Source organism: Providencia sp. PROV252, assembly GCF_033676005.1.
In the GTDB taxonomy this organism is placed as follows: domain Bacteria; phylum Pseudomonadota; class Gammaproteobacteria; order Enterobacterales; family Enterobacteriaceae; genus Providencia; species Providencia vermicola.
In genome coordinates, this window is the sequence record NZ_CP096294.1 from 288,358 (window position 1) to 403,700 (window position 115,343).

99 protein-coding genes and 1 tRNA gene (2 of these 100 only partly in view) are annotated in these 115,343 nt (G+C 42.0%); 62 read left to right on the forward strand and 38 right to left on the reverse strand.

From position 1 onward, the window contains the following. From abgT to M1F05_RS01295, 3 genes are all read right to left on the reverse strand, one after another. A protein-coding gene (gene abgT / locus M1F05_RS01285; RefSeq protein WP_206084917.1) for a p-aminobenzoyl-glutamate transporter crosses the window boundary here: on the reverse strand, positions 1-1,186 show its 5' portion. Its footprint begins 341 nt before the window's first position; only the first 1,186 of its 1,527 coding nucleotides appear in the window; the start codon lies at positions 1,184-1,186; the stop codon falls past the left edge of the window. 78 nt (positions 1,187-1,264) lie between these two features. Next, a complete protein-coding gene (locus M1F05_RS01290; RefSeq protein WP_206084915.1) occupies positions 1,265-2,713 on the reverse strand; it encodes a M20 family metallopeptidase in 1,449 nt (482 codons plus the stop codon). Next, entirely contained in the window at positions 2,706-4,028 is a 1,323-nt protein-coding gene (locus M1F05_RS01295; protein ID WP_206084913.1) for a M20 family metallo-hydrolase, read from the reverse strand. The genes M1F05_RS01290 and M1F05_RS01295 overlap by 8 nt, the downstream gene beginning before the upstream one ends. Before the next feature lie 263 nt (positions 4,029-4,291). Here M1F05_RS01295 and M1F05_RS01300 point away from each other — a divergent pair, with 263 nt between their 5' ends. The 10 genes from M1F05_RS01300 (at position 4,292) to msrA (ending at position 14,580) form a co-directional block, all read left to right on the forward strand. Further along, the gene (locus M1F05_RS01300) at positions 4,292-5,203 is read left to right on the forward strand and encodes a LysR family transcriptional regulator (RefSeq protein ID WP_206084911.1); all 912 of its coding nucleotides are present in this window, start codon (positions 4,292-4,294) and stop codon (positions 5,201-5,203) included. Positions 5,204-5,382: 179 nt separating this feature from the next. Then, positions 5,383-5,997: a glucose-1-phosphatase gene (yihX, locus tag M1F05_RS01305; protein ID WP_206084909.1), complete on the forward strand. Its 615-nt coding sequence runs from the start codon at positions 5,383-5,385 to the stop codon at positions 5,995-5,997. 61 nt (positions 5,998-6,058) lie between these two features. Beyond that, on the forward strand, positions 6,059-6,496 hold the full coding sequence (gene dtd, locus M1F05_RS01310) for a D-aminoacyl-tRNA deacylase (RefSeq protein ID WP_206084907.1): 438 nt from the start codon (positions 6,059-6,061) through the stop codon (positions 6,494-6,496). Positions 6,497-6,519: 23 nt separating this feature from the next. Next, complete coding sequence (fabY, locus tag M1F05_RS01315; RefSeq protein ID WP_206084905.1) at positions 6,520-7,434, forward strand: bifunctional GNAT family N-acetyltransferase/hotdog fold thioesterase; 915 nt, start codon at positions 6,520-6,522, stop codon at positions 7,432-7,434. 254 nt (positions 7,435-7,688) lie between these two features. Continuing rightward, a complete protein-coding gene (locus M1F05_RS01320; RefSeq protein WP_206084903.1) occupies positions 7,689-8,258 on the forward strand; it encodes a TetR/AcrR family transcriptional regulator in 570 nt (189 codons plus the stop codon). A gap of 103 nt (positions 8,259-8,361) precedes the next feature. After that, complete coding sequence (locus M1F05_RS01325; RefSeq protein WP_206084901.1) at positions 8,362-9,294, forward strand: SDR family NAD(P)-dependent oxidoreductase; 933 nt, start codon at positions 8,362-8,364, stop codon at positions 9,292-9,294. A gap of 253 nt (positions 9,295-9,547) precedes the next feature. Next, the gene (locus M1F05_RS01330) at positions 9,548-10,609 is read left to right on the forward strand and encodes an MBL fold metallo-hydrolase (protein WP_241016859.1); all 1,062 of its coding nucleotides are present in this window, start codon (positions 9,548-9,550) and stop codon (positions 10,607-10,609) included. A 388-nt stretch (positions 10,610-10,997) separates the two neighbouring features. Next, positions 10,998-13,052 (forward strand): ATP-binding cassette domain-containing protein, encoded by a 2,055-nt coding sequence (locus M1F05_RS01335; protein WP_206084895.1) that lies wholly within the window; start codon positions 10,998-11,000, stop codon positions 13,050-13,052. A gap of 25 nt (positions 13,053-13,077) precedes the next feature. Further along, positions 13,078-14,094, forward strand: coding sequence for a glycine betaine ABC transporter substrate-binding protein (locus M1F05_RS01340; protein WP_206084887.1), 1,017 nt, complete (start codon positions 13,078-13,080; stop codon positions 14,092-14,094). 30 nt (positions 14,095-14,124) lie between these two features. After that, positions 14,125-14,580: a peptide-methionine (S)-S-oxide reductase MsrA gene (msrA, locus tag M1F05_RS01345; protein WP_206084885.1), complete on the forward strand. Its 456-nt coding sequence runs from the start codon at positions 14,125-14,127 to the stop codon at positions 14,578-14,580. Positions 14,581-14,623: 43 nt separating this feature from the next. Here msrA and M1F05_RS01350 read toward each other — a convergent pair whose 3' ends face one another. After that, on the reverse strand, positions 14,624-16,381 hold the full coding sequence (locus tag M1F05_RS01350) for an AsmA family protein (protein ID WP_206084877.1): 1,758 nt from the start codon (positions 16,379-16,381) through the stop codon (positions 14,624-14,626). Between the two features lie 111 nt (positions 16,382-16,492). Then, positions 16,493-17,881 carry a uracil-xanthine permease family protein gene (locus M1F05_RS01355; RefSeq protein ID WP_206084876.1) on the reverse strand — a complete coding sequence of 463 codons (1,389 nt, stop codon included), beginning with the start codon at positions 17,879-17,881 and terminating at the stop codon, positions 16,493-16,495. Between the two features lie 236 nt (positions 17,882-18,117). Here M1F05_RS01355 and gltS point away from each other — a divergent pair, with 236 nt between their 5' ends. Then, entirely contained in the window at positions 18,118-19,332 is a 1,215-nt protein-coding gene (gene gltS / locus M1F05_RS01360; protein ID WP_206084875.1) for a sodium/glutamate symporter, read from the forward strand. A gap of 104 nt (positions 19,333-19,436) precedes the next feature. Here gltS and recG read toward each other — a convergent pair whose 3' ends face one another. The 5 genes from recG to gmk are packed head-to-tail and all read right to left on the reverse strand — an operon-like array spanning position 19,437 to position 25,346. Further along, positions 19,437-21,518, reverse strand: a complete 2,082-nt coding sequence (gene recG / locus M1F05_RS01365; protein ID WP_206084874.1) for an ATP-dependent DNA helicase RecG — start codon at positions 21,516-21,518, stop codon at positions 19,437-19,439. A gap of 15 nt (positions 21,519-21,533) precedes the next feature. After that, positions 21,534-22,247, reverse strand: a complete 714-nt coding sequence (gene trmH / locus M1F05_RS01370; protein WP_206084867.1) for a tRNA (guanosine(18)-2'-O)-methyltransferase TrmH — start codon at positions 22,245-22,247, stop codon at positions 21,534-21,536. 5 nt (positions 22,248-22,252) lie between these two features. After that, positions 22,253-24,370 (reverse strand): bifunctional GTP diphosphokinase/guanosine-3',5'-bis pyrophosphate 3'-pyrophosphohydrolase, encoded by a 2,118-nt coding sequence (gene spoT, locus M1F05_RS01375; RefSeq protein ID WP_206084865.1) that lies wholly within the window; start codon positions 24,368-24,370, stop codon positions 22,253-22,255. Positions 24,371-24,389: 19 nt separating this feature from the next. Beyond that, on the reverse strand, positions 24,390-24,665 hold the full coding sequence (gene rpoZ, locus M1F05_RS01380; protein WP_004262665.1) for a DNA-directed RNA polymerase subunit omega: 276 nt from the start codon (positions 24,663-24,665) through the stop codon (positions 24,390-24,392). 57 nt (positions 24,666-24,722) lie between these two features. Further along, positions 24,723-25,346 (reverse strand): guanylate kinase, encoded by a 624-nt coding sequence (gmk, locus tag M1F05_RS01385; RefSeq protein WP_206084863.1) that lies wholly within the window; start codon positions 25,344-25,346, stop codon positions 24,723-24,725. Positions 25,347-25,667: 321 nt separating this feature from the next. Here gmk and ligB point away from each other — a divergent pair, with 321 nt between their 5' ends. Then, positions 25,668-27,374: an NAD-dependent DNA ligase LigB gene (gene ligB / locus M1F05_RS01390; protein ID WP_241016858.1), complete on the forward strand. Its 1,707-nt coding sequence runs from the start codon at positions 25,668-25,670 to the stop codon at positions 27,372-27,374. 24 nt (positions 27,375-27,398) lie between these two features. Here ligB and M1F05_RS01395 read toward each other — a convergent pair whose 3' ends face one another. After that, complete coding sequence (locus M1F05_RS01395; protein WP_206085224.1) at positions 27,399-28,013, reverse strand: trimeric intracellular cation channel family protein; 615 nt, start codon at positions 28,011-28,013, stop codon at positions 27,399-27,401. 143 nt (positions 28,014-28,156) lie between these two features. On the opposite strand from M1F05_RS01395, the gene M1F05_RS01400 reads away from it, so the two are divergent. After that, positions 28,157-29,464 (forward strand): DUF3748 domain-containing protein, encoded by a 1,308-nt coding sequence (locus tag M1F05_RS01400; protein WP_241016857.1) that lies wholly within the window; start codon positions 28,157-28,159, stop codon positions 29,462-29,464. A 289-nt stretch (positions 29,465-29,753) separates the two neighbouring features. Here M1F05_RS01400 and M1F05_RS01405 read toward each other — a convergent pair whose 3' ends face one another. Beyond that, entirely contained in the window at positions 29,754-30,065 is a 312-nt protein-coding gene (locus tag M1F05_RS01405; protein WP_206084861.1) for a YceK/YidQ family lipoprotein, read from the reverse strand. Between the two features lie 390 nt (positions 30,066-30,455). On the opposite strand from M1F05_RS01405, the gene M1F05_RS01410 reads away from it, so the two are divergent. Further along, positions 30,456-32,114: a putative transporter gene (locus M1F05_RS01410; RefSeq protein ID WP_206084859.1), complete on the forward strand. Its 1,659-nt coding sequence runs from the start codon at positions 30,456-30,458 to the stop codon at positions 32,112-32,114. 321 nt (positions 32,115-32,435) lie between these two features. Here M1F05_RS01410 and M1F05_RS01415 read toward each other — a convergent pair whose 3' ends face one another. Beyond that, positions 32,436-33,692 (reverse strand): valine--pyruvate transaminase, encoded by a 1,257-nt coding sequence (locus M1F05_RS01415; protein ID WP_206084856.1) that lies wholly within the window; start codon positions 33,690-33,692, stop codon positions 32,436-32,438. 205 nt (positions 33,693-33,897) lie between these two features. Next, entirely contained in the window at positions 33,898-34,461 is a 564-nt protein-coding gene (locus tag M1F05_RS01420; RefSeq protein WP_206084855.1) for a DNA-3-methyladenine glycosylase I, read from the reverse strand. A 201-nt stretch (positions 34,462-34,662) separates the two neighbouring features. Here M1F05_RS01420 and glyQ point away from each other — a divergent pair, with 201 nt between their 5' ends. The 11 genes from glyQ to M1F05_RS01475 all read left to right on the forward strand — a co-directional run bounded on the left by glyQ (position 34,663) and on the right by M1F05_RS01475 (position 48,608). Beyond that, the gene (gene glyQ / locus M1F05_RS01425; RefSeq protein WP_206084853.1) at positions 34,663-35,571 is read left to right on the forward strand and encodes a glycine--tRNA ligase subunit alpha; all 909 of its coding nucleotides are present in this window, start codon (positions 34,663-34,665) and stop codon (positions 35,569-35,571) included. Between the two features lie 9 nt (positions 35,572-35,580). Next, complete coding sequence (glyS, locus tag M1F05_RS01430; protein ID WP_318825967.1) at positions 35,581-37,650, forward strand: glycine--tRNA ligase subunit beta; 2,070 nt, start codon at positions 35,581-35,583, stop codon at positions 37,648-37,650. 220 nt (positions 37,651-37,870) lie between these two features. After that, a tRNA-Pro gene (locus M1F05_RS01435) sits at positions 37,871-37,947 on the forward strand. 241 nt (positions 37,948-38,188) lie between these two features. Beyond that, positions 38,189-39,754, forward strand: coding sequence for a ShlB/FhaC/HecB family hemolysin secretion/activation protein (locus M1F05_RS01440; protein ID WP_206084849.1), 1,566 nt, complete (start codon positions 38,189-38,191; stop codon positions 39,752-39,754). A gap of 602 nt (positions 39,755-40,356) precedes the next feature. Beyond that, positions 40,357-41,964 carry a dipeptide ABC transporter periplasmic-binding protein DppA gene (dppA, locus tag M1F05_RS01445; protein WP_206084847.1) on the forward strand — a complete coding sequence of 536 codons (1,608 nt, stop codon included), beginning with the start codon at positions 40,357-40,359 and terminating at the stop codon, positions 41,962-41,964. Between the two features lie 168 nt (positions 41,965-42,132). Next, positions 42,133-43,152, forward strand: a complete 1,020-nt coding sequence (gene dppB, locus M1F05_RS01450) for a dipeptide ABC transporter permease DppB (RefSeq protein WP_206084845.1) — start codon at positions 42,133-42,135, stop codon at positions 43,150-43,152. A 10-nt stretch (positions 43,153-43,162) separates the two neighbouring features. Continuing rightward, entirely contained in the window at positions 43,163-44,065 is a 903-nt protein-coding gene (gene dppC / locus M1F05_RS01455; RefSeq protein WP_206084844.1) for a dipeptide ABC transporter permease DppC, read from the forward strand. Positions 44,066-44,077: 12 nt separating this feature from the next. Continuing rightward, positions 44,078-45,058, forward strand: a complete 981-nt coding sequence (gene dppD, locus M1F05_RS01460) for a dipeptide ABC transporter ATP-binding protein (protein ID WP_206084843.1) — start codon at positions 44,078-44,080, stop codon at positions 45,056-45,058. After that, complete coding sequence (gene dppF / locus M1F05_RS01465; RefSeq protein ID WP_206084842.1) at positions 45,055-46,059, forward strand: dipeptide ABC transporter ATP-binding subunit DppF; 1,005 nt, start codon at positions 45,055-45,057, stop codon at positions 46,057-46,059. Before dppD ends, dppF begins: the two co-directional genes overlap by 4 nt. A 196-nt stretch (positions 46,060-46,255) precedes the next feature. Beyond that, complete coding sequence (locus M1F05_RS01470; RefSeq protein WP_206084841.1) at positions 46,256-46,954, forward strand: HAMP domain-containing protein; 699 nt, start codon at positions 46,256-46,258, stop codon at positions 46,952-46,954. Between the two features lie 169 nt (positions 46,955-47,123). Next, positions 47,124-48,608 (forward strand): M16 family metallopeptidase, encoded by a 1,485-nt coding sequence (locus M1F05_RS01475; protein ID WP_206084840.1) that lies wholly within the window; start codon positions 47,124-47,126, stop codon positions 48,606-48,608. Positions 48,609-48,660: 52 nt separating this feature from the next. On the opposite strand, the gene M1F05_RS01480 is transcribed toward M1F05_RS01475, so the two are convergent. Both M1F05_RS01480 and M1F05_RS01485 read right to left on the reverse strand, forming a co-directional pair. Beyond that, positions 48,661-49,662, reverse strand: coding sequence for a serine hydrolase domain-containing protein (locus M1F05_RS01480; RefSeq protein WP_206084839.1), 1,002 nt, complete (start codon positions 49,660-49,662; stop codon positions 48,661-48,663). Positions 49,663-49,702: 40 nt separating this feature from the next. Next, positions 49,703-50,584 carry a LysR family transcriptional regulator gene (locus M1F05_RS01485; RefSeq protein ID WP_206084838.1) on the reverse strand — a complete coding sequence of 294 codons (882 nt, stop codon included), beginning with the start codon at positions 50,582-50,584 and terminating at the stop codon, positions 49,703-49,705. An 85-nt stretch (positions 50,585-50,669) separates the two neighbouring features. On the opposite strand from M1F05_RS01485, the gene M1F05_RS01490 reads away from it, so the two are divergent. Continuing rightward, positions 50,670-51,740, forward strand: coding sequence for an NAD(P)H-dependent flavin oxidoreductase (locus M1F05_RS01490; RefSeq protein ID WP_206084837.1), 1,071 nt, complete (start codon positions 50,670-50,672; stop codon positions 51,738-51,740). Positions 51,741-51,775: 35 nt separating this feature from the next. On the opposite strand, the gene yhjD is transcribed toward M1F05_RS01490, so the two are convergent. After that, a complete protein-coding gene (gene yhjD / locus M1F05_RS01495) occupies positions 51,776-52,765 on the reverse strand; it encodes an inner membrane protein YhjD (protein WP_206084836.1) in 990 nt (329 codons plus the stop codon). A gap of 172 nt (positions 52,766-52,937) precedes the next feature. After that, a complete protein-coding gene (locus M1F05_RS01500) occupies positions 52,938-53,342 on the reverse strand; it encodes a DUF1090 domain-containing protein (protein ID WP_206084835.1) in 405 nt (134 codons plus the stop codon). 234 nt (positions 53,343-53,576) lie between these two features. Here M1F05_RS01500 and M1F05_RS01505 point away from each other — a divergent pair, with 234 nt between their 5' ends. Beyond that, a complete protein-coding gene (locus M1F05_RS01505) occupies positions 53,577-54,419 on the forward strand; it encodes a 23S rRNA (adenine(2030)-N(6))-methyltransferase RlmJ (RefSeq protein ID WP_206084834.1) in 843 nt (280 codons plus the stop codon). Between the two features lie 138 nt (positions 54,420-54,557). After that, positions 54,558-55,910 carry a glutathione-disulfide reductase gene (gene gorA / locus M1F05_RS01510; RefSeq protein ID WP_206084833.1) on the forward strand — a complete coding sequence of 451 codons (1,353 nt, stop codon included), beginning with the start codon at positions 54,558-54,560 and terminating at the stop codon, positions 55,908-55,910. 57 nt (positions 55,911-55,967) lie between these two features. Here the strand turns inward: gorA and M1F05_RS01515 are convergent, their stop codons facing one another. The 4 genes from M1F05_RS01515 to mobA all read right to left on the reverse strand — a co-directional run bounded on the left by M1F05_RS01515 (position 55,968) and on the right by mobA (position 58,493). Beyond that, positions 55,968-56,567 (reverse strand): glutathione S-transferase family protein, encoded by a 600-nt coding sequence (locus M1F05_RS01515; protein ID WP_206084832.1) that lies wholly within the window; start codon positions 56,565-56,567, stop codon positions 55,968-55,970. A 49-nt stretch (positions 56,568-56,616) separates the two neighbouring features. Continuing rightward, a complete protein-coding gene (locus tag M1F05_RS01520; protein ID WP_206084831.1) occupies positions 56,617-57,315 on the reverse strand; it encodes a helix-turn-helix transcriptional regulator in 699 nt (232 codons plus the stop codon). A 69-nt stretch (positions 57,316-57,384) separates the two neighbouring features. Continuing rightward, positions 57,385-57,903 (reverse strand): molybdopterin-guanine dinucleotide biosynthesis protein MobB, encoded by a 519-nt coding sequence (gene mobB, locus M1F05_RS01525; protein WP_206084830.1) that lies wholly within the window; start codon positions 57,901-57,903, stop codon positions 57,385-57,387. Positions 57,904-57,905: 2 nt separating this feature from the next. Continuing rightward, on the reverse strand, positions 57,906-58,493 hold the full coding sequence (gene mobA / locus M1F05_RS01530) for a molybdenum cofactor guanylyltransferase MobA (protein WP_206084829.1): 588 nt from the start codon (positions 58,491-58,493) through the stop codon (positions 57,906-57,908). 215 nt (positions 58,494-58,708) lie between these two features. Between mobA and M1F05_RS01535 the strand changes: the two genes are divergently transcribed. The 4 genes from M1F05_RS01535 to polA all read left to right on the forward strand — a co-directional run bounded on the left by M1F05_RS01535 (position 58,709) and on the right by polA (position 63,842). Continuing rightward, positions 58,709-58,978, forward strand: coding sequence for a YihD family protein (locus M1F05_RS01535; RefSeq protein WP_206084828.1), 270 nt, complete (start codon positions 58,709-58,711; stop codon positions 58,976-58,978). A 3-nt stretch (positions 58,979-58,981) separates the two neighbouring features. Beyond that, the gene (locus M1F05_RS01540; RefSeq protein ID WP_272516278.1) at positions 58,982-59,977 is read left to right on the forward strand and encodes a serine/threonine protein kinase; all 996 of its coding nucleotides are present in this window, start codon (positions 58,982-58,984) and stop codon (positions 59,975-59,977) included. A gap of 33 nt (positions 59,978-60,010) precedes the next feature. Further along, a complete protein-coding gene (gene dsbA / locus M1F05_RS01545; RefSeq protein WP_206084827.1) occupies positions 60,011-60,631 on the forward strand; it encodes a thiol:disulfide interchange protein DsbA in 621 nt (206 codons plus the stop codon). Between the two features lie 418 nt (positions 60,632-61,049). Then, positions 61,050-63,842, forward strand: a complete 2,793-nt coding sequence (gene polA, locus M1F05_RS01550) for a DNA polymerase I (protein ID WP_206084826.1) — start codon at positions 61,050-61,052, stop codon at positions 63,840-63,842. Between the two features lie 494 nt (positions 63,843-64,336). Here the strand turns inward: polA and yihA are convergent, their stop codons facing one another. Further along, on the reverse strand, positions 64,337-64,948 hold the full coding sequence (yihA, locus tag M1F05_RS01555; RefSeq protein WP_318825968.1) for a ribosome biogenesis GTP-binding protein YihA/YsxC: 612 nt from the start codon (positions 64,946-64,948) through the stop codon (positions 64,337-64,339). Positions 64,949-65,260: 312 nt separating this feature from the next. On the opposite strand from yihA, the gene ppiA reads away from it, so the two are divergent. The 3 genes from ppiA to M1F05_RS01570 all read left to right on the forward strand — a co-directional run bounded on the left by ppiA (position 65,261) and on the right by M1F05_RS01570 (position 68,373). Beyond that, complete coding sequence (ppiA, locus tag M1F05_RS01560; protein WP_206084824.1) at positions 65,261-65,833, forward strand: peptidylprolyl isomerase A; 573 nt, start codon at positions 65,261-65,263, stop codon at positions 65,831-65,833. Between the two features lie 620 nt (positions 65,834-66,453). Continuing rightward, positions 66,454-67,029: an aminodeoxychorismate synthase component II gene (locus tag M1F05_RS01565; RefSeq protein WP_004265957.1), complete on the forward strand. Its 576-nt coding sequence runs from the start codon at positions 66,454-66,456 to the stop codon at positions 67,027-67,029. A gap of 129 nt (positions 67,030-67,158) precedes the next feature. Further along, entirely contained in the window at positions 67,159-68,373 is a 1,215-nt protein-coding gene (locus M1F05_RS01570) for an aspartate aminotransferase family protein (RefSeq protein WP_206084823.1), read from the forward strand. Positions 68,374-68,427: 54 nt separating this feature from the next. On the opposite strand, the gene M1F05_RS01575 is transcribed toward M1F05_RS01570, so the two are convergent. From M1F05_RS01575 to crp, 3 genes are all read right to left on the reverse strand, one after another. Then, positions 68,428-69,816 carry a hypothetical protein gene (locus tag M1F05_RS01575; protein WP_206084822.1) on the reverse strand — a complete coding sequence of 463 codons (1,389 nt, stop codon included), beginning with the start codon at positions 69,814-69,816 and terminating at the stop codon, positions 68,428-68,430. Positions 69,817-69,953: 137 nt separating this feature from the next. Next, complete coding sequence (locus tag M1F05_RS01580; RefSeq protein ID WP_206084821.1) at positions 69,954-70,946, reverse strand: hypothetical protein; 993 nt, start codon at positions 70,944-70,946, stop codon at positions 69,954-69,956. Positions 70,947-71,084: 138 nt separating this feature from the next. Beyond that, positions 71,085-71,717, reverse strand: a complete 633-nt coding sequence (gene crp, locus M1F05_RS01585; RefSeq protein WP_004262556.1) for a cAMP-activated global transcriptional regulator CRP — start codon at positions 71,715-71,717, stop codon at positions 71,085-71,087. Between the two features lie 356 nt (positions 71,718-72,073). On the opposite strand from crp, the gene M1F05_RS01590 reads away from it, so the two are divergent. After that, complete coding sequence (locus tag M1F05_RS01590; RefSeq protein WP_206084820.1) at positions 72,074-72,475, forward strand: OsmC family protein; 402 nt, start codon at positions 72,074-72,076, stop codon at positions 72,473-72,475. Positions 72,476-72,566: 91 nt separating this feature from the next. On the opposite strand, the gene M1F05_RS01595 is transcribed toward M1F05_RS01590, so the two are convergent. The 3 genes from M1F05_RS01595 to M1F05_RS01605 are packed head-to-tail and all read right to left on the reverse strand — an operon-like array spanning position 72,567 to position 74,681. Further along, a complete protein-coding gene (locus M1F05_RS01595) occupies positions 72,567-73,433 on the reverse strand; it encodes a phosphoribulokinase (RefSeq protein ID WP_206084819.1) in 867 nt (288 codons plus the stop codon). Between the two features lie 58 nt (positions 73,434-73,491). Then, on the reverse strand, positions 73,492-73,701 hold the full coding sequence (locus M1F05_RS01600) for a YheU family protein (RefSeq protein WP_206084818.1): 210 nt from the start codon (positions 73,699-73,701) through the stop codon (positions 73,492-73,494). Continuing rightward, positions 73,698-74,681 carry a hydrolase gene (locus tag M1F05_RS01605; RefSeq protein ID WP_206084817.1) on the reverse strand — a complete coding sequence of 328 codons (984 nt, stop codon included), beginning with the start codon at positions 74,679-74,681 and terminating at the stop codon, positions 73,698-73,700. Before M1F05_RS01605 ends, M1F05_RS01600 begins: the two co-directional genes overlap by 4 nt. Positions 74,682-74,782: 101 nt before the next feature. On the opposite strand from M1F05_RS01605, the gene M1F05_RS01610 reads away from it, so the two are divergent. Continuing rightward, positions 74,783-75,388, forward strand: coding sequence for a LysE family translocator (locus M1F05_RS01610; protein WP_206084816.1), 606 nt, complete (start codon positions 74,783-74,785; stop codon positions 75,386-75,388). 144 nt (positions 75,389-75,532) lie between these two features. On the opposite strand, the gene murP is transcribed toward M1F05_RS01610, so the two are convergent. Both murP and murQ read right to left on the reverse strand, forming a co-directional pair. After that, a complete protein-coding gene (gene murP, locus M1F05_RS01615; RefSeq protein WP_206084815.1) occupies positions 75,533-77,002 on the reverse strand; it encodes a PTS N-acetylmuramic acid transporter subunit IIBC in 1,470 nt (489 codons plus the stop codon). Between the two features lie 27 nt (positions 77,003-77,029). Continuing rightward, complete coding sequence (gene murQ, locus M1F05_RS01620; RefSeq protein WP_206084814.1) at positions 77,030-77,941, reverse strand: N-acetylmuramic acid 6-phosphate etherase; 912 nt, start codon at positions 77,939-77,941, stop codon at positions 77,030-77,032. Positions 77,942-78,191: 250 nt separating this feature from the next. On the opposite strand from murQ, the gene M1F05_RS01625 reads away from it, so the two are divergent. Both M1F05_RS01625 and adiA read left to right on the forward strand, forming a co-directional pair. Next, complete coding sequence (locus M1F05_RS01625; protein ID WP_206084813.1) at positions 78,192-79,052, forward strand: MurR/RpiR family transcriptional regulator; 861 nt, start codon at positions 78,192-78,194, stop codon at positions 79,050-79,052. Between the two features lie 104 nt (positions 79,053-79,156). After that, positions 79,157-81,424 (forward strand): arginine decarboxylase, encoded by a 2,268-nt coding sequence (gene adiA, locus M1F05_RS01630; RefSeq protein WP_206084812.1) that lies wholly within the window; start codon positions 79,157-79,159, stop codon positions 81,422-81,424. An 82-nt stretch (positions 81,425-81,506) separates the two neighbouring features. Here adiA and M1F05_RS01635 read toward each other — a convergent pair whose 3' ends face one another. After that, entirely contained in the window at positions 81,507-83,441 is a 1,935-nt protein-coding gene (locus M1F05_RS01635; RefSeq protein ID WP_206084811.1) for an ABC transporter ATP-binding protein, read from the reverse strand. Between the two features lie 222 nt (positions 83,442-83,663). Between M1F05_RS01635 and kefG the strand changes: the two genes are divergently transcribed. From kefG to slyD, 4 genes are all read left to right on the forward strand, one after another. Next, positions 83,664-84,218, forward strand: coding sequence for a glutathione-regulated potassium-efflux system ancillary protein KefG (gene kefG / locus M1F05_RS01640; protein WP_206084810.1), 555 nt, complete (start codon positions 83,664-83,666; stop codon positions 84,216-84,218). After that, on the forward strand, positions 84,218-86,026 hold the full coding sequence (gene kefB, locus M1F05_RS01645) for a glutathione-regulated potassium-efflux system protein KefB (protein WP_206084809.1): 1,809 nt from the start codon (positions 84,218-84,220) through the stop codon (positions 86,024-86,026). Before kefG ends, kefB begins: the two co-directional genes overlap by 1 nt. Before the next feature lie 9 nt (positions 86,027-86,035). Further along, entirely contained in the window at positions 86,036-86,239 is a 204-nt protein-coding gene (locus M1F05_RS01650) for a YheV family putative zinc ribbon protein (RefSeq protein ID WP_206084808.1), read from the forward strand. 87 nt (positions 86,240-86,326) lie between these two features. Beyond that, positions 86,327-86,932, forward strand: coding sequence for a peptidylprolyl isomerase (slyD, locus tag M1F05_RS01655; RefSeq protein ID WP_206084807.1), 606 nt, complete (start codon positions 86,327-86,329; stop codon positions 86,930-86,932). Positions 86,933-86,995: 63 nt separating this feature from the next. On the opposite strand, the gene M1F05_RS01660 is transcribed toward slyD, so the two are convergent. Further along, positions 86,996-87,217 (reverse strand): SlyX family protein, encoded by a 222-nt coding sequence (locus tag M1F05_RS01660; RefSeq protein WP_206084806.1) that lies wholly within the window; start codon positions 87,215-87,217, stop codon positions 86,996-86,998. A 257-nt stretch (positions 87,218-87,474) separates the two neighbouring features. Here M1F05_RS01660 and fkpA point away from each other — a divergent pair, with 257 nt between their 5' ends. Next, positions 87,475-88,218, forward strand: coding sequence for an FKBP-type peptidyl-prolyl cis-trans isomerase (fkpA, locus tag M1F05_RS01665; RefSeq protein ID WP_206084805.1), 744 nt, complete (start codon positions 87,475-87,477; stop codon positions 88,216-88,218). Positions 88,219-88,286: 68 nt separating this feature from the next. Here fkpA and M1F05_RS01670 read toward each other — a convergent pair whose 3' ends face one another. Next, complete coding sequence (locus M1F05_RS01670) at positions 88,287-88,586, reverse strand: colicin Z C-terminal domain-related protein (protein ID WP_206084804.1); 300 nt, start codon at positions 88,584-88,586, stop codon at positions 88,287-88,289. 944 nt (positions 88,587-89,530) lie between these two features. Between M1F05_RS01670 and M1F05_RS01675 the strand changes: the two genes are divergently transcribed. From M1F05_RS01675 to rpoC, 16 genes are all read left to right on the forward strand, one after another. Beyond that, the gene (locus tag M1F05_RS01675; protein WP_206084803.1) at positions 89,531-90,235 is read left to right on the forward strand and encodes a transcriptional regulator; all 705 of its coding nucleotides are present in this window, start codon (positions 89,531-89,533) and stop codon (positions 90,233-90,235) included. Next, on the forward strand, positions 90,232-90,636 hold the full coding sequence (gene tusD, locus M1F05_RS01680) for a sulfurtransferase complex subunit TusD (RefSeq protein WP_206084802.1): 405 nt from the start codon (positions 90,232-90,234) through the stop codon (positions 90,634-90,636). Before M1F05_RS01675 ends, tusD begins: the two co-directional genes overlap by 4 nt. A 16-nt stretch (positions 90,637-90,652) precedes the next feature. Further along, positions 90,653-91,012, forward strand: a complete 360-nt coding sequence (gene tusC / locus M1F05_RS01685) for a sulfurtransferase complex subunit TusC (RefSeq protein ID WP_206084801.1) — start codon at positions 90,653-90,655, stop codon at positions 91,010-91,012. A gap of 57 nt (positions 91,013-91,069) precedes the next feature. Beyond that, positions 91,070-91,357, forward strand: coding sequence for a sulfurtransferase complex subunit TusB (gene tusB / locus M1F05_RS01690; RefSeq protein WP_206084800.1), 288 nt, complete (start codon positions 91,070-91,072; stop codon positions 91,355-91,357). 136 nt (positions 91,358-91,493) lie between these two features. Then, entirely contained in the window at positions 91,494-91,868 is a 375-nt protein-coding gene (gene rpsL, locus M1F05_RS01695; RefSeq protein ID WP_004265905.1) for a 30S ribosomal protein S12, read from the forward strand. A 97-nt stretch (positions 91,869-91,965) separates the two neighbouring features. Then, on the forward strand, positions 91,966-92,436 hold the full coding sequence (gene rpsG / locus M1F05_RS01700; RefSeq protein ID WP_004262486.1) for a 30S ribosomal protein S7: 471 nt from the start codon (positions 91,966-91,968) through the stop codon (positions 92,434-92,436). A gap of 89 nt (positions 92,437-92,525) precedes the next feature. Further along, on the forward strand, positions 92,526-94,652 hold the full coding sequence (fusA, locus tag M1F05_RS01705; protein WP_206084799.1) for an elongation factor G: 2,127 nt from the start codon (positions 92,526-92,528) through the stop codon (positions 94,650-94,652). Between the two features lie 78 nt (positions 94,653-94,730). Next, positions 94,731-95,915, forward strand: a complete 1,185-nt coding sequence (tuf, locus tag M1F05_RS01710; RefSeq protein WP_318825957.1) for an elongation factor Tu — start codon at positions 94,731-94,733, stop codon at positions 95,913-95,915. Between the two features lie 583 nt (positions 95,916-96,498). Continuing rightward, positions 96,499-96,885 carry a preprotein translocase subunit SecE gene (secE, locus tag M1F05_RS01715; RefSeq protein ID WP_004265885.1) on the forward strand — a complete coding sequence of 129 codons (387 nt, stop codon included), beginning with the start codon at positions 96,499-96,501 and terminating at the stop codon, positions 96,883-96,885. Beyond that, positions 96,886-97,431 carry a transcription termination/antitermination protein NusG gene (nusG, locus tag M1F05_RS01720; RefSeq protein ID WP_004264378.1) on the forward strand — a complete coding sequence of 182 codons (546 nt, stop codon included), beginning with the start codon at positions 96,886-96,888 and terminating at the stop codon, positions 97,429-97,431. 179 nt (positions 97,432-97,610) lie between these two features. Next, complete coding sequence (rplK, locus tag M1F05_RS01725) at positions 97,611-98,039, forward strand: 50S ribosomal protein L11 (RefSeq protein WP_164456258.1); 429 nt, start codon at positions 97,611-97,613, stop codon at positions 98,037-98,039. 4 nt (positions 98,040-98,043) lie between these two features. Continuing rightward, positions 98,044-98,745 carry a 50S ribosomal protein L1 gene (gene rplA, locus M1F05_RS01730; protein ID WP_206086831.1) on the forward strand — a complete coding sequence of 234 codons (702 nt, stop codon included), beginning with the start codon at positions 98,044-98,046 and terminating at the stop codon, positions 98,743-98,745. Between the two features lie 325 nt (positions 98,746-99,070). Further along, positions 99,071-99,568 carry a 50S ribosomal protein L10 gene (rplJ, locus tag M1F05_RS01735; RefSeq protein WP_154626049.1) on the forward strand — a complete coding sequence of 166 codons (498 nt, stop codon included), beginning with the start codon at positions 99,071-99,073 and terminating at the stop codon, positions 99,566-99,568. 60 nt (positions 99,569-99,628) lie between these two features. Then, on the forward strand, positions 99,629-99,997 hold the full coding sequence (gene rplL / locus M1F05_RS01740; protein WP_206086830.1) for a 50S ribosomal protein L7/L12: 369 nt from the start codon (positions 99,629-99,631) through the stop codon (positions 99,995-99,997). A gap of 357 nt (positions 99,998-100,354) precedes the next feature. Continuing rightward, positions 100,355-104,383, forward strand: coding sequence for a DNA-directed RNA polymerase subunit beta (rpoB, locus tag M1F05_RS01745; RefSeq protein ID WP_206086829.1), 4,029 nt, complete (start codon positions 100,355-100,357; stop codon positions 104,381-104,383). Between the two features lie 108 nt (positions 104,384-104,491). Then, entirely contained in the window at positions 104,492-108,715 is a 4,224-nt protein-coding gene (rpoC, locus tag M1F05_RS01750) for a DNA-directed RNA polymerase subunit beta' (RefSeq protein WP_206086828.1), read from the forward strand. An 82-nt stretch (positions 108,716-108,797) separates the two neighbouring features. On the opposite strand, the gene M1F05_RS01755 is transcribed toward rpoC, so the two are convergent. Both M1F05_RS01755 and M1F05_RS01760 read right to left on the reverse strand, forming a co-directional pair. Further along, positions 108,798-109,307, reverse strand: coding sequence for a pyridoxamine 5'-phosphate oxidase family protein (locus M1F05_RS01755; protein WP_206086827.1), 510 nt, complete (start codon positions 109,305-109,307; stop codon positions 108,798-108,800). 41 nt (positions 109,308-109,348) lie between these two features. After that, positions 109,349-110,065 (reverse strand): class I SAM-dependent methyltransferase, encoded by a 717-nt coding sequence (locus tag M1F05_RS01760; protein ID WP_206086826.1) that lies wholly within the window; start codon positions 110,063-110,065, stop codon positions 109,349-109,351. A gap of 337 nt (positions 110,066-110,402) precedes the next feature. Between M1F05_RS01760 and M1F05_RS01765 the strand changes: the two genes are divergently transcribed. Next, positions 110,403-111,320, forward strand: a complete 918-nt coding sequence (locus M1F05_RS01765) for a VWA domain-containing protein (RefSeq protein ID WP_241016920.1) — start codon at positions 110,403-110,405, stop codon at positions 111,318-111,320. A 64-nt stretch (positions 111,321-111,384) separates the two neighbouring features. On the opposite strand, the gene dcuC is transcribed toward M1F05_RS01765, so the two are convergent. Then, positions 111,385-112,758 carry a C4-dicarboxylate transporter DcuC gene (gene dcuC / locus M1F05_RS01770; protein ID WP_206086824.1) on the reverse strand — a complete coding sequence of 458 codons (1,374 nt, stop codon included), beginning with the start codon at positions 112,756-112,758 and terminating at the stop codon, positions 111,385-111,387. Beyond that, positions 112,755-114,008, reverse strand: coding sequence for a peptidase T (gene pepT / locus M1F05_RS01775; protein WP_206086823.1), 1,254 nt, complete (start codon positions 114,006-114,008; stop codon positions 112,755-112,757). The genes dcuC and pepT overlap by 4 nt, the downstream gene beginning before the upstream one ends. A gap of 906 nt (positions 114,009-114,914) precedes the next feature. Here pepT and M1F05_RS01780 point away from each other — a divergent pair. Beyond that, on the forward strand, positions 114,915-115,343 hold the start of the coding sequence (locus M1F05_RS01780; RefSeq protein WP_206086822.1) for a sulfatase-like hydrolase/transferase. It continues 1,131 nt past the right edge of the window; 429 of the gene's 1,560 nt are visible here — the first part of the coding sequence; it begins with the start codon at positions 114,915-114,917; its stop codon lies beyond the right edge, outside the window.

Genomic DNA, 115,343 nt, shown 5'->3' on the forward strand with positions numbered 1-115,343 from the left:
ACGCAGATAAAAACATTAACCCAATAAACGCGGGCACACCCGTCATCCCTAAGTTTTCTAGCAAGTCAGTTAAACCAATCGCCATGAATTTCCCCATATTGCTCCAGTTAAAGAATGCAACGAACTGAGAAAGTGGGAAAACCATCACAATGAAACCTGCCATGCTTTTCATTGGGTCAACTAATAAGTCTGGGATATCATTCGGCTTTTTGATTTGTTTGGTTGATACACCATAGGTAATGGAAACGACGAAAAAGAAAATAATAATGACAGGAACGATACCCTTGATAAACGGCGAAGGGATCACAGTATCGGTTACTGGATCACGCAGTGGTGCGCCTTCTGGGGCAACCATAAGCGCAACTAAACCGATAAAGATTAGTGCAGACAAGCCACTCATCAATAAACCACGGTTTTGAATTGGCGTCAATTCTTCGAGTCGGTCATGTGAAGTGCCTTCCCACACGGGGAGACGGGGTTCAATAAATTTGTCTGTCAGTAGTGCACCTGCGATGGTTAACACAATCACCGATGTGGCCATAAAGTACCAGTTATCGATAACGCTGACATGTAGATTTGGGTCAATCATCATTGCTGCTTCTGTACTGATTCCCGATAACAATACATCGGTGGTGACAATCAATAAGTTTGCGGTAAAACCCGAAGCGACCCCAGCAATTGCAGCTAATAGGCCAGCGACAGGATGGCGACCTACCGCGATAAAGATCAAGGCACCTAGTGGTGGCATGACAACTAACGCCGCATCTGAAGAAATATGGCTGAAAAAGGCGATAAACAGTACCATATAACTGGCATAGCGCTTATTAATACCCGATGCCATTTTGTACATTAAAGCTTGAAGTAAGCCTACTTTCTCAGCTAAACCCGCCCCAATGACTAACGCGAGAATGGCGCCTAGGGGGGCAAAGCTGCTAAAATTCTTAACGATATTAGGTAAAATCCACTGTAACCCTTCCACGCTTAATAAATTTTTAACGCTGACCATCTCATCATTGGCGGGGTTTTTAACAGATAAATCAAACCAAGATAATACAGCCGTCGCAATCATCAGCACGGCAATTAAATAAACGAACAAAATGAATGGGTTTGGGATTTTGTTTCCCACTCGTTCTATCCAGCGAAAAATTGCCCCGGGGCTTTTGTGCACAGTTGTTGAGTCGCTCATAGGGTTTCCTTGTGTCTATCTTCATTGTTATTGTTATGACTTATGGGCGGGTAAACCCCGCCTGTATTAAGGAACTACTTATTTTAATTTTGAAGGCTTAATATCTTTGGGAATAGGGCACTGATAAGGGGTAACTTGCCTTTTCTGCGTAAATTCAGCTTTTGCTTGTGCTAATAAATCGGGCTTCAAGAACAACTCAATGGCGCTAGAGGCCATGATTTTCCCTGCGAGCAGCATCCCTTTATGGGCAATAGAGGTGCGCCCTTGTGCTACTAATTGCCAAGTATGCAGTGCGGTACCAAAGGCAAAGCATGGGCTAAAACATTGAACGGTAGGGGCAACCCAGCTGACATCACCAACATCGGTTGAGCCGTACATCAACTCTTTGGACTCAACGTAAGGCAGTACTTCATTCGTGAGTACTTTATTGCCCTGCCTTTCACACCAACGTTCGCCTTCTTCTCCTCCACTGCGGGCAGCATTTAGCTTGGCATTGCGTAAATCATCTTTTGTCAATGTATTGTGAATTTGCTCAGCGAATTGACGTTCTTTATCGGTATATTCAGGGATGCCAAATTCAGTAATGTGGTTAAACATGGCGTGTTCTAGCGTCCGATTAGGCACATAGTTTGAGCATGCTTTATCAAAACGGACTTCTAGTTGCGTCCCTGTCATCAGGGCAGCTCCTTGTGCAATATTAATCACACGCTGGTAAATATCTTGTGCTTCATCAAGTTGCGGGGCGCGGACAAGGTAGAGGGCTTCTGCATCAGGTTGCACGACATTTGGGGATGCGCCCCCCGTGTTGGTGACGGCATAGTGTATCCGAGCGTCTTGAATAATGTGCTCGCGTAAAAATTGCACGCCAACATTCATCAAGGTGACGGCATCAAGTGCACTTCTGCCTAGGTGTGGGGAGTTTGCTGCGTGAGAAGCAATACCTTTAAAGCGAAAAGCTGTTTGAATGTTAGCAAGGGATTGCACATTAAAGACACCACTAAATGATTCTGGGTGCCATGTAATGGCAGCATCAATATCATCGAATAAGCCCTCTCTGACCATGAATGTTTTACCTGATCCGCCTTCTTCCCCAGGGCAGCCATAAAACCGCACAGTACCAGGTAAATTATTGTCATGCAGCCAGGCTTTGACAGCAAAAGCGGCAGATAACGCGGCGGTGCCTAGTAAGTTATGCCCACACCCGTGACCATTACCATTTTCCACTAAGGGATTTGGCTCGCTGCAAGCAGAATGTTGGCTTAACCCTGCGAGAGCGTCATATTCGCCCAATAATGCAATGACAGGTGACCCCTCACCATAGCTGGCGATAAACGCCGTTTCAATATCACCAACCCCTCTTTCAACGTGGAAGCCTTCTTGCTCTAATGCGTCAGCCAGTAAATTAGCAGAATAGGTTTCTTCAAAGCGGGTTTCAGGGTGATCCCAAATATTGTCGCTTAGCGCGGTAAACTGGGCGCGATGATTTTCAATATAATCACCAATAAATGATGTGAATTGTTTATCCATTCTTCGCTCCGAATTCAGGGAGGTGCAGGGCAATTGTCGACAGCGTTTTTACTGCTGTTATCATCACATTTTCATCAAAATCAAAGCGCTCATTGTGGTGACCTGCACTGAGATCTGTACCAAAAATCATGTAAGTGGCTTGGCCTCCACGCTCTTTTACGCGTTCCATAAAATAGGTTGCATCCTCCGAACCTGCGGCTTGGTAGCGGTTTTTAACGATAGAGGTTAATTCAGGAAGCTGTTTTTTTGTTAAATCGCAAATAAAATCAACCCACTGATTGCTTGGGTGGCTACTTTGTGCGGCTCCCATCAGTTTGATATCAAAGGCGACATCTTGCATTTTGGCGGCGCCTTCAATAATGTGCATCGCTTTTTCGTAGACAAACTTGTTGATTTCATTGGTTTCCCCGCGCGTTTCAACTTTGAGCAGTGCGGTATCGGGAATGACATTGCGGCCAATACCTGCTTGCAATACACCAACATTAATGCGTGAGCTTCCTTCACTATGACGCGGGATACCATATAGGCCTAGGGTTGCATGGGCTGCGGCAATTAATGCATTTTTGCCATCTTCAGGTTTTGCACCTGAATGTGCCGCAACACCTTGATAGGTCACATCAAACTTTGTGGTAGCTAAAAAGTTTTTACTGCCGCAGACGACTTCGCCTTTTGGCACACCTGTACCGATATGGATAGCCACAAAGAAATCGACATCATCAACCACACCTGCTTCCATCATGGATTTGGCACCTCGGGTGCCTTCTTCCGCAGGTTGAAAGATAACCTTGATGCGACCAGACAGCTTCGCTTCATATTGCTTGAGAATACGAGCAAGCCCAAGGCCGATGGCGGTGTGCCCATCGTGGCCGCACGCGTGCATCATGTGCGGATTACAGGAAGCAAAACCTTCATTATGTGGACGGTGTTGGCACGAATGTTCTTCATTTAAATCAAGGGCATCCATATCGACACGAAAAGCAAGTGTTGGGCCTGGACGGCCAGTATCGAGTGTGGCAACGATACCAGTGAACCCCCCTGAAAAGTGAGGTAGCCATTGAGTTAAAGCGCCTTGTTCAATCGCTCTTTTTTCTTGTTCTGCCAATTTTTCTTCGGTAGGAAGGCCCATTCGAGCATCCGCTTTAACGACTTCTTTGCCCAGTTGCAGTTGGTAACCAAGTTGATGCAGTTCTTCGGTAACAAGCGTTGCTGTACGAAATTCAAACCAACCTGATTCTGCATACTGATGAAAATCACGCCGCCATGCTTGTAATTGTTGTGCCATCTGCTGGATGGTGCTATCTAAGTCAGTATTCATTTTATATCTCTTTTAGTTATCACAAGAAAAATCAGTACAGGGATATTGAAATAGGGATGTGTATGGGTTTTAAAATTAAAATTCGTTTAATTTTAAAAAGTAGTATATTAATTTGCTTTGGTTATTTTAATTTATAAAAAATTATTTAATTTGCTAAATGTTAATTTTTTGTTTCTCTATTTTCTGACTGTACACAATCAAATTAGAGTAAAAAAGATACAATTATCTTTAGATATATAACTAAAAGTTATCGGGGTATTGATATGGCACCACCCATAAAATTAAATCAGCTCAGGGCGTTCGTCGAAATTAGCCGGCATGGCAGTATTCGAGCCGCCAGCCGTTTTCTACAGCTTTCTCAGCCTGCATTGACGAAATCTATTCGTGAATTAGAGAGTAGCTTGGGGGCTAAATTGTTTATTCGCAGTAACCAAGGGATTTATTTAACGGAATGTGGGGAGGGTTTTTTACGCCGTGCAAGTTTAATTCTTGAAGAATTACGGGTCGGGCAAGAAGAGATTTCACAACGTATTGGATTGATTGGTGGAACGGTGAACATTGGTGTTGCAGGTAGTATTGCTCGTTCATTAATGCCAAAAGTCGTCACTCAATTTCACCGCGATTATCCCAATATCAAATTGCGCATTATGGAAGGGCAATTATTAACCATGCTAACTCAATTGAGGCAAGGGGAACTGGACTTCACGATTAACACTTATTACCCAGGAAGCTTGGATGCGGAGTTTACTTTTGAGCGGTTGATGCAAAAAGAATACAAAGTGATTATGCGTAAAGATCACCCCTTACGGCATGCGAAATCGCTTACTGAGTTAGTGGACTGCGATTGGACGATGCCAACCCCAAAGGGCACATATTACAAGCAACTCGCCGATGTGTTCTCCATGATGGAGCGCCCCATGGATTTCAGTGTGACCTGTGAAACCTTAATTGGTTGTTTAAGTTTAGTCGCGCAAAGTGATTTTTTAACCATTGTGTCGATAGACACGATAGATGAGCCTCTCTTTGAACAACGGTATATCGCATTGGATTTAATCGAAAAACTACCTTATGCCACGTTTGCTCTCGTGCAGCGCCGGGACGCAACATTAACGCCAGCAGGGGAACATTTAGCTCGGTTATTCCGTATTTATTGTCGTAGTAAAGAGCCAGCGTAAAAGTGATTAATAGCCCTGTTATTGTATCTGCAGTAAAAAGGGTTAGGTCGGCAGCAATTTTCTGGTTTAGTGCTCAACCGATGAATTGACAAAATAACGTGAATTATCACCAATTAGGGCTGTTCAGTTGGACGAATAATGATTAAAGTAAATTTAGTGAATAACAAAGAGGAAAATTTATGCTGTATATCTTCGATATGGGTAATGTGATTATTGATATCGACTTTAATCGTGTGTTTGATAAATGGTCTGAACTGAGCGGCACACCAAGTGAAGAAATCAAATCACGGTTTACTTTTGGCAATATCTTTCAATTACATGAGTGTGGAAAAATTTCAGATATAGAGTTTGCAGAGCTACTTTGTGAAGAAATGGGGATCACTCTGAGCTTTGAAGACTTTGCTGAAGGCTGGCACGCTATTTTTATTTCGTTAAGACCAGAAGTGATTGACATTATGGAGCGCCTGCGTGAACAAGGGCACCGTGTTGTCGTCTTATCGAATACTAACCGTCTACATTTGGACTACTGGCCAGAACACTACCCAGAGATTGCAGCTTCCTCCGATTTTCTCTATTTATCCCAAGATTTAGGTATGCGTAAGCCTGATCCTGAAATCTTCAAATACGTTCTGCAATCCGAAGAATTTGAAGCAGCAGATGCCGTTTTCTTCGATGATGTAGAGGAAAATGTTAAAGCCGCGCAAGCTCTTGGTATCCATAGTATTCATGTTGTGGATAAAGATACCGTTCCTGAATATTTCCGTACTTACGATTTTAGTGCTGAAGTTGAATAATATTTGATATTGAAGATGGAGCAACGGCTAACGTTGCTCCATCTTTTTGTGCAGAGTAATCATGATTGCATTAATCCAGAGAGTCACTCATGCGAGTGTGGTTGTTGATGAACAAACGGTTGGGCAAATAAACTCAGGTTTGTTGGTTCTGCTTGGCGTTGAAAAAGACGATGACGAGCAAAAAGCAAAACGCTTATGTGAAAAGGTGCTGGGCTACCGTATTTTTAGTGATGAACAAGGGAAAATGAACCTGAATGTTCAGCAAGCGGGAGGCAGCTTATTGGTTGTCTCACAATTTACGTTAGCGGCAGACACCAAAAAAGGCATGAGACCTAGTTTTTCTGGGGGGGCAGAGCCTGAAAAAGCCGATAAACTGTACCAGTATTTTGTGGAACAAAGCCGTCAGCATGGCGTCACGACTGAAACTGGGCAATTTGCTGCTGATATGCAAGTGAGCTTAACTAATGACGGCCCTGTGACCTTTTGGCTGCAAGTGTGATTCCATTTTTAAAGGGGGAAACGATGTACCATTTACGTACACCGAAAGATGAAATTGAATTTGCAACTTACTACCACTTTCGTTGGGAAATGTTGCGAAAACCCTTCAATCAACCCCTCGGTTCTGAAAAAGACGGTTATGATTTAACGGCTCACCATCAAATGGTGGTGGATGATAAAAACCGTATTTTGGCGATTGGCCGTCTATATATTAATGCCGATAACGAAGGTGCAATTCGCTTCCTCGCTGTTAATCCCGTCATGCAAGGTAAAGGGCTGGGGAAGTTGATTATTATGGCTCTGGAGTCAGTTGCACGGCAAGAAGGTGTAAAACGTATTGTTTCCAGTGTGCGTGAAGAAGCCGTTCCTTTCTTTAATAAGATGGGGTTTGAAAATAGGGGGCAAGTTGCAGGGCAGCTTAAAACACCTGTGCGTCATTATTTAATGATCAAGCCAATTGAAACCCTAGACCAAATCTTACATCGTCCTGATTGGTGTGGTGAATTACAGCAAGCATGGCATAAATACATTCCGTTAAGTGAAAAAATGGGTGTTCGCATCGAACAATATACAGGGACCCGTTTTATTACGACAATGCCAGAAGCGGGCAACCAAAACCCCCATGAAACTATTTTTGCAGGTAGCCAATTTTCACTCGCGACATTAACCGGTTGGGGGCTTATTTGGCTGCTAATGCAAGAGCATCAACTTGGTGGTGATATTGTGTTAGTGGATGCCAACATCCGCTACGGCAAGCCAGTGAGTGGCAGGCCAACGGCAATTGCGGATTTAGCGAATATGAGTGGTGACCTTGACCGCTTAGCGCGAGGCAGCAAAGCGCGAGTTAAACTGAAAGTGGAAGTAAGTAACCCAAATAACCAAGTTGGTGCAGTTTTTAGTGGTGTGTACATGGTGTTACCCGTTGATAAAACACAGTAAAATAGAAGGGGGCATACAAGCTCGGAGAAAGCGTAATAGCTCCCAGTTATACCGCACATTGCCCTATTTTTGAGTACGACTCGTTCCATTAGAGATGTTTTGGCATGGTTTTAATGGAACGAGAAAATGGACTCACATTTTTTTTAAATTTATCTTCAAACTTATTGCATCTATTTCTCTCTATCAATATAATTGAGTGATTAGTCAGTCATTAAAGTTGATGAGAGACGCAATATTTTATTTGGAGATACTCTATGGCTCGTCCCTTGAGCTCACAAAAATACACTGCATTGATTAATGCAACGATAAGTACTCTTGCTGAAAATGGTTTATCAGCAACGACGGCAAATATTGCAAAACGTGCAAAAGTAGCCGTAGGCACTCTTTTTACCTATTTTCCAACCAAAGAACAATTATTTAATGATGTTTATTTGCTACTCAAAAGCGATATGGCTGAACGCCTAGTCACTGGTTACCCTAAAAATGCTGATGTGCATACACAAATAAAGCATGTGTGGTCAGGGTATACTGAGTGGGCATTAAAAAATCCTAATGGAAAACGAGTGCTTAGATTGCTTTCTGTCTCTGAGCTACTGACGCCTGAAACCCTTGCTAAAACACCTGAGCCTCTTGTTTTAATCGACCAAATGTTTACTCAAGCGATTAAAGATAATCTTTTAGTTTCTGATGAAAAAGATTTTATTTATAACATTTTTCAGAATATATCAGATGCAACAAGTGAACAAATTGAAAAGCAACCAGAACGTAAAGATGCATTATTACAACTTGGTTTTGAAATAATGTGGAAAGCGATTTCAGCATAAGCATTATATTTAATATTTATTAATGAATAGCAATTTAACTGGCAATGAATCATTGCCAATTCTTTTGCTCGCCCTTTTTTTGTCTTAAATTAGGAATAGGATCATGAAAATCAAAACATCGTTTGGCTTCCATAGCCTCGCAGACGAAGTGATTCACGGTATAGATTTAACGGGTAAAAATGCCATTATAACGGGGGCGGCTTCAGGTATTGGGTTTGAAACAGCTCGCTCTCTTGCAAATAATGGCGCCAGTGTAACTCTGGCGGTCAGAAATATTGAGGCTGGCCAACAAGCTGCATTAGAAATAATAAAATCGACAGGCAATCAGCAGGTTGATGTTGCTTACCTTGATCTAACGAATAAAAGCTCAATTCGTGAATTTACCTCAACATGGTCAAAACCGCTGCATATACTTATTAATAATGCAGGTGTTATGGCAATGCCAGAAACACGAACAAATGAAGGATGGGAAGCCCAATTTGCGACTAATTATATAGGGCATTTTTTACTCACAAATGGGTTATATGAGGCTCTAAAAAAAGCAAATGGCTCGAGAGTCGTGGTTGTTAGTTCGTCGGCTCATCATTTTAGTCCCATTGTGTTTGATGATATTCATTATCATATCCGACCTTATGACCCTTGGAGTGCTTATGGGCAATCTAAAACGGCGCTTATTTTATTTGCGGTAGAGGCTACGCGCCGTTGGGAAAAAGATAAAATATGGACTAATGCGGTTATGCCAGGGGCGATTAAATCTAATTTACAACGCTACTCAGGTGAATTACCTGTGCCTGAGCACCTTTGGAAAACACCACAACAAGGTGCAGCAACATCAATATTTGTCGCGACTTCTCCTATTATTGAGAATATTGGTGGCCGTTATTTTGCTGACTGTAATGAAGCGGAAATGATAACCCACACTTGTGGCGATAGAATGAAGGAGTTTTCCGTTGTAGCGGGTTGGGCATTAGATAAAAATAATGCAATACGTTTATGGGAAATGACAGAAGAGTTATTATCTTTACCGATTCGATAAAATTAATACTCATTCAATTTATATAACCCTTATCTGAAAATTATGTATATTGTATTTAAACAGTAATAGGTTATCGTTTTTTAATATCAGATATATAAATTTAGTAACTGATAATTAAATGATATGGTGATTAATTACTTTACCCTAGGCCAATAAAATTAGCATACATAATATTAATGCATATTACTATGCTAATTTTAACTATTTTATAAATACAGTTTAATTTAACCATATGATATTGAAGAAAAAGATAATGCTCATATTCTTTTTAGGTTTATTCATTTTGCTTGTTATTGGGTGTGCTATTTTTTCGCGTACATTCCCCCAATACCTAACGAGCGCTAACTATAGTCAGGAAAAAAAAGCATTTGTTAATCCTCAACTATTACGCAGTGTGACTTTGAGTGATGGTGTAACAGGGTTATTTAAAATGTTAGGGGGTGAAAGCCAATATAAGCCTAAAATAAAATTCCCAATGCAAAAACCAGATTGGTCATTATTTCTAAAGGATGATGGGATTAATCGGTTTATTTGGTTCGGTCATTCCACATTATTAATGCGAGTTAATCAACAAACTATCGCAGTTGACCCTGTTCTTGGGGCATCGGTTTCTCCGCTGGTTATTAATATGCGCCGTTTTCAAGAACCCGCAGCTTCCATTGATGAATGGCCACAAACCGATATTGTTTTAATCTCCCATAACCATTATGACCATTTTGAAGAAGAGACATTACGGCAACTTGGGCAACAAAATGCACGATTTATTGTTCCTCTAGGTTTAAGTGAATATCTCAAACCGCTCGGAATTGATGCAAAAAATATTGAAGAGCTGGATTGGTGGCAAACGGCTGTGGTTGGTGAAAACCGCTACACTTTAGTCCCTGCGTTGCACAATTCTGGACGTAGCTTGACTGACAGTAATAAAAGCTTTTGGGGAGGATATGTTATTCAGGATATGAATGAAACACTGTATTACAGTGGGGATACTGCTTATGGCCCTCATTTCGCTGAAATTGCTAAAAAATTTCCTAATATCAACATTGCATTTATTGAAAATGGGCAATATGACAAACGTTGGCCAGACGACCATATGTTTCCAAGTTTAACGGCGCAAGCTGCGTTCGATATCAACCCACAACGCATTGTTCCTGTGCACTGGGGCGCCTATGCGATGGCATTTCATCCATGGAATGAATCGGTGCGTGAGAGTATCCCGATGATGCGAGATAAAGGCCTTACACCACTCACACCATATCAGGGCCAAGTTTTTGATATTAATACACAAACATCGGAGTGGTATTTGGATAATGAATAAATAATATTATATGAATAGCAAATAACACATTTAGCTAGCCTATTGGATAGCTAAATGTGTGTGCATGACAAAAACGTCCTTTGCTGAAGTATTAACAGGTTTTTACACTGTATCCATTCATATTTAGCTTATGCGTAGAATTTAGCAAACATAATAGTAATTAGTTGAAATATATAACCTGTAGCCGTAATAACTATCTGCTCTAATCTATTCAAATTTAATACTTCTTTTATTTCCTCCAAATCCATTACCCTACTAGCAAGTTATCATCAACAATATAAATAAAACTTAAAATTAATTTAACGTCACATAACACGTTTAATAATAAATCTTAATTATTGCGTGGAAGTGGCCGTTTTGAATAAAAATTTTATTGAGAGCTTAACCTGTGAATATTCAATCACCATTAGGGAAATACGCCGCAGCAGCGTTAGATAACGATGCTGCTAATGAAATCGTTGTTGAGTTTCGTGATGTCACAAAAACCTACTCATCAAAGTTGAAAAATGAGCAAAAACTGGCTGTAAACCACATTAACTTACAAGTCTATCGCGGCGAAGTTGTTTGCTTGATGGGGACATCCGGCAGTGGAAAATCAACATTGTTACGTCACGTTAACCGGTTAATTGATTCAAGTAGTGGTCACGTTTTTATTGAAGGTCAAGATATCAGTCAACTAAACCCGAAATTATTGCGTGAATTACGTGCAAAGCGTATTGGCATGGTTTTTCAACATTTTGGGTTGTTGCCTCACCGAACGGTTATTGAAAACGTCGCTTTTCCGCTTGAATTGGACGGGGTGCCCGAAGTTGCCCGCTTCGCTGCTGCTAGGGAGCAACTGAAAGCCGTAGGATTAGAAGGATGGGATAACCATTATCCACATGAGCTCTCTGGTGGCATGCAACAGCGAGTGGGTTTTGCTCGCGCATTAATCACTCAACCGGATATTTTATTAATGGATGAGCCGTTTAGTGCTCTCGACCCGACTATCCGCCGTAGCTTACAGTATCATTTTCTAAAATTAGTTCGTGAACGTGGGATCACTACCTTATTTGTCACCCACGATCCTAGTGAAGCGCTACGCCTAGCAGACAGAATAGCCGTAATGCGTCATGGTCAACTCGTGCAAGTTGCAAGCCCAAATGAACTTCTTGCTACCCCTGCTGATGCAGAAATTGCCGAGTTTTTTCAAGACTATTCATCTTCTCCTGTTCGTATTGCTGCTTTAGTCACCAGCACAGATCCTGCAGTAACGGATATTCCTTCACCGGGCTCCCACGATGCCCTTGCACGTTGGAAAACATTACTGTTAGGCCCCGCTGCACTAGCTGAATATGGTAAAGGTGGGTTGTTTTGGCTAACAATGGCGATTGAATTAGCGGCAATTAGCCTAATAGTACAAGGCTTATTATCGGACATTGATTTATGGTTATCAGGCTTACTTTTAGTCATTGCGAGCCGTTTTTTCACCTTATCGGTGATTCGGCGTTCTCGACAAAACCCGCATTCAGGTTGGAAGTTGCCATTATCAGTTTTGCTTTTTAGCCAAATATTTGTTATTTGGCGAGCGTTGACTTCTGAAATTGAAACGCTTTTTTTTACCTTTCCTGTTGATCGACTGCTTTTTTCTGAAACAGCTCAACAGATTGATAATATTATTGATTGGTCACAAAATACATTTGAAAGTGCTTTTGTTGGCATTATCGTATTAGTCCGAACCGTTATTGAAAGTATTGAAGCGATATTTGGCTGGCTACCTTGGCCTGTTAGTGCAGTGGCATTGATTTTCTTATCGTGGCGTGCTGCGGGTTTTGGTCTGAGCTTATTAAGCACCTTATCCATTATTTATATTGGCTTATTTGGTTTTTGGGAAAGAACGATTTCGACCCTCGCACTCGTCGGTTCCTCGGTCGTTATTGTTTTAATTCTGGGCATTCCACTTGGCATTTTAGTCGCTAAAAAATCCCTAGCTCGCAAAATATTGACGCCGATACTCGATATAATGCAAACCTTACCAACCTTTGTGTATTTAATCCCCGCCGTGGCCTTTTTTTCTATCGGGAAAACACCTGCAGTAATTGCCACCGTTGTTTTTTCTCTTGCGCCAATGATCCGTTTGACGGCTTTAGGGTTACAAGAAGTTTCAAAAGAATCTGTCGAGGCTGCAATTGCCCATGGTGCAAACCCTTGGCAAGTTTTAACCAAAGTCCAACTGCCCTTAGCCAGACATTCGCTCCTGTTAGGTATTAACCAAACCATCGTGATGAGTCTTTCTATGGTTGTTGTTGCTGCCCTTATCGGTGCAGGCGGCTTGGGTTATGACGTTATGGCTGCATTACGTAACATTAAAGGAGGGGAAGGTGTTCTTGCTGGGATAGCTATCGTACTTTGTGCGCTCATTCCTGACCGTATCATTCAATCAAAACTACACAAGCAACAATAATAACCACCTGTTTTAAGGCTAAATTATGAAAAAATCAGTATTTCAGCAAGTTGGTGCTGCTTTATTATTTGCAGCCCTTTCATTTCCAACACTAGCAAAAGATAAAATTGTTATTGGCGAGCAAAATTGGACGGGTGCCATCGCTATCCAACATATTTTAGGCGAAGTTATTAAAAGTCGGTTAGATGGCGATGTAACCTATCTTGCGGGGGATTTGCCCGTGCTATTCGCTGCAGCAGGAAAAGACGATGGAACTGTGGATGTTCTGACGGATGTTTGGCTGCCAAACCAATCGGCAGCATGGGCAAAATACGTCACCGGCAGCAAAACATTGATACCAACTAAAAACCCTTATATTGGTGAGCAAGGGTTTTACATCCCAGGGTATTTACAAGATAAATACAACATTAAATCAGTTTATGACTTACAAAAACCTGAAATTGCGGCACTGTTTTCACCTTTAGGTGGCGGAAAGCCTGAGTTATTGGTCGGCCCTGCGGGGTGGGAGTCAACTTATATTGGCGAAATTAAAGCGAAAGACTATGGTTTTGGCGATAAATTTGCGCCAGTGTCAACTGAAGCTTCTGTTACATATGCAAAACTCGCAGCCGCTTATAAAGCTAAACGTGGCGTGATTTTCTATGCCTATACGCCTGATTGGATATTCGCAGCCTATGACTTACGCCGCCTAGAAGAGCCCACTTTTGATGGTTATGCGCAAGATAACAAAAAAGATGACCCAGCTTATAAGGCTGATGGATGTTGGAAATTTATCAGCCCAACAGTCGACTCTGATTGGTTAAATAAAAGCCATATTACATGTGCTTATCCTGATGCAAAAGTTTATGTGCTGTCTGCTGCGAGTATAGAAAAACGTTCTTCAAAAATTGCTGCCTTCTTGCGTAATGTGGCAATCGAACCTGCTGAGTTAAATCAACTTATTCTGCAAATTGAAAAGGAAAATGTACCACCTGCTATTGCGGCTAAAAATTGGGTTAAAAATAATTCAGCCACCGTTGATAAATGGTTGGCGGGTCAATAAGTAAATATTGATATCGATGACGAGGTCACTATGAGTCAGGAAGCGCTACAACAAGCCACTTTTGGCGCAGGTTGTTTCTGGGGAGCTGAAGCCGCGTTTCAAACGCAAAATGGGGTATTAAATAGCCGTGTAGGTTATGCACGTTCTGCCGATGAAACCTCTCCATGGATAGAAGTGGTACAGGTCGATTTTGACCCTCTGCAAACGAGTTATGATGAACTTTTATCGCTATTTTGGAAGATTCATAACCCACAATCTATTGATAAACAAGGTAATAATGTCGGTGAGAAATACCGTTCAGCGGTGTTTACGCATTCAATTGCTCAAGCCAATCAGGCAATCGCATCAAAAAAATTACTGGAGCAGCAGCATTATCAAGGTAAACCTGTCGCCACAGTAATCGTCACATTCGCAGAGTTTCAATTAGCGGATGAGAAAGATCAGCATTATGTGCAAAAGCATGGCGCTGGCGCTTGTTCAATTTGACCAATAAAAGGTAAACCATACTCAGCAGCCTCTCGTGGACTCATTATTGAGTGATAAGAGCAGGGGAGGGCTCTTCCTGAGGCATTTCAGAAGGTTGCTGAGTAGCATCAGATTCCACCGAAGAGGTCACAACCCCTTTTACGACCGTACGATATAAGCGCTTACCTTGAAGAGGCATCGCCATCAGCTCACCATTTACGCTTTTAGCAACTGAAGGGGCGAGGAAATCTCCCTGTAGTGTTGCATCAAAATCCCCAATAACTTGTGCTGGGAAACCTGACCATCCCCATTGATTTAAATCGATTAAATCAATGTTAGTCCCTGAAGCTCGCAACAAAAATGGCACTTTTTTCGGTTCTTGTTTCACTAATACACCAATCTTGCTGATACCTCTTTCCGTACTGACTGTTAAACTCGCTGCTGCGGAGGATTTCCCACTCTGACGTACTTCTAAGAACGGACGACGAACTAAAACTTGGTTAATTGTGCCGCTATCGGCATTGAATGTCGCCTTACCGCTCCAAACTCCCCACTGTTTTAGCTTAATGAGGTCAACATCTTCAATGTTGGCGCTTAACGCTGTGAATTCGAACGGGAATTCTGGCTGGATATTCATCAGCAACGATTGGGAGACAGTGAATTTTTTGATGGATAGGCCTGATAACCAAGAGGGTGCGGGTTCAGCAAAAAAAGCGAGCCAAGTTTCTGGTAGGGTATATAAAATGCCGCCTAGCTTACCTTCATTAATGGTAAGAACTTGATCATTACGTTGCCAAGCACCACTTAAATTAAATACGCCTTTGTTATAGTAGCCTGATAACTTGTTGATGTTTAGGTTGTCTCCATCAATATTCAAGTCACCGATTAGTGTACTTAGCTGTTGATCTTTCATGACTAATTGGTCAACATTAAAGCTAATTTTACTTTTAGGGCTTGTCCAGCTACCTCTGACCAAACTTAGCTGATCGATTTCTGTACTCAGCCCTGAAAGCGCCCAGTCTTTTCCTTGAATATCAATGTTAGTTAATTCAATATTTTTGATTTGAATGGTTCTATCACTACTAATTGCATCAAATAACGTATCGAAATCAATACTGTTTTCCCAGCCAACCTTATTCATTGCTAATGAATCAATCGTAATTGCACCATCAGTAAATACTTTACCTTCACCTGCAATATAACCGTTATTTAGGTATGCACTCGCTTTGTTGATTTCAGTGACTTGCTCTTGCAACTTTCCAGTCAGTGCCACATTTTTAAATGGTAATTCATTGATTTTTAATTGGCTGGAGGTGAAACGAAAATCGCCATAGCCAAACGGATGATTCACTGTCGGCCTCCACGGCGTGATCCCCCCAGTAAACCCTGTAGCGAAAATGGTGTCATCACCTTGTTTAAGGGTTAGCTGACTATTTTCAAATTGCAGAATATCCGCCGAAATAGGCAGTGGTGTTGATTCAGGGGATAGGGTGGTAGAAAGCTCACCTTGTGTGATGATGAAGCGACGGATCGCTGTACCACTGAAAATATTGCGCCAATTTACATCAACCACGATTTGACGTGCATCTAGGGACAAGTCTTTGTTTTGTGAGGTTAATTGTACATCTTGGAAGATGAATTCGCCAGGGTTGGAAAATTCATGTCCCATAATCCCTACATGAATATCGTAGTCAGTAAATTTGCTAAGGAATTGACTCGAATAGGATGCTCCCCAGCGCGTTTGTAACCCAATGTAGGCGGCGATAAACAATAGCAGCAGTAGCAAGAATGCATAGGTAACAAATTTAATTAACCATTTCACAGCTAGCTGCTCCTCAAATTTGTGGGGGAATGCGTTTAATATCGCGATAATTTAAGGATAGCATACAGAAGAACCGCCAGAATATTCAACTCTAGCGGTTTAGATGAACGATTATTTTTCGAGTGGGAAAACTAAATTCAGTACAATTGCTGTTAATCCGCCTGCGGCAATACCAGAAGAAAACAAGGTTTTCAGCCAGTCTGGGGCAAATTGCAGAATTAACGGCTGCTGTGAAACTCCCATTCCAACAGCGAGTGACAGCGCGATAATCATAATCGCTCGGCGATTAAGTGGTTCGCGGGAAACAATACGCACACCAGATGCCGCAATCGTCCCAAACATCACAATGGTTGCACCGCCAAGAACGGGTTCAGGGATTTGCTGTACAAAACCCGCAACAGCAGGGAACAACCCCAGTAAAACAAGCATCAATGCGACGATATAACCCACATAGCGGCTAGCAACACCAGTTAATTGAATAACCCCGTTGTTCTGACCAAAACAGGAATTCGGGAAGGTATTAAATACGGCGGAAACCATTGAATTTAAGCCGTTTGCTAATACGCCACCCTTAATGCGTTTCATGTAAAGTGGGCCTCGAACGGGTTGTTCAGAAACGTCAGAGGTTGCGGTGATATCACCAATGGTTTCCAAAGAAGTTACCATAAAGATTAAGATCAGGGGGATCAACAAGTTCCAATCAAATGATAAACCATAATAGAAAGGTTCAGGTACAGTGATAATAGACTGATTTGGCTCAGTTGGCTGCGCATTTGGTAGCATATCCATCCACCAAGCAGCAAGGTAGCCTACTGCCATTGCTATGACTAAAGAGGCGACTCGTAGATAGGGATTTTTTTGGCGGTTGAGCAGAATAATGACTGCGAGAACAATGCCTGCCAAAATTAAATAATCAGGGGAGCCAAAGGTATTATCGCTAATTGCCCCATAACCGCCCCCAATAGAGGTGAGACCGACTTGGATCAGTGATAGTCCAATAATCATTACAACAACACCAGAGACCAATGGCGTAATGACGCGACGCGCTAAATGTAAGAAGCGAGACAAAATAACTTCAGTGAGCGCAGCAACTAATAACGTACCAAATAGTGCCGCCATCATGGATGGAATATCTGCCCCACCTTGCTTGAGTGCAACACCTCCCATAATTAAAGGTGCAACAAAGTTGAAACTGGTTCCTTGGATAGATAATAACCCTGAACCAATAGGCCCCCATGCTCTAATCTGAATTAAAGAGGCAATACCAGAAGCAAATAGAGACATGCTAATAATACGTTGGGTATCATGTGCAGGTAACCCGAGGGCTTGGCAGATCAGCATTGCGGGGGTGATAACAGCAACAAACATCGCGAGAAGGTGCTGCCCAGCCGCGAATAGGGCTTGGGGAAGCGGTGGCCTATCTTCTAATTTATAGATGAGCTCACTTTGGGTGTTTATCGTTGATTCCGTATTTTGTTTTTCAGACGTTGCTGTATTCATTGCCTTCATTTCCCACCAACAAAAAACGCATTGTAAAGCGACTAAATTAAAAAGCAATCGTTTGCGCAAAATAAATATTGTAAATAGTTAAACTAAGTTCATCACATTTTTATATCTTTTGACTTGTATTTATAACAGTTTTTTTTTCTAATCTGTTCACCTGTTTTTGGCGTTTTAAGGAAGAAATTAACGTCTTACTAATATTTAATAATTTTAACAACAGACGAGGTACGTAAATGTATCATCTCGATGTCTACGGGACTTTGGTAGCAGCTACATTAGTATTACTGCTTGGACGGAAACTCGTTAAAACCGTTCCTTTTTTAGAAAAATACACGATTCCAGAGCCTGTTGCAGGCGGATTGTTAGTCGCTTTTAGTCTACTTTTGCTGAAGCAAATGTTTGATTGGAGCTTGTCTTTCGACTTATCACTTCAAGAACCGATGATGTTGGCATTCTTCGCCACCATTGGTCTAAATGCCAACCTAGCGAGTTTAAAAGCAGGTGGTAAAGCGTTGTTTATCTTTATTTTTGTGGTTGTCGGTTTATTGCTTGTCCAGAATACTGTGGGGATTGCCCTTGCAAAACTACTGGGACTAGACCCATTAATGGGGCTACTTGCTGGTTCAATCACACTTTCTGGCGGTCATGGTACTGGCGCGGCATGGGGGAAAATATTCTCTGAAAGCTATGGTTTTAAAAGTGCAACCGAAGTTGCAATGGCATGTGCAACATTTGGGTTGGTCTTAGGGGGATTAATAGGAGGCCCTGTTGCACGATTCCTAACGCGAAATATTCCGACGCCAGGTACACTAGAAGACGATAAAGACGTTCCAACAGCGTTTGAAAAACCACAGTCAGGCCGTATGATAAGTTCAATGGTGCTGATTGAAACCATTGCCTTAATCGCTATCTGCTTATTGGTCGGTAGCTACCTTTCGGGTTTATTAGCGGAAACGGTGTTTGCTTTACCGAAATTTGTGTGTGTTCTTTTTGTCGGTGTGATCCTCAGTAATGGCTTATCCATACTGGGCTTTTACCGGGTGTTTGATCGTGCGGTTTCTGTATTAGGTAACGTTAGCTTATCATTGTTCTTAGCGATGGCATTAATGAGCTTAAAACTATGGGAGTTGGCATCATTAGCTATTCCGATGATTGTTATTCTGGCCGTGCAAGCATGTGTAATGGCGGGATACGCGATTTTTGTTACTTTCCGTGTGATGGGCAAAAACTACGATGCGGCTATTTTAGCGGCAGGTCACTGCGGTTTTGGCCTTGGTGCAACACCAACAGCGATTGCAAACATGCAAGCGGTTACAGATAGATTAGGACCATCTCACTTAGCATTCTTAGTTGTACCAATGGTTGGTGCATTCTTTATTGATATTGTGAATGCTATAGTCATTAAATTGTATCTGATGTTACCCGTTTTCCCGACTATTGCGGGATAATTAATATTCTAATCATCGATAGTAAAACAGGTATTGCCGTGAATAAGTTCACGGCAATTTTCGTTTAAAGAAGTGTATTTAGAACGTGGATTATGGATTATGGATTATGCATGCCCATATTGCTCGCGCTCAGGTAGCCAGCGTTCAATAATTTGTTGTGCATTTTCAGGGTATTGTTGTTGAATATGGCGAGCAATGCGCTGCACTTCTGGCAACATATATTGATCACGGAGTAAGTCAGCCACTTTAAATTCAGCATTGCCTGTTTGCCTCGTGCCTAATAATTCTCCTGGCCCGCGAATTTCTAAGTCTTTTTGGGCGATGACGAAACCGTCGTTACTATCACGTAAGACTTGTAGGCGTTGCTTGGCGATATGGGTGAGCGGCGTTTTATATAAAAGTACACAGTGAGAAGCAATCGCCCCACGACCTACACGGCCTCTTAATTGATGCAGTTGAGCAAGGCCTAAACGCTCAGGATTATCAATAATCATTAAACTGGCATTGGGGACATCAACACCAACCTCAATTACAGTTGTCGCGACAAGTAGCTGAATTTCATTATTTTTGAATGCCGCCATAATGCTTTGTTTTTCAGCTGGCTTCATTCGTCCGTGAACGAGGCCCACTTTGAGTTCAGGGAGTGCTAGTGCCAGTTCTTCACTTGTCACTTCAGCTGCTTGGGCTTCTAATAGCTCAGAATCTTCGATGAGTGTACATACCCAATAGGCTTGGCGACCTTCGTCAATACAAGCTTGGCGTACACGTTCGATAATATCACTACGTCGTGTATCAGGGATGGCGACGGTAGTCACGGGTGTTCTCCCAGGAGGGAGTTCATCAATAACGGAAGTATCTAAGTCCGCATAGGCGGTCATCGCTAGCGTGCGTGGAATTGGTGTAGCGGTCATAATAAGTTGATGAGGGTGAAACCCTTGCTGCTCTCCTTTTTCACGCAGAGCGAGGCGCTGGTGAACGCCAAAACGATGCTGCTCATCAATGATCACTAAACCTAAGCGATTAAACTTCACTTGCTCTTGGAAAATAGCATGCGTTCCAACTACCATTGAAACTTCACCGCTTGCAATAGCTTCCTGTTGTTGTTCCCTCGCTTTCCCTTTTTGTTTACCAGCAAGCCAACCGACCTTGATGCCCAATGGTTCGAGCCATTGTTTGAAAGTATTTGCGTGTTGTTCAGCTAAAATTTCAGTCGGTGCCATTAAGGCAACTTGCTTACCATTTTCGATAGCACATACAGCGGCTAATGCAGCAACAAGGGTTTTTCCTGAGCCCACATCTCCTTGAATTAAACGCATCATTGGTGAGTCTTTCGCGAGATCAGCTTCAATTTCACCCACAACACGGTTTTGTGCATTGGTTGGTGAAAAAGGTAACTGTGCGAGCAGTTGTGCCTTTAGCTTGCCATTAGAGGTTAACCGTTGTGCATATAAACGTTCGTTACCAGCTCGAATTGCTAACATACTTAAGTGGTGAGCTAACAATTCTTCAAGTATCAAACGTTTTTGTGCAGGATGGTGACCTTTTTCTAATTCACTGAGTGCAACATTGGGGGGCGGGTTATGCAGTAATCGTATTGCATCTGGCAGGCTTATCATGCCACGGCTCAGTTCTTCAGGAAGTAACTCTTTAATTTTATTGTTATCAAGCATGACCAGAGCTTGATCCATGACTTTGCGTAACGTGGCTTGGCGAACCCCTTCTGTAGTGGGATAAACAGGCGTCAGATTTTCCTGCAGCGTAATACTGCCTGTATCTTGAGAAACTTTATATTCAGGGTGAATAATCTCAGGGCCTGTATTACCTCTGCGAATTTCGCCATAGGCGGTAACTTGTCGGCCTTCTGCTAAGTTGTTTTTCATCGCAGCAGAGAAATTAAAAAAGCGCAGTGTTAAGTTGCCTGTTCCATCAGTAATGAGGCTGGTCATCATTCGCTTTCGACCAAAAACCACTTTTGTTTGGATCACTTCACCTGTGATAGTCGCCGTTGTTCCAGGTAAAAGGTCTTTGATTTGGTACAAACGGGTATGGTCTTCGTAGCGAAGTGGAAAATGAAGAAGTAGGTCTTGAACGGTGTTCAAACCGATTTTACGCATTTTTTCTGACTGGCTTGCACCAATTCCATGCAGCGAAGTCAGTGAAATGGTATCAAGTAGCCCACTATTCATGTTCTTTCCTTTTCCTTAACCAAATTGTTGTCTTTTCATTTTTTCGGTTAGTTGCATTTGCACCCACCAATCATCAGTGGCTTCAATTTGCCCTTGTTCATTGATATATGGACGCGGCAAGCCTTTGCGTTTAGCCACTTCAGCAAGTACAGGATAACCCCCTTCAAATAGCCACTCTTGCTGCTCTTGCGCTGATAGCGTGCTGTGTTGGCGGTCATACATGCCGGCTAATTGCCGCTGCCTTTGCGCTTCATAGAGTATTAAGGCAGAGGCGACAGAAACATTCAATGATTGCACCATACCCGCCATTGGAATAATGATGTGCTTATCTGCCAGTGCGAGCGCTTGCTTTGAAATACCTTTTTTCTCTTGTCCCACCATAATACAAGTTGGGCGGGTATAATCAATTTCGCGAAAATCAACAGCGTGCTCAGATAAGTTTGTCACTAATACCTGCATATTTTGCGATTTTATTTGTGAAATAGCATCTTCAGTTGATTGATGAGAGATAACCTTTACCCAACTGTTACTACCTGCGGCGGAAGAGACGGATAATTTAACCTGTTGGTCTGGCCAAATAGCATGAATTTGGTGAATACCCACAGCATCAGCGCTGCGGACTATCGCAGAAACATTATGGGGTTTATGAATTTCTTCAAGGCAAATCGTGAGGTCTGGCTGCCGCATCGCCATCATTTGGCAAATGCGGCGATAGCGGCGTTCATTCATATTCGTTAGTTACGGTTTCGGCTTACTCGTAGAACATCTGGCATGATACGTATCTTACGCATAACATTTGCCAGCTGAACACGGTTTTTAGTAGTCAGGCGGATAAAGGCACAGTATACACGACCATCTTTCTCCTCAGTATTCATACTCTGAATGCTTGAGTTGGCATCATTAATTGCAGCCGTGAGGTTTGCAAGCGCACCTTGATGGTTAATCATGTCTACTTTGATTTCAGCGATGAAATCGGTATCAGTTTCGTTATCCCATTCAACGGCCATAAATTTATCGGGCTCTTTTTGGTAGCCACGGATATTACGGCAAGATTCATGGTGAATAACTAGGCCTTTTCCAGGGCTAATATGTGCCACGATAGGGTCACCAGGAATTGGGCGGCAACATTTTGCAAAGGTGATTAAAACACCGTCAGCACCTTTGATAGACAGTTTATTACGGCTTTCAATGACAGCTTGATCTTCTAGTGTGCCCTGTGGATTATTTTGTAAGTTACGCGCGACAACAACACTCATTGCGTTGCCTAAGCCTATTTCGGCAAGCAAATCATCAATAGAATTGAGCTTCATGCGGGCCAGTTCAGCATCGATATGATTTTGAGGAATATCGGCGAGTTTATTTCCTGCCCCTAAAGCATGATTAAGTAACCGTCGACCAAGATTAATTGAGTCTTCGCGTTTTAAATTTTTCAGTAACTGGCGAATTTTGGCGCGAGCTTTTGAGCTGACAACAAAATTAAGCCAAGCGGCATTTGGACGTGCACCTGGCGCTGTTATGATTTCAACGGTTTGACCACTACTCAATGACTGGGATAACGGGTATGGTTGTCGGTCAACACGAGCACCAACACAAGCGTGTCCAATATCTGTATGCACCGCATAAGCAAAATCAACAGGGGTTGCGCCTGTTGGTAACTCAACAATACGACCTTCGGGGGTGAAAACGTAGATTTCATCAGGGAATAAGTCTGATTTCACGCTTTCGATAAATTCAAATGAGCTACCTGCACTTTGCTGTAATTCAAGCAGGCTCTGCATCCAACGCTGTGCTCTGACTTGCGCTGTAGTGCCTTGTTCACCTTGCTCTTTATAGGCCCAGTGAGCAGCAACGCCCATCTCTGCCATTTGGTCCATATCCTCGGTGCGAATTTGGACTTCAACTGGCACGCCATGTGGCCCAATTAAAGAGGTGTGCAGGGATTGATAGCCGTTAGCTTTAGGGATAGCAATATAGTCTTTAATACGCCCTGGACGTGGTTTGTATAAGCTATGCATCTGACCTAAAACACGGTAGCAGGTATCTACATCTTTGACGATGACCCTAAAAGCATAGATATCCATGATGGAATGGAAACGTTGCTCTTTTTGGTGCATCTTACGGTAGATAGAATATAAGTGTTTTTCTCGACCACTGACACGACAAGGAACACCAGCTTCAGTGAGTCGACCGTCAATTTCAGAGAGAATTTTTTGGATCATCTCTTTTCGGTTACCACGAGCCGCTTTAACGACTTCTTTGATAACTCTGTAACGGTTAGGATAGAGTGCTTCAAAACCAAGCTCTTCGAGCTCTGTTTTTATATGGTGTATACCCAGCCGATGTGCTAGCGGGCTATAAATCTCTAGGGTCTCACGAGCAATACGGCGACGTTTATCAGGCCTTAATGAGCCTAATGTGCGCATGTTGTGAGTGCGGTCTGCCAGTTTAATCAAAATGACGCGAATGTCTTTGACCATCGCCATAATCATTTTGCGGAAGTTTTCTGCTTGAGCTTCTTTTTTGTCGCGAAAGTTTAGCTTATCAAGTTTGGAAACACCTTCAACAAGACCTGCGACGGTTGTTCCAAACAATTCTTCTATGTCCTGAAATGTTGCTGGAGTATCCTCAATCACATCATGAAGTAGCGCAGCCATAAGTGTTTCATGATCCAGACGCATTTGGGCAAGAATACAAGCAACAGCAACAGGGTGAGTAATATAAGGCTCACCACTTGAACGGGTCTGTCCTTCATGGGCATCCCGTGCGACAACATAGGCTTGTTTTAGTAATTCAATTTGCTCCTTAGGGAGGTATTTTTGAATAACTAAATTAAGGCTTTCAAACAGATACAAGGCAGACCCACCTTAGTAATTAGCGACGACCTTCAGCGATTGCCGAAACTGCCTGCATTTCAGCCGCTTCTTGCTCTTGCTGTTCTTGGCGTTCACGCACATCCAAAATGTGACCGTTAATTAAACCTTCTTCTACTTCACGTAGCGCGATAACTGTGTATTTATCGTTTTCTTCAGGAACTAAAGGGTCTTTTCCACCAGTTTGTAACTGGCGAGCTCTGCGTGCTGCGACCAATACGAGGTCAAAGCGGTTACCAATTTTCTCTACTGCGTCTTGAACAGTTACGCGTGCCATAAGTGTGCTACTCCAAAAGAAATAAAAAAATGACCTGATATGATACTGAAACTATTCTCAGTCTGCTAGTAATTTGCTGATTAAAGCATCATGTCTCTGAACTTGGCGCCCTAATTTTAAGCGTTCAGTGCGGATAATGGATTGTAAATCGCCTAATGCGGTATTGAAATCATCATTAACGATAAGGTAATCATACTCGTTGAAGTGTTCGATTTCACCTACTGCTTGTGACATTCGTTTTTCAATGACTTCATCACTATCCTGGCCACGGCCACGTAGCCTGCGATAAAGTTCGTCTTTGGATGGTGGGAGAATAAAAATACTGCGCGCTTCTGGCATTCTAGCCCTAATTTGTTGCGCTCCCTGCCAATCTATATCAAGAAAAACATCCACTCCACTTTTTAAAACGTCTTCAATAATAGGTTTAGACGTTCCATAGTAATTTCCAAAGACACAAGCGTGCTCTAAAAAGTCACCATTTTCGACCATTTGTAAGAAATCAGTTTCTGATACAAAGAAATAGTGCTCACCATGAACTTCACCAGGGCGTGCAGCTCGAGTTGTATGAGAAACAGAAACTTGCGTGTCATACAACGGTTGTGTTTTCAATAGAGCCTGAATAAGGCTTGATTTACCCGCACCACTAGGCGCAGAAACAATATATAACGTACCTTGTATCATGATGATTTCTTGAATAGTCGAGGGTTAAACATAAAAGACGGAGATAAACCCCACATAGTATACACACACTTCCATCAACATGCAGCGATATCAATAAAACATAAATAGTAGAGAAGAGAAATTTGATCTATGAGTAATCTGCGAGCAGCTTCCAGAAATTAATTGAGTATTCTTGAAAATCACATCTGTCTTGCGAAGCTTTTCGCAAAAAAACACATTTTAGCGTGAGCGTTAAGAAAAATACTTTCATGCTTAAAAAGATAAAGCGTATTGAGTATAGGGGAAGTTAATTATTTAAAAGGAATTGTTATGGCATGTTTTATGGATAAATTTAGGAGTAACTTAGCGTTTATTATTGGTATGTTGATGGTTGGTTTTTGGGGAATTGGTAGTTTAGCCTTTGGTTCCAGTCATGTTGAATTAAATGAGCATTGCGAATTAGGGAACATGAGTGAGATTGAGCGAGAAAGCCATCGGTTAGGCGCTCAGTTACAGGAATGGAATCAGGTCTATCGGTTATCTGGTCATAGCCAAATTAGTGATGAAGCTTATGACCAATTACTTCATCAATGGCAATCTTTACGCCGTTGCCAGCAACTTTCTGAAGAACTTCCCGAAGTTGTGCTACCTAAAAAAGTACAACTTATTAAACATCCTATTCCCCATACAGGATTGAAAAAGCTAGCCGAATCTGAGGTATATAAATGGGTTGATTCTCGCCGTGAAATCTGGTTACAACCGAAAGTGGATGGCGTGGCAGTAACCCTTGTCTATCAAAATGGTCATCTTATTTCTATGATCAGCCGTGGTAATGGCATTGAAGGCTTAGAATGGCGCGATAAAGCTGACTTTATACCTGCAATTCCAAAGCAGATTGATATACATAAAAGTGTCATTTTACAAGGTAAACTTTTCTGGCGGTTGAACCAGCACATCCAAGCAAAAAGTGGGGGAGTAAACGCCCGAAATAAAATAGCGGGTTGGTTAATGCGTAAGGCACAGCCAAAAGTTCTTGAGCCTGATATCGGAATATTTATTTGGGCTTGGCCAAACGGTGAATCAGAACCAATGAAACAGCTTCAGGATCTTGCTCAATTAGGGTTTCCCTTAGCAAAAAAATATAGTCACAAAATTGAAAATAAAACACAAGTAAAGCAATGGCGTGAGCACTATTATCAAAATGAACTTCCTTTCGCCACGGATGGTATCGTACTAAAAAGTTATCCATTTCCAGATGCGTTTGCGTGGAAACCAAATCAAAATAGTTGGGCGGTTGCTTGGAAATATCCACTGCGTAGAGTGGCTTCAGTGGTCAAGTATTTACAATTCAAAGTTGGCCGAACAGGACGAGTGAGCGTTGTTGCGACGATTAACCCCATCAATCTTGAAGGAAAAACTATCTCTAGAGTCAGTATTGGCTCATTGGCATCTTGGAGAAAAAAAGATTTACTTGAAGGAGATAAAGTCTTGGTTACTCTTTCGGGTCTTGGAACACCTAAAATAGAAGACGTTATTTGGCGGCTTGAAAAGCGTACATATCCAGATCTTTCTACTTTTGATAGTTTTAATTCACTTAGTTGCTTAGCATATACAAATGCTTGCTTACAACAGTTTGTTGCTCGTTTAATTTGGTTAGGTAAAAGCTTAAAAATTAAAGGGGTGAATGAGGCCACATGGCGTGACTGGGTTGAAAATCATCAGCTAACTGAGTTAACGACATGGCTACGACAAGATTGGCAAAACGGGCTACCGAAAAACAAAAAAAATACCTCTTCAATCGAACAGTTTCAATCAGTTAAATTTCAATCAATCCCATTATGGCTAAAAGGTTTAGGTATCCCCTTACCGAAAATGAAAATTGAGCAAATTATAGCGCTAGAGGGCCTTTATAACAGTTCTGAAATTGAACGCTTAAAGCTAACCCAAAAGCAAAATGAAAAGTTAGAAAAATGGTTAGCTGAGCCTGAAGTTCAATCTGCGTTACAAGCCATACAGAAATTTAAAGCAAATGAGCCATTAACTGAATAAATTAATGGCTCAATAGAATAGAGGTTAATCTTGGTTTTCGTAGTTAAATATCGGTAATCCAAGTCGGTAGCGAATTGCGATTAAGCGTGCACTTAACCCGACAACAAGGGTAATAATAACGACGATATCTTGGGGGAGTGGGGTTTGTAACAAACCGATATAAATCCATGCGGCTGCGAAAGAGACCCCAGCATAGACTTCTTTTTGGAAAACCAAAGGAATGGTATTACACAGCATATCCCTGAGAACGCCACCAAATACACCAGTGATAACGGCAGCAATTGCGGCAATAATAGGGCTATAATTCATATCGAGCGCAATTTGAGCACCAAGAATAGAGAAAACGATTAGCCCAATGGCATCCAAAATAAGAAATAGGCGGCGCAAGTGTTTCATCATTGGCGCTATCCAAATGGTGACAACAGCTGCGCCAGCAACAGTTAGGATATATTCTGGGTGTGCGACCCAGCCTAATGGGTAGTGTCCAAGTAAGATATCACGCACAGAACCACCGCCTATAGCGGTTGCAGAGGCAATAATAATGACACCGAAGACATCCATTTTACGTCTACCAGCTGCCAGAGCGCCTGTCATTGCTTCAGCGGTGATACCTATAATATAAAGCACACTTAATAACATAATGGTTTTATTCAATATTAAAGTTATTGCTAAAGGGTAATATTACTTTTGAAATTTCTCGACTGAGATTTTCTAGTACCATGCAAATTAGATTAGTTAAAGTAATCCGATAGCTATATTAAATGATGTGAAAGGATAACAGATTGAATAGTAAATTGCCTTATAAAGAAACACGTTTAACAAACGATAATCGGAGCCACCAACTTACGAACATTAATGTATGGACACCTGATAGCTTGTGGATAGCTTATGACATTCGACCAAATGGCAGTTCATTTACGGGTTTATCGATAGAAAAAATTCATGTAAATACATTGGAAGAAGTCGAAATTTATCGAGCTAACTATGGGGCGCATGTTGGTGTCGTGACAGTAAGTTCACAACACCCCCCTCAATATGCATTCATTCATGGCCCAGAATACCCTGATGAGCAATGGTATTATGACTTTCATCATCGCCGTGGTGTATATGTCCATGACATTCAACTGAATGTGGCTTGTCCTATTGATGCGATGTGTATTTCACCACCTTATATTGCAGGTGCACTGAGAGGGGGGACTCATGTCCATGTGTATAGTCCTGATGGTAAATGGTTAAGTTTTACGTATAACGACCATGTGATGCATGAGTTAGATGTGACGTTGGATCAACGGAATGTGGCTATTGCTGTACCCGCAGGGGCTGTTAATGTTGAGCCGAAAAAACATAAACGTGAGTATAATGGGGACTACTTTTGTTGTGTTGTGAGCCAGACGATTGCAGAACCTAAGCCTGATAGTGATGAAATTAGCCGTGCCTATGAAGAAGGTTGGGTTGGGCAACGAGGTTACCAAAAGCAAGATGGTCAATGGCAAGAAAGGGCACTTGTTTTTATTGGGGATACACATACTCAGGATGGTGAGGTCATTCCTGAAATTTTCATTGTGGATTTACCTTCACAGCCTCAATGTTGTATGGTTGCAGGGGAAAAACCACTTCAGGGGACAGAGTTGAGTCTGCCTGCACCACCAAAAGGTGTACATCAAAAGCGGCTTACTTATACGCATCAGCGTAAGTATCCAGGTTTAGCAAAACAGCCGAGGCATTGGCTTCGTACTTCACCAGATGGTAAATCAATAGCTTGTTTGATGCATGATGATTTTGGCAACGTGCAGTTATGGTTAGTTAATAGTGTAACGGGGGAGTTAAATCAAATCACTCATGGTGATTCTTCAATACAATCTGCATTTAATTGGGATAGTAAAGGTGAGCATATTTGCTTCGTGTACGACAACAGTGTGACCATTTGCCATGTTGCGACACAAACGTTAATTAGATTAACTGAGCGTACTGAACAAGCGCCTAGCGCTGATGCGGTCGTTTTTTCTCCGAATGATAAACTTATCGCATTCATGCGAGACATAGAAGGTTTTAGACAACTTTATATCGTAGAAACGGGTTTACATTGTTAGAATAATATCAGTAGGTCACTATAATTATGAATAAAAGAGAAGTAGTAAGCTCTTTTATTCATAAATGACTTTATTTTATTCTGAATTATGCTCTAATTATTTTATATTTTAATAAGGTAATTTTTTAAGTTGGATATTCAACACGAAAATATTTCAGATAAGTGTCGTTAAATATTGCATTTTCGAAAATATAACAAGAAAAATTGGTGTCACTAATAAATAGAAAATAACGCACTATATATCCCATTTTTAATTAGGGATTAAGATAGATTTCCAACCTGAATGAGTATTATTCTTTATTTTCTTTATTATTCAGACCTTCTAATCGCTTCTTAGGGGAGTCCTCTTTTCCATCATCGCCTGATCTTGCATAGTCTAAAGGGATTAGAAGTGTATCCATAACAATAGAAAATGGGAGGTCAATCGCAAGTAGAGGCCTAACTACCCAGCCAGTTTCATCATCGTTCATCATTTTAATGCTATTTTTAGAGCCTGGGTAGTAACCATCAGAGGGACCTGCATGAGTCATAATACTTGAGCAGCCGCTTAAAAACAGCGGTGTGATAAGAGCAATTAATCGTGCTGCATGTAAACTCGGCATATGGTGGTTAACCTATATTTTGCTGATTATTCCTGATTTTCATTCATCATATCGAAAAACAAAAAATTCACAATCGCAGTGTTGTATTATTATTTAATTAAATGGCATACATTTTCTTAATTAATATTTAATTATATCTTATTGATGAAGATTGTTTCTTTTTTGTATTTATTTTATGAATTGTGAAGAACTTAGAAAAAGAAAGAATGATTATTTTGATATTTGTTATCAATCTGAAAATTCAAAGACATAGAGATTTTAATTCATTCTAAAGTGTGCTCTATGACACATCTTACTCTTTTTCTATTTGGCATAATCGATTCAGTAGTATGTTTTATCGCCGATATAGGCTTGGTTTCTGGGTAACTTATCGTCAAAAGGATGCGGTCTATGAGTGAACTAGCTCTTACTGTAAGTTTGTTGGCGTTGGCTGCCGCTCTAGGGTTATGGATAGGAAACTGGAAAATCCGTAATGTTGGATTGGGAATTGGTGGTGTCCTTTTTGGCGGGATCATTGTCGGGCACTTCGCCCAAAGCTATGGCCTACAACTTAATAAGGACATGCTGCACTTTATTCAAGAATTCGGTTTAATCTTGTTCGTTTATACTATCGGTATTCAAGTTGGCCCTGGTTTTTTCTCTTCATTACGTGTTTCAGGTTTGAAGCTTAATGGTTTTGCATTAATGATTGTGGCTTTAGGCGCAATAGTTACAGCCATTATTTACAAAGTTGCCAATATTCCACTCCCCATTATTCTGGGTATTTTTTCAGGGGCAGTGACAAACACCCCATCTCTTGGGGCTGGCCAGCAAATTCTGACAGATTTAGGATCAGACCCAAACCTTGTAGGCCAAATGGGGATGGGTTATGCAATGGCCTATCCCATGGGGATCTGTGGAATATTACTGGTGATGTGGCTAGTGCGGATTATTTTCAGAATTTCAATCGATAAAGAAGACTCTGCCTTTAATAGTACCAATATCCAACAGCGCGATACATTGCAAACCATGAATATTGCGATCCGTAATGCCAACCTTGATGGCTTAATGATGCAAGATATTCCATTGCTCGGTAGTGAAGCGATTGTGTGTTCAAGGCTAAAACGTGGCGATATGCTGGTTGTTCCCCAGCCAACAACAGAAATTCATTTAGGTGATTTACTGCATGTTGTTGGGCAAAAAGATGACCTAAACAAAGTACGCTTAATATTAGGAGAGGAAGTTGATGCCTCTTTATCTACATCAAGTTCCATTTTGCATTCTGTTCGCGTAGTGATTACTAATGATGCTGTATTGAGTAAAAGGCTTAAAGACCTGAACTTAAAACAAAAATATGATGTTGTTGTCACACGATTAAACCGAACAGGGATTGATTTAGTTGCGAATAATAATTCAGTACTGCAATTCGGCGACATTTTAAATATTGTTGGGCGACCAGAGTCCATTGAAGCTGTCACAGCGTTGCTAGGAAATGCCAAACAAAAATTACAGCAGGTGCAAATGTTACCTGTCTTTCTAGGTATAGGACTTGGTGTGGTTCTTGGTTCAATTCCTGTTTTTGTGCCTGGTTTCCCAGCCGCATTAAAATTGGGGCTCGCTGGTGGACCGCTAGTTGTTGCACTGATTCTAGGTCGAATTGGTACTATTGGACGCCTGTATTGGTTTATGCCTCCAAGTGCTAATCTTGCATTAAGAGAGCTTGGCATTGTGATGTTCCTTGCTGTTGTTGGGCTAAATTCAGGTGGTGATTTTATTGAAACGCTGATCAGAGGCGATGGATTAACCTGGATTGGTTATGGGTTACTCATTACGTTTGTTCCCTTATTTATTACCGGTATTGTTGCCAGAGTGTTTGGTAAAATGAACTATTTGAGCTTATGTGGTGTATTAGCGGGCTCAATGACTGATCCTCCGGCGCTTGCATTTGCTAATAACATTCACCCAACGAGTGGTGCACCTGCGCTGTCTTACGCCACGGTATATCCATTAGCGATGTTTTTGCGGATTATTTCTCCACAATTAATTGCGATTCTATTTTGGACTCTTTAATGTTTACGATGATATGCGGAGTTTTTTCAATTGAAAGGTTAAAAATATTTAATATTTCAATTGGATAGTTAATCTGATGTAAGGTAGGGAGCACGACAGTGAAATGAGGTATCCGAACATATAGCAGCTAAAAGTGCTTTTGTTCAAGCTATAACCAAACAAAAAAGGTGTTCTAATAGATTTGAATGATATTCGTATTGAAAAAGTTATTTGATTTCAATTACGGAGTTCTCGCTAATTTTTCGCCCTCTCAATTTGAAAGGGCTTTTTTTTCTTAAAATTAGCGAGTCAGACGCAGTTAAAACAAGATTTCTATCTCGTCTAGCAAGTCACTTCCTGATATGCTTTTTCTAACTCTTCCGCTAATATTTTGATCCCTTGCTCTATTTTTTCTGGCTCAGGAACGTAATTCATTCGCATGCATTGGTGTGCATGTGGCCAGTCTTGTTCAATACCAGGGAAGAAATAGTGCCCAGGTACCATCAGGACACCACGCTTTTTCAAACGTTGGTATAACTCTAAGCTATTAATTGGTAAGTCTTTAAACCATAGCCATAAGAAAATAGCGCCTTCTGGTTTGTGAATGAGGCATTTATCTTCGGGTATATAACGGCGAATGATCTTAATAGCTTCTTCAACACGTTGCTGGTAGAAAGGGCCAATAACATTCTTAGATAATGAGATTAAATCATCCCTTTTCAGCATTTCCAGTGCTAATGCAGGGCCTACACCACCAGGGGCGAGGCTAATAATACCGTTCATATTACTAACGGCTTCAATGATTTCTTCATTGGCAATTATGATACCGCAGCGAGTACCTGGTAAACCAAGCTTAGATAAGCTCATACAAAGAATGACATTTTCATTCCAAAATGGTGTCGCTTCACTAAAAATAATACCTGGAAAAGGTACACCATAAGCATTATCTATCAGCAATGGGATGTTGTGTTGTTTTGCTAATTGATCTAAGTGCTCAACTTCTTCATCTGTGATCACGTTCCCTGTTGGATTTGTAGGGCGAGATACACAAATAACACCAATATCATCAGTGACTTCTAAAGTATTAAAGTCAACACGATATTTAAATTGGCCATTAGGTAAATATTCAATTTGTGGTTTGTTCGCAACAAACAGGTCGTCATCAAGGCCTGAGTCCGCATACCCGACATATTCTGGGGCAAGAGGAAAGAGGACTTTACGAGTGATACCATCTTCAAAGCGACCGGCTAGCAGGTTAAATAGGTAGAAAAAAGCACTTTGGCTGCCATTTGCTAGCGCGATATTTTTCGCACTGATGTTCCAGCCTAGTTTTGCTTTTAGCGTTGCTGCAAGCGCTTTCAACATGGCATCTTTGCCTTGAGGACCATCATAGTTGCATAAAGTGTCCGTCAATTGGCCATTTGCACACATTTCAGTTAATAATTCTTGGAAGTATTTATCCATCTCAGGGATATGGGCGGGATTACCACCACCAAGCATGATGGAGCCAGGGGTTCTGATGCCCTCATTCAAGTCTTTCATTAATAATGAAATCCCTGAATTTTGAGCGAACTTATTACCAAATTTAGAAAATATCATTGCATTAATTCACATATGTCTATTAGGTTGTTAATGGAATTTAAAACATACTCTGCCCAATCCTAGAGTTCAACCGCTTATTTTTATTTAATTTCAATTTAAAATGTTGCAAATAAAGAAATAAATAGACATATAGTTTTTGATGTTGATGTTTTGATAGTTTATTTTTCTTTCCCAGCAGGGTGGTCCATCTATAAATTCTGAATCATTTAAATTGGTAACAGCTAATTAAGTGGTCATTTATCATGCCAGTGGCTTGCATGAAGGCATAACAGGTGATTGAGCCAACAAATTTAAATCCCCGTTTTTTGAGTGCGTTGGAGAGTTTTTTGGAAAGTTCTGTTTCCGCGGGGACTTGGGACGAACTTTCCCAGCGGTTGATTATTGGCTGTCCGTCGACAAATTCCCATAGAAAAGTTGAGAAGTCTTCTCCATTTTTTTGCATTGCTAAATAAGCGTTTGCATTTGCAATTATCGCATTGATCTTTAAGCGGTTACGAATAATTCGTGGGTCTTGCATTAATCGCTCAACATCGTCTTCATTCATCAATGCAATACGTTGGGGATCAAATTGGTGGAACAATTCCCGATAGTTTTTGCGTTTTTTTAAAATTGTGTACCAAGATAACCCTGCTTGCTGCCCTTCTAAACAAAGCATTTCAAATAAATGCTGATTATCATGGTTTGGTTTGCCCCATTCATCATCATGGTAGGCAATATATTCAGGATCTTGATTGACCCAATGACAACGTGTCGGTGATGTATCCATTTTTCATCCTTTTTCCAATCACAATCAACTTGCCTCAAAAACACAATACTTATACTGTATAAATAACCAGTTTAAAAGGGATGAAAGGATATTTTTTTATTTTTAGAATAAATACAGACATATTCAATGCTGTATATCTGTCGGTCAAAGGGTATACTGGCGTACTTTCATTAAATTTAACGTATCGCGTGCGGATCTAACATGCAAAAGTTTGATACCAAAACCTTCCAAGGTCTTATCCTGACATTACAGGATTATTGGGCGCGTCAAGGCTGTACCATTGTTCAACCACTGGACATGGAAGTCGGCGCAGGAACCTCCCATCCAATGACGTGTTTGCGTGCATTAGGCCCTGAGCCTATTGCTGCGGCTTATGTTCAACCCTCTCGTAGGCCAACTGATGGTCGCTATGGTGAGAACCCAAACCGTCTGCAACATTATTATCAGTTTCAGGTGATCATCAAACCATCACCAGACAACATCCAAGAACTGTACCTCGGCTCGTTGAAAGAGCTAGGGGTAGACCCAACTATTCATGATATCCGCTTTGTTGAAGATAACTGGGAAAACCCAACACTAGGTGCTTGGGGACTAGGTTGGGAAGTGTGGTTAAACGGGATGGAAGTCACTCAGTTTACCTACTTCCAACAAGTTGGTGGGCTTGAATGTAAACCTGTAACGGGTGAAATCACTTATGGTTTAGAACGTTTGGCTATGTACATCCAAGGTGTCGACAGTGTGTACGACCTTGTGTGGTGTGATGGCCCGTTAGGCAAAACCACTTACGGTGATATTTATCACCAAAATGAAGTTGAGCAATCCACCTATAACTTCGAATATGCAAATGTTGATTTTCTCTTCAAATGCTTCGAAGAATATGAGAAAGAAGCACAACATTTGTTAGCATTGGAAACTCCTCTTCCATTGCCTGCTTATGAACGCATCTTAAAAGCCGCTCATACTTTCAACTTACTGGATGCGCGTAAAGCCATTTCTGTTACTGAACGCCAACGCTATATTTTACGAATTCGTACCCTCACTAAAGGGGTCGCAGAAGCGTATTATGCTTCACGTGAAGCGCTTGGATTCCCTATGTGTCATAAGAACTAAGAGGCTGTCATGACTCAACAGACTTTCCTTGTGGAAATCGGTACCGAAGAGTTACCGCCGAAGGCTCTTCGTTCATTAGCTGAATCATTCGCTGTAAACTTTACCGCAGAGCTTGATGGAGCTGACATTGCTCACGGCGCAGTAACTTGGTTTGCTGCTCCGCGTCGTTTAGCGCTTAAAATCGCCGATTTAGCGGCATCACAACCTGATCGTGAAGTTGAAAAACGCGGCCCTGCTATTGCCCAAGCATTTGGTGCAGACGGACAGCCGACTAAAGCGGCGGAAGGCTGGGCGCGTGGTTGTGGTATTACTGTTGATCAAGCAGAGCGTTTGACGACAGATAAAGGCGAATGGTTACTGTATCGTGCGCAAATGAAAGGCCAAGCTGTCAGCGAATTGTTGGTGGATATGGTCAGCCGTTCATTAGCGAAACTGCCTATCCCTAAATTGATGCGTTGGGCAGATAAAGACACACAATTTGTGCGTCCTGTTCATACTGTTACACTGCTACTGGGTAGCGATGTTATTGACGGTGAAATTTTAGGCATTAAGAGCGCGAGAACGATTCGTGGTCACCGCTTTATGGGCGAACCTGAGTTTACGATTGATAATGCTGAGCAATATCCGGCTATTTTACGCGAACGCGGTAAAGTCATGGCGGATTACGAAGAGCGTAAAGCGGTTATCAAAGCCGACGCAGAAAAAGCGGCCCAAGCGTTGGGTGGAAAAGCAGACTTAACCGAAAACTTATTAGAAGAAGTTGCTTCATTGGTTGAATGGCCAGTGGTATTAACTGCTAAATTTGAAGAGAAATTCTTAGAAGTTCCTTCAGAGGCGCTGGTTTATACTATGAAAGGCGACCAAAAATATTTCCCTGTTTATGATAACGCTGGCAATTTAATGCCAAATTTCATTTTCGTGGCGAATATTGAATCTTCCGATCCACAGCAGATTATTTCTGGTAACGAAAAAGTCGTTCGTCCTCGTCTAGCCGATGCGGAGTTTTTCTTTAAAACTGACCGTAAGCAACGTTTAGAAGATAATTTACCACGCTTAGAAACAGTCTTGTTCCAAAAACAATTAGGGACATTGCGTGATAAAACGGATCGTTTAGAAGCTTTAGCGGGTTGGATTGCAGGTAAAATTGGTGCGGATGTTAACCATGCAACTCGTGCAGGGTTATTAGCGAAATGTGATTTAATGACCAACATGGTCTTCGAATTTACTGATACACAAGGTGTCATGGGAATGCATTATGCACGCCATGATGGTGAATCAGAAGACGTTGCATTAGCAATTAAAGAGCAGTATCAACCACGTTTTGCTGGTGATGAGCTGCCTTCTACTGATGTTTCTGCTGCATTAGCACTTGCAGAGAAGATGGACACATTAGCGGGTATCTTCGGAATCGGCCAGCACCCTAAAGGGGATAAAGACCCATTTGCTTTGCGTCGTGCTGCATTAGGTGTTCTGCGTATTATCGTTGAAAAAGGTTACCAGCTTGATTTAGTGGAAATGACTGAAGAGGCTGCACGTTTATACGGTGATAAATTAACCAACAAAGATGTAGTCAATGATGTGGTTGAATTTATGCTTGGCCGTTTCCGTTCTTGGTATCAAGAGCTAGGTTATAGCATTGATACCATTCAAGCGGTATTAGCGCGTCGTCCAACGCAGCCTGCTGACTTTGATGCACGCGTGAAAGCAGTTACGCATTTCCGTACATTGGAAGAAGCACAGGCCCTTGCGGCGGCAAATAAGCGAGTTTCAAATATTCTGAGTAAATCAGATGAGAAATTATCTGATACTGTTTTAGCATCCGTGCTGAAAACGCCAGAAGAAGTGAAACTGGCGACACACGTTGTTGTTCTGCAAGATAAGCTAGCACCAATGTTTGCAGAAAGAAACTATCAAGATGCACTTGCTGAGCTCGCTTCTTTACGTGATGTCGTTGATGAATTCTTTGAAAATGTCATGGTAATGGATGAAGATCAAGCTGTTCGAGTGAACCGTTTAACACTTTTAAGCCAGTTACGTGAGCTATTTTTAAAGGTGGCAGATATTTCTTTACTACAATAAGGCCAAGTTGCACATTTAATGTGCAACTGAGTGTCTTTTTATAAAAGTTAATCTGTTTGATAAATAAGCGCTAAATTGTATTTAGCGCTTATTTTTGTAGTGAGTTTGGTAAAAAAACAAAGAAACCTTACATTTTTGGCGGTTTTATCAGCAAATGAACGAGATTCGATAAAAATGGGTTGACGACCCCCATTCTTGGCAGTATTATTCACACCGTTTTCGGCGAGTAGCGCAGCTTGGTAGCGCAACTGGTTTGGGACCAGTGGGTCGGAGGTTCGAATCCTCTCTCGCCGACCAAATTCCAAAACCCACCTCATAGAGGTGGGTTTTCTCGTTTTAGCTCCTCGCAATTTTAAACCTTTCGATTATTATTTTTTCAGATTAACTTTGATTGCAACCTATTGCTGTATTTGGTGTTATACACACCTACGGTTTGAGTTTTCCTCATGAATTACGTACTGGCTACAATAAAGCTTATTTATTAGCTCAAGTTGTTTATGGCGCTGATAAAGGTATTTTTCATGACAAGGACTCGTTAATGAAAACCAAACATGTTACCCCCTCTATTTTTCTTATCCTTTACTTTGTTGCCCTAATAGCGGTGATACCAAAAGGTTTTGCAGCGCCAAATAGGCAAAATGCGGATGTGAGCCAGCTTACGCCCCTATCTTGTATCATTATTAACGTTCTTAATTTAATGGGTATGGAGCGGTTACCCAAGATTAAACCTAAGCAGATAAAAATCTGGCGTGGGATGATTGAAGGTCGATGTATGACTCCGTCTGAGTTACTTACCTATGCGGATTATATAAATACAGAGCTGATTAAAGCAGGTTATTTAACGTCTTATCTGTCTTACCCTGAACAACCCTTGTTTTTGGACATTTTACAGGCCGAGGTTATTACAGGGGCTATTTCGAATATTCATTATCAGGGGGGAGCCAATATTTTTCCTTTTGAAACGGGCGATGTTCTAAATTTACGACATATTGAACAGGGTTTGTATAATCTACAAAATGCAGCTTTAGTTCCTTACCATATTAATTTAGCGCCTGATGAGATGAATCCTCAGGCAACTGAGATTATTGTCGTTGGTGGGAATCAACGTGCTCAAAGAGGAACATTGTCTATTGAATATCGTCCTTTTGATAGCCAGCCTAAAGCCGTCATCTCTCATGATGTTATTTTTGCTAATCCGTTACGGATAAATGATTCGCTGTATTTAAATGCAAATCATTCTTTAGGTTCTCCGAATGGAAATAAGCTACAAGCTATCGCGCTTGGTTATTCGCTACCATACCGTTATTGGTTGTTTTCTCTTTATAGTCATTACCAAAATAGCCAAACAAAGATACCAATTAATGACATCGCATTGAAGATGCAGCAACGTAATCGGGCATTATTACTGACCGCACAATATATTTTTAATCGCACTGAAAATAGCGTTACTTTATTTAATGTTAGTTCGCAAATTCAAACTATTGATACCTTTTTAGCAGGGCAACGCCTAGTAACGCAAAGGCGGCTAGCGAGCTATTTGTCTGGTGAACTGATTTACCAGCATATTTTTTCACGAGGCCAAGCGACGGTATCTCTGAAATACAAACAAGGGAACCGTTTGTTTGGCGCCAATGCGACACAAATTACAGGGTTAGAACGGCCTCAAATTTACCAGCTATCATTTTCATCAGCTTGGGGAAGCACACCTATTTATTATCAGAATAGTTTAGATATCCAATTGAGCCGCTCTAAACTCGATGGATTATTAGAGCGAGAGATTTTTTTTGGAAGAAACGGCGTGCAGGGTTTTCCAAATACAGATGGTATTGAGTTGGGGGACAATAGCTTAAAGCTACACAATGAAGTGAGTTGGGATATACCGAGGGAACAAACTCAGTTGTATAGTTCTATTGGAATGGGGGTAACGGCAAATGATAGAACAACATTTTGGCGAAAAAATGCCTTATTAGGCTGCAAGGCTGGAGTGAGGGGGTCAATAGGGGCAATCAATTATCATGTTTTCCTTGAAGCGCCTATTTGGCAAGTTAATCAGGTTGTTGCTAATAGCCTCCATTCAGGTATCCAAGCGAGTATGCGTTATTAGCCAATAATTTAACAACAGCATGAGAGGGAGGGGAGCGCCTTAGCCAATTGTAGCTTTTATCAACAATATCATAGAATTTTATGTATACAGCTTGAATGATTAAAAGGAACGCATAAAAATTATTTTATTCTTTAAGTTATCAATTGGTTAAAATTATGTTTAGCATGAACAGGCGAATGTTTTTAATATGGATAAAAAATAAACTAAATAATAACATGCTAAAATAATTTCAATCCTCATTTCCTTCAGTGTTTTATTTCAGCAGCTATTGGGTAAAGCGCTATATTCGTTCAGTAATTCAGCACTTAATCACAAATATAAAAATAAATAACCCCAACACAAAACACTAATCATTACTAATAATATGGTTATAATGCCTGCTTATTGGCTTCGTTATTGCTATTTTAGCCTAAATTAACATGCTAATTGTTTCTAATATGTTACGAGTTTTGTGTGTGGTGAGTCAATGCAGCTATTGACGAAGTGAGTGACAGTTGATTAATTGCTCAATGAATAACAAAAATACAGATACTACTTCTGTCATTTTAATGGCGGGGTTAGTCATCGAGCAAAAACAACATGAACACCACAGGAGCATACAGATGCGCTCTATTAAAAAAACAGGTCTACTTTCAGTAGGATTAACACTAGCAGCATTAGCAGTGTCGGCATCAGTACAAGCTAAAACATTAGTGTACTGTTCAGAAGGTTCGCCAGAAGGCTTTAACCCTCAGTTATTTACGTCTGGTACAACATACGATGCAAGTTCAATTCCGCTGTATAATCGTTTAGTTGAGTTTAAATTAGGTACTACAGAGATTGAGCCAGGCTTAGCAGAGAGCTGGGAAGTGAGTGATGATGGAAAAGTGTATACCTTCCACCTACGCAAAGGCGTGAAATGGCACTCAAACAAAGAATTCAAACCAACTCGTGACCTCAATGCGGATGATGTTACCTATACATTCATGCGTCAAAAAGATGCAAACCACCCATATCATAAAGTTTCTGGCGGTAGCTATGAGTACTTCATGGGAATGGATATGGATAAAATTATCGATAAAGTTGAAAAAGTCGATGATAACACAGTAAAAATTACACTAACTCGCCCTGAAGCACCATTCTTAGCGGATATGGCAATGGACTTCGCTTCCATTTTGTCTGCGGAATATGCTGACCAAATGTTGAAAGCAGGAACCCCTGAAAAAGTTGACTTAAACCCTATCGGAACGGGCCCTTTTGTTTTACAACAGTATCAAAAAGACTCCCGCATTTTATATAAAGCGAATGACCAATATTGGGGAACAAAACCAAAACTTGATCGCTTAGTGTTTTCAATCACGCCTGATGCTTCAGTACGTTATGCGAAACTGCAAAAAAATGAATGCCAAGTTATGCCATATCCAAATCCAGCTGACTTAGAGCGCATGAAACAAGACAAAGATATTACCTTGTTAGAGCAACCAGGTCTGAACGTGGGGTACCTCTCTTATAACGTAGAGAAAAAACCACTGGATAATCAAAAGGTTCGTCAAGCATTGTCAATGGCAGTGAATAAAGATGCGATCATCGAAGCGGTTTACCAAGGTGCAGGCCAAAAAGCGAAAAACCTGATCCCACCAACCATGTGGAGCTATAACGATGCCGTGAAGGATTATGAATATAATCCAGAAAAAGCCAAAGCACTGTTAGCAGAAGCAGGTTTCCCGAATGGGTTTGAAATTGATTTGTGGGCGATGCCAGTTCAGCGCCCATATAACCCAAATGCACGCCGCATGGCCGAAATGATCCAAGCGGACTGGGCGAAAGTTGGCGTGAAATCAAAAGTTGTTAGCTATGAGTGGGGTGAATACCTCAAGCGTGCTAAAGACGGTGAGCCACAAACGGTCATGATGGGTTGGACGGGTGACAATGGGGATCCAGACAACTTCTTTGCCACATTATTTAGCTGTGCTGCGAAAAAACAAGGCTCTAACTACTCCAAATGGTGTAACGAAAGCTTTGAAAACCTGATCCAGCCTGCTCGTATGACGGCAGATCATAACAAACGTGTTGAACTGTACAAACAAGCACAAGTCGTCATGCATGACCAAGCGCCAGCGCTGATCATTGCTCACTCAACTGTGTTTGAACCAGTGCGTAAAGAAGTGAAAGGCTATGTGGTTGATCCACTAGGTAAGCACCACTTCGAAAACGTCGACATCGAGAAGTAATCGTATCTAATCTGTCTATGCCCTTCGTTGCTGGTTTGGAACGAAGGGCGTTTTCTTCTTTAAAAGAAGCAGAGAAGTTCAGTTGTTTGTGAGCACCCAGAAAAGTGATTTTCTGAGTAGCCAAACGGACTAAGAGCCGTCAACGGCATTATTAAAGAGATTCAGGATATGCTGCAATTTATCCTCCGACGATTGGGGCTTGTGATCCCCACGTTTATCGGTATTACATTACTCACATTTGCTTTTGTCCATATGATCCCTGGGGATCCAGTCATGATCATGGCGGGCGAAAGAGGGTTATCCCCCGAAAGACACGCCTATCTAATGGCTGAATTAGGGCTCGATCAGCCACTTTGGAAACAATACCTGCATTATATCAATGGCATATTTCATGGCGATTTAGGGATTTCCCTAAAAAGTCGCATTGGCGTATGGGAAGAATTTGTTCCACGCTTTTTAGCAACTGTCGAATTAGCCACCTGTGCCATGATTTTCGCGATTTCTGTTGGCATCCCTGTTGGGGTATTAGCCGCAGTTAAACGCGGGTCGATTTTTGACCACACCGCGATTGGACTTTCCTTAACTGGTTATTCAATGCCGATTTTCTGGTGGGGGATCATGCTCATCATGTTAGTGTCGGTACAGCTTGACTTGACGCCTGTTGCAGGGCGGGTAAGTGACACAGTTTTCCTTGATGATTCACAACCACTCACGGGTTTTATGCTTATTGATACCCTAATTTGGGGGGAAAGTGGTGATTTTGTTGATGCGTTAGAACACCTTATCTTGCCATCCATTGTATTGGGGACGATCCCATTAGCCGTTATTGTGCGAATGACACGTTCTTCCATGTTGGAAGTATTGGGTGAAGACTACATCCGTACCGCACGAGCGAAAGGCTTAGGCCGTGCAAGGGTTATCCTTATTCATGCTTTACGTAATGCTTTGTTGCCAGTGGTCACCGTGATTGGCTTACAGGTTGGGGTTATGCTAGCGGGGGCTATTTTGACCGAAACCATTTTCTCATGGCCAGGGCTAGGCCGTTGGTTAATCGAAGGGCTACAACGCCGTGATTACCCTGTTGTTCAAGGTGGTGTGTTGCTTGTTGCCACATTGATTATCTTCGTTAACTTAGTGGTCGACGTGCTGTACGGCATTGTAAACCCAAGAATTCGTCATAAGAAATAAGGAGCGCTAAATGTCTCAATCTACTGAGCCAACCGTTGTCAGCGCCCCACAGCCGATGACACCGTTACAAGAATTTTGGCACTATTTTAAACGCAACAAAGGGGCAGTTGTTGGGATGTTTTACATCATCCTGATGGTGCTAATCGCGATTTTTGCAGGAGTACTCGCCCCTCATGCTCCAGATGAACAATTCCGTGACTTTTTGCTTGCCCCACCAGTTTGGCAAGAGGGCGGAACGTGGCAATTTATTTTAGGCACCGATGACGTTGGGCGCGATTTATTATCTCGCTTGATGTATGGCGCCCGTTTATCACTGCTAGTTGGTTGCCTTGTGGTTGTGCTTTCACTGATCATGGGGGTAACAATTGGTGTGATTGCGGGTTACTTTGGTGGTGTCGTTGATGCGCTGATTATGCGTGTTGTCGATATCATGTTGGCGTTGCCAAGCCTGTTATTGGCCTTAGTGCTAGTGGCTATTTTTGGCCCTTCTATTGTGAATGCTTCTATTGCATTGACATTCGTGGCATTGCCTCACTATATCCGTTTGACGCGTGCAGCCGTTTTGGTCGAAGTAAACCGTGATTATGTGACCGCTTCACGTGTTGCTGGTGCAGGGGCTATTCGTCAGATGTTTGTCAATATTTTACCTAACTGCCTCGCGCCCTTGATTGTTCAGGCATCGTTAGGGTTTTCGAATGCTATTTTAGATATGGCTGCTTTGGGTTTCCTTGGTATGGGGGCTCAACCTCCAACGCCAGAGTGGGGAACAATGCTGTCTGATGTGTTGCAGTTTGCACAGAGCGCATGGTGGGTCGTGACGTTCCCAGGATTAGCAATTTTATTAACTGTATTAGCGTTTAACCTGATGGGCGATGGTTTGCGTGATGCATTTGATCCAAAACTCAAGCAGTGATGAGGTAATTTAATGGCACTGTTAAATGTAGAACAACTTTCGGTACATTTCGGCGACGACAAAGCTCCGTTTCGCGCCGTTGATCGGATCAGCTATAGCGTTGAAAAAGGCCAAGTCGTCGGGATTGTTGGCGAGTCAGGTTCAGGAAAATCGGTTAGCTCTTTAGCCATTATGGGGTTAATTGACTATCCTGGAAAAGTGATGGCGGACTCATTAAAGTTTGATGGCCGTGATTTATTGTCTATCCCTGAGAAAGAGCGCCGACAAATTGTCGGTGCCGATGTTGCGATGATTTTCCAAGATCCGATGACCAGCTTGAACCCGTGCTTTACAGTGGGTTATCAAATCATGGAAGCATTAAAAGTTCATCAAGGTGGTAATAAAGGTACTCGTAAGCAACGAGCGATTGATCTACTTGATATGGTGGGGATCCCTGATCCTGAATCACGCTTGGATGTGTATCCGCACCAGTTATCGGGTGGGATGAGCCAACGAGTGATGATTGCGATGGCGATTGCCTGTCGTCCTAAGTTATTGATTGCAGATGAGCCAACAACCGCACTGGATGTGACGATTCAAGCACAGATTATTGAATTACTGTTGGAGTTACAACAGCAAGAAAATATGGCTCTGGTGCTGATTACTCACGACCTTGCATTGGTTGCTGAAGCCGCTCACCACATTATCGTGATGTATGCAGGGCAAGTTGTCGAGTCAGCAAAAGCGAGTGATATCTTTAAACATCCTCGTCACCCTTATACACAGGCGTTATTACGTGCGCTCCCTGAATTTGCGACGAATAAATCACGTTTAGCTTCACTCCCAGGCGTAGTTCCTGGTAAATATGACAGGCCAACGGGTTGCTTGCTCAATCCGCGTTGCCCGTATGCCACAGAGAAATGCCGCCAAGAAGAGCCAATGTTACAAACCGTTGGTGATCGCCAAGTTAAATGCCATATGCCGCTTGATGATATGGGGAGGCCAACACTATGAGTGACAAACATGCAGCACCACTGCTAAAAGCCGTGGACTTGAAAAAGTATTATTCCGTCAAAAAAGGTGTGTTTGGTGCAGAAAAAACGCTAAAAGCACTGGATGGCGTTTCATTTGAGCTCGAAAGGGGCAAAACATTAGCCGTTGTAGGTGAGTCGGGTTGTGGTAAATCCACATTAGGCCGCTTGCTGACGATGATTGAGCAACCTTCAGATGGCGAGTTGTATTACCAAGATCAAAACCTGTTAGTTAAAGATAAATCAGCTGAAAAATTACGTCGTCAAAAAATTCAAATCGTCTTTCAAAACCCGTATGGGTCTTTGAATCCACGTAAAAAAGTGGGACAAATATTGGAAGAGCCATTAGTGATTAATACATCGCTTTCGAAAGAAGAGCGGAAAGAAAAAGTATTATCGATGATGGCTAAAGTCGGTTTGAAAACAGAGCATTATAGCCGTTATCCGCATATGTTTTCAGGTGGTCAGCGTCAACGGATTGCAATTGCACGCGGTTTGATGCTTGACCCTGATATTGTGGTGGCTGATGAGCCTGTCTCTGCGCTAGATGTGTCTGTACGTGCTCAAGTGTTAAATTTAATGATGGATCTTCAACAGGATTTAGGCTTGTCTTATGTGTTTATTTCCCATGATTTATCCGTGGTGGAACACATTGCCGATGAGGTGATGGTGATGTATTTGGGGCGTTGTGTGGAAAAAGGGACGAAAGAGCAGATTTTTAACAATCCTCTGCACCCTTATACACAAGCGTTACTTTCGGCAACCCCAAGGCTGAACCCAGATTCACGTCGTGAACGCATTAAATTAACGGGAGAATTGCCAAGTCCGTTGAACCCACCTCCTGGCTGTGCTTTTGCTGCACGTTGCCGCCGTGCATTTAGCCAATGTACACAATTTCAACCGACACTGAAAGAATATGACCAGCAGCTTGTCGCATGTTTTGCTGTCGATGAAGACGAAAAACACACGATTGTTGTAAGTTAAATTTTTGAATGGCAGAAAGTCCCTCTTTCTGCCATTTTATTTGTGGAGTTAGTGCATAATTCTCTTCGAGCTGTATCTTATCTTAAATATCCAATCTTTCTTTTTAAATTACTCTTTTGCAGATAAAATCAAGTATACTGACAGATGTTTTTCGTTCTTCTTTAAAAAGCGACTTGATTAGGAAGGTTGTGGCCAAATGAATACGCAAGTCCAACGCTCACTAACATTAAAAAGTATGGTTGCATTTTTTGCGATTACATTACTCTCACTTGCGCTTTTTTTAGCTATTCAATTCAGTTACTTACTAGAGCAGCGCAAGCAGGATTACTTGGGTCAGCTCAGTAATGCTGTTGTGCAAATTCAAAAACCATTAACAGATTCTCTGCTAAGCTCAGATCTTAACGAAGCGAAAAAGTTGCTTGTGAGCTTAAAAACCTCTGGCATTATGGGAAAAGCGATAGTTACTGTTGATGATGCTACCGTCATGAATTTAAGTTTTGCGACGCCAAAGCCGATACCTGAATGGGTAGAGTATATTGTGGGCATTCCTGTGGAAATGACAGTGCCATTATATGCTTATGGCAATGTTGTGCTACAAGCCAAGCCTCAAGGCTATTTGACCTTACAGGTAGATTCGAACCGAGTTTATCGATTTGCACTAAATACGCTTGCTTTAATGACGACCACTTATTTGTTGTTGGTATTGATTATCGCAATTGCGATGACCTGGTGTGTTAGTCGTATGATTGTTAGGCCATTACGTAAAATAGCGATTGAATTGCAAACTAATGAATCGGTAAATCAAGTCACCGTATCTAGCTATCATCACGATGATGAGCTTGGTTTATTGGCAAAAGGTTATAATCGTCAAAGAAAACAACAAAATTCAGACTAAGCCATGAACATGCTTTCAGCTTTATGGTCTAATATCGTTAGAGTGGTGGCAATGAAAGATTGGATAAAGCCATACGATATCGTTTAACCCAGTAAGTTCGCGTTTTTCGTTAACTTATTCGTTGTAATTTGCGGTTAAATATAAAGATATAAAACACATAGGGGTTTACATGCAGGGCTTGAAAGTTCGGTATATTATCAGTGTTGTATTACTGTCAGTTGCGCAATTTGCGCAGGCTGAACCGTTACAACCCGATCCAGCATGGCAGCAAGGAAAGCTAGAAAATGGCTTTAGCTGGCAATTATTACAAACACCACAGCGCCCGAATGACCGTATTCAGCTCAGGTTAGCCATTAAAGCAGGTTCATTATCAGAAAAAGCGAGTGAAAAAGGTTATAGCTATTTAATCCCTAAAATGGCGCTACTTCACCAAACAGAAGCATTTCCGACGGCGACTTTACAAGAGTTTTGGCGACAGGCGACCGATCCAGATATGCCAATTCCTCCTGCCGTGGTTTCTTATGACTACACGATTTACAGCTTAAGTTTACCGAACAACCGTCCTGATTTAATTAAACAGGCGCTGAGTTGGCTGTCAACATCAGTAGCAGGTGCAACATACACAGAAGCAGCATTGCACAATGGGCTAGAAGCTCAAAATGTGCCTGTCGCAACGCTACCATTAAATGCGAATGATCCCGTTTGGCGTGCGCGTTTGAAGGGTTCAGCCATGATGGGATATGACCCAGGCCAGAAACCTAGTGGGAATGTTGATCTCGCAGGTGTGAATGATTTTTACCAAAAATGGTACACGCCAGATGTGATGACACTCTATGTGGCGGGGCATGTGGATTCACGGATGTTGTCCGATACAATCTCACAAACTTTCTCTGGGCTGCAAGGAAGACGTTCAGAACCTGTTTCTGTGGCGGTATTATCCACCGTTAAGCCGCAGTCTATTGATATCCTGCAGGATCAACCAGCACAAGATACCCTGTCTTTAATTTGGGATATTGATTGGTTACCAATTAATGATTCAAACATTTTATTGCGTTATTGGGCGAGTGATTTAGCGCGTGAAGCAGTTTACCGTACGTTACAAAAATCATTTAACCAAAAATTCAATCAAGATGAAGTTGTCCCTGGTTTAGATTGCCGAGTGCAATATCAAAAAGCGACTTGTACGCTTACCGTTACAGCAGCGCCAGAAAAAATGGCTGCAGTAACAGACCTTGTAGCGAGTGAACTGGCAGCAATTAATCAAAACGGGATTTCACCTGAGTTGTTCGATGAGATGATCAAAGAAAAACAGGTGCAGTTGTCTCAGTTGTTTGCTGCGTATGCACGCACCAGTACGGATGTCCTGATTAGCCAGCGTTTGATTTCCCAGCAAAATGGTGTTGTGGATATCGCACCAGAGCAATATCAACGCTTAAGGCAGGCTTTTTTAGCTGCACAAAGCCTTGAGCAAGTGAATATGGAAGCGAGACGTTTGCTGTCCCAAGAGGCTGCTTTTGTTTTAGCACAGCCTAAAGATAAGCAAACCATGGATGCAGAACAAATTCGCCAGAAATTCAATAAAGTTCTTTGGCCGAAAATTCCTACAACTCCAGAGCCAACTCCAGTTGCGCCAGCAACTCCAGCTGCCCAATAATCGATAAAAAGATAGCCTGCGTAAATACACAGGCTATATTTCTTCCCAATAATTATTGTTCAGTTAATAATGTTTCAATCACGCTAATCAGTGTGTCTCTTGATTCTTTGTCATCCACAAAGCCCGCAGCACTGGTTTTTGTTGCTGGTGAATAGTAGGCCACAGACCCCCAAAAACCTAAATGCGAATAAAGGGTTATACCGTTAACTTCACTCGCCATAATACCCAAGCGATAGCTTTCGGCATCTTTATGGGAACCGACACTTAACATAGTTTTTAGCGTTTCGTGTGAAGCAAAAACTTGCCCTTCAAATAAGGCTTCTAAAAATTGGGCCATTTGTTTGGCTGACATAATCAACCCGCCGCCGCCATAGACATCCATAGAGGCATGAATATGCGTCCCTTCAAACTTACCAAGGTATTGTTTTGCCCTTGGCGATGCACTTTGTGGTGGTTGTTCTAAATATTCCCAGTAAGCACTTTCTAGGCCGATTTTATCAAACTTGAGTAATTCTCGAACAGCTTGACCAAGGGATTGTCCTGTTATTCGCTCGATAATATCGCCGAGTAGAATGTATCCAGTATCTGAATAAATAAAAGACTCTGAGGGGGCGATAAAGGGGAACTGCTTACGTACATACATCTCAACTTGTTCAAGGCGGCTCCATTGGTAATCTGGGCGCTTTATAACCTCTTTAAGGTAATCTGCATCAGCGTGGTCGAGTAACCCGCTACTGTGGTTGAGTAAATGGCGAACGGTGATTTGTTGGGTGTTGTATTGAGTACTCAGTAATGAATCATATTGTGGGTCAATCAGCTTGGAAATAGCATCATCAATATTAATTTTTCCCATTTCAGCTAAACGTAAAATTGCCGCAGCGGTAAAGGTTTTCGTATTACTCGCTATGCGTAATGGGGTATCGACGGTAAGCGGGGCGTTATCCAGTGATGCACCTCTGGCACAAAATGTACCAACGCTTTTTTTAAGTTGGTTATGGTAGTAGAGAGCTACCCCGCAGGATAAGTTTTCCAGTTGTGGGATTACGTTTGTCATCAAAAGTCCTTATCAGGCCGTCAATTGGGAATTTCCCATATTACCCATTACGCGAAGACGTGATGCACGCTTTAAATGCGCTAAATGCGGGTACGTGGTAATTCTCACGATAAATCAACAGAGTGTTACAGGTGGTGATTGGAATACGGCCTAATCGCAATGGCGAAATTGGCATCGACTCGATAAGGTGTTTGGGCAATAGTGCGACACAGCTTCCCGCAGTGACGCAAGCAATCATGGCGTGGTAAGAATTCATCTCCTGAATATTCCAGTCTAAATTAGCGGGGATCCCCAACCACTGCTCGGCAATATTGCGATAACTGCATCCTTGGGTAAATGCGGCGAGTGAACGAGTCTTAATATCAGCATTATGGCGAGCACTGTGGTCGTGTTCAGGGAGTAACAATTGCAATTCTTCCTGCCAAATAGCCTCTGTTTTAATACCCATTTGTGAAAACTGACTAGGCTCATAGAGTGAAGAAGGTAGGGCAACAAAAGCACAATCCAGTTTTCCTGTATGCACTTGCTCAAGGAGCGATAGAGAAGACCCCGTGCGTAATAATAATCGCGTGGTTGGGTTTTGTTGGTGAAATTGCGCTAGCGGTAAAGGTAACCGACAAGCCGCTGTACTTTCCATACTCCCAATTCGTAATTGTCCACCATCTTGGCCACCGCTTATCACATGGCGAGCTTCTTCTTCTAATGCGAGCAGGCGCTGCGCATAATCAAGAAATTGCCTACCTGCTTCGGAAAGCTCAAGGCGTTTATTTTGACGGATAAAAAGTGACTCGCCCAAATCCGCTTCCAATTGTTGGATTCGGGTGGTGATATTTGATGGCACGCGGCCTAACCGAGTCGCCGCACGCGTAATGCTGAGCTCGACGGCAACAGTGCAAAATATTTTTAGAGATTCAGAGTTCATTTTCTTTTTATGTGAATATTATGCTATGTTTATTCTTTAAATAAGAACATAAAGTGTACCCTGACATTGAGACAAAGGAAAGATAATGAATAACTCAAATGCATTTCTACAGCGCTTAGGTTTACGCTATCCCATCATTCAAGCACCGATGGCGGTTGTTTCAACACCTGCATTGGCTGCTGCGGTTTCAGAAGCCGGTGGTTTGGGGTCATTAGCGTTAGGGGCCAGTTCTGTTGAACAAGCTCGGCAATTGATTACACAAACGAAAGCCCTAACAGACAAAGCGTTTAATGTGAATGTATTTTGCCATCTAACGCCCAAACGCAGCCAAGCAAATGAACAAGAATGGGTTGATTATTTATCACCACAATTCTCGCAATTTAATGCGCAGCCGCCTGAACAATTGGGTGAAATTTACCTCTCATTTCTCGACAATCCCGACATGTTGGCTTTGTTCCTTGAAATGAAGCCACCAGTAGTCAGTTTTCACTTCAATGTGCCATCAGCCGAGGTTGTTAGTCAGTTAAAAGCCCAGGGGATTTATACCATGGCTGCGGCAACCAATCTGCAAGAAGCTCAGGCGATTGAAAAAGTAGGTATTGATGCGATAGTTGCACAGGGGATTGAAGCAGGTGGTCATCGTGGGATGTTTGATGTAAAAGCGCCTGATGATGAACTTACTACGCAAGCGCTGGTGAAATTATTGTCACAGCATACCCATCTGCCAATTATCGCTACGGGTGGGATTATGAATGGCCAAGATATCAAAGCTGCATTAGGCAATGGTGCGGCAGCCGCACAGCTTGGCACCGCATTTTTGTTATGTCCTGAGTCTGCGACGAATGCGGGCTATCGTGCAAAATTAAAACAGCAAACAACAGATAATACCGCGTTAACATCGGCGATTTCTGGACGTCCAGCTCGTGGAATTATAAATTCGTTTATGGAAGCAGGAAAAAAATATGAACCGAGTAAATTGCCAGATTACCCAATCGCCTATGATGTGGGTAAGCAGCTGAATGCTGCCGCGACAAAAGCAGGGAGTGACGAATTTGCGGCTCACTGGGCAGGCCAAAATGTGGCGAAGGTACGTGAATTGCCCGCCGCTGAACTAGTCGAGATACTGGCTAAAGAGTTACAAACGTCGTTTGATTAGGCAAATCAGGGGGATAGTTCCCCCTAATTAAATGATTAGAGTGTGGCTTCTTGTTGTGAGCCTTTGGGTTCGTCCGTCGCAATCCATGCGGCACAAAATAAGGTTAAGCGAGCAAAGAAGTAGAAGAACGCCATTAGACCCAGCACAGAACCAAATGCGGCACCTGAAGGTGATGACGCCAAATTTGGTAAAATCCACGTCATTACTGATTTAATAATTTCAAAGCCAATCGCGGCTAATAGTGTGCCTTTGAACAAGGAACGGCGGCGGTGTTGCATGCGTGGTAGGATCCAAAATATCCATAAAAACAACAGGAAGTTTGCTGTGATGGATATTCCTAAACCGATTAACGTCCACGCTGGTTTTAGCCACTCAATACCATCTAAGCCCAGTGTGCTGACGATGGTGGCTTGAGCTGAACCTGCAACGGATGTCAGGGTAATGGTGACAATCAGCGCAATTAATAGGCCAATTAAAGCAAAAAAATCACGAATGTAGCGGAAAACGATATTTTCTTGTTCATCTTCATTTCGTTCCCAAACAGGCCTTGATTGCGCCAAAATCGCTAACCGTAAGTTATTCACCCAGTTAACGCCTGAATACACGGCTAGTGCCAAACCTGTTAAACCAACTGTTGTCCGCTGGCGAATTGCGGTATCAATTGTTCTTTCTAATGTATTGGCGAGAGTAGGGTCAGTAATATTGGCAGAGATGCTGCGAACCAGTTTTTCAAGGAGTTCAGGATTACTGGCTAACACAAAACCTGCGGCAGCAAAGGAGAACATCAATACAGGAATTAACGAGAGAAAAGAAAAGTAGGTGATTGCGGCGCCAAACTGGTTGCCCATGCGGTCAGTAAAACGCTGTGCGGTACGAATTAAATGTGCAATAAAAGGGATTGCGGTAACAAAATTCACCACACGCATAGAAAAAGTGAGCGCTTTTTTACTGCCATCGAGGCTTTTTGTCAGTGTCGCTTTCAGTTTATTGGTTTCTTTTTGTTCGTCTTCCTGCCTATCTGACATTGATGTCCCTCTTATTTTTACTGCTAAATTAGTGCAGTATTTCGAGCAATTTGCTGTTTATTAACGATAACCTGCCATTACTATAGCGTAAATTTATGGATAACTTTACTCCAATGCCGATTTTTCAATGAAAACAGGCATTGAAGTGCGGTTAATAATGAAATGAGAAAGACTAAAGTGCGTCTTTGTAGGTTTGTAATTCGGCTTGTGCTTGTTTTAATTCTTCTTGTGCTTCAGCTAATTTGCGCTCACGTTTTTCGATTTTACTGCGGTCATTGCCTTTGATTTTTTCTTCTTGTAATTCCGCTTCGCGTTCTTGGACTTTTTCAGTTTTCTCAGCAACATTTTTTTGGCTATCACGGTATAAAGACTCCGGTGTGCAATAACGATTTACATTATCTAACGCCTGTTCTAAGCCATTAACACGATATTGGTTACCATGTTGTTTGGCGTATTTAATTTGTTCTTCAATATTTTGTTTTTTTATTTCGCAGCCATTTTGGCCTTTAGCCGCCATTGCTGAAGTGCTAGTAAAAAAAACAGCAGAAATTGCGGTGATGATGAGTAACTTTTTCATTTTTTTTCCCTTAAATGTGTCAAAATTTGTGTTTAGGATAGCGTTTTATCGCATTTAGGTCATGCGGATTTTACTGATTTTATGACTGTGACAATTATGGCCAAATTTCGCTATAATGGCGCACAAGAATCAATACGGCCTATTTTTTATTCAAAAAGGCGCTCTTTTACGCATTTATTTAATAGTAACCACAATGGTGGTTAGTGTTGAATTTCCTCAGGAAATAAACGTTACATGTTAAGTTATCGTCATAGCTTTCACGCAGGCAACCATGCTGATGTGTTAAAACACACAGTACAGAGCTTGATCATCGAATCTTTGAAAGAGAAAGAAAAACCGTTTTTATATTTAGATACGCACTCAGGAGCGGGTCGTTATCAATTAACGGGTGAACATGCAGAAAAAACCGGTGAATACCTCGACGGAATTGCACGTATTTGGGAGCAGCCGGATTTACCTGAAGAATTACTGCCGTATATGAATATCGTGCGTCGCCTTAATGACGGCGGGCGTTTACGTTATTATCCTGGTTCGCCGTTATTAGCCAAATTTTTATTACGCGAACACGATAAACTGGTATTAACTGAATTACACACCAGCGACTATCCTTTATTACGTGGTGAGTTTTTGAAAGATAGGCGTGCGCAAGTTTCACGGGAAGATGGCTATCAACAGTTGAAATCAAAATTACCTCCGCACAGCCGCCGTGGTTTTGCTTTGATGGATCCGCCCTATGAGATGAAATCAGATTATGAAGCGGTCGTGAAAGCGGTTGCGGAAGGGTATAAACGCTTCGCAACAGGCACTTATGCAATTTGGTACCCAGTGGTATTGCGCCAGCAAATTAAGCGCATGGTCAACCAATTAGAAGCGACAGGTATTCGAAAAATTCTACAAATTGAGTTAGCTGTGCGTCCTGATAGCGACCAGCGCGGTATGACGGCATCAGGAATGATTGTTATTAATCCACCTTGGAAACTTGAACAGCAAATGAAAAATGTGCTGCCGTGGTTGCATAAAACGCTGGTTCCAGAAGGTACAGGACACACGTTAGTTGAGTGGATTGTGCCTGAGTAATTCACCTAATTAATAGGCCATACCAATTGAAATAACAGGCATGGACTATCGTAAATCGCTATTTATCTCATGACAATGAATAGCGACCTGCGAGAAAATGAACAAATAAGTCATTCAATAAATGGGAATAACCAAATTATGAGCAAACATTACGACTATATTGCAATTGGTGGCGGAAGCGGTGGTATTGCATCGATGAACCGTGCGGCGATGTATGGACAAAAATGTGCCTTAATTGAGGCGAAAGCATTAGGCGGAACATGCGTTAACGTCGGCTGTGTACCGAAAAAAGTGATGTGGCATGCTGCGCAAATTTCAGAAGCCATTCGCAACTATGGCCCTGATTATGGTTTCGACACAACCATTAACCATTTTGATTGGAAAACCTTAATTGAGAGTCGTACTGCTTATATTGATCGTATTCACCAATCCTATGACCGTGTATTAGGGAATAATAAAGTGGATGTGATCAGCGGTTTTGCGCGTTTTGTGGATGCGCATACTGTTGAAGTGGATGGTGAAACCTATACTGCCGATCATATTTTGATTGCAACAGGTGGTCGTCCTGTGATCCCTGCGATCCCAGGTGCAGAGTACGGCATGACTTCCGATGGTTTCTTCGAACTGGCAGATTTACCAAAACGCGTGGCGGTTGTTGGCGCGGGTTATATTGCCGTTGAACTGGCGGGTGTATTAAATGGTTTAGGGGCTGAAGCGCATTTATTTGTCCGTAAACATGCGCCATTGCGTTCATTTGACCCACTGATTGTCGAAACGCTGGTGGAAGTGATGAACACCGAAGGGCCAAAACTGCACACTGAATCAATTCCAAAAGAAGTGGTGAAAAATGCCGATGGTTCATTGACGTTGAAATTGGAAAACGGCCATCAACAGACTGTCGATGCATTAATTTGGGCTATTGGTCGTGAGCCAATGACAGATAACCTGAATATTGAAGCAACAGGTGTCGCGTTAAATGAAAAAGGCTACATCAAGGTCGATAAATACCAAAACACTAACGTTGCAGGTGTTTATGCGGTTGGTGATAACACGGGTGCAGTGGAATTAACACCAGTGGCGGTAGCCGCAGGGCGTCGTTTATCTGAGCGCTTGTTTAATAACAAGCCAGATGAGCACTTAGATTACAGTAATATCCCGACTGTTGTATTCTCGCATCCGCCAATTGGTACTGTCGGTTTAACCGAGCCAGAAGCCGTTGAAAAATACGGTGCAGACAATGTGAAAAGCTATAAATCATCGTTTACGGCGATGTATACCGCAGTGACTTCCCATCGCCAACCTTGCCGCATGAAGTTAGTTTGTGTTGGTGAAGATGAAAAAATTGTCGGAATTCATGGTATTGGTTTCGGTATGGATGAAATTCTTCAAGGTTTTGCGGTCGCATTAAAGATGGGCGCAACCAAGAAAGATTTCGATAATACCGTGGCTATCCATCCAACCGCAGCGGAAGAGTTTGTGACGATGCGTTAAGCATTTGTTCGTCTAAAATCAAAGGCTAAGTTCAGATGAACTTAGCCTTTTTTGATATTATTTTGCCAGACGCTCAGCAATCGCAGGGATGGTCGCTAAACTATCAAGGTATTTTTGCATAGCGGGCGTTATCTCTAAGGGAGTATATTTAACTAAAAACATCACAAATGCGCCCACATACACATCCACAGCGGTAAATTGTTCGCCACAAATAAATGGGTTAGCACTGTTTAAACCCATCTCTAAGCAGGCCATTGTGCGTTCAACAGAGCCAAAGCCAGACGACTTTTGCTGCTCTTCGTTTAATTGAATACCTAAGTCACTGACCGTAAAGGCTGATTCAATTGGCCCTGCGGTAAAGAAAAACCAACGATAATAAGCAGCGCGTTTTGGGTCATCCAGTGCAGGTGCTAAGCCTTTTTCAATGAACTTATCTGCTAAATAAGTACAAATCGCTGCAGTTTCAGTGACGATAGCATCTCCATCAACTAATGCAGGCACTTTAGCCATCGGGTTAATCGCGAGGTATTCAGCGGTGTGCATGTCTGCGCCATAGCCTAGCTCAATGCGTTTGTAAGGAACATCTAGGATTTTTAATAATAAATCGACGGTATTGCCGCGTGACATTGAGTTAGTAAAAAGGACGAGTTCGCTCATGGTTATTCCCTTATATGAAGTTGAGTACTTACTATAAGGGAGGGGAGTGTCAGAAATTGTCAGGAGAGACACACAACACGTCTTTTTGCCATCGTGCTAATAAATATTCCTTTGGATACGGTAGTTTATCGGAAAGTGCAAAATACGACTGAATACGATCCAAGCGAAAGTGACGGTAGCTTTCTCGTAATTCACACCATGCTGCTAAGACTTGGGACTCTTTCATATAACCAATGGCAATTGGCCAAATAACGCGTTCGGTTGATTGGTTTTGGCCATCAAGGTAAGTCATTCGGGCTTTGCACTCTTTTCGCAAACTTAAGCGTAAGTCCTTAGCAATTTTATCATTGATGTCATAATAATGGGTTGTAGGGGCAAATAAGGTATTTTGATTGAGGATCTTTTGGGCATTCCCCGCGACCACCGCATTGATTTTACTGATTGCACGTATGGCTGAATTTTTAAGTTCAGTATCTGCATTACTTTTTACCCAACGCAAACCTAAAATCAATGCTTCTAATTCATTTTCATCAAAGGTTAATGGCGGTAATAACAACCCTGTTTTGAGTTGGTAACCGATACCTGCTTCCCCAACAATTTCAGCCCCTTGATTTCGGAGAGATTCTATATCGCGGTAGACGGAGCGAATACTTACTTCCAGCTGGGAGGCAAGGGCTTCTGCCGTAATTGGATAACGGTTTTCTTTTAAGATTTGTAATAAGGTCAGCAAGCGTTGAGTACGAGTCATAAGTCTTGTTTATTTTCATTTAATACGTATTGCGCCTATTTATGCAACTAATAGGCGCAATGTGCGCAGTTATTGGCTTTTTTGCCACCAAGACACAATGTAATCAGCCACTTGTTCTGGGTTATTGATGTCAAGCTGTGGCACTTGAGTATCAATGATTTCATTACTGGCGACAGCGACTACATAGTTATCGATCAGGCCATTCAGTGGTTTTCCAACCTCAGATCGAAATAAAGCGATTTTATCGATCGTCTCATGTTTAAATCCTTCGACGAGAATCAAGTCTAAAGACGCAGGATCAAAACGGCTTGCTAAATAATACAGATCCATTTCTTTGGATTCTGGGGTTTCTGTCATAAGCGCCCAGCGCTTTTCGCTGGCGACAAGGGTTTGGTCAGCACCTGCTTTGCGTAATTCAAAGCTGTCTTTACCAGGTTTATCCACCTCCATATCATGATGGGTGTGCTTGATTAAACCGACACGGACGTTACGTTGCCTAAGCAGTGGAATGACTTTTTTTAATAATGTTGTTTTACCTGTGCCGCTGTAGGCGGTAATTCCGAGTAGAGGTAGCGTATTTTGTTTCATGGCTATTTTTGTTGTAACTCCCAGTTACGGCTATCTTCTGGCGTATTCAAGTTAGCGAATGAACCAGATTCTGATGAGAACGTGATGCCTTTTGCATTGATTTTCTGCATAAACAGCATCAATTTGCGATCACCTCTGGCGAGATAATCATCGAGTTGGGATTGGAGACTGCGGTGTAACAGGGCGAAAGTGGGGTGTTCGCGCTCGGTATCTTGAGCGTAACAGGCCAAATGCTGATCTTTTTCCATGAACATTTTTTCCGCTAAATTCAATGGGAAAGAAGGAACATCGCAAGGGACAAATAGCAGCCAATCGGTTTTGGCGCAACGAAGAGCTGCTTGCATACCTGCTAAAGGGCCTGAAAAATCCGCATTTAAATCCGTAATAACCGTCAATTGGCTTTGACGATATTCATCTTGATTGCGATTGGCATTAATCATCACTTGGTGAACTTGGGGGGATAAGCGTGCGAGGATATATTGGTACAAAGGCTTGCCTAACAAAGGCACTAAGCCTTTATCTTGCCCGCCCATACGTGTTCCTCGGCCACCTGCCAGTATGACCCCTGTAATTGACTGTCGAAATGACATATTCAATATCCTTGAATATCTTCAAGAAAATGTTTCAACTTACCTGCAAACACTTTCGCGTATAGTAATTGCTAAAATTTATTCTATTTTGCTATAAAATCAATGAATATTCGTACGTATTGGCGCTAAACTTTACGTAGATTGACAACAGTTCGCTTTTTCTCTTGTATGATTATTGATAACTTGTATCGAATATTCGTGATAAAGGAATAAACATGAAATGCCATCGCTTAAATGAAGTTATTGAGCTTCTGCACCCTGTTTGGAAAGATAACTCAGATTTAAACCTTGTTGAATTATTGCAGAAACTTGCTGATGAAGCGGGCTTTAAAGGCAGCTTATCTGAATTAACGGATGATGTATTGATTTATCATCTGAAAATGCGTGGCACTGACAGTAACGATGTGATCCCTGGGCTAAAAAAAGACTATGAAGATGACTTTAAAACGGCCATTTTGCGTGCTCGTGGGATCATAAAAGACTAAATCATGAATGAGATAGAATCTTCGAATTTCCATTTTAGTGGGATTTCACCTGACTTGATTTTAGACGCGCTAATGGAAGCGGGGATTTACCTAGAATCAGGGCTGACTGAATTAAACAGCTATGAAAACCGCGTTTTTCAGTTTCAAGATGAAAATCGTCAACGTTATGTGGTGAAGTTTTATCGGCCTGAACGTTGGAATCGGTCGCAAATTCAAGAAGAACATGATTTTACGCTAGAATTACATGATGAAGGACTTCCTGTTGCAGCCCCTCTTGAGTTTGCTGGGCAAACGGTGCTGGAGTTTGGTGGCTTTATGTTTGCTGTTTTTCCGAGTATCGGTGGGCGGCAATATGAAACAGACAACTTATTTCAGCTCGAAAGCGTAGGGCATTTATTAGGGCGCATTCATCAAATTGGTCAGCGTAAAAACTTTGTATTTCGTCCGACAATAGGCGTGGATGAATACCTTGATAAACCGCGCGATATTATTGTTTCAAGTTCATTGTTAAAAGAACGCGATAAAGAGCCATTTGTAACATCGTTGGATAAGCTGGTTGCGCAGGTCAAACTGCAATGGCCAACAAGCTTATCTACCCTAAGGCTGCAAGGGGATTGCCATCCAGGCAATATCTTGTGGCGTGATGAGGCTTGGATGGTGGATTTCGATGATGCGCGCAATGGCCCTGCGATTCAAGATTTATGGATGCTGCTCAATGGCTCGCGCCAAGAGCAACTCATTCAATTAGATACGTTATTAGAAACTTATAATGAGTTTTCTGATTTTGATGTAAAACAGCTGAAGCTGATTGAGCCGCTTAGGGCGATGCGTATGGTTCACTATCTCGGGTGGATTATTCGCCGTTGGCAAGACCCTGCATTTCCTCGGGCGTTTTCGTGGCTACAGGCTGATGATTTTTGGCAAAAGCAATCTATTGAGTTTGCGCAGCAAATTGAACGGTTGCAGGATGCTCCTTTGCAATTAACCCCGCAGTTTTAACATTTAAGTCTTTGTTTTTGGAGAATGTAGTCTATGAAAAAAATTATGTTGGCTTTGCTTGGTATTGCCATGTCTTTTGGTGCTGCAGCGGCAAATTACACGGAAGGTAAAGAGTATACCGATGTTAAACCTGTGCAAAACCTGCCACAAGTTTTAGAGTTTTTCTCTTTTTACTGCCCACACTGTTACCAGTTTGAAAGTGTGTATAAAGTGCCACAAACGGTAGAAGCAAATTTACCAGAAGGCGTAAAAATGGAACGTTATCACGTTGATTTCTTAGGGCCTTTAGGCGCTGATTTAACGCAAGCGTGGGCAGTTGCTATTGTATTGAAAGCAGAAGATAAAGTGACGCCAATTCTGTTTGAAGGCATCCAAAAAACACAAACTATCAACAGCAAAGCTGATATCCGTAATGCTTTCATCAAAGCAGGTATCTCTGGTGATGAGTATGATGCAGCACTGAATAGCTTCGTGGTCAAATCTGTGGTGGCAAAACAGCAAAATGCTGCCCAAGATTTAAAACTGCGTGGTGTGCCAGCATTATTTGTTGATGGTAAATATCAAGTCCGCAACAACGGTATTTCAGCTGATAAAGCGGAAGACTATGGCAAAGAGTTCTCCAATGTGGTGAATTTCTTAGTGAATAAAAAGTAAGCCTTCTTGATGGTGGCAAATCATGCCACCATCAAGCTATTTCCCCTCACTGCTGAATCAATATCCACAATTCGACGACTCTCTTCATCTTGTGTTAAATCAAAACATGTATTAGCTAACCCATTGATTTTTATTTCTTGTTTTTATATACAAACAACCTCTTTCTTATTGAATTCAATCAATAACATAAATATATACACACGGTTATCCACAGGATATTCCATTACGTAGTGTGATTAGCCATGGGGTAAATAATCACTTCGTTGGCTTGAATTAGCGATCATTTGTTTGAAATTGGTCGCGATTTCAACAGAATTTCGGCAGAGGGTTGGCGTAATGTAAAACTTGGGATGTATCCTAAGCCACATTATGGCATCCTATGGCTCTTCATTCCCGATTAACAAGATGATGACAGACTATGGCTCAGATTGCAGAAAACCCCCTTATTTTGGTTGATGGTTCTTCCTACCTATACCGTGCTTATCATGCATTCCCTCCGCTTACAAACAGCGCAGGTGAGCCTACAGGTGCCATGTATGGTGTGCTCAATATGTTGCGCAGTTTAATGCTGCAATATAAGCCTAGCCATGTCGCGGTTGTCTTCGATGCGAAGGGAAAAACGTTTCGTGATGAATTATTTGAAAGTTATAAGTCTCACCGCCCACCGATGCCTGATGACTTGCGGGCACAAATAGCGCCATTACATGAAATGGTTGAGGCGATGGGGTTACCGTTGCTGGTTGTTTCAGGCGTAGAGGCTGATGATGTTATCGGGACGTTAGCCCGTGAGGCGAGCCGTAAAGGTATGCCTGTTTTGATTAGTACGGGTGATAAAGATATGGCGCAATTGGTTGAGCCAAATATCACACTGATCAATACCATGAACAACACCATCTTAGGCCCTGATGAAGTCAAAGATAAGTATGGTGTTCCTCCTGAGCTTATTATTGATTTCCTCGCATTGATGGGTGACTCGTCAGATAACATTCCGGGTGTACCGGGTGTTGGCGAAAAAACGGCATTAGCACTGTTACAAGGTATTGGTAGTTTAGACGCCATTTACAACGACCTTGATGCTATCGCGCCATTAGGTTTTAGAGGTTCAAAAACCTTAGCCCCTAAAATGGCGGAAAACCGTGAACTTGCGTTTTTATCTTACCAACTGGCGACGATCAAAACCGATGTAGAGCTAGATAAAAAATGTGAAGAATTACAAGTGACTGAAATTGATGCAGATAAGCTTCATCAATTATTTAGCCGCTATGAATTTAAACGTTGGTTAGCGGATGTTGAAAACGGCTCTTGGATGGATGGCAAAGGTGCCAGTAATAAAGCGGCTCCAACGCCTGCGACGGCACCAGTAAAAGCCGCGGCCCCTGCAACACCAACACTGAGTGCTGAAAATTACCAAACCATTTTAGAAAAAGCCGATTTAGATAGCTGGGTTGAAAAGCTGAGTGCGGCGTCTGTATTTGCTTTTGATACCGAAACTGACAGCTTAGACACGCAAGAAGCGCGTTTGGTCGGCATGTCATTTGCGATTGAAGCGGGTCATGCGGCCTATTTGCCTTTAGGCCACGATTACCTTGATGCACCCGCTCAGTTACCGCTTGATGAAGTCCTTCAAGCGATGAAACCGATTCTTGAGAGCGAAAAAATTCTCAAAATTGGTCAAAACTTGAAATATGACGCGGAAGTTTTAGAAAACTATGGCATTGAATTAAAAGGTATTGGCTATGATACCATGCTGGAATCCTATGTATTAAATAGTGTGGCAGGTATGGGACGTCATGATATGGACAGCCTTGCAGAACGCCACCTTAACCATAAAACGGTCAGTTTTGAAGAGATTGCAGGTAAAGGTAAAAAGCAGCTGACGTTTAATCAGATTGCGCTAGAAGAAGCCGCGAATTATGCAGCTGAAGACGCTGATGTCACCTTGTTGCTGCATCAAGCACTTTATCCGCAGGTAGAAGCGGAGCCAAAACTGAAGCACATTTTTGAAAATATCGAAATGCCGCTGGTGCCTGTGTTAGTTCGCATGGAGCGCAAAGGGGTGTTAATTAATGCAGCGACACTGGCAGCACAATCCAAAGTGATCACGGCGCGTTTAGCTGAATTGGAAAAAGAAGCGTTTGAACTGGCGGGCGAAGAGTTTAATCTTGCATCACCAAAACAGTTGCAGACTATTTTATTTGAAAAACTGCAATTACCCGTGATTAAGAAAACGCCAAGTGGTGCAGCATCAACGAATGAAGAGGTATTGGAAGAGCTAGCGCTTAACCATGCGTTGCCTAAATTGCTTTTGGAGCACAGAAGCTTAGCCAAACTGAAGTCGACCTACACAGATAAGCTGCCACTCATGATTAACCCGCGTACTGGCCGCGTTCATACTTCTTATCATCAAGCGGTTACGGCAACAGGGCGTTTATCTTCACGAGATCCTAACTTACAAAATATTCCTGTAAGAACAGAAGAAGGGCGGCGAATTCGCCAAGCGTTTGTGGCGCGTGATGGTTATAAAGTCATGGCGGCTGACTATTCACAAATTGAATTACGTATTATGGCGCATTTATCTCAGGATAAAGGCTTACTTACCGCGTTCGCAGAAGGGAAAGATATTCATAAAGCAACGGCAGCAGAGGTGTTTGGTATTCCTCTTGATGAAGTGACTAGCGATCAACGTCGCAGTGCAAAAGCAATTAACTTTGGCTTGATTTACGGTATGAGTGCTTTTGGTTTAGCGCGTCAGTTAGGCATCCCGCGGGGTGAAGCTCAGCGTTATATGGATTTATATTTTGAACGTTATCCAGGTGTTCTACGTTATATGGAAAATACGCGTTTACAGGCATCTGAACAGGGTTATGTTGAAACCTTAGAAGGGCGTCGATTATATTTAGCAGATATAAAATCCAGCAACGGTATGCGCCGTAAGGCCGCAGAGCGTGAAGCGATCAATGCCCCAATGCAAGGCACTGCAGCTGACATCATCAAAAAAGCGATGATTGCTGTCGATACCTGGCTACAAACGGAAAAACCACAAGCAGATATGTTAATGCAAGTACACGATGAATTGGTTTTTGAGGTCAAAGAGTCTGAGTTAGAGCGTGTTCAAGCTCAGGTACAAGCCCTGATGGAGCAAAGCTTGAAGCTTGATGTACCGCTCAAAGTGGAAGTTGGTATCGGGAATAACTGGGATGAAGCCCACTAGTTTTTGATGAGCTTAAAGTTGAGAAGCGCCTAATGAAATTTTATTAGGCGCTTTTTTTATGAATACGTTTCGGGTAGTTATGCGTTTGATATTATTGACTGCAAATTGAACATAATTACTCGATAATTCACTGAATTTTAACTTGAAAAATTAAAAATAAATGACATATTTATGCGATGTAGCTCTCATAAATATGTAATAAAAATACGATTTTTTATCTTGATTTGAATATATGGGTAGCTGAATCGTAGTAAGCTTTGAAAAAAAACTACAAAAAGACTTTTTTTCGAGCGAAAAATAAAGTACATTAATAGGCGTAGGGTACAGAGGTAAGATGTTCTATCTTTCAGACCTTTTACTTCACGTAATCGGATTTAGCTGAATATTAGCTGCTCCAGTCAAAGTTTTTGACTGGAGCATTTTTTTATCTAAAATTCAGGCAATTAGATTTGAGGCAGGTTAGTGAGCCATCAGTGACTCACTTGTTTGGTCGGTTACGCTGGCGTGTTATACCAGCTATCTAGCTTAATTCGCAGTTTATCAACACCAATCTTTTTCAGTGCAGAGAAATATTCAACCTCAATATCCCCTTCTAATGGTGCCAGCGCTTCACGCACTTCTGTAAGCTGTTTCTTTCTTGCGCCTGATGCCAGCTTATCGGCTTTTGTCAGCAAGACTAAGACTGGCACATTCATCGCGACAGACCATTCAATCATCTGCATATCGAGATCTTTTAGCGGATGACGGATATCCATTAAAACGACGAGGCCTTTAATGCACTCTCTTTTTTGCAGATATTCGCCAAGTGCTTGTTGCCATTTGCGTTTCATTTCTGCGGGAACTTCGGCATAACCATAGCCTGGAAGATCAACAAGACGTACACCTTCTTCAACTTCAAATAGGTTGATGAGCTGAGTTCTTCCAGGTGTTTTACTGGTACGTGCTAAGCTTTTTTGCTGTGTTAATGCGTTTAACGCACTGGATTTACCTGCATTTGAGCGGCCAGCAAAAGCCACTTCAATACCCGTATCTTTGGGTAGATGACGAATATCGGGTGCACTGATGACAAATTTTGCCATCTGATAGTTATGATTCTTAATTGCCATTTGTCGTTCTCCCTGAGTTAGCCTCAAAAGGCGGGGGGATTATAGCTTTGCTTGGCCTCTTCCGACAACTCGAAATATTACCCGCGCTTGGGTAATCCTATAATGAATGACCAGATAAGAGTAGAAAAAGTAGGCAATGGATAAATAGTCACAATTATCGACGTTTTTTATCGAAATTGGTCTACAATCTAACGCAATTAGTGATTTTCAAGCTTTTGGCGTAAATATAGGTAAATCTTTAGCAATCTTGATGGCTTCGCTCTAGAATTGCCTAATTGCAGTTGTAATATGTCATAACGAAAGGGATCTTACATGTTAAAACGAATTTTTGTGCCACTTTTGGCCGTCTGCGCAATGAGCGCCTCCTCTTTTGCATTATCGGCGGGTGAGACTTACATCAAATTAGTCACGTCTGCGGGTAATATTGAACTAGAATTGAACAGTAAGAAAGCACCAGTGACGACAGAAAACTTTGTCCAATATGTTAATGAAGGTTATTACAACGGAACAACCTTCCACCGTGTTATTCCTGGTTTTATGATCCAAGGTGGCGGTTTCGATAAAGATTTACAGCAAAAACAAACTCGCGCACCTATCAAAAATGAAGCGGATAATGGCTTGCGTAACTTACGTGGTACCATTTCAATGGCCCGTACAGCAAATAAAGACAGCGCAACAAGCCAGTTCTTTATTAATGTTGCAGATAATGCATTTTTAGACCACGGTCAACGTGACTTTGGTTACGCCGTGTTTGGTAAAGTGGTTAAAGGCATGGATGTTGCAGATAAAATCTCTAAAGTGAAAACGGAGAATGTCGGCCCATACCAAAATGTTCCCGTAGAACCAATTACAATCATTTCAGCTGAAGTGATTAAAAAGCCTTAATGCTGTTTAGTGGGTAAGCGGATGAGTTTACCCACTTTTACTACTCAAAAAGCCGTTTTTTAAGTTCGCTATACATTTCATCACGCCTATCTACCGCAATAATGGTTACGGTGACATTAATATCACTGGAATTATCACTTTTCACTGTATAAGCAAGACGATACGCATCATTCTTGAGCTTAATTTTATAGCAATTATGCTGTAGTGAAAGTCGGTTCTTTCATCACCGCTGCAGGATTTTTTTTAAATTTGCTTTTAGCTCTATTTTTAGTGCTAATTTTGGCTCTAATTTAATTTTTGTCTATTAAATCCACGAAAAGTTTGTCTGAATTTCATCGTTTTAGTCAATACTTTTACTCCCTTGTATTTAAAGTAATTCTTAATCTCATTATGAAATTGTTATGTGGGTGTAAATATAATTCCATGATTTTTATATGGAAATTTTTATGGATAAAAAGCATTCCTTGACTTAAATAGGCTATTTTCTTGCTTAGGCTGTGCTATGATAGCCGCCCTTTGTTATTTTTCGTGGTGTTTTAATCATCGTTCTGATTGTTAATATCCGAAAAATATGCATGGGATATAATATATAATGATAAAAATCAGTCGGATAGGCTACTATGCTTCTACTTATTGATAATTACGATTCATTTACTTACAACCTTTACCAGTACTTTTGTGAGTTAGGTGCTGAGGTTGTTGTAAAACGTAATGACGAAATTACCATCGAAGAAATTGAACAGCTTTCGCCTACGCATCTGGTGATTTCACCTGGGCCATGTACACCAGATGAAGCAGGGATCTCCCTTGAGGCGATAAAGTATTTTGCGGGGAAATTGCCTATTTTGGGGATTTGCCTTGGCCACCAAGCTATAGGGCAAGCTTTTGGCGCATCAGTCGTCAAAGCCCGTGAAGTGATGCACGGAAAAACATCCGCAATTCATCATAACCATCAAGGTGTGTTTAAAGGTTTGAACCGCCCGTTGACGGTCACTCGTTATCATTCTCTCGTTATTGCAGCAGAGACACTTCCTGTTTCTTTTGATGTATCAGCATGGTCACTGAATAACGGTGATGTAGATGAAATCATGGGAATACGGCACAAAACCTTACCAATCGAAGGCGTTCAGTTTCACCCTGAAAGCATTTTGAGTGAACAAGGCCATGAGTTATTGAACAACTTTTTAAAGTATTAGTCTGGCAATATTACTAATAATAAATTAATTATGCATATTTCCCCCTTGCCTATTGCTCTTTTGTGATTTTTTATTCATATTTGATGCTTATATTTTCACTTAAGCATCCAGTTAGAGCAGGTGAGGGGTATGACAGAACAACAATCAGTAAATCGGCAGACTTTTGACCAAGTCATGTTGCCTATATTTTCGCCCGCTGAGTTTATTCCAGTAAAAGGCGAAGGAAGCCGAGTTTGGGATCAGCAGGGCAAAGAATACATTGATTTTGCAGGCGGAATTGCCGTTTTAGCGTTAGGGCATTGCCATCCAAGTTTAGTCGCAGCAGTCCGCGAGCAAAGTGAAAAACTCTGGCATGTCAGTAATATCTTTACCAATGAACAAGCACTTAAACTCGCGCAAAAAATCACCCAAGCGACATTTGCCGATCGCGCATTTTTTGTGAACTCAGGTTCAGAAGCCAATGAAGCGGCTTTTAAGCTAGCGCGTCGTTATGCCATCACAAAATACAGTCCTTATAAAACCAAAATCATTGCATTCAAGCAGGGGTTCCATGGCCGCACACTATTTACCGTTTCGGTTGGTGGGCAAGCTAAATACGCAGACGGTTTTGGGCCAAAACCTGCCGATATTATCCATGTCCCTTTTAACGACCTTGATGCAGTGAAAGCGGTGATTGATGAAAATACCTGTGCCGTGGTGTTAGAGCCCGTACAAGGCGAAGGTGGCGTCACTGCCGCTACGTCAGAATTTCTGCAAGGTGTTCGTAAGCTGTGTGATGAAAATAACGCCTTATTAATTTTCGATGAAGTACAAAGTGGAATGGGGCGTACTGGTAAGCTATTTTCTTATATGCATTACAATGTGACGCCTGATATTTTAACCACGGCAAAAGCACTGGGTGGTGGTTTCCCTATCAGCGCCATGATCACTACAGAAGAAATCGCGAAAACCATGGAAGTCGGTTCTCATGGTACGACTTATGGCGGTAATCCATTAGCTTGTGCGGTGGGTAATGCGGCATTTGATATTATTAATACCGAAGAAGTGTTAAACGGTGTCGAAAAACGTCGCGAGCTATTTGTTGCACATTTAAATAAGCTGAATGATAAATATAACATTTTTTCTGAAATCAGAGGAATGGGGTTATTAATCGGTGCTGAGTTAGACGGCAGGTTACTCAACCGTTCGAAAGATATCTTACAAGCCAGTGCAGTAGAAGGGCTAATGATGTTAAACGCTGGCACTAACGTACTGCGCTTTACGCCTTCGCTGATTATTTCGGAAGAAGAAATCAACAGTGGTATGGAGAAATTAGAGAAGGCGATTGGGAAGTTGTTGGGCTAATAGCTAATTGAAAGTTGCAGAGGGGAGAGCCCTCTGCAACTTATTTTAACCATATCATTTTTTATTATGGTTTCTGGCTTTTATTTTATTATTTCTTTCGGACAGTCTCGCTTGTAATTGTTCAGGTGTACTGAGTGTTGATATTCCCGCAGATAGGCAATTATCTTTGTGACGAGCTAGGGGTCCATTAATTTTCTTCTTATTGGATGTTGAACGTTGTTTGCTCGATCTTACAAGTTCTACCTTTTTGTTTACGTTACGAGATGAAGTGTCGCTCACTAAGCTATCATTTTCAGAATAGTAATCTGAAGTAGAATTTAGGCTAACATTACTTGCATATTTTTTTTCTGCGTTAGTTGGTTGGCTTTCATGATCACTATCTATTAACTTTAAGGCATCATCAATTAACTTATCAATATTGTGTGATTTTTCTGAGCTTTTAAGTTGTAATTTTGAATCAATACGTTGACTCAAATTACAGGTGATACTTTTCTTATGAGGTCGCTCATCTTTTTGCATGTTTTCTCTGCGTTTTAATAGCTTGGTGTTATTGTTTTTATTATTACTAGGTTGTTGTTTTTCTTTTTCGAGGTGTTCAACTAATCTAGCCAATATCTCTTTTTCTTTTATCAATTGAAGTTTTGAAAAATTTAACAGTTTATTATCATGTTGAAGTCTTATGTTAAATTCAATTAATTTTTCTTTTTCTTTCATAAGTCTATTTTTATCAATGTTTAATTCTTTGACTAAATTTTCTTTCTGATAATCGGAGGTTATGTTGTAAACTTTACCTTTGAGGTTTTTTAATTCTATTTTTAATAAATTTTTAATAGAGTTTTGTATTTTGATTAGATTTTCTAGTTTTTCATTTTTATCTTCTATATCAATCGTGTCTAATATTTCATCGTGTGATGATTTCAAGAATGAGTGTTTTTTCTCTAAATAGTTAAGACCTTTGATTTTTGACTCATATTTTATAGCTGACTTTAACTCTATAATGTCATCTTTAATTTTTTTGGATTTTCGTGTCAAAATTTCATTTTTATTTAACTCCTTTAGGCTATATGTATAATACTCTATTATATCTTTTTGTTTGTTCAGGGTTTCATTTGTAGCATAGTTTTTATCATGAATACTTTCAGATTTTAAAATGTTATTTATTTGTTTTTCTATGTCTTTTTTTAAATTTTTTACGGTTGATGTAATGTCGAATTTTTTTTGAATTAATATGTTTTCTAGTGAGTTTATTTTTTCTATATTAGAATTGAAAATATTTTTTTCTTCTGTAAGTGAATTTTTATTACTTAGTTTAGCCTGATTAGGCGAATTTTTTAGCTGTGTATTTTTAATTCCATCAATATGGCTTAGGGCAATTCTATTTTTTGTGTGTTGAGTGATTGGTGAGATTGGGGTGGTGATTTCTTCTCTTTTAGCTTTAATCATAGAGACTCCTGAATGAGAGATTAAATAAAAAATATTTTTACTGAATTTTAATGTATTAAAAAACGATTTTTGCTAATTTAATATGTTTTAGGCAATTACTACGATTCATTGGAAATGAAAATGTTTTACTGTTGATGTTACAGCAGTTGATTTTTAGTGGACTTTAAATTCTGTAGTAGCCGGTTATTGGTATCTATTTGAGATTGTATTTCTTCAATTTTTTTAATGTATCCACTCAGTTCTTGGGTCAGTTTTTTTTCTTTCTTTATATTTTTTTCTAAAAAAGTTAAATCAAGGTTCTCAATTGATGGTTTGCTTTTTTTCTGAATTTTTTTTTGTAAATTATATGTTGAGTTGGCCGATTGGCTGGATGAATAATAATTTTCTTTGATATGTTTTGCCCTCAATAATGAGGAGTTTGTCTGCGGTATATTTCCATTGAACGCAAAAGTGCTTTTTGGCAAAGGCGTTACTCTTTGATTAGGGGGATTCTTCTCGCAAGTTTTATAATGTATATAAACTAATTGTTTATTGAATTTGGTGTTTTTTTTGTATTTAATGCCCTCTGATGGTCGCGTGATTTGACGAATCGGTTCTTGAATGAACGCGTTTTTTAAAGGGAGCATTGAGCCCTTTTTATTAGTTAGGGGTTTAGGTAATGCAAAGTTTTTTATAATTTCACGTTTTTCTTTTTGGCTTTTATTATTAATACCAGGGATTTTAATATCGCGATATAAAAAATTAGCATATCCAGTTTTTTCGCTAGATAAATGTTTATATTGGTCAAGCGTAACTCTATTTTCTTTTATTAACGAGTCAGTATCTTGTTCCGTAAGGAAAATAGGTGAATATTTCTCGTATAGGCTAATTTTCAATTGATTGACTTTTTCGTAAAATTCACGACTGCTTAAACATTTAATGCTATAGACTTCTCCTGAGTCGCTCTCATAGGCCGAATCAATACTCTCTAAACTACAGGAACGTGTTGGTTTTGGCTGGTTATCAGCGCCAAGTGGGTTTTTTCCCAGTGAAGAGGTGACCGTAAAAATTTTTTTGATGAAATCATCAGAGTTAATAATTTTTTTGAATAATGTCGGATTATCCGATAAACCGCTTAGTGTGATACCCATAAATATTTCCCTAATTAATAAGATAATAATTATTATTTTATAGGGGCAATCGGTAGGAAGAATATAAAGAAGCGATTTTACTAGAATTTAATATGATAAATAATAGCCCAGCCAAAGGTGGCCAGGCTGAAAGGTTAATTAACGAGTACCGTAAACAACAATAGTTTTACCATGCGCGGAGATTAAGTTTTGATCTTCCAGCATTTTCAAAATACGGCCGACAGTTTCACGGGAACAACCAACGATTTGGCCAATCTCTTGACGGGTGATTTTGATTTGCATCCCATCTGGATGTGTCATGGCATCAGGTTGTTTGGCTAGATTCAGTAGCGTTTGTGCAATACGGCCTGTTACGTCTAAGAAGGCGAGGTTGCCCACTTTTTCTGACGTTGTTTGCAGGCGGCTTGCCATTTGCGCGGAAAGGCGCATTAAGATATCAGGATTAACCTGAATCAATTGACGGAATTTTTTGTAAGAAATTTCAGCAACTTCGCAGGCGATTTTTGCTCTAACCCACGCAGTACGTTCTTGCCCTTCTTCAAATAATCCAAGCTCACCAATGAAATCCCCCTGATTCAGGTAGGAGAGGATCATTTCTTTGCCTTCTTCATCTTTGATTAAAACAGCCACTGAACCTTTAACTATGTAGTAAAGGGTTTCTGCTTTCTCACCCTGATGGATCAGTGTGCTCTTGGATGGATACTTATGAATATGGCAGTGTGACAAAAACCATTCAAGAGTAGGGTCTGTTTGTGGCTTGCCGAGAACCATTAGCGTTATCCTCTGTATGTTATTGCAGCCATCCGGAAAAAGCGTACCAGAAAGGCTGGCTTTAAAGTCACTAGCTTAGCATATTAACTTGTCTTATATACCCTAAATAACAGGAAGAGCAACATTGCATCAATCGCTTTTCATGGTTAGGGTAAACAAATTGATATCAACACTATAATATAATCAAATAAAACGTTGAGTTTTGATCTTAATCCTATCAACTAAGTATTGTTTGTAGCATATCCGATACAGAAAGTCTTCCCTGTATCGCTTCAGCAGAATAAAGCTGATATAACATTCTTTATATCTATGGAACAATGTAGCCTTTAAATCGATTTCATTTCAAGGGGAATAAAATGGAAGCAAGAGTTAAATGGGTGGAGGGGCTCTCTTTTTTAGGTGAGTCAGCGTCAGGCCACCAAGTGATGATGGACGGCAATGCAGGCGATAAAGCACCAAGCCCAATGGAAATGGTGTTAATGGCTGCAGGTGGTTGCAGTGCAATTGATGTGGTATCCATCTTACAAAAAGGCCGTAATGATATTACCGACTGTGAAGTGAAATTAACCTCTCAGCGCCGTGAAGAAGCGCCTCGTTATTTCGTTAAAATCCATTTGCATTTTATTGTAACAGGGAATGAATTAACGGATAAAGCGGTTGAACGTGCAGTTCAGCTTTCTGCTGAAAAATATTGTTCAGTCGCGTTGATGTTAGAAAAGACCGTCGAAGTGACACATAGCTTTGAAATTAAAAATTAAAAATAAATTTAATAGTTATTGATATATTTTAAAAATAAGATGCTTATTCTAATTAATGGTAAGCATCTTATTTAATAATCAAAAAAACAATTTAGTCATGTTTCTGAGTAATTAGCTTTTCGACTATTGGCATCATAATTAATTCCATTGCTAAGCCTAATTTCCCCCCTGGCACGACAATCGTATTCATCGCAGAGATAAACGAGCCAGATATCATTGACAGTAGATAGGGAAAATCAATCTGTTCAAGTCCACGAAAGCGAATAACAATAAAACTTTCATCTTGTGAAGGAATAGCTTTCGCTGAAAATGGGTTTGAGGTATCTACAGTAGGTACGCGTTGGAAGTTAATATGGGTACGGGAAAATTGTGGTGTGATGTAGTTAATATAATCCCCCATTGAACGTACCACCGAATCCATGACTGCTTCTCTAGAGTGCCCACGTTCAGTGGTGTCACGGATGAGTTTTTGTATCCACTCTAAGTTCACAATAGGCACAACACCTACCAGTAAATCAACATGTTGCGCGACATTGTGCTCAGGTGTCACAATCCCACCGTGTAAGCCTTCATAAAACAGCACATCCGTTTTTTCAGGTAACGATTCCCAAGGAGTGAACGTACCTGGTTGTAAGCCATAAGGTACTGCTTCATCATAGGTATGTAGGTATTTACGCGATTTCCCACAGCCCGTTTTGGCGTAATCCACCAGTGTTTGCTCAAGTAGCGCAAAGTCATTGGCTTCTGGACCAAAATAACTAATATGGCGGCCTTGCTCTCTGGCTTTGCGAATCGCCATATCCATTTCAGGGCGCGTGTAACGGTGGAAGCTGTCCCCCTCTAGTGTGGCTGATTGGATATTTAATTGGTGGAATATTTTACGAAAGGCTTGGCTAGTTGACGTTGTGCCAGCACCGCTTGAACCAGTGATGGCAATAATCGGGTGTTTTTTGGACATAGCGGACTCCCTGTGTTGCACTTATGGCCACTATTTCAGAAACAGCGAACGAAGCGGGTTAGCGGGCTTTAGGCATGAAATTAACGGATTCATGCAATTCTGACCAGACTAGCACAATTTCGCCAGAAACTAACTGCCGTTTCACATCGTTCACTTTATCTTGCAGGCTTTTTTCTTGGGCACCATAGTCAGTGCCTTCGCGTAACACATAGCTTTCAATTAGATTTTCCAGTGTTTCAGGCGTAAGTTCTTGCCAAGGAATAATCATTTTTTTTCCTTATTTAGATAAGGGATTAGCCATTGTGGAATGCGGGTTTCTAGCCACATTTTGGGCTTTCTTAATGTGCCACTCACAAAGCCCACATGACCACCGTGTTCCGTCATCTGGTACTCCACATTTTTAGGTAAATGTGATAGATCAGGAACTACTTCTGGCGCCATAAACGGATCATCTTTGGCATGAATAATTAACGTTGGTTTGGTGATATAGGCAAGCTTAGGGAGCGCGCTACATTTTTGATAGTAATCCGTCGCATCATCAAAGCCATGAATACGAGCGGTGATCACATCATCAAATTCACGGATCCGTTTAAGTTGCTTTAGCTGTAACAGATTTAATGGTAATGAACCTGGATAGCGAACGAGTTTGCGAGTCGCATTGCGTTTTAAGCCATTGAGTAAATAGCGTTGATAAAATTGGGAAATCCCTTTTTCCATCCGCAATGAACAGGCTTCCAACATGAGCGGTGCAGAGACCACGACACCTGCATCCACATCTGCATTTTGACCACTTTCGGCTAAATAACACGCTAACATATTGCCACCAAGGGAATAACCCACCGCTGCTGTTGGCGCATCACCAAAGGTGTGCTTTAGCCAACGTAAAAAATAACGTGCATCACTGGTTTCACCTGAATGATAGATACGCTGCTGGCGATTCGGTTCGCCGCTGCAACCCCGAAAATGCATGATGACACCTAACCAACCTTGGTTTTGTGCGCTTTCTAGCATGCCGTGGGCATAAGGGCTTTTAAAATTGCCTTCTAACCCATGAAAAATAACTAAACGCGGCTTATGTGCAGCGAGCTCAGGTTTTTCGCTCCAAGCAAGATCGATAAAATCGCCATCAGGCAATTCAAGTCTCTGCCAAAGAGGTTTAATTTTCGGTGTCCTGCGAAAAATTCTTGGCAACAAAGTTTGGAGGTGTGGATTCTTAGCCCAACTTATCGGACGAAAGTTTTCTGACATAGCCTTATTTTATTTAATGGGGACTCTTGTGAGTCACATAACATACTGTTATTTTTTTGTGATGCAAGTAAACAAATTTGAGTTTGAGGATTAAAGTATAAATGACACTGGGGCTGATTTTTTCACTTTTTACATTTCTATTCATTGCCGCAGTCACACCTGGCCCTAACAACATGTTGTTGACCTCAAGTGCAGCAAACTATGGTTTTCGTCGTACTATCACATTATGCCTTGGGATCATGCTAGGTATGCAGCTCATACTTTACCTCTCTGCATTTGGGATTGCTGCGCTTTTACTGCTATATCCTGCGATCCATATCGTGTTAAAAATTGCGGGCAGTATTTACTTATTGTGGCTTGCATGGAAAACCGCCACGGCAAATTATGCACCACTTAAAGCAAATAGCGAAGTGGCAAAAAGCGTCACTTGGTATCAAGGCGGTTTATTGCAATTTTTAAACCCAAAAGCATGGATGATGGGTTTAGGTGCCGTTGGTGGGTTTAGTCTACCTGGTGAGTTATTCACTCAGTCAATTATTATGATGAGTCTCGCTTTTGTGGTTGTGAATTTGTCGGCAGGGCTTATTTGGATGGGGTTTGGCTCGTTAATTAGCCTGTTTCTTCGTAGCCGGCGTGCATGGTTTATCTTTAACTGGACAATGGGATTGCTGACCGCACTGTGCGTACCATTGATTTGGTTAGAGTAATGCCTATAGCCAAGAAGCTAATCTTATTTAGCTTCTTGGCATCTCTATATATGAAAAGTACGGTCGTGATCCGTTAGTAATTCGATGGTTAGGCTAAGTTTTCCCTCGCATCGCACCTACATGCGGCTTTTGCTTAGGGAGTGATTAACTTAAATCGACGCCTTTACTGCCAAATAGGTAAGTAAAGAGGAAACCGCAGACATACGAAACCAGTATGCCGCCCGCATACACTGCCATCCCTGCGAGTACGCCTTGCCCTGAGGTCATTAAGGGGATCGCGATTAATCCAGATGGGCCAAACACAGTATTTAAACCTACGGGCAAACCCATCCATGCTACCGCACCGATAAAGAACCCTCCTGCTGCGCCACCTAAACATGCTGTCACAAACGGTTTGACGCGAGGGAGTGTGACACCGTAAATCAACGGCTCGCCAATCCCTAAGAACCCAGGGAACAGCGCCCCACCAATTTGTCCGCGGGTTACAGAGCCTTTTTTGGCTTTCACGTATAAGGCAAGCGCCGCACCGACTTGGCCTGCACCCGCCATCGCCAGTATTGGGAATAGCGAGTTAAATCCTTGTGCATCCACTAAGGCAACATAAACAGGGATAAACCCTTGGTGAACCCCAAACATGACCGCAATTAAGAACAACCCAGCTAAGACCGCGGTACCAATCGGGTTACCGTTTAAGTGCATAAATAACCAAGACATTCCATCGAACAGCCAAACACCAATCGGCATGATAAAGATAAAGGTTGCTGCACCGACAATTAATAGAGTAATAGTTGAGGTCAGAATAATATCAAGGCTGGATGGAATAATTTTGCGGACTTGTTTTTCAACCCATGCACCAAAGATACAAGCAATTAAAATCCCAATAATGTTGCCGCGGGGGTCGATGTGCCAACCAAAGAAGTTAGACATCCCCGAATAGAAGCCTTTTGTTGCTTCTGGGTCGTAACCTAAAATAAATAAGGCGGCAATAATTGCGCCATTAACGCCACTTCCACCAAAGGCTTTTTGGGCGTTGTAGCCAATTAATAACCCCATAAAGGTAAATAAACCTTTACCAAATATGGCTAGGTAAGCAATGGCACTTTTTAACCAAGCCAGCTGCTGGGAGTCTGGTGGGAACACGTTTTCATTGGTGACTAATAACCCAAGTAATGATGCGATCCCCATCAACAGACCTGCACCAATAAACCCTGGAATTAGGGGAGTAAAGATGGTGGCAAACTTTGATAGAAAGCGGTGTACCGCGCTAGTTTGTTTCTTTTTCAACTGCTGCTTATTGGCAGAGGCAATTTCGTTCAAATCTTGAGTTTGATGAGGTGATTCATCGTGCTCATCTTCTTCATCCTCTAGCATTTTGTTCATTAAGTCCGCGGCGGTTTGGGCTTTACCTGGGCCTAGGACAATTTGTAGCTGCTCGTCACTTTCGATAACACCAAGCACGCCTGGGATTTGTTTCAGTGCGGCTTTATCGACGAGTTGGTCACTGTTGAGTGTCAGTCGTAAGCGAGTCATGCAGTTACCCGCTAGTTTTATATTGCGACGACCCCCTACTTGTTGCAGGATCTGCTGCATCATTTCTATTGTTATTTTAGCCATACTATTTTTCTCATTAAAATCCGCATATTAGGCGGAAGATGCCATATTGAGTGCTGTACGAATAAAACCGTTATTGTTGGTGAGCAGCTGACGAGCCTCATCGGCATTCAAGCCTGATAACACCATCAAAATTGCCGTCTTACAGTGCCTGTCACATTGTTGAAGTGCGTTTTCAGCTGTGGTTCGGTCACAGTCAGTTGCCTCCATAACAATTTTAGTTTGTCTTTCAATTAACTTGGCATTCGTGGCTTCAACATCCACCATCAAGTTGCCAAATACCTTACCGATACGGATCATCGCGCCCGTGGTGATCATATTCAGCACTAATTTTTGGGCCGTTCCCGCTTTCATTCGTGAAGAACCAGTGACCACTTCTGGACCAACAATAGGGGTAATTGCGATATCTGCTGCATTGGCGATGGGGCTATTTGGGTTACAGCTAATGGCTGCTGTCGTGGCGCCGACAGAGCCTGCATAAGCTAAAGCGCCTAACACATACGGAGTACGTCCACTTGCTGCGATACCAACGAGTACATCTTTTTCATTAAATTGGATATTTTTCAGGTCTTGTTCACCTAACTCAGGTTTATCTTCTGCGTTTTCGACGGCACGAAAAATGGCTTGGTGACCGCCTGCAATGAGGCCGATGACTTGCTCATGAGGAGTTCCATAAGTTGGTGGGCACTCACTGGCATCAAGTATGCCTAAACGCCCAGAGGTACCAGCGCCCGAGTAAACTAATCGACCACCGTTTAGAAATGCGTCTGCGACTTTATCAACTAACTGTGCAATTTCAGGCAAGACTTTTTCGACAGCTAAAGGGACTTGTTTGTCTTCGTTGTTAATCACTTGCAGCATTTGCAAGGTAGGAAGTTGGTCGATATGTGTACTTGCGGAATTGCGGCTTTCCGTTACCATTTTGCTTAAGTCGATAGTCATGAAAATAGCTCCTAAATCAGATATTGTGCCAATATTATGGAATTATTTATTCCTTTGGTGTGATTGAAATCACGGTGTTATCTATTCTAACTTGCGAATATAAAGGAATATTTTGTCATTTATTTCAAATTAAAGAGTCACTTTTCATTGAATTTATTCGATTATTTTTAACGTATCGATTAAGTTTTATTGGAATAATTTATTGTTATTTTTTTGATGGCTTGAAATTTACACCTTTTGGGGGCTCACTATGACATTATTGGATGTCATCACGTATTCACTACCGCGATTAGCAGAAAATCAGCGGAAAATTGCGCAATTTATCCTGGAAAATCCAGAAAATATATTGAGTTTGTCTTCATCTCAACTGGCTGAGAAGCTAAATGTCAGCCAGTCCGCTATTGTGAAGTTTAGCCAAAAAGTGGGCGTTAAGGGGTACCCTGCGCTGAAATTGGCGCTAAGTGAAATTATTGGGCGCCAGAAACTTAATGAAGGGACGGCTCATACTGCATTGCATAATCGAATTGCACCGAATGATAATTTGATGGTGGTGGCGCAAAAGCTTGCGATGGAGAAAAACCATTCGATAACAGAGACAACAAAGCATATTGATTTCAAGCAGTTTGAAAAGGTCGTGGCGTTAATCGATAAATCTCAGCGGGTGCAGATAGTCGGCATTGGCGGCTCAGGGCTCACGGCAAAGGATTTAAGTTATAAGCTGCAAAAAATTGGGATTACTACCTTGGTCGAATTTGATCATCATGTGCAAATTGCAGCGGCATTAACGTTAAATTCCAATGATGTACAGATTGTTATCTCGTTTACGGGCAAGCGAAAAGACATGCTGAGTGCAGCGAATATCGCTCGTAAGCAAGGAGCATCGGTTATCGCGATAACGCGTGACCGACATTCACCACTGGCGCAACTCTCTGATTACGTTATTGAAAGTATTGCGGAAGAAGATGAGTGGCGTAGTTCGTCTATTTCATCTCGAACAGCTCAAAACACTATAACCGACCTCATTTTTATGGCATTGCTACAAAAACGTGAGGCTAAAGCCAAGTCTTTAGTTATGAATGCGAGAATGGCAATTAATAATTTAGATGAATAGCCTTTAGTCTTATAACTCATCGATAACTTTGCAATACATACCTATTTGCGTTAAGACTAAAGTTATAAGTATTTAAATTTGAAATATTCAAAGGGGAATTATTGATGAGAGCACTCATTGTTTATACTGAGTTAACTGACGAAGATTCCGTTATTAGCCACGCAGTAGCAAGACTGGCAAGCGAATTGAACGATGAACATGTTGAAACCGTGATTATTCGGGATTTTGAAGATGGGATGGCTTACATCCGTTCAAATACGAGCATCGATTGCTTGCTATACGGCCGCGATATGTCAGATAAGCAAGAACAAACCCAAGCTCATCAATTAATTACTCAGCTTCACCGTCGACAAGAAGATGTCCCTGTTTTTTTACTGAGCGATCGTGAAGAAGCGCTAACCGCTTTTGACCGAAAAATGATGGAGCAAGTCGATGAATTTGCTTGGATTTTAGAAGATTCAGCCGACTTTATTGCAGGGCGTGTACTTGCGGCGATTATTCGCTATCGTGCACAATTGTTGCCGCCATTAATGAAAAGCTTAATTAAATACAGTGACATACATGAATATTCGTGGGCGGCCCCAGGGCACCAAGGTGGGGTTGGTTTTACCAAAACACCTGCGGGGCGTATTTATCACGATTTTTTTGGTGAGAATTTATTTCGTACAGATATTGGGATTGAGCGAGTTGCAGTGGGCTCATTGCTAGACCATACAGGGGCATTTGGTGAATGTGAAAAAAATGCCGCGCGTATCTTTGGTGCTGACCAATCTTATTCGGTGGTTGTCGGGACATCGGGTTCCAATCGAACGATTATGCAAGCTTGCATGACTGATGATGATGTCGTCGTCATCGACCGAAATTGTCATAAATCGATTGAGCAGGGGTTGATCCTGACAGGGGCTAAACCTGTGTATATGACACCTAGCCGTAACCGCTATGGTATTATCGGTCCAATTTATCCGAAAGAGATGACACCCGAAGCCATTGCTGAAAAGATCGCTAAGAATCCATTAACATTGGACAAAATCGGTAAACGCCCTACCTATAGTGTTGTCACTAACTGTACCTACGATGGTGTCTGCTACCATGCACGCAAAGTTCAAGATTTACTGGATAAATCATTGGATAGAATTCATTTTGATGAGGCATGGTATGGGTATGCACGTTTTAATCCGATTTATCATAACCACTTTGCTATGCGAGATGAGCCGAGAAATGGCGATGAGCCGACGATTTTTGCCACTCACTCCACACATAAGTTGTTGAATGCGTTATCCCAAGCATCATTCATTCACATCCGAAATGGTCGTAACTCGATTGATTTCAATCGCTTTAATCAGGCTTATCATATGCACGCCACCACCTCGCCGCTGTATGCCATTTGTGCCTCAAACGATATCGCGGCGGATATGATGGATGGTAATAGCGGGCGTTCACTCACCGACGAAGTTATTCGTGAATCTATCGATTTCCGCCAATCATTGGGTTATTTGTATAAAGAGTTTCTCAATGATGACGAATGGTTCTTTAAGCCATGGAATCAGGAAATGGTGAAGGACCCTGCGACAGGGAAACGCTATGCTTTTGAAGATGCCCCTGTTGAGTTGCTGATGAAAGAGCAGAGCTGCTGGGTAATGAACCCTGAGGATAAATGGCACGGTTTTAAAGATATCCCTGAAAACTGGGCGATGCTTGACCCTATTAAAGTCAGTATTTTATCACCAGGAATGGGGGACGATGGCAAACTGCAAGACACTGGCGTACCCGCAGCACTGGTGACTGCATGGTTGAACCATTATGGGATTGTGCCAACACGGACAACGGATTTCCAGATTATGTTCTTGTTTTCCATGGGGATCACTAAAGGGAAGTGGGGGACTTTAGTTAATGCGCTACTCTCCTTTAAACGCCACTATGACAATAACACCAGTTTGAAAAAGGTGTTACCTGAAGTGGTGGAAAGTGCCCCTGAAATATATGGTCACATGGGGTTACGTGACTTAGGCGATAAAATGTTTATCTATCTACAGAAAAATAACCCTGCTGGGCAGCTGAATCAAGCGTATGAACAATTGCCTGAAGTGGTGATGAGCCCACGAGATGCGTACCAAGAAATTGTAGCTAACCGTGTGGAAGCAGTTCCGCTCGATAAACTCGCCGGGCGTATCGCTGCCAATTCGATTATTCCGTATCCACCAGGTATCCCGATGTTGCTATCAGGGGAAAGTTTTGGGGATAAAAACAGCCCACATATCGGTTACTTACACAGCCTGCAGGCGTGGGATAGTGAGTTCCCTGGCTTTGAACATGAAACCGAAGGAACCGAAATTATCGATGGGCAGTATTATGTGATGTGTGTGAAACACTAATGACATCAAGCTAGAAAACGAAAAAGGCGCTTGATTTTAATAAGTCAGGCGCCTTTTTGCGTGTTAATTAATGGCAGAATAACTAGTTGGCCTCAAACTCACTGGTCATCACTTCCAGTTTTTCTTGTAGCTCCATCCATTCCATTTCAACCGCTTCAAGGGCGGATTTTTGCTCCGTTTGTTTTTTCAAACATTCAGTCAGCTCTGCTTTTTTATCTTGCTCATAAATTGCTGCGTCAGAAAGCTTCGATTCTAACTCGCCCAGTGACCTAGAGTATTTCTCCATCTGCTTTTCCAACTCCGTGATTTTTTTACGGATTGGTTGAGTTAGCTGGCGGAACTCCGCTTCACGACGTTTTTGATCTTTCCTATCTTGCGCGGTGACTGTTGCCGCAGCGGCGGGTTTGTCTTTCTCTTGCTGGTCACGCACTTGCTGCAATTCGAGCTTGTTTTGCTCGGCAAGCCATTGTTGGTAATCTTCTAAATCACCATCAAATTGTTCTACTGCACCGCCGTGAACTAAATACAGCTCATCAGTGGTGGTTCTTAGCAAGTGCCTATCATGGGAAACCACGACTAATGCGCCTTCGAATGCCATCAAGGCTTCGGTGAGGGCTTGGCGCATGTCCAAATCCAAGTGGTTGGTTGGCTCATCGAGTAACAACAGATTTGGGCGTTGCCAGACGATGAGTGCTAGCACCAAACGTGCTTTCTCTCCACCAGAGAAACGGCCGCTAGGGTCTGTCACTTGGTCGCCTTTAAAACCAAAGCCACCTAAATAGTCGCGCAGCTGTTGCTCCGTTTGCTCTGGGGCAAGGCGTGCAAGGTGTTGTAATGGAGATTCTTCAGGGTGCAGGTATTCCAACTGGTGCTGGGCGAAATAACCTAGTTTGATGCCTTTAGCGAGGGAAATTTCACCCTGTAATGGCGGTAAATCACCTGCTAGCATCTTAATTAACGTGGATTTACCCGCGCCATTACGCCCCAGTAACCCAATGCGTGAACCTGGCACTAAGTTCAGCTTAATTGATTGCAAAACGATTTTTTCACCGTAGCCCGCGCTGACTTTTTCCATCTTTAATAATGGATTTGGCAAACTTTCAGGTTTACGGAATGAAAAATGGAATGGGTTATCCACGTGTGCAGGTGCCACCATTTCCATTCTTTCCAACATCTTAATACGGCTTTGTGCTTGCTTTGCTTTGGTTGCTTGCACTCTAAAGCGGTCGATATAGCTTTGTAGGTGTGCGGCCTTAGCCTGTTGACTTTCATACAGCGCTTGTTGTTGGGCCAGTTTTGTTGCGCGCTGGCGTTCAAATGAAGAGTAGTTGCCCGTGTATTCGAACATAGTTTCTTGTTCAATATGCAACACTTTATCAATAATTGGGTCGAGGAAATCCCTATCATGGGAAATCAAGATTAACGTGCCTTGGTAGCTTTTCAGCCATTTTTCCAGCCAAATCACCGCATCTAAATCAAGGTGGTTAGTTGGTTCATCAAGTAGCAACAAATCAGAGCGGCAAAGTAGCGCTTGCGCGAGGTTCAAACGCATCCGCCATCCACCCGAAAATGATTTTACGGGAGAGTCTAATTGCGCTTGGCTGAAACCTAAACCATGAAGCAAACTTGATGCACGCGAACGGATTGTCCACGCATCGATAGCATCTAATTGCCCATGGACGACAGCAATGGCATTACCATCATTTTTTTCATTAGCTTGGGCAAGTTTTTGTTCAAGGGCGCGAAACTCACGGTCACCGTCAATGACATATTCGAGAGCGGGCACATCTAATGCAGGGGTTTCTTGGTTGACCCATGCCATAGACCAGTTGCTTGGAAACGTTGCAGAGCCTGCTTCAGCTTGTAATTCGCCTTTCAATAGCGCAAGCAGCGTCGATTTACCGCAGCCATTTTTACCCACTAAACCAACTTTTTGGCCAGGGTTAATCGTTGCCGTGGCATTGTCCAAAAGAACACGAACGCCTCGACGAATTTGGAGTGAAGAGAAAACAATCATAGCAACCGTCTATTAAAAATATGTTAAATTATCAACGTATATACTCTAAATAATTCACAGTGCAGTTAGGCGACAAGCAAATGAGTCGCGAAGAGCCTACTTAAGTAGGTGACTAGTGCGAATGCGCGTAGTCAACAACACTGCAACGTGAAGTAAGACGAGTATAGCAGGCTGCATGGTAACGGAAAATGTTCCGTCTGACACGCCTTTGAGGAGGGAAAGATGTCAAATATACCAAAAGTGCTGGTGGTCTATGCCCATCCAGACCCTGATGAATCTATCGCCAACAAGGCATTGCTTGATGCGGTGCGTGATTTTGAACATGTTACGGTACATGATTTATACGCGACATACCCCGACTATTTTATTGATGTGACCGCGGAGCAAAAGCTGTTGTGCTTGTATGATGTGATTGTTTTTCAGCACCCGCTCTATACTTATAGTTGCCCCGCATTGTTGAAAGAGTGGTTTGACCGCGTATTAACTCGCCGTTTCGCCACCGATATGGGGTATCAAAAATTAAAAGGCAAATATTGGCGCTCGGTGATTACAACAGGGGAACCTATCCATGCCTACCAACACGATGGGTACAACCGTTACCCTTTAACAGAAATACTTCGTCCATTTGAATTGACCGCATTAATGTGTGATATGCAATGGCTGGAGCCGACTATTATTTATGCGGCACGTCGGCAGCCTAAAGCCCATTTTCAACAGCTTATTGATGACTACCGTCAATGGATACAACAACCGCTGAGTGCGGGAGGGCTTTCCTAATGTCAGATATGGGGCTATTTGAATCTGTTATCATTTTCCTCTGCGCGGGTGTCATCATGGTACCCATTGCCCAGAAAATTCGTTTGGGCGCGGTACTTGGGTATCTATTGGCAGGGATTATGATTGGGCCATTTGTACTTGGCTTTATCCATAATGTTGATGATATTTTGCATTTCTCTGAAATGGGCGTCGTGTTTTTAATGTTCTTAATTGGCTTAGAGTTAAAACCCTCTAAGTTATGGGAGCTGAGGCGTTCGATTTTTGGTGTGGGCACCGTTCAAGTTGTGGTCACCGCAGCAATCATGGCATCACTACTGTTTCTTGCCAAATTTTCATGGCAAGCCGCCATTGTGGGTGGGCTGGGGATGGCAATGTCATCAACAGCGATGGCACTGCAACTGATGAACGAAAAGGGCATGTCCAATAAAGAGAGCGGTCAGCTTGGTTTTTCTGTTTTGCTATTCCAAGATATGGCGGTGATCCCGATTATGGCATTGATCCCCTTATTGGCAGGGGATACGGCAACCAGCGACTGGCAAAAAATTGGCTTAAAAGTTGTTGCTTTTTTTGGGTTATGGGTGGTTGGTCGCTACTTATTACGTCCGATGTTTAGGCTAGCTGCAAAATCGGGTGTGCATGAAATTTTTACCGCCGCTGCACTCTTAGTGGTATTAGGTTCTGCGTTGATTATGGAAAGCCTCGGTTTTTCGATGGCGTTAGGTACCTTTATGGCAGGAGTCATGTTAGCGGAAACAGAATTCCGCCATGAATTGGAAATCAACATTGAGCCATTTAAAGGCTTATTGCTGGGGCTGTTTTTTATCTCTGTAGGGATGTCGCTTAACTTACAAGTATTGTGGACTTATTTACCTCAGGTATTGATTGCTGTGGTGGTCTTAGTGGCAGTAAAAGCATTGGTGCTGTATTTGCTTGGTTTTGCTGCACGGCTGCGTAATGGCGCTCGAGCCCAATTTTCTGGTGTCTTAAGCCAAGGCGGTGAATTTGCCTTCGTTATTTATGCGACGGCTTTTGGGGCAAGTGTCATTGATGAACGCCAAATGGATCTTTTGCTGGTGGTGGTCACACTTTCGATGATGACAACGCCACTTGTGATGCAGCTGATAGATGCTTATTTGAACTACCGATATAATCAGCAACCTGCATCCAGTGAAAAGCCATTTGTGGAAGATAACGACCCACATGTTATTTTGGTGGGCTTTGGCCGTATGGGGCAAGTGGTTGGGCGTTTATTAATGGCCAATAAAGTCAAAATCACGGTACTTGAACAAGATGTGACTGCGATTGGCACAATGCGTCGCTACGGTTATACCGTGTATTACGGTGATGCGCGAGAGCTGCAATTACTGCGTTCAGCGGGGGCTGATAAAGCCAAAGCCATTGTGATCACCAGTGATGTGCCTGAGGAAGTGATGGAAATTGTGCGAATTTGCCAAGAAAACTTTCCTAACTTGCATATTATTGCTCGAGCAAAAGGCCGTCTGGAGGCACATGAATTATTGCACAGTGGCGTGACCGACTTTAGCCGTGAAACATTTTCTAGTGCTTTGGAGCTCGGTAGCAAGGCATTAATTAGTACCGGTATGCATCCACACAAAGCCTACCGGGCAAAACAGCATTTCCGTCGCTTAGATATGCGCATGTTGCGGGACGTCTATCCCGAAAGTGAAAATAGCGATAGCGGGCAAATTTCACGTGTAAAAGAAGCGCGTCGTGAGCTCAATGAGCTATTTGAAAAAGAGATGCAAAGAGAACACCGGCAGCCACATAGCTGGAACAATGAACAATAAGGGTAAGAAATGGCTTCAACACGTAAGCGTTTTATTGCAGGCGCGACCTGCCCGAAATGCCAATCACAAGATACGTTGATGATGTGGCGTGAAGATAAAATTGATGTGGTGGAGTGCGTCAACTGTGGCGACCAACAACGCCAAGCGGGGGAGGTTGCCACCGAGCACGTAAGGCAAAAAGAGCAGGTGATTGGTATTTTTACACCTGAATAAGAGAAATTTGTCAATTCTCAATACATCATCATTGTTTTTCGGTACAATTGGCAAAAAATTTTCCCCTTACGGGTAGTAGGAGATGTCATGAAAGTAGCAAAAGACTTGGTGGTCAGCTTGGCTTATCAAGTAAGAACAGAAGACGGTGTTTTAGTTGATGAGTCCCCGGCAAGCGCGCCACTGGACTATTTGCACGGCCGTGGTTCTTTAATTTCTGGTCTAGAAAAAGCGTTAGAAGGCCGTTCTGTTGGTGAAAACTTCGATGTTGAAGTGGCTTCTGACGATGCATACGGTCAATACGATGACAACTTAGTTCAACGCGTTCCTAAAGATGTCTTTATGGGTGTTGATGAGCTGGAAGTTGGCATGCGTTTCTTAGCTGACACTGACATGGGCCCAGTTCCTGTCGAAATCACAGGGATTGAAGGCGACGAAGTTATCGTTGACGGTAACCACATGTTAGCAGGTCAAAACCTGAAATTTAATGTTGAAGTCATGGGCATCCGTGAAGCAACAGAAGAAGAAATCGCACATGGTCACGTTCATGGCGCAGATGGTCACGACCATGACCACGACCACGAAGGTGGTTGCTGTGGCGGTGGCGGTCATAGCCACGGTTCAGAAGGCGGTTGTTGTGGTGGTGGCGAAGGCCACGGCCATGGTCACAAACAAGGTGGCTGCGGTTGCCACTAATACGCTGTATTAGTGTTTGTTTTAGAATAAAAAAGGAAGCGAAAGCTTCCTTTTTTGTCGCTATCAATAATGTGGCGGCGGTGTTTCTTCTTCTGGTCGCGCCAAATGGGAATCTTGCGACGATTTCAGCCTTTCCGTGACGATGCGTAAATGTTCCTGCATCCGCGTCAACTGCATTTGCTGGTCAGTAATCACTTGATTTAGCTGTTCGATAGCTAATTCTTGGAAAGCCACTTTGCTTTCTAAAAGTTCTAAACGTTGTTCGAATGAATGAGATGAGTCCATTTTCGACTCTCCTTAGGCGTTTTCATCATAATCAAACCATCATAATAACCGAACATTACAAATCAACAGATAAGTTTTAGTTAAACATATAGGCGATGAAACCTCTTTTTGTTAATGTTGTCTGAAGAAATGATTATACTGTTTCTATCACAAATAAATAATGAGACCCAAAGCACTAGGGGCATTATCATAAAATGAATGGTTAACATTGGGTTTACTATTCAAATAGGTTCGCATTAAAATCATCGGAGATTAGGATGAAATCACTGTTTAAGGCAAGTCTTCTGGCAACAACGTTGGCACTTACTTTCACTGCTCCGCAAGTTATGGCAGCGGAAGCCAAAGCACAAAGTAGCGCATTTAAAAATGCTGAAGAGCGTAATGCTTATGCACTGGGCGCTTCTTTAGGTCGCTACATGCAGAATTCATTAGAAGAACAAAAAACTATTGGTATTAACTTGGATAACGCACAACTGTTGGCGGGTGTTCAAGATGCATTCAATGGTAAAAGCAAAATGACCGATGCAGAAGTTGAAGAAACCCTGCGTCAGTTCGAAGGGCAAGTTAAAGCAGCTGCCGATAAAAAAATGAAAGACGAATCAGCCAGTAATGAGAAAAAAGGCGCTGAATTCCGTGAAAAATACGCTAAAGAAAAAGGCGTAGTGAAAACCAAATCTGGCTTACTGTACAAAATTGAAAAAGACGGTACAGGCGCTAAACCTAAAGCAGATGAAACCGTTGTCGTTCATTACAAAGGCTCTCTGATTGATGGTACTGAATTTGATAGCTCTTACTCACGTAACGAGCCACTGACTATCCCATTAAACTCAGTCATTAAAGGCTGGACTGAAGGTTTAGTCAACCTGAAAAAAGGCGGCAAAATGCAGTTAGTGATCCCCGCTGATTTAGCGTATGGCGAAAACGGCGTTCCGGGTATCCCAGCTAACTCAACTTTAGTTTTTGATGTTGAATTATTAGATATCAAACCAGCGGCTAAATAAAATAGATTTTAGTTGTCATCAAGCCCGAGGCATTTGTCTTGGGCTTTTTTGTTTATATGTATTCTTCATCAATTAGGTACAGTTACGACAATCGTTGAACCAAGAGGTGCATATCCTCTTAACCGAATATAATCACTCCCAGCGCCATCGCCTTCAATTGTGTGGTTTCCTGGGCCTAGTGTTTGCACTGTGGAGGTATTAGGGCCATTCATAAACTTAATTTGCACATCAAAAGGCCCCATTGTTAAAGGATCTCTAAAATCATATGAGACAGTGTATTTATATTTGCCAATGTAAGATTGAATCGGGTACCAATTAGACCATTTGCCAAATTGAGCGAAAATTAAGATATCTTTGTTTCCTGCCATGAAAGTTCCTTATTTAAAAATAAAGAAAATGCAGTGGATAATACGGTTAAAAATATAAACGTTTTAGGTGAATTTCTAATGATATGGAAAGGCGTAAAATATGAAATATCAATATTTGATAAATAGAAAACAAAAAGGTTAATCACATCAACGATTAATGTTAATGAAATGGCTAACACAAAAATACGTTTAAATATGGATTTAATATGTAATGAATAATTTAGCACAGAGGTAAGTAGCAGTGAGCGCATTACCATAATCAGTAAGGTAAAGACGATTGAATAGATAGTCAGCTTATCAACATGTATTGTGACAACACCAGTGATGAGCAGTAATAAGTCGTATATTTCACTAAATGAAACTATTAGGAAGTAAATAATTAGCATGTAGATTTTTCGTTTAATCAAAATAAACCTCATTAATTAATTTGGCATGTGGATAGAATTACATCATTATTAAGTTTGAATAATTGAATATAATATTTTAATACTATTCTGGCCAAATAAAATGGTAAGGAATTATAATTTTATAGTTTTAATTATGGTTTCGATTTAAATGTATTATTAATGAAAACTCATTAAAGAGAATGGAAAATTTATATTTACCAGCAAGTAAGTTGTTTTTTTCGTTATAAATTATGCGGAATCAAGGCTTATGATCCAGTTTTAGATAAGTCACTGCCTGGCGTGGCAACAACGTCTAACCGTGGTGAATTTTTGGCAAAAAAATCCCCAAATTGTTTAAAACTTGTGATAAAACAGACTGTCTTGCATTCATTCGCTTGACGGCGACGTCTTGGAGTTTTAACTTCAGAAGACTCTATTTTATTATTTATCATCACAATTGTTGATTATACGCGGTGCAATAAAGGCAAATTAGTCGAATAATGAATGCCTTATTAGTCAACTGGATGAAATGTTTACATTAGAAGGATGATGTTGAAAATGTCAGATTCTTTACAGTCACACGACCTCAGCGATATTAATATACTGGATAACCAGCCTTTTGCTGAAACCGACCACGAAATCTTAAAATCATATGAAGCGGCGGTTGATGGCTTAGCAATGCTAATTGGTGGGCACTGTGAAATCGTTCTTCACTCATTGGAAGACCTGAATTGTTCTGCGGTGAGGATTGCTAACGGCCAGCACACAGGGCGTAAAATTGGCTCTCCAATTACTGACCTTGCGCTGCGTATGCTGCACGATATGGCAGATGAAGAATCTAGCGTCTCTAAAGCTTACTTTACTAAAGCGAAAAGCGGCGACTTAATGAAATCAGTGACGATTGCGATTCGCAACCGTAAGCAGCGTGTCATTGGTTTGTTGTGCATCAATATGAACTTAGATGTGCCTTTCTCAGAAATTATTCAATCGTTTGTTCCAGAAACAAAACAAGAAGTGACTTCAGATGTAAACTTTGCTTCATCCGTTGATGATTTAGTTGCTCAAACATTAGAATACACCATTGAAGAAGTGGGCGCAGACCGTAACGTATCGAATAATGCGAAGAACAAACAAGTGGTTCTGAATTTGTATGAAAAAGGTATTTTCGATATCAAAGATGCGATTAACCAAGTTGCAGATCGCTTAAATATCTCAAAACACACCGTTTATTTGTACATTCGTCAGTTTAAGAGTGGTGAATGAGTCACGCTAATCCATTAACGTACTGCATCTTGGTGACGGGCCCAGCATATGGGACGCAACAAGCTGCAAGTGCGTATCAATTTGCCAAAGCCCTTCTCGAAGAAGGGCACACGTTAAAAACCATATTTTTTTATCGTGAAGGCGTGCTGAACGCAAACTTACTCACATCCCCCGCAACGGACGAGTTCGATTTACTCACGGCTTGGCAGCAATTGGCAAAAGACGCTGGTTGTGAGATGCATATTTGTGTTTCTGCGGCGTTACGGCGTGGTGTAGTTGATCAAGAACAGGCTCAAAACTTATCATTACCAGTCAATAATTTAGCGAGTGGGTTTATGATGAGTGGGTTAGGTAGCTTAGCGGAAGCCATGATGACAGCAGATAGAACCCTTCAATTTTAAGAAAGTAAGGTATCCCGTGAAAAAAATTGCCTTCGTTTTTACGACAATGCCCCATGGAAATGCAAGTGGGCGAGAAGGGTTGGATGCCTTGCTGGCAACATCTGCATTAACGGATGAAATTGAGGTATTTTTTATTGCTGATGGCGTCTTTCAACTGCGAGTAAACCAACAACCTAAAGCCATTCTTGCGCGGGACTATATCGCAACATTTAAAATATTACCGCTATATGACATTGAAAATATTTATCTTTGTCGGGAATCCCTTCGGGAACGTGGGTTACCTGAAAACGGTGAGTATGTTGTTACGCCTAAAATCCTCAACCCATGTGAAATTCAGCTAAAATTAGCCGCTTGCGATGTGGTGTTGAAATTTTAATCGATTGTTCGTATTTTAAGCTTGGGTTGCGTTTTGATCTATAGTAGGATCGTTTCTATGCTTTATACATTAGCAACATCTCCGTTTAACTGTGATTTTTCGGCTATACTTCGCCTAATGACAGATAAAGACGCGGTTTTATTGATGCAAGATGGCGTGGCTACTGCAATATCACAGTCACCTTTCCTTGATGCATTACAAAAAACGGGGGCACAATTATATGCCTTGGATGTCGATATTAACGCTCGAGGGTTGCAAAATACCCTATCACCCGCCGTTTCTGTGATCACATATCAAGGTTTTGTGAAGCTAACAGAAGTCCAAAAACAACATTTTGCCCTATAAAGGCACTAAAAGTTGTATATTTCTTGACACCTGACTCAGTCGGCAATAAAATTTCGCGTCCTCGTGTATCGTCATGTTGGCGAACGAGGTCAAAATCCGTGTTTACGAAGCAAAAAAACCAGGAGCTTTTTTAATAATGGCAACTATTAATCAGCTGGTACGCAAATCTCGTAGCTCGAAAGTTGTGAAAAGCAACGTTCCAGCACTGGAAGCTTGCCCGCAAAAACGTGGCGTATGTACTCGTGTATATACTACCACTCCTAAAAAACCAAACTCAGCATTACGTAAAGTATGCCGTGTTCGTTTAACTAATGGTTTCGAAGTATCTTCCTACATCGGTGGTGAAGGCCACAACTTGCAGGAACACTCCGTAATCCTTATCCGTGGCGGTCGTGTTAAAGACTTGCCAGGTGTGCGTTATCACACCGTTCGCGGCGCACTGGACTGTTCTGGTGTTAAAGACCGTAAGCAAGCTCGTTCTAAATACGGCGCGAAAAAACCTAAGGCTTAATGGATTACCGTTAAGTAAGGCCAAACATTTTAATCTTAATGTCAAAATACTCTCGTAGAGTTTTGGACAAACCTGAATTAACAACGGAGTCATATCCATGCCACGTCGTCGCGTAATAGGTCAACGTAAAATTCTTCCAGATCCTAAGTTCGGATCAGAATTACTGGCCAAGTTTGTAAATATCCTGATGGTAGACGGGAAAAAATCTACTGCTGAAGCAATCGTATATAACGCACTTGAAACCCTTGCTCAGCGTTCTGGTAAAACTGAACTTGATGCATTCGAATTAGCACTGGATAACGTGCGTCCGACTGTGGAAGTTAAATCCCGCCGTGTTGGTGGTTCAACTTACCAAGTTCCAGTTGAAGTTCGCCCGGTTCGTCGTAATGCCCTGGCAATGCGTTGGATCGTTGATGCTGCTCGTAAACGCGGTGATAAATCTATGGCACTTCGCCTGGCAAATGAATTATCAGACGCTGCTGAGAACAAAGGTTCCGCTGTTAAGAAACGTGAAGACGTTCACCGTATGGCAGAAGCTAACAAGGCGTTCGCACACTACCGTTGGTAATAATTTCTTACCTACATTAGTGATGTATCTCAGGGTAGCCATTTGCTACCCTTTATATGAAGCATTGAACGCCCACGAGAGAGGAAAAAATGGCCCGTCAAACGCCCATAGCACGTTATCGTAATATCGGTATCAGTGCACACATCGACGCCGGTAAAACCACAACTTCTGAACGTATTCTGTTCTATACTGGTGTAAACCATAAAATTGGTGAAACTCACGAAGGTTCTGCAACAATGGACTGGATGGAGCAGGAGCAAGAGCGTGGTATTACTATCACATCTGCAGCGACTACTGCATTCTGGTCTGGTATGGCAAAACAGTATGAGCCACACCGTATCAACATCATCGACACCCCGGGACACGTTGACTTCACAATCGAAGTAGAACGTTCTATGCGTGTTCTTGATGGCGCAGTAATGGTTTACTGTGCAGTTGGTGGTGTTCAGCCACAGTCTGAAACTGTATGGCGTCAGGCTAACAAATATAAAGTTCCACGTATCGCGTTCGTTAACAAAATGGACCGTATGGGTGCGAACTTCTTACGTGTTGTTGAGCAATTAAAAACACGTTTAGCAGCTAACGCAGTTCCACTGCAATTACCAGTCGGCGCAGAAGAAGCGTTCACAGGTGTTGTTGACTTGCTGAAAATGAAAGCAATTAAGTGGAGCGATGAAGACCAGGGCGTTACCTTCGAATACGAAGATATCCCTGCGAGCATGCAAGAAGCAGCTGAAGAGTGGCACAACAACCTGATCGAAACCGCAGCAGAAGCATCAGAAGAACTGATGGAAAAATATCTGGGCGGTGAAGAACTGACTGAAGCAGAAATTAAAGCTGCATTACGTCAACGTGTTCTTGCAAGCGAAATTATCCTGGTTACCTGTGGTTCTGCATTTAAGAACAAAGGTGTTCAGGCGATGCTGGATGCAGTGGTTGATTACTTACCTGCGCCAACAGATGTACCTGCAATCAATGGTATTCTGGATGACGGTAAAGACACACCTGCAGAGCGTCACGCAAGTGATGATGAGCCATTCTCATCATTAGCATTTAAAATTGCAACTGACCCATTCGTTGGTAACTTAACGTTCTTCCGTGTTTACTCTGGTGTTGTTAACTCAGGTGACACAGTTCTGAACGCAGTGAAATCGAAAAAAGAACGTTTTGGCCGTATCGTTCAGATGCACGCTAACAAACGTGAAGAGATCAAAGAAGTTCGCGCTGGTGACATCGCGGCGGCAATCGGTCTGAAAGACGTAACTACAGGTGATACTTTATGTGCAGTTGATGCGCCAATCATCCTGGAGCGTATGGAATTCCCAGAGCCAGTAATCTCTGTTGCAATCGAACCAAAAACTAAAGCTGACCAAGAAAAAATGGGTATCGCATTAGGCCGTCTGGCTCAAGAAGACCCATCATTCCGCGTATCAAGTGATGAAGAGACTAATCAGACTATCATCGCTGGTATGGGTGAATTGCACTTGGACGTTCTGGTTGACCGTATGCGTCGTGAATTTAAAGTTGAAGCGAACGTTGGTAAACCTCAAGTTGCTTACCGTGAAGCAATCACTGCTAAAGTGACTGACATCGAAGGTAAACACGCGAAACAGTCTGGTGGTCGTGGTCAGTACGGTCATGTCGTTATCGATATGTTCCCACTGAACAAAAACGATAAAGACGGTCTGCCAATGGACTACGAATTTGTCAACGAAATCAAGGGTGGTGTAATTCCAACTGAATACATCCCTGCGGTTGATAAAGGTATCCAAGAGCAGCTGAAATCTGGCCCATTAGCTGGCTACCCTGTTGTTAACATGGGTGTTCGTCTGCATTTCGGTTCTTACCATGATGTTGACTCCTCTGAACTGGCGTTTAAACTTGCGGCTTCAATCGCGTTTAAAGATGGCTTCAAAAAAGCTAAACCTGTTCTGCTTGAGCCAATCATGAAAGTCGAAGTGGAAACACCAGAAGACTACATGGGTGATGTTATTGGTGACCTGAACCGTCGTCGTGGTATGATTGAAGGTATGGATGACCTGCCTACTGGTAAAGTCGTTCGTGCACAAGTACCATTGTCCGAAATGTTCGGTTATGCTACTGACCTGCGTTCTCAGACACAAGGTCGTGCTTCATACTCTATGGAGTTCCTGAAGTACAATGAAGCACCAAACAACGTTGCACAGGCTGTTATCGAAGCTCGTAACGCTAAATAATCGATTTTAAATCGGTTAACTACTTTAATTTAAGTTCCTTCTTTATCGTGAAGAGGGAACTCCATAAGGAATAGAGTCGTGTCTAAAGAAAAATTTGAACGTTCAAAACCGCACGTTAACGTTGGTACTATCGGCCACGTTGACCACGGTAAAACTACTCTGACAGCAGCTATCACTACTGTTCTGGCAAAAACTTACGGCGGTTCTGCTCGTGCATTCGACCAAATCGATAACGCACCAGAAGAAAAAGCGCGTGGTATCACCATCTCTACTTCTCACGTAGAGTACGATACGCCAACTCGCCACTACGCACACGTAGACTGCCCAGGACACGCCGACTATGTTAAAAACATGATCACAGGTGCTGCACAGATGGACGGTGCAATCCTGGTTGTTGCTGCGACTGATGGCCCAATGCCACAAACTCGTGAGCACATCCTGTTAGGTCGTCAGGTTGGCGTTCCTTACATCATCGTGTTCCTGAACAAATGTGACATGGTTGATGACGAAGAACTGTTAGAATTAGTTGAAATGGAAGTTCGTGAGTTACTGTCTCAGTACGACTTCCCAGGCGACGACACTCCAGTTGTTCGTGGTTCAGCACTGAAAGCGCTGGAAGGCGAAGCTGAGTGGGAAGCGAAAATTGTTGAATTAGCAGGTTACCTGGATTCTTACATCCCAGAACCAGAGCGTGCAATTGACCGTCCATTCCTGCTGCCAATTGAAGACGTATTCTCAATCTCAGGTCGTGGTACAGTAGTAACAGGCCGTGTTGAGCGTGGTATCATCAAAGTTGGTGAAGAAGTTGAAATCGTTGGTATCAAAGAGACTGCGAAAACAACTTGTACTGGTGTTGAAATGTTCCGTAAACTTCTTGACGAAGGCCGTGCGGGTGAGAACGTTGGTGTTCTGCTGCGTGGTACTAAGCGTGAAGAAATCGAACGTGGTCAAGTACTTGCTAAACCAGGTTCAATCAAGCCACACACTAAATTTGAATCAGAAGTTTATATTCTGAGCAAAGATGAAGGTGGTCGTCACACTCCATTCTTCAAAGGTTACCGTCCACAGTTCTACTTCCGTACAACTGACGTAACAGGTACTATCGAACTGCCAGAAGGCGTAGAGATGGTAATGCCAGGTGATAACATCAACATGATCGTTACCCTGATCCACCCAATCGCGATGGACGACGGTTTACGTTTCGCAATCCGTGAAGGTGGCCGTACTGTAGGTGCGGGTGTTGTTGCAAAAATCATTGCATAATACCGCTCTTTCTGAATAAGAAAGAACTACTTAGTAAAAAGGGCGTCTTATAGACGTCCTTTTTATACGTTGCAAAATTAAGAACCTATCTCATCAATCATTTCTAAATAATTATTGGTGAGATAGGCTCTGAAACAACGAATTAATAATTGCGTTGGTTCCTTTGCGCAGTTATATGAGATTTATTAAGGTTTTGCTCCGAAGATATGGTATATTTTACCGCTGCCACAAAAAGAACCTGGTTTTTCCTATTGGTGTGGCTGAAAATTTACTGAGCATGCTGAAAATCCTGCAAAATGGATAGCACTTGTGAAATGGAAAGTACTGACGAACGAATAGTACTTGCGAAATAGAATGTGGCTGCAATGGGCTGTATTTGCAGAACGAATAGCGCTAATTACCTCCATTAACAAGGCTAATTGTTTTAACTCGCGGGTGATGTTATTGATATCCCTATCAAATTTTGCAGGCTTAGTTTGTAGTAATTGAGGGATATGTTGGCATATTCTATTGGTTTGGCTTGATTGTTTTACCTTTGTAAGCAAACAGGCTTTGTACATACTTCATGGTAACAGGTTGAATTATGAGTGCGAATAGCGAAGCTCAAGGAAGTGGACGCAGTGCAGACATTTTCAAATGGGTGATTGTCTGTGCCCTATTAATAATTGCAATTGTTGGCAACTATTACTTCCGTCAATATAATCTCGCGCTGCGTGCTTTTGCAGTTGTGGCTGTGGTCGCTATTGCAGGTGCTGTCGCTTTATGGACAACAAAAGGTAAAGCAACACTGGCGTTTGCACGCGAAGCTCGTGTCGAGATGAGAAAAGTCATTTGGCCTACTCGCCAGGAAACATTACAAACTACTTTAATTGTTGCCGCAGTAACGGCTGTAATGTCATTAATACTGTGGGGATTAGATGGTATCCTGGTGCGTTTAGTTTCATTTATTACAAGCCTGAGGTTATTCTAAATGTCCGATTCACCTAAAAAGCGCTGGTATGTCATTCAGGCATTCTCTGGTTTTGAAGGTCGCGTAGCACAATCTTTACGTGAACATATCAAATTACATGCTATGGAAGATTCTTTTGGCGAAGTTATGGTTCCAACAGAAGAAGTTGTTGAAATCCGTAGCGGTCAGCGCCGTAAGAGTGAACGTAAATTCTTCCCAGGCTATGTCTTAGTCCAAATGGTCATGAATGATGACTCTTGGCACTTAGTACGTAGTGTACCTCGTGTAATGGGGTTCATTGGTGGGACTTCAGACCGTCCAGCACCAATTAGCGATAAAGAAGTTGATGCTATTATGAACCGCTTACAACAAGTTGGTGATAAACCACGTCCGAAAACATTGTTTGAACCAGGTGAAATGGTTCGCGTTAGCGAAGGTCCATTTGCTGACTTTAACGGTGTTGTTGAAGAAATCGACTATGAAAAGAGCCGCTTAAAAGTCTCTGTTTCTATTTTCGGTCGTGCAACTCCTGTCGAATTGGATTTTGGCCAAGTCGAAAAAGCCTAATCTAAACGACAAAACTGACTTGCAAAAGGCGTGAAATTTGACTACAATTTCGCGCCTTTTGTTTTTATGCTTTGCCAGTTTTGCTTCTTAATTGAGCTTATATTATAGGCAGGGCATGTTTAATGTAACGGGGAGCCTTACGAACGTTAAGGCGTTATCACCCATCTAGAGGAAATATCATGGCTAAGAAAGTTCAAGCCTACGTTAAGCTGCAAGTTGCAGCTGGTATGGCGAACCCAAGTCCACCAGTTGGTCCAGCTCTGGGTCAACAAGGTGTTAACATCATGGAATTCTGTAAAGCGTTCAACGCAAAAACAGACAGCCTGGAAAAAGGTTTACCAATTCCTGTTGTTATTACTGTTTACGCAGACCGTTCTTTCACTTTCGTTACCAAAACTCCACCTGCAGCAGTTCTGCTGAAAAAAGCAGCTGGCGTTAAGTCTGGTTCAGGCAAGCCTAACAAAGAGAAAGTTGGTAAAGTGACCTCTGCTCAGATTCGCGAAATCGCTGAAACTAAAGCTGCGGACATGACTGGTGCTGATGTTGACGCAATGATGCGTTCAATCGAAGGTACTGCTCGTTCCATGGGCCTGGTTGTGGAGGACTAAGACAATGGCTAAACTGACTAAGCGCATGCGCAATATCCGTGAAAAAGTTGATGCTACTAAACAGTATGACATCGCTGAAGCCGTTGCACTGCTGAAAGAATTAGCGACTGCTAAATTCGTTGAAAGCGTTGACGTTGCTGTTAACCTGGGCATCGATGCTCGTAAATCTGACCAGAACGTTCGCGGTGCAACTGTACTGCCACACGGTACTGGCCGTTCAGTTCGCGTTGCTGTGTTCGCACAAGGCGCAAATGCTGAAGCTGCTAAAGCTGCTGGCGCTGAACTGGTTGGTATGGAAGATCTGGCTGATAAAATCAAAGCTGGCGAAATGGACTTTGACGTTGTTATTGCTTCTCCAGATGCAATGCGCGTTGTTGGCCAATTAGGTCAAGTTTTAGGCCCACGTGGTCTGATGCCAAACCCGAAAGTAGGTACTGTAACGCCTAACGTTGCTGAAGCGGTTAATAACGCTAAAGCAGGTCAGGTTCGCTACCGTAACGACAAAAACGGAATCATCCACACCACTATCGGTAAAGTTGATTTCGACGCTGACAAACTGAAAGAAAACTTAGAAGCACTGCTGATCGCGCTGAAAAAAGCAAAACCAGCTTCTGCTAAAGGTGTTTTCATCAAGAAAGTTAGCCTGTCTACCACTATGGGTGCAGGTGTTGCTGTTGACCAAGCAGGTCTGTCAGCGACAGTTTAATTGCTATAGCTTCGGCTAATGAGTAATTAGGCTTTACCTTTGCGTCGATTTTGTATAAAATTTGACGCCTTGAGTTTGTTGGGTATAGAAATGTATCCAACAAACCACAAATTTCGGTATGGAGTCTGGCCTTTCCAGACCCCGTCCAAGACCGCAGGTGTGCTATTTATAGTCACTTAATTTACCTGCGTAGACGGTGACAGAGATACCTAGAATTTTATTCTGGATTCTATTCTGCTCACCGTGTTTTAGCGCTCAAATACATGTTGTATTCGAGTGATGTGAGTCCCGGGGGTTTCCCGGTTAATCCAGGAGCAAGAAGCTAATGGCACTAAATCTTCAAGACAAACAAGCGATTGTTGCTGAAGTCAGCGAAGTAGCCAAAGGCGCGCTTTCTGCAGTTGTTGCTGATTCACGCGGCGTAACTGTAGCAAAAATGACTGAACTGCGTAAAGCAGGTCGCGAAGCTGGCGTTTATATCCGTGTTGTTCGTAACACACTGATTCGCCGTGCTGTTGAAGGTACTTCTTATGATGTACTGAAAGACGCGTTTGTTGGTCCAACCTTAATTGCTTTCTCTAACGAACACCCGGGCGCTGGCGCTCGTCTGTTCAAAGAGTTCGCGAAAGCGAATCCAGCATTTGAGATTAAAGCTGCGGCCTTTGAAGGTGAGTTAATCCAAGCGAAAGATATCGATCGTCTGGCAACTCTCCCAACTTACGATGAAGCAATCGCACGCCTGATGGCAACCATGAAAGAAGCCGCTGCCGGCAAATTGGTTCGTACTCTGGCTGCTCTGCGCGATCAGAAAGAAGCTGCATAAGCCCTTTCCTTCGTTGCTTTTTAACGTATAAACTATTTCTGAATTTTAGGAACACTTGTTATGTCTATCACTAAAGACCAAATCCTTGATGCAGTTGCAGAAATGTCTGTAATGGACGTTGTTGAACTGATTACTATGATGGAAGAAAAATTCGGCGTTTCTGCTGCTGCAGCTGTTGCTGTTGCTCCAGGTGCTGCTGCTGAAGCTGCTGAAGAAAAAACTGAATTCGACGTTGTTCTGTCTGCTATCGGCGGTAACAAAGTTGCAGTTATCAAAGCAGTTCGTGGCGCAACTGGTCTTGGCCTGAAAGAAGCTAAAGACATGGTAGAATCAGCTCCAGCGACTATCAAAGAAGGCGCAAGCAAAGACGAAGCTGAAACTCTGAAGAAAGCTCTTGAAGAAGCAGGCGCTTCTGTTGAACTTAAATAAGTTCAATTTCAAGAACGCAGCTTAATTTAATTAGGCTGACGGCTGGTGATTTTTTAATCACCAGCCTTTTTGCGCTGTAAAGCGTGATGGGTGTTAACAGCTTTTCACGCAGTTTTAATGTTAACAACAACCCTCCAATACTTCTTTCTATTGACGACTTAATATACTGTGTTCTTCGCTACGACCCGCTCGGGTAGCTCGGTAGCCAAAGCGCGCAATGAAATGATTTAAGAGTAATAGCAATGAGTATTAAGGAAAGTATTCATTTTCCATTTCTTATATAAAACGCGTTGCGGTTAAGACTCTTACTTTAAGAGCTAACCACTTGGGTCACTGATCAACGAGCTGAGGAAACCTATGGTTTACTCCTATACCGAGAAAAAACGTATTCGTAAGGACTTTGGTAAACGTCCACAAGTTTTGGACATACCTTACCTCCTTTCTATCCAACTTGACTCGTTCCAGAAGTTTATCGAGCAAGATCCAGATGGCCAGAATGGGCTGGAAGCAGCTTTCCGTTCTGTGTTTCCAATTCAGAGCTACAGCGGTAACGCTGAACTTCAATATGTCAGCTATCGTTTAGGCGAGCCTGTTTTTGATGTTAAAGAATGTCAAATTCGCGGTGTGACTTATTCTGCTCCTCTACGTGTTAAATTACGCCTGATCGTTTATGAGCGTGAAGCACCAGAAGGCACCGTTAAAGATATCAAAGAACAAGAAGTCTACATGGGTGAAATTCCACTCATGACTGAAAACGGAACTTTCGTTATCAACGGTACAGAGCGTGTTATCGTATCTCAGTTACACCGTAGTCCAGGTGTGTTCTTCGATAGCGATAAAGGTAAAACACACTCTTCAGGTAAAGTGCTCTATAACGCACGTATTATCCCTTACCGTGGTTCATGGCTTGATTTCGAATTTGACCCGAAAGATAACCTGTTTGTACGTATTGACCGTCGCCGTAAATTACCAGCGACCATTATTCTGCGTGCAATGGATTACAACACCGAAGAAATTTTAAACCTGTTCTTCGAAAAAACTGTATTCCAAATCCGCGATAACAAACTGATGATGACGCTGGTTCCTGAGCGTCTGCGTGGTGAGACTGCTTCTTTTGATATCGAAGCGAACGGTAAAGTCTATGTTGAAAAAGGCCGCCGTATCACTGCTCGTCATATTCGTCAGTTAGAAAAAGAAGAAGTTAGCAACATCGAAGTACCTGTTGAATATATCGCAGGTAAAGTTGTTGCAAGAGACTACATCGATGAAAGTACTGGTGAGCTGATTTGTGCAGCGAACATGGAACTTTCTTTAGACATGTTGGCACGTTTGAGCCAGTCTGGTCACAAAACAATCGAAACATTGTTTACCAATGACTTAGACCACGGTGCTTACATTTCTGAAACCGTTCGTGTCGACCCAACTAACGACCGTCTGAGTGCATTGGTAGAAATCTACCGCATGATGCGTCCTGGTGAGCCACCGACCCGTGAAGCGGCAGAAAACCTGTTCGAGAACCTGTTCTTCTCTGAAGATCGTTACGACTTGTCTGCTGTAGGTCGTATGAAGTTCAACCGTTCACTGAACCGTGATGAAATCGAAGGTTCAGGTATCCTGAGCGAAGAAGATATCATCGAGGTGATGCGTAAACTCATCGATATCCGTAACGGTAAAGGTGAAGTCGATGATATCGACCACTTAGGTAACCGTCGTATTCGTTCCGTTGGTGAGATGGCAGAGAACCAATTCCGTGTTGGTCTGGTTCGTGTTGAGCGTGCAGTGAAAGAGCGTCTTTCTCTGGGTGATCTTGATGCATTAATGCCACAGGATATGATTAACGCTAAGCCTATTTCAGCCGCAGTTAAAGAGTTCTTTGGTTCCAGCCAGCTGTCACAATTTATGGACCAGAACAATCCACTGTCTGAAATTACGCACAAACGTCGTATCTCTGCATTAGGCCCAGGTGGTCTGACTCGTGAGCGCGCGGGCTTCGAAGTACGTGACGTACACCCAACTCACTACGGTCGTGTATGTCCAATCGAAACGCCTGAAGGTCCAAACATCGGTCTGATCAACTCATTATCTGTTTATGCACAGACCAATGAGTACGGTTTCTTAGAAACCCCATACCGTTTAGTTCGTGATGGCTTAGTCACTGATGAAATCCACTATCTGTCTGCAATTGAGGAAGGTAACTTCATCATTGCTCAGGCGAACACCGTATTAGGTGAAGATGGTAGCTTTATCGAAGAGTTAGTCACTTGTCGTAACAAAGGTGAATCAAGCTTATTCAGCCGTGAACAGGTTGAATATATGGACGTTTCGACTCAACAGGTTGTTTCTGTTGGTGCGTCACTGATCCCATTCCTTGAACACGATGACGCCAACCGTGCATTGATGGGTGCGAACATGCAACGTCAAGCGGTTCCAACTTTACGTGCTGACAAACCATTAGTTGGTACAGGTATGGAACGTGCAGTAGCGGTTGACTCGGGTGTAACGGCTGTTGCAAGACGTGGTGGTTCAGTTCAGTACGTTGATGCGTCTCGTATCGTTATCAAAGTTAACGAAGATGAGATGTATCCAGGCGAAGCTGGAATCGATATTTATAACCTGACTAAATATACCCGTTCTAACCAGAACACCTGTATTAGCCAGATGCCTTGTGTATCTTTAGGTGAGCCAGTTGAGCGTGGTGACGTGTTAGCAGATGGTCCTTCAACAGACCTCGGCGAATTAGCACTGGGTCAAAACATGCGCGTGGCATTCATGCCATGGAATGGTTATAACTTCGAAGACTCCATCTTAGTTTCTGAGCGTGTTGTTCAAGAAGACCGTTTCACGACTATTCACATTCAGGAACTGTCTTGTGTGTCTCGTGACACCAAATTAGGGCCTGAAGAAATCACTGCGGATATTCCAAACGTCGGTGAAGCTGCGCTTTCTAAACTGGATGAATCCGGTATCGTTTATATCGGTGCAGAAGTGAAAGGCGGCGACATTCTGGTTGGTAAAGTAACACCGAAAGGTGAAACTCAGTTAACCCCAGAAGAGAAACTGCTGCGTGCTATCTTCGGTGAAAAAGCGTCAGACGTTAAAGACTCTTCTTTACGTGTCCCTAACGGTGTTTCTGGTACGGTTATTGACGTACAAGTATTTACCCGTGATGGTGTAGAGAAAGACAAACGTGCATTAGAGATCGAAGAAACTCAGTTACGTGATGCGAAGAAAGACTTAACAGAAGAGCTACGTATTTTCGAAGCTGGCCTGTTTGCCCGTATCCGTTCTGTACTGGTTAACGGCGGAATTGAAGCTGACAAACTGGACAAGCTGCCTCGCGATCGTTGGTTAGAGTTATCTTTAGCTGATGAAGAGAAGCAAAACCAGTTAGAACAATTAGCTGAACAGTACGACGAACTGAAATCTGAGTTCGAGAAAAAACTCGATGCAAAACGTCGTAAAATTACCCAAGGTGATGATCTGGCACCTGGCGTACTGAAAATTGTTAAGGTTTATCTGGCTGTTAAACGTCAGATTCAACCGGGTGATAAAATGGCGGGTCGCCATGGTAACAAAGGTGTTATCTCAAAAATCAACCCAGTTGAAGACATGCCTTACGATGAAAACGGTAACCCAGTTGACATCGTTCTGAACCCACTGGGCGTACCATCACGTATGAACATCGGTCAGATTTTGGAAACCCACTTGGGGATGGCAGCAAAAGGTATTGGTGAGAAAATCAATGCTATGCTTAAACAGCATGAAGAAGTTGCCAAACTGCGTGAATTTATCCAAAAAGCGTACGATTTAGGTGATGATCCACGCCAGAAAGTTGACTTGAACACTTTCTCTGACGAAGAAGTGATGCGTTTGGCTGAGAACCTGAAAAAAGGTATGCCAATTGCGACACCAGTGTTTGATGGTGCGAAAGAGAAAGAAATCAAAGAACTACTGAAACTGGGCGGTCTGCCAACTTCAGGTCAGATTACATTATTCGATGGTCGTACTGGCGAGCGTTTCGAGCGTCAAGTTACTGTCGGTTACATGTACATGCTGAAACTGAACCACTTGGTTGACGATAAGATGCACGCCCGTTCAACAGGTTCTTACAGCTTGGTTACTCAGCAACCGCTGGGTGGTAAAGCGCAGTTCGGTGGTCAGCGTTTCGGGGAGATGGAAGTGTGGGCACTGGAAGCATACGGTGCAGCCTATACTCTTCAAGAAATGCTTACAGTTAAATCGGATGACGTTAACGGCCGTACGAAGATGTATAAAAACATCGTCGATGGCAGCCATCAGATGGAACCTGGCATGCCGGAATCTTTCAACGTATTGCTGAAAGAAATCCGCTCACTGGGTATCAACATCGAGCTGGAAGACGAGTAATTCGTTTTGTGCCGGAGGGTTCGCCTTCCGGCCTATGTAAGCACTGGGATTTGGGGAGAGTGTCTTTGAATACTCACCTGACAGGTCTAACTCCGACAGGAGCATTTTGTGAAAGACTTAATAAAGTTTCTGAAAGCGCAAACCAAGACCGAAGAGTTTGATGCTATCAAGATTGCTCTGGCATCACCTGATATGATCCGTTCATGGTCATTCGGTGAAGTGAAAAAGCCAGAAACGATTAACTACCGTACGTTCAAACCTGAGCGTGATGGTCTTTTCTGTGCGCGTATTTTCGGGCCAGTGAAAGACTACGAATGTCTGTGCGGTAAGTACAAACGTTTAAAACACCGCGGTGTGATTTGTGAGAAGTGTGGCGTTGAAGTTACACAGACCAAAGTCCGTCGTGAGCGCATGGGTCACATTGAACTTGCTTCTCCGACCGCACATATTTGGTTCTTAAAATCACTGCCATCCCGTATCGGTTTGCTGCTCGATATGCCACTGCGTGATATCGAACGTGTTCTGTACTTTGAATCATATGTTGTTGTTGAAGGCGGGATGACTAGCCTTGAGCGCGCACAGATTCTGACAGAAGAGCAATACTTAGATGCGCTGGAAGAATTCGGTGACGAATTTGATGCGAAAATGGGTGCGGAAGCTATCCAAGGCCTGCTGAAAAACCTCGATCTTGAGAACGAGTGTGAAACGCTGCGTGAAGAGTTAAACGAAACTAACTCTGAAACTAAGCGTAAAAAGCTGACCAAACGTATCAAACTGCTGGAAGCGTTCATTCAATCTGGTAACAAACCAGAGTGGATGATCTTAAACGTGCTGCCAGTATTACCACCGGATCTGCGTCCATTAGTTCCACTGGATGGTGGCCGTTTCGCAACATCAGATCTGAACGATCTGTATCGTCGCGTGATCAACCGTAATAACCGTCTGAAACGTCTTCTGGATCTGGCTGCGCCAGACATCATCGTACGTAACGAAAAACGTATGTTGCAAGAAGCGGTTGATGCGCTGTTAGATAACGGTCGTCGTGGTCGTGCTATCACAGGTTCTAACAAACGTCCTCTGAAATCTTTGGCTGATATGATCAAAGGTAAACAAGGTCGTTTCCGTCAGAACTTACTTGGTAAGCGTGTTGACTACTCAGGTCGTTCTGTTATCACCGTAGGTCCATACCTGCGTCTGCATCAGTGCGGTCTGCCGAAGAAAATGGCTCTTGAGTTATTCAAACCATTTATCTATGGCAAATTAGAATTACGTGGTCTGGCAACAACCATCAAAGCTGCGAAGAAAATGGTTGAGCGCGAAGAAGCGGTTGTTTGGGATATCTTGGATGAAGTTATCCGCGAACACCCAGTCATGCTGAACCGTGCACCAACACTTCACCGTCTGGGTATCCAAGCGTTCGAACCAATTCTGATCGAAGGTAAAGCTATCCAATTGCACCCACTCGTTTGTGCGGCATACAACGCCGACTTCGATGGAGACCAAATGGCGGTACACGTTCCTCTGACTCTGGAAGCTCAGTTAGAAGCACGTGCGTTGATGATGTCAACCAACAACATCCTGTCACCTGCAAGTGGTGAGCCTATCATCGTTCCTTCACAGGACGTTGTATTGGGTCTCTACTACATGACTCGTGACTGTGTAAACGCGAAAGGCGAGGGCATGGTATTAGCCGGTCCTAAAGAAGCTGAGCGTGTTTACCGTTCAGGTCATGCTTCACTGCATGCCCGCGTTAAAGTCCGTATCACTGAAGAAGTGAAAGATTCGGAAGGTAACATCACTATCAACACGGGGTTAGTTGATACCACGGTTGGTCGTGCAATTTTGTGGATGATCGTACCAAAAGGTCTGCCTTACGCGTTGGTTAACCAAGCGTTAGGTAAGAAAGCGATCTCTAAAATGCTGAACACCTGTTACCGTGTTCTGGGCCTGAAGCCTACGGTTATTTTTGCTGACCAAATCATGTATACCGGATTTGCCTATGCGGCACGTTCAGGTGCATCAGTTGGTATCGACGATATGGTTATTCCAGAGAAAAAAGCTGGGATTATCGCCGAAGCAGAAGCTGAAGTGGCAGAAATTCAGGAACAGTTCCAGTCTGGTCTGGTTACAGCAGGCGAACGTTACAACAAAGTTATCGATATCTGGGCAGCGGCAAACGAACGTGTTGCTAAAGCGATGATGGAAAACTTGTCAACTGAATCCGTTATCAACCGTGATGGCGTCGAAGAACAACAAGTTTCTTTCAACAGTATCTTTATGATGGCCGACTCTGGTGCTCGTGGTTCCGCCGCTCAGATCCGTCAGTTAGCGGGTATGCGTGGTCTGATGGCTAAGCCAGATGGCTCCATCATCGAAACACCAATCACGGCAAACTTCCGTGAAGGTCTTAACGTTCTCCAGTACTTTATTTCGACGCACGGTGCGCGTAAAGGTCTTGCCGATACTGCATTGAAAACAGCGAACTCTGGTTATCTGACTCGTCGTTTAGTCGACGTTGCACAGGACTTGGTTGTGACTGAAGACGACTGTGGAACTCACGAAGGTATCCTGATGACTCCGGTTATCGAGGGTGGCGACGTTAAAGAGCCACTGCGTGAGCGTGTACTGGGTCGTGTGACTGCTGAAGATATCCTGATCCCAGGTACAGCGGACATTCTGGTTCCACGTAACACCCTGCTTCATGAAAAACTGTGTGACCTGTTAGAAGCTAACTCTGTCGACAGCGTGAAAGTACGTTCTGTTGTAAGTTGTGAAACAGACTTTGGTGTGTGTGCACACTGTTATGGTCGTGACCTTGCTCGTGGTCATATCATTAACAAAGGTGAAGCTATCGGTGTTATCGCGGCACAGTCAATCGGTGAGCCAGGTACACAGTTAACGATGCGTACGTTCCACATTGGTGGTGCGGCATCTCGTGCTGCAGCTGAATCTAGCATCCAAGTCCGTAACACAGGTACTCTGAAACTGGTTAACGCGAAATTCGTTACGAACTCAGAAGGCAAACTGGTTATTACTTCGCGTAATACTGAGCTGCGTCTGATTGACGAATTCGGTCGTACGAAAGAAAGCTACAAAGTACCTTACGGTGCACACCTGTCTAAAGGTGATGGCGCTGCGGTAACGGGCGGCGAGACTGTTGCGAACTGGGATCCACATACCATGCCAGTCGTCAGTGAAGTTTCTGGTTTCATCAGCTTCTCTGACATGCTTGATGGTCAAACAATGACGCGTCAGACTGATGAATTAACGGGTCTGTCTTCAATCGTTGTTCTGGATACTGCGGAACGTACCAGTGGTGGTAAAGACCTGCGTCCTGCTCTGCGTGTTATTGACGCAAATGGTAACGATGTTCTTATCCCTAACACGGACATGCCAACTCAGTACTTCTTACCGGGTAAAGCAATTGTTCAGTTAGACGATGGCGTTGCTATCAATGCGGGTGATACTTTAGCGCGTATTCCACAAGAATCTGTGGGTACTAAAGATATCACGGGTGGTCTGCCACGCGTAGCTGACTTGTTCGAAGCACGTCGTCCGAAAGAGCCTGCAATCTTGGCTGAAATCAGCGGTATTATCTCGTTTGGTAAAGAAACCAAAGGTAAACGTCGTCTGGTTATCACCCCATTAGATGGTAGCGATCCGTACGAAGAGATGATCCCTAAATGGCGTCAGCTTAACGTGTTCGAAGGTGAGATTGTTGAACGCGGTGACGTTGTTTCTGATGGTCCAGAATCTCCACATGATATTCTGCGTCTGCGTGGTGTCCATGCTGTTACGCGTTATATCACGAATGAGGTTCAGGAAGTTTACCGCTTACAAGGCGTTAAGATAAACGATAAACACATCGAAGTTATCGTTCGTCAGATGCTGCGTAAAGTCACCATCGCGGATGCAGGAAGTTCTGAATTCCTTGAAGGTGAACAAGTCGAGTACTCACGTGTTAAAGTTTCTAACCGTAAATTGGAAATGGAAGGCAAAATTCCAGCCAATTACGCACGCGACCTGTTGGGTATCACTAAAGCATCTCTGGCAACAGAGTCCTTTATCTCAGCAGCATCGTTCCAAGAAACAACACGCGTACTGACAGAAGCAGCCGTTGCAGGTAAACGCGATGAACTGCGTGGTCTGAAAGAAAACGTTATTGTTGGACGTCTGATCCCAGCAGGTACTGGTTTTGCGTATCACCAAGACCGTATCCGTCGCCGTCATCTGAACGACGTTGTGGAAGCGCCACAAGTTAGCGCAGATGAAGCAACAGCGAACTTAGCTGAACTGTTAAATGCAGGTTTCACGAGTGACAACCAGAATTAATTTCTGATTTCCAAGTGTTTCTTGATAAAAACTGGTGTCGTAAGGCACCAGTTTTTTTATGCCTAACAGATGATAAAAACGCTTATTTATTACTAAGCAATGATATTGGAACGGTGACTCTTCGACTTTCTTGCTTATCCTCCCAGCTTTTTATATCAAACATCCATAAATGATCGACTGTCATTTCATAAAAGCGTGAATGGCCATTACTACGTAATGCATTTAAGTTTACCTGAGTGAAAGAGGGCGATATTTCATCAAAAGGTGATTGGGGATAAAATTCTTCAAGGGCTTCTTCACATTCCGCATCCGTGAGCTCTCGTGCTTTCCCTGTAAATTGCATTCCATCTAGACCTGATTTTAGCATTTCAGGTAATGAGTGATTAAATAATGAGCCACTGATCTTTTCATTTTGTTGGATATTCTTAGAGTGCTTTGCTTGTCGAGATGAAAACCAAATAAAGCGTAGTGGGTTTAATTTGACGCAATGTTCGACGGTTGATGCCCAAGGTAATTGATCATTACCTTGTGTAGCCAGTGTTAAAAAGCGGGTATTTTGCAGTAGTAATAAACTGCGTGTTTTTAAATTCATATAGGGTCCTTTAATCAAAATTGTAGGTTTATTAGAAATAACTATGCGGTTTTCGATGCAGTTATAAGTAGGGCGTGGGGACATTGTAGGTAGTCCAAATATAGCTCTGTAGTTTCAGAATGGTCGGCAATTATGTTTCCATATTGAAGATAGCTGAATCCAGCCTGTAAAATAGTATTACCTAAAGTGTTATAGGAATAATAGTAAGCTTGTATTGTTTCATTATACGGAGGGAGGCAAATATTAAAATGAATAGAACTTTCATCTTTTCTTGGTTGCTTTTCAATTAATCGAAAACCATAATTATAATAATATTCGCTATTGCCAGAAAAATCAGGGTTAATTGTTAATATCGTTAAGCGACCATTTGGTTTCAATACACGATAAATTGACCGCACAATAGAATGTATGTCATTCGTATGCTGGCAATAAGGAAAAACATAAATGGCAAGAGCTAAATCAAAATATTCAAAATAATTATCAAGATTAGAGGTGTAAATAATATTTGAATTATTCAGTTTTGCATTTTTTCTTGCCAAATTGAGCATATTGGATGAAATATCAAACCCAACTATATTTTTTGCTCCTTCTTTCTCTAACCAGTGTGATATAAACCCTGCACCACATCCATAATCTAAAATAGCCAGTGTTTCTAGCTTATCTATATATGGTTTTATCGTAGGAATATCGATATGCATACGAAAGGGCCACTGAAAGGCATGACTGTAAATTTCAGTAAGTTGATCAAATTTTTTCATGTTACTTTAAATTATTTATTAAGTTGAATTAATCGTTTATTTTTATATTTATCATAATTTTTTAATTGGATGTTTTTACTGGTTATTTATTTTCTCTCACATGAGTTTTGAAAAAAATTTGAAATAATATAATGTTAGTAAATTTATATGTAAATATTGAGTTTTATTAGATGTTGTTAATTTTTATAGGATGATGATAAATAAAAAATAGTGATAATAAATGACCTCGATATCAATTAGAGGGAATAATAAGAGGATTAATTATTTTTTATTTTAAATTTTAAAGGAATATTAAATGGATAAAGATATTATAAATAATCAGAGTGATAATGAAAAAATGAACTTGTCTACCCAACAAGGGAATTTTTCGAATAATTTTGCCGCTATTAATACTTCCCAGATTGTCACTGGAAGTGGTTCTATTGCATTGGATTTAGTCGTTATTATTGATACCAGTGGTTCAATGTCTGATGAGTCAAATGACCTGAGTCAGCAAATTGATGCGGCTATCGAAAAAGCAGCTGCGAATTGTCCTTCTCAGTTAAGAGCCACTTTTTTAGGTATCCAAGGGACATGGGATAACACAAAATTTGACCAATCAGTGAGTGACTATTTAACTGCTTTAGGCGTTAATCAAAGTAGTTTACAGGCAAGGCAGCCTTTTAAAGAAGCTGATGGTATTGACCATGCAGGTAATAAAGAAGATTTGTGTCGCGCGGTGATTGATGTCAGTAACTATTTTGATTGGCGTGATAATGCACGTAGAGCGATTTTTGTCTTGGGGGATGAAGGCTTAGAAGGCGGCGGAGGGACGTTAACGAGCGCGGCGGTATTGAAAAATAACGAGGCTATTGCCGTTGCACAAAATGCCCATGTAAAAGTATATACTTATCAAGGCACACCAAATGATGATCCATCCAATATTGACCGTTTCCCAACCTTGAGTGACCGAGACAAAGTCACGAAAGAGTATGAGCGTTTAGCAGTACAAACGGGGGGACGTGCGTATATTTATACTACTGGAATAGCGAATTTTTCGTTGGTTCTGCAAGAGATTTTATGTGATAGCTTAACGCCTCCGAGTCGCCCAGATACAGAGAAGTCTAGCTGTGCAACGGTTTGTGAACAGCTCCCTTTAATTATCGCGACAGTTAATACATTGGCTGAAATTATCAATAAAACGATAGATGCTTGTTGTCCAGGAGGATCCGAGAAGCACCATGATGTGGTTAAGGTTTGCCAATGTGATCATTGATTTTTAAGCAAAAAAAGAGGGAGTTTCTCCCTCTTTTCTATTTTGTGACTCATAGTCATACAGACTAATAGAAGATACCAATGATTGCACAGTGTGCAACAAAACCGACCATCAGCGGTACCGCCGTTCGTTTCACCACATCGAAAGGCTGTAGTTTTGCTCCACTGGATACGGCAATGATCACGCCTGCTACTGGGGACATACCACGACCCATATGGGAAGCTTGTTGCATCGGTAGGATCATCGAGATCGGGTTCACGCCCATGCTGTGTGCGATTTGCGGAATTAACTCCACAAACGCTAAGAATGGCGCATTACCTGAGCCCATGATAATTGCGGCAGCAAGTGTCACTAGGGCAAAGACGATCGCCATAGCAAATGGCGGTAAGCCGACTGACTCCGCCCCTAAAATCAGTTGGTCAATCGCACCACTGACTTTGATACCGTGAGCAAATACCCCAGCTGCAACGAGTAAGCCAACAACGTTACTAAAAGCATGTCCCATTCCGTTAAGGAACGTCTGAAAGCCATTACATACCAATTTAAAATTACGTACTCTTAGGGTTTCAATCACCATACAAATTGCCATCGCAATCAATACAATGGTCACCACATCTAAGTGAATACCTGCAAAGAATAGATTGGATGTACCGACCGCCATCACGATTGGTAGCATAGGAAGAAATGCATAGTATCCTGGAACGGATTTTTTGCTTTCAGCTTTCTCATTGGATTGAACGGCTTTACCGATTTCAGGCACAAAGCCTTGTTTACGGTCACAATGACGTTGCCAGAAAATATGTGTAATACCTACCACCAGCACAGTGGCTAATGCCGCAGGGCCTTGGTAGTAAAGGACATATTCAACGACAGACATATCAACGGCTTTTGCGCCACGAATCGCATCGATGGCGGTTGGTGTGTATGCAACACCGAGGGAGGTTGCAATAACCCCAGCCGCGGATGCAGGGGATAAACCCAAGCCAATCATTATCGGGAACATGGTTCCCATCAGTAATACAGCAAGACCAGTTGCTGACGGGATTGCCAGTTGTAGGATACTTGCCAATAAGAAAGAGAAAAACAGCAACACATATGGCGAACGCATGTTTTTCAGTGGCTTAGTGGCAACACGAACAACGGCTTCATTTGCACCGATATGGTCCATATACTGTGCAAAGCCCATCAAAGCCATGATCATCAAACCAAGATCTGCCGCACGACTACTGAAAAGGTCACGCATTACTTCAAATGGATCGAGCCAGGTTATCCCTGTTGTTGCGACGTTTTTAGGCAGGATTGGCCCCCAACCCAGTGCCATGGTGAAGATCATCAGTGCTAAACCCGCGATGAGTAACACAGGTTCTGCTTTGTAGCCCTTCAAAATAAACCGCGCAACCAAAACAACGATAATCAGAACCGTTAGAATTGGGATCATGCTTTCGCTCCTGGTTTGAAGCGTTCAGCCGTAATTTGGACCACTTGTTTCAGAACATCGCTTGCTGCGTACAGAGATTTTACTGGGAGGTATTCATAGATTGAATGGAAGTTATGAGCACCAGTAAAAATATTCGGGCAAGGTAAGCCATTTTGCGACAATGCCGCACCATCATAACCCCCACGCATTGGAATAACTTTCGGTGTAATTCCGCAAGCTTGGTAAGCATCAACAGCAATATCAATCGGATAGCTGTTATCACCTTGCAGGCTGTTATACACATTTGAATAGCGGTCGGCTAATTTGCAAACGACGCTTTCTTTGCCCCACAGGTCTTCACAGTTTTCAGTCAGTTTTTTCAAGAAAGCCATACGTGCACGGTAGCCTTCTTCAGTAAAATCGCGAACGTCCATTTTTAATACAGTACGCGCGCTGTTTCCTGACATTTGTTTAACCCAGTAGTAGCCTTCACGCCCTTCGGTATATTCGGGTGCTTCACCCCCAGGTAACATGGCAATAAATTTTTGTGCCATCAGTAATGAGTTGATTAATTTACCTTTTGCAGACATTGGGTGGGCAGATTTACCTGTAAAGATAATTTCTGCATCCCCTGCGTTCCAGTTTTCATACACTAACTCACCAATACCACAGCAGTCGAGGGTATAGGCAAAGTCTGCACCAAACTCTTTAACATCAAACACTTTTGCACCGCGCAGGCCTTGTTCTTCATCAGGTACAAAACCAACTTTGATGGTTCCGTGTTTTACGTCAGGGTTTTGTTTGAAGTACTGCAGCATATCCATGATAGATGCGATAGCCGCTTTATCATCAGCACCTAATAAGCTGGTTCCATCGGTGACAATGATGTCATCGCCAATGTAATTGACTAGCTCAGGGAAGTCGCTCTTACGTAAGTAAATATTCAGTTCTTTGTTCATACACAAGTCTTCGCCGGTATAAGGCAATATTTGTGCTTTAGTATCATTAGTTTGTTCTGCACTTGTGTCTAAGTGCCCAAAAAATGCGACAGTTGGGACGTCGTAATCAAGGTTAGAGGGCAGTGTGGCGGTGACAATGGCAGTGTCACGCAGTTTAATATCTTCAACGCCCAGAGCCTCTAGCTCCTGAACCAGTTGTTTCGCAAGTACACGTTGCCCTTCTGAGGATGGCATAATTCCTGCCGCGCCCTTTTCCCTATCAGTGGTGGTGTTAATTTTGGTGTAAGAAATAAACCGCTCAACAATATTCATTCTTTTAATTCCCCAGCATCTTATAGAATGCGTTTTACATTAGTTATATCTGTGACTGTAATTTCATTTCACAGTATTATTCTTGTATCACAACTAAAGATATTTTGAATATCAGACCTGTTGAATTTTTCTAAGAAATGCTAGTGAGAATATAAAATTGATAATTAATAGTGGCATTATTCGTATAATGAATTAAAATGAGCGACTTTATTCCTACCTTATTTTTCCTAACTTTGCATTGTTAAATTATTGATATTGATACGTGATAATATTCTTTCACAATGTATATTTTATTTAACACCTAGTATTAAACTCGCTCTATCTTAAATTTAATTAATATATATTTTTGTTAGGTAATTAAAAGATAATTTATTCTAAAAATAAAAACAATTTTAATTTAACAACATTAATAGAAAAGTAGATGGAATGAATGCTTAAAATCATATTTTGACATTTTATTTCTTTATCTTTCATTTAGATAATTGAATAAATTTTATAATGCCTCTTATATTGGTTGATTTTTATAGGATAGTGATAAAAATTTTTCTTTGTATTGTTTCACATTGCCTCTATCTACCCCTTGTTTGAAAGTAAATGAAAACTTGCTGTCGACTGTTTAACTACCACTTGCTATGTAATTTCAAAGCAAAATTCCACTTTTGTGCTCAGTATCTCTGAATTATTTATTTTTATTAAAAATCAGTTAATTATGGTTATTTATCCTAAGTTGTTATCATCTTTTTACAGCGAGGTAATCGACTTATTTTCGATGAATTGCTTACTTTTTGTGATCTCTACTTGAATTTTGGTATTTTCGATCACTTACTTTTTGATCTTATGTAAAAGTATAAATAATATGTATTAACCAAAAACGAAAGAAAACGTAAACAAAAAGAGGATGAAGCAATGACTGTTTCGCGAAGAACCTTTATAAAAGGATTAGCAGCCAGCGGTGCAGCAATATCGGTTTCTAGTCCCATTTTAGCCAATGAAGGAAAACCTTCAAACGGTACACCTTATCGGCCTGATAATGCGCCTAATTTATTGATAGTATTTCCTGATGAAATGCGTGCCCATGCGCTACAATTTATGGGAGAAGATCCGTCAATTACGCCTAATTTAAATAAGTTTGCCAAACAGGCGAAAGTCATGACGCAAATGGCGTCAAATTACCCATTATGTTCTCCATTCCGTGGCATGTTTATGACAGGACAATATCCTGTTCGTAATGGTATCACTGGCAATGCACATGATTATGGCGGAAAGGTAGGGATTGATTTATCGCCTTATGCTAATTGTTGGTCTGATGTATTAAAATCACTAGATTACAGCACA

What these genes read in the sequence shown, in the direction of transcription:
- gmk (WP_206084863.1), bottom strand. Translation starts at nt 25,346, where the DNA reads ATGATACAAGGTACGTTATATATTGTTTCTGCGCCTAGTGGTGCGGGT.
- dppC (WP_206084844.1), top strand. Translation starts at nt 43,163, where the DNA reads ATGTCTCAATCTACTGAGCCAACCGTTGTCAGCGCCCCACAGCCGATG.
- M1F05_RS01475 (WP_206084840.1), top strand. Translation starts at nt 47,124, where the DNA reads ATGCAGGGCTTGAAAGTTCGGTATATTATCAGTGTTGTATTACTGTCA.
- trmH (WP_206084867.1), bottom strand. Translation starts at nt 22,247, where the DNA reads ATGAATGAACGCCGCTATCGCCGCATTTGCCAAATGATGGCGATGCGG.
- M1F05_RS01755 (WP_206086827.1), bottom strand. Translation starts at nt 109,307, where the DNA reads ATGAATTTAAAAACACGCAGTTTATTACTACTGCAAAATACCCGCTTT.
- M1F05_RS01320 (WP_206084903.1), top strand. Translation starts at nt 7,689, where the DNA reads ATGGCTCGTCCCTTGAGCTCACAAAAATACACTGCATTGATTAATGCA.
- M1F05_RS01355 (WP_206084876.1), bottom strand. Translation starts at nt 17,881, where the DNA reads ATGAATACAGCAACGTCTGAAAAACAAAATACGGAATCAACGATAAAC.
- msrA (WP_206084885.1), top strand. Translation starts at nt 14,125, where the DNA reads ATGAGTCAGGAAGCGCTACAACAAGCCACTTTTGGCGCAGGTTGTTTC.
- M1F05_RS01295 (WP_206084913.1), bottom strand. Translation starts at nt 4,028, where the DNA reads ATGAATACTGACTTAGATAGCACCATCCAGCAGATGGCACAACAATTA.
- dsbA (WP_206084827.1), top strand. Translation starts at nt 60,011, where the DNA reads ATGAAAAAAATTATGTTGGCTTTGCTTGGTATTGCCATGTCTTTTGGT.
- dppD (WP_206084843.1), top strand. Translation starts at nt 44,078, where the DNA reads ATGGCACTGTTAAATGTAGAACAACTTTCGGTACATTTCGGCGACGAC.
- crp (WP_004262556.1), bottom strand. Translation starts at nt 71,717, where the DNA reads ATGGTTCTCGGCAAGCCACAAACAGACCCTACTCTTGAATGGTTTTTG.
- M1F05_RS01535 (WP_206084828.1), top strand. Translation starts at nt 58,709, where the DNA reads ATGAAATGCCATCGCTTAAATGAAGTTATTGAGCTTCTGCACCCTGTT.
- M1F05_RS01650 (WP_206084808.1), top strand. Translation starts at nt 86,036, where the DNA reads ATGGCTTCAACACGTAAGCGTTTTATTGCAGGCGCGACCTGCCCGAAA.
- M1F05_RS01610 (WP_206084816.1), top strand. Translation starts at nt 74,783, where the DNA reads ATGACACTGGGGCTGATTTTTTCACTTTTTACATTTCTATTCATTGCC.
- M1F05_RS01405 (WP_206084861.1), bottom strand. Translation starts at nt 30,065, where the DNA reads ATGCCGAGTTTACATGCAGCACGATTAATTGCTCTTATCACACCGCTG.
- mobA (WP_206084829.1), bottom strand. Translation starts at nt 58,493, where the DNA reads ATGTCATTTCGACAGTCAATTACAGGGGTCATACTGGCAGGTGGCCGA.
- secE (WP_004265885.1), top strand. Translation starts at nt 96,499, where the DNA reads ATGAGTGCGAATAGCGAAGCTCAAGGAAGTGGACGCAGTGCAGACATT.
- rpsL (WP_004265905.1), top strand. Translation starts at nt 91,494, where the DNA reads ATGGCAACTATTAATCAGCTGGTACGCAAATCTCGTAGCTCGAAAGTT.
- rplA (WP_206086831.1), top strand. Translation starts at nt 98,044, where the DNA reads ATGGCTAAACTGACTAAGCGCATGCGCAATATCCGTGAAAAAGTTGAT.
- fusA (WP_206084799.1), top strand. Translation starts at nt 92,526, where the DNA reads ATGGCCCGTCAAACGCCCATAGCACGTTATCGTAATATCGGTATCAGT.
- yhjD (WP_206084836.1), bottom strand. Translation starts at nt 52,765, where the DNA reads ATGTCAGATAGGCAGGAAGACGAACAAAAAGAAACCAATAAACTGAAA.
- M1F05_RS01340 (WP_206084887.1), top strand. Translation starts at nt 13,078, where the DNA reads ATGAAAAAATCAGTATTTCAGCAAGTTGGTGCTGCTTTATTATTTGCA.
- M1F05_RS01595 (WP_206084819.1), bottom strand. Translation starts at nt 73,433, where the DNA reads ATGTCCAAAAAACACCCGATTATTGCCATCACTGGTTCAAGCGGTGCT.
- tusB (WP_206084800.1), top strand. Translation starts at nt 91,070, where the DNA reads ATGCTTTATACATTAGCAACATCTCCGTTTAACTGTGATTTTTCGGCT.
- glyQ (WP_206084853.1), top strand. Translation starts at nt 34,663, where the DNA reads ATGCAAAAGTTTGATACCAAAACCTTCCAAGGTCTTATCCTGACATTA.
- M1F05_RS01635 (WP_206084811.1), bottom strand. Translation starts at nt 83,441, where the DNA reads ATGATTGTTTTCTCTTCACTCCAAATTCGTCGAGGCGTTCGTGTTCTT.
- M1F05_RS01575 (WP_206084822.1), bottom strand. Translation starts at nt 69,816, where the DNA reads ATGATTAAAGCTAAAAGAGAAGAAATCACCACCCCAATCTCACCAATC.
- rpoB (WP_206086829.1), top strand. Translation starts at nt 100,355, where the DNA reads ATGGTTTACTCCTATACCGAGAAAAAACGTATTCGTAAGGACTTTGGT.
- polA (WP_206084826.1), top strand. Translation starts at nt 61,050, where the DNA reads ATGGCTCAGATTGCAGAAAACCCCCTTATTTTGGTTGATGGTTCTTCC.
- ligB (WP_241016858.1), top strand. Translation starts at nt 25,668, where the DNA reads ATGGATAAATTTAGGAGTAACTTAGCGTTTATTATTGGTATGTTGATG.
- yihX (WP_206084909.1), top strand. Translation starts at nt 5,383, where the DNA reads ATGCTGTATATCTTCGATATGGGTAATGTGATTATTGATATCGACTTT.
- glyS (WP_318825967.1), top strand. Translation starts at nt 35,581, where the DNA reads ATGACTCAACAGACTTTCCTTGTGGAAATCGGTACCGAAGAGTTACCG.
- M1F05_RS01420 (WP_206084855.1), bottom strand. Translation starts at nt 34,461, where the DNA reads ATGGATACATCACCGACACGTTGTCATTGGGTCAATCAAGATCCTGAA.
- slyD (WP_206084807.1), top strand. Translation starts at nt 86,327, where the DNA reads ATGAAAGTAGCAAAAGACTTGGTGGTCAGCTTGGCTTATCAAGTAAGA.
- M1F05_RS01520 (WP_206084831.1), bottom strand. Translation starts at nt 57,315, where the DNA reads ATGACTCGTACTCAACGCTTGCTGACCTTATTACAAATCTTAAAAGAA.
- rpsG (WP_004262486.1), top strand. Translation starts at nt 91,966, where the DNA reads ATGCCACGTCGTCGCGTAATAGGTCAACGTAAAATTCTTCCAGATCCT.
- M1F05_RS01565 (WP_004265957.1), top strand. Translation starts at nt 66,454, where the DNA reads ATGCTTCTACTTATTGATAATTACGATTCATTTACTTACAACCTTTAC.
- yihA (WP_318825968.1), bottom strand. Translation starts at nt 64,948, where the DNA reads ATGGCAATTAAGAATCATAACTATCAGATGGCAAAATTTGTCATCAGT.
- M1F05_RS01480 (WP_206084839.1), bottom strand. Translation starts at nt 49,662, where the DNA reads ATGACAAACGTAATCCCACAACTGGAAAACTTATCCTGCGGGGTAGCT.
- murP (WP_206084815.1), bottom strand. Translation starts at nt 77,002, where the DNA reads ATGGCTAAAATAACAATAGAAATGATGCAGCAGATCCTGCAACAAGTA.
- M1F05_RS01325 (WP_206084901.1), top strand. Translation starts at nt 8,362, where the DNA reads ATGAAAATCAAAACATCGTTTGGCTTCCATAGCCTCGCAGACGAAGTG.
- M1F05_RS01765 (WP_241016920.1), top strand. Translation starts at nt 110,403, where the DNA reads ATGAACTTGTCTACCCAACAAGGGAATTTTTCGAATAATTTTGCCGCT.
- M1F05_RS01300 (WP_206084911.1), top strand. Translation starts at nt 4,292, where the DNA reads ATGGCACCACCCATAAAATTAAATCAGCTCAGGGCGTTCGTCGAAATT.
- M1F05_RS01660 (WP_206084806.1), bottom strand. Translation starts at nt 87,217, where the DNA reads ATGGACTCATCTCATTCATTCGAACAACGTTTAGAACTTTTAGAAAGC.
- M1F05_RS01515 (WP_206084832.1), bottom strand. Translation starts at nt 56,567, where the DNA reads ATGAGCGAACTCGTCCTTTTTACTAACTCAATGTCACGCGGCAATACC.
- M1F05_RS01580 (WP_206084821.1), bottom strand. Translation starts at nt 70,946, where the DNA reads ATGGGTATCACACTAAGCGGTTTATCGGATAATCCGACATTATTCAAA.
- M1F05_RS01470 (WP_206084841.1), top strand. Translation starts at nt 46,256, where the DNA reads ATGAATACGCAAGTCCAACGCTCACTAACATTAAAAAGTATGGTTGCA.
- dppB (WP_206084845.1), top strand. Translation starts at nt 42,133, where the DNA reads ATGCTGCAATTTATCCTCCGACGATTGGGGCTTGTGATCCCCACGTTT.
- M1F05_RS01540 (WP_272516278.1), top strand. Translation starts at nt 58,982, where the DNA reads ATGAATGAGATAGAATCTTCGAATTTCCATTTTAGTGGGATTTCACCT.
- M1F05_RS01410 (WP_206084859.1), top strand. Translation starts at nt 30,456, where the DNA reads ATGAGTGAACTAGCTCTTACTGTAAGTTTGTTGGCGTTGGCTGCCGCT.
- pepT (WP_206086823.1), bottom strand. Translation starts at nt 114,008, where the DNA reads ATGAATATTGTTGAGCGGTTTATTTCTTACACCAAAATTAACACCACC.
- M1F05_RS01675 (WP_206084803.1), top strand. Translation starts at nt 89,531, where the DNA reads ATGTCAGATTCTTTACAGTCACACGACCTCAGCGATATTAATATACTG.
- M1F05_RS01590 (WP_206084820.1), top strand. Translation starts at nt 72,074, where the DNA reads ATGGAAGCAAGAGTTAAATGGGTGGAGGGGCTCTCTTTTTTAGGTGAG.
- dppA (WP_206084847.1), top strand. Translation starts at nt 40,357, where the DNA reads ATGCGCTCTATTAAAAAAACAGGTCTACTTTCAGTAGGATTAACACTA.
- M1F05_RS01570 (WP_206084823.1), top strand. Translation starts at nt 67,159, where the DNA reads ATGACAGAACAACAATCAGTAAATCGGCAGACTTTTGACCAAGTCATG.
- M1F05_RS01500 (WP_206084835.1), bottom strand. Translation starts at nt 53,342, where the DNA reads ATGAAAAAGTTACTCATCATCACCGCAATTTCTGCTGTTTTTTTTACT.
- M1F05_RS01600 (WP_206084818.1), bottom strand. Translation starts at nt 73,701, where the DNA reads ATGATTATTCCTTGGCAAGAACTTACGCCTGAAACACTGGAAAATCTA.
- ppiA (WP_206084824.1), top strand. Translation starts at nt 65,261, where the DNA reads ATGTTAAAACGAATTTTTGTGCCACTTTTGGCCGTCTGCGCAATGAGC.
- M1F05_RS01505 (WP_206084834.1), top strand. Translation starts at nt 53,577, where the DNA reads ATGTTAAGTTATCGTCATAGCTTTCACGCAGGCAACCATGCTGATGTG.
- fabY (WP_206084905.1), top strand. Translation starts at nt 6,520, where the DNA reads ATGTACCATTTACGTACACCGAAAGATGAAATTGAATTTGCAACTTAC.
- gorA (WP_206084833.1), top strand. Translation starts at nt 54,558, where the DNA reads ATGAGCAAACATTACGACTATATTGCAATTGGTGGCGGAAGCGGTGGT.
- murQ (WP_206084814.1), bottom strand. Translation starts at nt 77,941, where the DNA reads ATGACTATCGACTTAAGCAAAATGGTAACGGAAAGCCGCAATTCCGCA.
- M1F05_RS01440 (WP_206084849.1), top strand. Translation starts at nt 38,189, where the DNA reads ATGAAAACCAAACATGTTACCCCCTCTATTTTTCTTATCCTTTACTTT.
- M1F05_RS01415 (WP_206084856.1), bottom strand. Translation starts at nt 33,692, where the DNA reads ATGATATTTTCTAAATTTGGTAATAAGTTCGCTCAAAATTCAGGGATT.
- rplJ (WP_154626049.1), top strand. Translation starts at nt 99,071, where the DNA reads ATGGCACTAAATCTTCAAGACAAACAAGCGATTGTTGCTGAAGTCAGC.
- kefB (WP_206084809.1), top strand. Translation starts at nt 84,218, where the DNA reads ATGTCAGATATGGGGCTATTTGAATCTGTTATCATTTTCCTCTGCGCG.
- dtd (WP_206084907.1), top strand. Translation starts at nt 6,059, where the DNA reads ATGATTGCATTAATCCAGAGAGTCACTCATGCGAGTGTGGTTGTTGAT.
- rplK (WP_164456258.1), top strand. Translation starts at nt 97,611, where the DNA reads ATGGCTAAGAAAGTTCAAGCCTACGTTAAGCTGCAAGTTGCAGCTGGT.
- rplL (WP_206086830.1), top strand. Translation starts at nt 99,629, where the DNA reads ATGTCTATCACTAAAGACCAAATCCTTGATGCAGTTGCAGAAATGTCT.
- M1F05_RS01670 (WP_206084804.1), bottom strand. Translation starts at nt 88,586, where the DNA reads ATGGCAGGAAACAAAGATATCTTAATTTTCGCTCAATTTGGCAAATGG.
- M1F05_RS01330 (WP_241016859.1), top strand. Translation starts at nt 9,548, where the DNA reads ATGCTCATATTCTTTTTAGGTTTATTCATTTTGCTTGTTATTGGGTGT.
- M1F05_RS01605 (WP_206084817.1), bottom strand. Translation starts at nt 74,681, where the DNA reads ATGTCAGAAAACTTTCGTCCGATAAGTTGGGCTAAGAATCCACACCTC.
- kefG (WP_206084810.1), top strand. Translation starts at nt 83,664, where the DNA reads ATGTCAAATATACCAAAAGTGCTGGTGGTCTATGCCCATCCAGACCCT.
- nusG (WP_004264378.1), top strand. Translation starts at nt 96,886, where the DNA reads ATGTCCGATTCACCTAAAAAGCGCTGGTATGTCATTCAGGCATTCTCT.
- adiA (WP_206084812.1), top strand. Translation starts at nt 79,157, where the DNA reads ATGAGAGCACTCATTGTTTATACTGAGTTAACTGACGAAGATTCCGTT.
- M1F05_RS01760 (WP_206086826.1), bottom strand. Translation starts at nt 110,065, where the DNA reads ATGAAAAAATTTGATCAACTTACTGAAATTTACAGTCATGCCTTTCAG.
- rpoZ (WP_004262665.1), bottom strand. Translation starts at nt 24,665, where the DNA reads ATGGCACGCGTAACTGTTCAAGACGCAGTAGAGAAAATTGGTAACCGC.
- fkpA (WP_206084805.1), top strand. Translation starts at nt 87,475, where the DNA reads ATGAAATCACTGTTTAAGGCAAGTCTTCTGGCAACAACGTTGGCACTT.
- dppF (WP_206084842.1), top strand. Translation starts at nt 45,055, where the DNA reads ATGAGTGACAAACATGCAGCACCACTGCTAAAAGCCGTGGACTTGAAA.
- dcuC (WP_206086824.1), bottom strand. Translation starts at nt 112,758, where the DNA reads ATGATCCCAATTCTAACGGTTCTGATTATCGTTGTTTTGGTTGCGCGG.
- M1F05_RS01395 (WP_206085224.1), bottom strand. Translation starts at nt 28,013, where the DNA reads ATGTTATTAAGTGTGCTTTATATTATAGGTATCACCGCTGAAGCAATG.
- M1F05_RS01625 (WP_206084813.1), top strand. Translation starts at nt 78,192, where the DNA reads ATGACATTATTGGATGTCATCACGTATTCACTACCGCGATTAGCAGAA.
- M1F05_RS01485 (WP_206084838.1), bottom strand. Translation starts at nt 50,584, where the DNA reads ATGAACTCTGAATCTCTAAAAATATTTTGCACTGTTGCCGTCGAGCTC.
- M1F05_RS01290 (WP_206084915.1), bottom strand. Translation starts at nt 2,713, where the DNA reads ATGGATAAACAATTCACATCATTTATTGGTGATTATATTGAAAATCAT.
- tusD (WP_206084802.1), top strand. Translation starts at nt 90,232, where the DNA reads ATGAGTCACGCTAATCCATTAACGTACTGCATCTTGGTGACGGGCCCA.
- M1F05_RS01490 (WP_206084837.1), top strand. Translation starts at nt 50,670, where the DNA reads ATGAATAACTCAAATGCATTTCTACAGCGCTTAGGTTTACGCTATCCC.
- mobB (WP_206084830.1), bottom strand. Translation starts at nt 57,903, where the DNA reads ATGAAACAAAATACGCTACCTCTACTCGGAATTACCGCCTACAGCGGC.
- recG (WP_206084874.1), bottom strand. Translation starts at nt 21,518, where the DNA reads ATGAATAGTGGGCTACTTGATACCATTTCACTGACTTCGCTGCATGGA.
- gltS (WP_206084875.1), top strand. Translation starts at nt 18,118, where the DNA reads ATGTATCATCTCGATGTCTACGGGACTTTGGTAGCAGCTACATTAGTA.